This is a genomic window from Aeromonas rivuli, assembly GCF_020149575.1.
Classification (GTDB): Bacteria; Pseudomonadota; Gammaproteobacteria; order Enterobacterales; family Aeromonadaceae; genus Aeromonas; species Aeromonas rivuli.
In genome coordinates, this window is sequence record NZ_CP079742.1 from 2,055,701 (window position 1) to 2,171,043 (window position 115,343).

The following is a 115,343-nucleotide window of genomic DNA, read 5'->3' on the forward strand; positions in this document are numbered from 1 at the left end:
TGATGGCGAGTGTCGCCGGTATCTCCGATGGCTGGTCGCCACCTGGCACAAGAAAGAGGCCCGCAATCGCGGGCCTCTTTTTGGCATGTTTTGGGTGGGTCATCCCCTCAGGAGAGATGTCGGGGGAGGGCGCCCTTAGCGGGCGCGTACCACCATGCCCTTGAGGTAGAAGCCCTCCGGATAGGCGGTGCCGATGGGGTGATCCGAGGCCTGGGTGAGCAGCTCCAGGATCTGGGCATCGCGACCGGCATCGAGGGCCGCATCGGCCACTATCTTCTGGAACAGACTCTGCTCCATCAAGCCGGTGCAGGAGTAAGTCAGCAGCACGCCACCCGGTGCGAGCAACTGGAACGCCAGCATATTGATGTCCTTGTAGCCACGGCAGGCGCCCAGCAGCTGGGCCTTGCTGTCGGCAAACTTGGGCGGATCCAGCACGATGACATCGAACTTCTCGCCCTTCTCGCGGTATTCGCGCAGCAGCTTGAACACGTCATGGCGCACGAACTGGGTGTTGGAGACATCCAGGCCGTTGAGCTCGGCGTTCTGACGGGCAACATCCAGGGCGTTCTGGGAGAGATCGACGTTGACCACTTCCCGGGCGCCGCCCTTGAGGGCATAGATACCAAAGCCGCCGGTGTAGCAGAAGCAGTTGAGTACCCGCTTGCCTTCGGCGTACTTGGCGGCGGTCTGACGGTTATCGCGCTGATCCAGATAGAAACCGGTCTTGTGACCGTTACGGATGTCCACCAGGATCTTGACGCCGCCGTTCTCCTCGATCACCACCGGCTCGTTCGGTGTCTCGCCATAGATGACGCCAGTGCGCTCTTTGAGCCCCTCTTTCTTGCGCACCGCCACGTCGGAGCGCTCATAGATGCTGCACTCGGGGTAGAGGGTACGCAGGGCTTGGGTGATCAGCTCGCGCTGGAACTCGGCACCGGCAGACAGAATTTGGCACACCAGGAAGTTGGCGTAACGGTCTATGGTCAGACCCGGCAGGCCATCGGATTCGGCGGCGCACAGGCGATAACCGGTGAGGCCCTGACGCTTGATCAGCGGATCCCGGGACTCCTGGGCATAGGAGAGGCGACGAATGAAGAAGTCGAGATCGACGGCCTCGTCTTTATCGAAGGTCCAGACCCTGGCGCGGATCTGGGAGCTGCCGGACCAGGCGCCCCGGGCGAGCCACTTGCCATCGTTGGAGTAGATCTCGACGGTGTCGCCATCGATGGGGTTGCCCTGCACCTTGTCGATCCCCTTGGAGAAGATCCAGGGGTGACGGCGCAGCAGGGATTTTTCGCGGCCTTTGACGAGATAGATGGAAGCGCTCATGGGAGTTGCCAGATGGTCAAAAGAAATGGGGCCACATTCTATGTGGCCCCTCCCAAAAACTCAAAGGCAAAACGTAGTGGTGATGGGCTGAGTCAGATCTTGAGACCACGCAGAGCCTGTGTCAGCTCCGTTGCCGTGGCCTTGAGGCCTGCGGTACCGGCCACCGAGGCGCTGGCGGACTCTTCCACCTGGCTCGCCTCGTGACGGACCCGGTCCAGATTGCGGCTGATCTCCTCGGCCACCGAACTCTGCTGCTCGGAGGCGGTGGCTATCTGGGTGCTCATCTCCAGCACCGCATCGCTGTGGTGGCTGAGCTTCTCGATATCCAACCCCACTTCGGCGATCAGACGCTGGCTCTGCTCGGCGCGCTCGACGGTTTTTTCCATGATGTCGTTGAGTGCGCCCGTGCCCCCTTGCAGCTCTTCGATCATCTTCTGGATCTCGACCGTGGCTTGCTGGGTGCGGCTGGCCAGGGTGCGTACCTCATCGGCGACCACCGCGAAGCCACGACCCTGCTCACCGGCCCGGGCCGCCTCGATGGCGGCATTGAGGGCCAGCAGGTTGGTCTGCTGGGAGATGGCATTGATGACGGCGATCACCTCGTTGATGCGATTGGCGTTGTGGGTCAACCGCTCCACCGCGCCAGAGGCATTGCCTATCTCGCTGGCCAGGGTGCTGATGGCCTCTATGGTACGGGTCACCCGGTTGGCGCCCTGGTTGGCCTCGTCACTCGACTGGCGGGTCTGGGCCAGGGAGTCATTGGCATTGCGGGCGACCTCGCGAATGGCGGCGGACATCTGCTCCATGGCGGCGGCCAGGGAGTCCATGTGCTGGCGTTGATCCATGGCGAGGGATTCGCCGTCACTGGCATGTTCGCGAAACTCGTCGGCGGCCATGGTGAGGGCTTCAGCAGACTCTTCCACCAATTGCACTATCTTATGCTGACGGTCGGTAAATCTGTCGATGCTGCCCGCCAGCACGGAAAACTCGTCCCGGACCGGGAAGAAGTTGAGGCGATGGGTGAGATCGCCGTCAGCCACCGTCTGCAGGGCCTTGTTGGTGGAGTAGAGGGCGCCGGATACGAAGGTCATCAGATAATGGGTGACCAGTGCCATCAGCGCGGCCACCAGGGCGATGACGGTGAGGGTGCTGCCCTGGTTGTCCCAGGGGGAGAACTGGCTGGCATCCAGGGTGGCGGTGAGGTAGCCCGCCTGACCGGCACTGGCGGTGACGCTGCGGTGCTCGCCCTGCTCACTGATGCCAGGAGTACCGCTGGGGCTTAAGCTCAAGCCGGCAGGCAGGGTCAGGGTCGGTTGCTGGCTCACCAGTTGCGCCGTGGTCTCCACCTTGCTTTGCAAGGCGTCGAGGCGCAGCTGCATCTGCTGGGCGTGGCTGCTCGATAGCAGATACCAGGAGAGTACCGCGATGAAGATCAGCGGGCACCAGAAGGTGATGAGGAATTTTTCACTGATGGTGAGATGAATGAGATAGCGGTCAACCCAACGAAACTTTACTTCTTTCATAATGGTATTTGCATCCTGCACAACAGAGAGTGTCGGCATCATTATCGGCTTGCCCTCTCATTGCTTAAGGAAAAGGTGTGAAAAATGGGAGAGCAAGCGTTTTCGGTCAAGGTGTTTGGGCGAGTGCAAGGGGTGGGCTTTCGCTACTTCACTCAGGAGCGAGCCTTGCAACTGGGCTTGAGGGGGCATGCCTATAACCTGGAGGATGGTTCGGTCGAGGTCGTGATCTGCGGACCCAGGGAGCAGGTACAGATGATGCTGGGTTGGCTCGAACACGGTCCGCGCACCGCCGCCGTGACCCACATCGAGTATTTGGCCCATGAGGGGGAGGTCAGGGCGGGCTTTCACATTAATTAGCGCTAGGCTCGTCACGCCCGGACGCTCTGCTTGTTGGCGGTTCCGGGCAGGTGATGGGTCATATCAAGGTGACAGATCCGCCCCCCTGGGGGGTGACAGTGCCGGTGCGTTGGCATTGCCATGATGGGCATGGCAATAAACAGGAGTGACTTCATGGACGATCCCTTACGCGAGCGACTGCTTGATCAGGCGCGTGCCCTCATCAATCACTATTGGGCCGCGACCCTGGCCCTGCGCCAGCAGGCGGGCCTGGAGCAAGTCCATGGCTACCGCATCGCGGCGCGCAGGCTCCATGCCCTGCTGGCCCTGTGGCGCCCGCTCATTTACCACCCCAGGCTGGAGCGGCGGCTGCTGAATTCGGTGCGCCGTCTCTCCCCGTTGCGGGATGAACAGGTCTACGCCAGCCATTTCTTGCATCATAAGGCCGCGAGCAAAGGGGATGAGAAGGAGGGCAAGGGGGCAGTAGCTGAGCCTGTACCACCCAAGGTGAACATGCTGGCGGTGGCCCTCGACGGCTGGCTCGATGCGGTACAACAGGTGCCAGCAGGCTTTGATCCACTGCCCTGGTATCGGCTCCAGCTTGGTCTGCGACTGAGCCTGCTGCTCAACCAGAGTGATGATGAACAGAGCGCCAAATCCAAGAAGCTCAAGAATGACAAGCTGTTGCGCCAATGGCACAAGGCTCGGGTCGAGATCAAGCAGCTCCGCTATGGCTGCGAGCTCTTGGTGGCCATGGGGGCGGGGGATCCGGATTGGTTGACCCTGCTTGGCCGTTGGCAGGAGCAGTTGGGTCAGTTGCAAGATGGCCGGCAGTGGTACAAGCGGCTGCGCCGGGAAAAGAGCACCGCCAAGCAGCAACGGCTGTTGCGGGCCCTGCGCAAGAAAGGGGGCTGGCAGCTACAACGGCTCTCCTGTCAGCGCGGTGAACTCGTTGGGTTGAGCCTCTTGATGCTCAAGGTCGATTGAGGCGCGGCGGCCAATCAGGCGCGGGGATTGCCACTCATCAGCCTTGGCGAGGGTGAGACAAACAAGGGGCCCATTGGGCCCCTTGTTTGATAATGGCGCGGGGTTTACTTGACCCGCATGCCTGGCTGGGCGCCGTCCTGGGGCTCCAAAATCCAGAGATCTTTTCCACCGGGGCCCGCGGCCAGCACCATGCCCTCTGACATGCCAAAGCGCATCTTGCGCGGCGCCAGGTTGGCCACCATCACGGTCAGCTTGCCTTCCAGATCTTCCGGGTTGTAGGCGGACTTGATGCCGGCGAACACCTGACGGGTCTCACCACCGAGATCCAGCTGCAACTTGAGCAGCTTGTCGGCCTCAGGCACCGCTTCGGCCTTCTTGATCAGCGCCACCCGCAAGTCAATCTTGGCGAAATCCTCATAGGAGATAGTCGGGCTGATGGGATCATCCGCCAGCGGGCCGGTGGGCTTGGGGGCCTGCTCTTTGGCCAGATCTTCCTTGGAGGCTTCGATCATGGCCTCAATCTTGGCCGGTTCGATGCGGGCGAACAGCGCCTTGAACGGGGCCAGCTGATGATTGGTGAGCGGCTGGGCCACCCCTTCCCAGCTGAGGGTCTCATTCAAGAAGGCTTCGGCGCGCTCGGCCAAGAGTGGCATGACGGGCTTGAGGTAGGCCATCAGCACCCGGAACAGGTTGATGCCCACGGAGCAGACATCTTGCAGCTGCGCATCCGCACCTTCCTGCTTGGCCAGCACCCAGGGCGCCTTGTCATCGACGTAGCGGTTGGCCTTGTCGGCCAGGGCCATGATCTCGCGGATGGCGCGGCTGAACTCGCGGGCCTCGTAGGCCTCTGCGATGGAGGTGCTGGCGCTCGCAAACTCGGCGTAGAGCTCGGGTTCGCTGCAGCTGTCAGCCAGCTTGCCGTCGAAGCGCTTGGTGATGAAACCGGCGTTGCGGGAGGCCAGGTTGACCAGCTTGTTGACCACATCGGCATTGACGCGGGAGACGAAGTCTTCCAGGTTCAAGTCCAGATCGTCGATGCGGCTGTTGAGCTTGGCGGCGTAGTAGTAACGCAGGCACTCCGGATCCAGGTGCTTGAGATAGGTGCTCGCCTTGATGAAGGTGCCCTTGGACTTGGACATCTTGGCGCCGTTGACGGTCACATAACCGTGCACGTTGACCTTGGTCGGCTGGCGGAAACCCGCCCCTTCCAGCATGGCCGGCCAGAACAGGCAGTGGAAGTAGGCGATGTCCTTGCCGATGAAGTGATAGAGCTCGGCGGTGGAGTCTTTCTTCCAGTAGCTGTCGAAATCGATGTCGCCGCGCTTGTTGCACAGGTTCTTGAACGACGCCATGTAGCCGATGGGGGCATCCAGCCAGACGTAGAAGTACTTGCCAGGGGCGCCGGGGATCTCGAAGCCGAAGTAGGGGGCGTCGCGGGTGATGTCCCACTGCTGCAGGCCGCTCTCGAACCACTCCTGCATCTTGTTGGCCATCTCTTCCTGGATGGCACCTGAGCCGCGCACCCAGCCGGCGAGCCAGGTTTCAAACTGCGGCAGATCGAAGAAGAAGTGCTCGGAGTCCTTCATCACCGGGGTGGCGCCGGAGACGGCGGACTTCGGATCGATGAGCTCGGTCGGGCTGTAGGTCGCGCCGCAAGCATCGCAGTTGTCACCGTATTGCTCGGGGGACTTGCACTTGGGGCAGGTGCCCTTGACGAAACGGTCCGGCAGGAACATGGACTTTTCCGGATCGAACAGCTGGGTGATGGTGCGGCCCTTGATGAAGTCGCCATCCTTCAGCCGCCCGTAGATCTGCTCCGCCAGCGCGCGGTTCTCGTCGCTGTGGGTGGAGTGATAGTTGTCAAAGCTGATGTTGAAGCCGGCGAAGTCGGTCTGATGCTCCTCGGACACGGCCGCGATCATCGCTTCCGGGGTGATCCCGAGCTGCTGCGCCTTGAGCATGATGGGGGTGCCGTGGGCATCGTCGGCACAGACGAAATGCACCTGATGGCCACGCATTCGCTGATAACGAACCCAGATATCGGCCTGGATGTGTTCCAGCATGTGGCCAAGATGGATGGAGCCATTGGCATAGGGGAGGGCGCAGGTTACCAGCATTGTACGAGGATCAGTTGCCATAATACGTTCTTTATGTGCCTGTTGGGATGATACAGTGCCGAGCATGTTACCCGAATTGGGGGCGGCCTGCCTAGGTCTGCGGCCCTTCATGGGCGCGGGCTTGGCCCTTATGAGGTAGGTTCTCCACTCACCCTCAGCATAATGACGACATAATGAGGATTTCATGGTGATTGATTCAGTTAAACAGGTACTTGCCGAATTTAAGCCAATCGGTTGGGGCAAGAGCCTGGTTGACGCCGGTTTTGTCCGTGCCATCAACGAGCAGGAGCAAACCCTGCAGATCAGACTGGTGCTGCCCTTTGCCGGCGCTTCCTGGTTTGAACAGGTCAAGGCTGAGTTTGATGACAGGTTGCGCACCTTGACCGGCGCGAGCCAGATCGAGTGGCAATGCGACATCGATGTGGCCAGCATGCCCCGGGCCCAGCATCTCAATGCGGTACAGGGGATCCGCAACATATTGGTGGTCGCCTCGGGCAAGGGGGGGGTGGGTAAATCCACCACGGCGGTCAATCTGGCGCTGGCGCTGCAAAAAGAGGGGGCGCGGGTCGCCATTCTGGATGCGGACATCTATGGTCCCTCGGTCCCCATCATGCTGGGCTCCCAGCAAGAGCGCCCTAGCAGCCAGGATGGCAAGACCATGCTGCCGGTGGAGGCGTGTGGCCTCAAGAGCAACAGCATCGGTTATCTGGTGGCCGAGCAGGACGCCACCATCTGGCGTGGTCCCATGGCCAGCAAGGCATTGGCGCAGATACTGCACGAAACCCGCTGGGGCGAGCTGGATTATCTGGTGGTCGACATGCCGCCGGGCACCGGCGACATCCAGCTCACCCTGGCCCAGCAGGTACCGACCTCGGGGGCCGTCATCGTCACTACTCCCCAGGATGTGGCCCTGGCGGATGCACGCAAAGGCATTGCCATGTTCAACAAGGTGAATGTGCCGGTGCTAGGCATCATCGAGAACATGAGCTATCACCTGTGCAGCGCCTGCGGCCACCATGAAGCCCTGTTTGGTACCGGCGGTGGCCAGAAGATGGCTGAGCAGTATCATGTGGACTTGCTTGGTCAATTGCCGCTGCACATCGATATTCGTCAGCACATGGATGATGGCCGTCCGACGGTGTTCTTTGCCCCGGAAGGTGAGCTGGCTCAGAGTTATTTGAAGCTGGCTCGTCGGGTCGCTGCTGCGCTCTATTTCAGCGGTAAACCGATTGCGACCCCCCTGTTTACCCTGGCGGTGGACGAATAATCGTCGGTTGGCGGTTCAGTGGGTATTTAGGGTGGGCAGGTCCCACCCTTTTCCATATAATGGATCGGTTTAAACCTTTCCCGCAGCGCTTCTTTTTTAGGTATTTGTCATGTCTGATACTCAACATTCGTGTGTGATCATCGCCATTGCAGGGGCGTCAGCGTCCGGCAAGAGCCTCATCGCCCAGACCATCTACGAAGAGCTGGTGGCCGAACTGGGGGCGGGTGAGATCGGGGTGATCTCCGAAGATTGTTACTACAAAGATCAGACCCATCTGACCATGGAAGAGCGGGTCAAGACCAACTACGACCACCCCAGCGCCATGGATCACAGCCTGCTGGTCGAGCATCTGGTGCAGCTTATCAAGGGGGCAGGGGTCGAGATCCCCCAGTACTCCTACACGGAACATACCCGCATCAGCGAGACCAGCTACTTTGCACCGCGCAAGGTCATCATCCTCGAAGGGATACTGTTGCTGACTGACAGCCGGCTGCGCGAGCTGATGGATGCCTCCATCTTCATGGATACCCCGCTGGACATCTGTCTGGTGCGCCGCCTGGTGCGCGATGTGCAAGAGCGTGGCCGTACCATGGACTCGGTGCTCAAGCAGTACCAGAAAACCGTGCGCCCCATGTTCCTGCAGTTCATCGATCCCTCCAAGCAGTATGCGGACGTGATAGTGCCCAGAGGCGGCAAGAACCGCATCGCCATCGACATGCTCAAGGCGCGTATTCGCCACATGCTGGTGGGTTAACAACATGAGGAAGCCGGGTCACTGCCCGGCTTTTTTAAATGCCATTTTTGTCAGGAGAGTCGCCCAATGCGTCTTTGTGATACCGATATCGAACGTCATCTGGACGAAGGCAAGATAGTCATCGAACCCAGGCCCGGAGTAGAGCGGATCAGCGGCGTCAGCGTCGATGTGCTGCTTGGCAACGAGTTCCGGGTGTTTCGCGACCACACCGCCCCCTTCATCGATCTGAGCGGCCCGAGCAGCGAGATGGCCAGTGCCATCGATCGGGTGATGAGCGAGGAGATCCACATTGCGGATGGGGATGCTTTCTATCTGCACCCGGGTCAGCTTGCCCTGGCGGTGACCTATGAGTCAGTGACTCTGCCTGCCGATATCGTTGGTTGGCTCGATGGCCGCTCCTCGTTGGCCCGTCTCGGGTTGATGGTGCACGTGACTGCACACCGTATCGATCCGGGTTGGTCCGGTCGTATCGTGCTCGAGTTCTACAACGGCGGCAAACTGCCGCTGGCACTGCGTCCCAAGATGAAAATAGGGGCGCTCAACTTCGAGATGCTCTCCGGCGCCGCAGCCAGACCTTACAACAAGCGTGAAAATGCCAAGTACAAGAGCCAGCAAGGTGCGGTCGCCAGCCGCATGAGTGAAGACTGAGTCGACTATTTTCCCTGCAAAGGCGCCTCTGTGGCGCCTTTTTACTGCCTGTTTCCCCAGACAGCGTTCTGTACTCCTGTGGCGGTCTGATCATCCCGGTGCAGCGTGGCGCCGTGAGCCTGATCAGGTGGGGCGGCGCTGGCATAGGCAGGGGGATCCATGATGTCTGTGCGTGATGGCAGTTAGCTGCGCTGAGTCGCATTGCACTCTTTGTCATGACTGTGCTGGCTGAGCCGATGAGATTGTCCCGCTCGCGGTGTCCAATTGGCTCATCCTGACCGGAACACTGGCCCCGGCTGATGAGCTATGTGGCGTCAACATGTGGCTATCGTGTGCCATTTCCTGGTCATAAAACTTGGCGTGATCCGTATTGTTGGCCACGACATCGCAAATGTTGAGCATGTTTTACCCTCCGTTTGCGTTTTTTTGCCCGGATATTGGTTGTGCTCCTTATATTAACGAGTTGTTGATAGTCCCGTGGGGCAAGGGGCCAGCCTCGGTTTTTTAAAATGCGCTTTATTTTTATGACTGAAATATTTCAGGGATGGCTATTGCCCCCCGAGCCATCTGGGCATAATCCGCCGCAACTCATAAACAGGTTCGTTTTTATGTTGGAAATGATTAACGGTTTGGGTTTGTGGTGGTTCATTGGCTTGGCGCTGGCCGTGCTCTTTGTACTGACGTATGAATTTATCAACGGGTTTCATGACACGGCCAATGCGGTAGCGACGGTGATTTACACCAAGGCGATGCCTGCAAACATGGCGGTGGTGGCCTCCGGAATCTTCAATTTTGCCGGTGTCATGCTCGGTGGCCTGGGGGTGGCTTATGCCATCGTCCATCTGTTGCCTATCGATCTGCTGCTCGGGATGGATTCGAGCCAGGGGCTCGTCATGGTCTTCTCCCTGCTCTTCTCCGCCATCGTCTGGAATCTGGGTACCTGGTACTTCGGCATTCCGGCGTCCAGCTCCCACACCCTGATAGGCTCCATTCTGGGGGTGGGTGGCGCTTATGCCTGGATCAACGATCAGCCCCTGGCGCAGGGGATCAACGTTGGCAAGGCCATCGACATCATGCTGTCGCTCATCGTCTCGCCCACACTGGGCTTTATCATCGCGGCCGGGCTGCTGTTTGCGCTCAAACGAGTCTGGCAGGGCAGCAAGATCCACAAGACCCCGGAAGAGCGGTTGCTGGTCGATGGCAAGAAGCACCCTCCCTTCTGGGCACGACTGACCCTGGTCGCATCGGCCATGGGAGTGAGCTTCGTGCATGGCTCCAATGATGGTCAGAAGGGCATCGGCCTGGTGATGTTGGTGCTCATCTGTATGGCACCCGCTTATTTCGCCCTCGACATGGGCAGCCGTCCTTATGACATCGACAGAACCCAGGATGCCAACCGTCGCATTACCGAGATCTATCAGCGCAATCAGGATCAACTGGTGGGTCTGATTGACTTCCAGCGTCCTGCCAAGGTCAACCATCATCCGGTGACCCATTGCGAGGCAGGGAATGCCTTGTCGGCCATGGCGACCCTGGATGACAGGCTTGGCAAGGTGCGTAGCTACGATGGTCTGAGCCTGGAAGAGCGCCGTGAAGTACGCCGCCTGCTGCTGTGTGTCGATGATACGGCCCGCAAAGTCGCCAAGCTGCCGCTACCTGGCAAGGAGCTGACCGATCTCGCCAAGTGGCGCAAGGATCTGACGGCGACTGCCGAATATGCCCCGACCTGGGTCATCGTCTCCATCGCCCTGGCCCTGGGCTGTGGCACCATGGTGGGCTGGCGCCGTATCGTTCACACCGTCGGCGAGAAGATAGGCTCGAGCGGCATGACTTATAGCCAGGGCATTGCCGCCCAGATCACGGCCGCCACCTCGATAGGGATCGCCAGTCTGACCGGCATGCCGGTATCCACCACCCATATCCTCTCCTCGGCGGTGGCGGGTACCATGGTGGCCAACGGCTCTGGCCTGCAGAGCCAGACCATCAAGACCATCTTGATCGCCTGGGCACTGACGCTGCCGCTGACCATGGTGCTTTCGGGGGGACTCTTCATCCTGAGCAATGCCCTGCTGGGCTAAGTCACGCTGAGTAGCACACAAACGCAAGCCGCCCTCGGGGCGGCTTTTTTTGGCTCTGAATATCCGCCCAGCGACGGGATCCTGCTCTGGACCTGCTGGCCGTGTGCGCTCGCTGTCACATGCCCAGCCCTCCCCATCATTCCCATCTAGCTGGGCGTGGATAAAAAAGAGGCGCCCTCGGGCGCCTCTTCTCATGACAAGGTGGTTGATCAGTTGCAGCAGCGTCCCTTGACCAGATTGCCAATCATCACCACGGCGGCCACCAGCAGATAGGCGGCGAAGATGACGATCAGCCACTGGGGCATGGAAAAACTGAGGAACTGCCAACTGATCTCGCTGCAATCTCCATCGGGGAAGAAGAGCCAGGGAACCCAGGTGTCCAGGGGAAGCCAACTGGGGAAGTCGGCATAGGGGCTGCAGACATTGAAGGGGGAGGGATTGATTTGATAATCAACGTGCTGCAGCGCCAGTTGCAAACCACGGAAGGCACTGAAGACCCAGAGCAGCAAGGCCCCCCAGCGCAGATACCACTGCTGCGGGTTGACCATGCCAATCAGGCCGGCGGTGAGTACACCAAGGATGGCGATGCGTTCATAGATGCACATGACACAGGGATGCAGCCCGAGGATGTGCTGGAAGAAGAGTGCGCACAATTCGAAGGCGAGGGCGGAGGCCGCGAGCAGGCCCCAGGCCCAACGCTGACAGGCAATATGGCGGAGAAATGCAATCATCTGATTGATCCTGAAGGGGAAGATGAGACGGATTAGAGCAGAGCAAGGCGCAAAAGAAAAGGGCCCTTCCTGGGCCCTTTTCTCAGTGTGCCAGTGGCAATGCACTGCTGGCGGCACTGCTGTGGTGCAACAACCAACCCGCCTCGTAGTACCAGCTGGTAATGGGGCCGAGTAAAAACTCCACTGAGATGAAACCAATGCCACCCAGCACCAGGGTGTAGGGCAGCGCCATCCACACCATGCGCCCGTAGGAGAGGCGTAGCAGAGGGGCCAGTGCCGAGGTGAGCATGAACAGGAAGGCGGCTTGGCCGTTGGGGGTCGCCACCGATGGCAAATTGGTCCCCGTATTGATGGCAACCGCCAGCATGTCGAACTGATCCCGGCTGATGGCGCCGTTTAACAGGGCGGTCTTCACCTCATTGATGTAGACGGTGCCGACGAAGACGTTGTCACTCACCATGGAGAGCAGACCATTGGCCAGATAGAAGAGGGCTAGCTGATCGTCCGGATCGGCGGAGAGCACCATCTGGATCACCGGTCTGAACAGCTGCTGATCGATGATGACGGCCACCACGCTGAAGAAGACGGCAAGCAGGGCGGTGAAGGGCAGGGCCTCCTCGAAGGCTTTGCCAAGGGCATGCTCTTCGATGATGCCAGTCAAGGAGGTTGCCAGCACAATGACGGTCAAGCCGATGAGACCGACGGCGGCCAGATGCATGGCAAGCCCCACGATCAGCCAGACGGCAATCAGGGCCTGAACAATCAACTTGGCCTTGTCCTGAGGAGTTCTGCGCTCGTCTTCATAGCGGTTGTAGTCTTCCATGATACGGCGAACCGCATTGGGCAACTTGGCGCCATAACCGAACCAGCGGCACTTCTCGACCAGTATGCAGGTGAGCAGGCCGCAGAAGAACACGGGGATGGTGACCGGTGACATGCGCATGGCGAACTCGCCGAAGTGCCAACCCGCCTGCTCGCCGATGATGAGGTTCTGGGGCTCACCGACCAGGGTACAGACGCCACCGAGGGCGGTACCTATGGCGGCATGCATCATCAGGCTGCGCAGGAAGGCGCGAAAATCGTCCAGATGTTGACGGTTGAGCTCGGCGACGGTGACATCATCCGTGTGGTCGTGATCATGACCAAACTCCTTGCCGGAGGAGACCTTGTGATAGATAGCGTAGAAACCGGTGGCGACGCTTATCACCACGGCGATGACCGTCAGGGCATCCAGGAAGGCCGAGAGGAAGGCAGACACCAGGCAGAAAGCCAGGGAAAGCAGGGTCTTGGAGCGTATGCGGATCAGCATCTTGGTAAACACATAGAGCAGCAGCTGCTTCATGAAGTAGATGCCGGCCACCATGAACACCAATAGCAAGAGTACTTCTATATTGGCGACCAGCTCATGCTTGACCTGCTCGGCCGAGGTCATGCCGATCAGCACGGCCTCGATGGCGAGTAGACCGCCGGGTTGCAACGGGTAGCATTTGAGGGCCATGGCCAGGGTGAAGATGAACTCCACCACCAACAACCAGCCAGCGAAGAAGGGATCCAGGTGGAAGGCGATGGGGTTAATGATCAAGAAGGCGATGATGGCGCTCTTGTACCAGTTTGGGGCATGCCCTAAAAAGTTCTTCGCAAAGGCTTGCCCTAGGCTAATCGGCATAATAGTGAGTCTCAGTGATTATTGTTGGACGCTGTGTTGATACCCAGGACGCTGGCGGGCACACACCAAGATGCTGTCGCTTATTTGATTGATTCCCCATGATTTTAATCAAAAATGGGGCTAACTATAAATTACATAATGAAGCTTGCCCATGACTTGCTCGCAATTTCGGGGCATGCATGAGTCTCGAACTCGGCGGGCGATGAATTTATATACGTTTTGATAACAAAACAGTGCGTTTATGTGAGCAGAGGACTGACCTTCTGCTTGCCACGACCCCCTGCTTTGCTATTATTCGGGAGCCTTTTTACGCACGAGAATCGAGTCACTTCATGGTTATAAAAGCGCAGAGCCCTGCCGGGTTTGCCGAGGAATATATCATCGAGTCCATCTGGAACAATCGCTTTCCGCCAGGCTCCATACTGCCGGCAGAACGCGAGCTGTCCGAATTAATCGGTGTTACCCGCACTACGCTGCGTGAAGTGCTGCAACGCTTGGCCCGTGATGGCTGGCTGACCATTCAGCATGGCAAGCCGACCAAGGTCAACAACTTCTGGGAAACATCGGGTCTTAATATCCTCGAGACCCTGGCCCGCCTGGATCAGGACAAGGTGCCTGAGCTGGTGGCGCAATTGCTGTCTGCGCGCACCAACATCTGCACCATCTTCATCCGGGGCGCGATCCGCAACAATCCGGAACAAGCTGCCGAGATCTTGCGGGCTGCAGACAGTGTCGATAACAGTGCCGATGCCTATGCCGAGTTTGACTATCGTCTGCATCATCAACTTGCGTTTGCCTCGGGCAACCCCATCTATGCCCTGATCCTGAACGGTTTCAAGGGGCTTTATAGCCGGGTTGGTCGTTACTACTTCTCCGATACCCAGGCTCGCGCCTCCGCTGATGCCTATTACAAGGTGTTGCGCACGCTGGCAGAGACCAAGAATCACGAAGATGTGTACAAGACGGTACGCCAATACGGCATTGAGTCCGGTAAGTTATGGACTCGCCTGCGCACAGATATGCCGAGCAACCTGTGCGATAACTGATGACGTTGAGCCCCTCTGGGATCTCGCCGAGTGATGGTAGAAAAAGAGCGCGCCCCAGGGCGCGCTCTTTGCATTATCTGTCATGGGGCAGGGTCAAGGGGAGGGGCGTCGCTCTGGACAACGACCGATGAGATCACTTGGCAGATCGCCATTGTCTTGCTCCAGCACGACATCAAACCCCCATAGCAGATGCACATGCTTGAGCACTTCATGATGGGAGTCGCCGAGTGGGATGCGGTTGTGAGGAATATAACGCAGGGTCAGAGCACGATCCCCCTTCACCGCCACATCATAGACCTGGATGTTGGGCTCCAGATTGCTGAGGTTGTACTGGGCCGAGAGGGCGTTGCGGACCAGGTGATAACCCTCTTCGTTATGGATGGCCGCAATCTTGAGGTAGTTCTTCAGATCGTCATCATCGATGGCGAACAGTTTCAGATCGCGCATCACTTTCGGGCTGAGAAACTGGCTGATGAAGCTCTCATCCTTGAAGTTCTGCATGGCAAAGTGGAGGGTATCCACCCAGTTGGTGCCGGCATAGTCGGGGAACCAGCGCCTGTCCTCTTCGGTCGGTTGCTCACAAATGCGCCGCAGATCGATGAACATGGCAAATCCCAGGGCATAGGGATTGATCCCCGAGTAGTAGCGACTGTTATAGGGGGGCTGGTAGACCACATTGGTGTGGCTGTGCAGCACCTCCATCATGAAGCGATCACTCAATTTCCCCTCATCATAAAGGTGGTTGAGTATGGTGTAGTGCCAGAAGGTGGCCCAGCCTTCGTTCATGACCTGGGTCTGTTTCTGGGGATAGAAGTACTGGCTTATCTTGCGCACTATGCGCACGATTTCCCGCTGCCAAGGTTCGAGCAGGGGGGCATTCTTCTCGATGAAATAGAGCAGATTTTCCTGAGGTTCCGAGGGGTAGTGTCTGTCCGCCACATTGGAGGACTTGTGCTGCTTGGGCAGGGTGCGCCACAGCTCATTGACCTGGGTCTGCAAATAATCCTCACGGGCCTTCTGGCGCCGTTTCTCCTCGGCCAATGAGATCTTCTGGGGCCGTTTATAGCGATCCACCCCGAAGTTCATCAGAGCATGGCAGGCATCAATCAGCCGCTCTACCGCGTCTATACCGTGCTTTTCTTCGCACTCTGTGATGTAGTTTTTGGCAAATAACAGGTAATCGATGATGGATGAGGCATCCGTCCAGGTCTTGAACAGATAGTTGTTCTTGAAAAACGAGTTGTGGCCATAGCAGGCGTGAGCCATCACCAGGGCCTGCATCGGCATGGTGTTCTCCTCCATCAGATAGGCGATGCAGGGATCCGAGTTGATCACTATTTCATACGCGAGCCCCATCTGGCCTCGCTTGTAGTTGCGCTCGGTGTGGATGAAACGCTTGCCGAATGACCAATGCTGGTAGCCAATGGGCATGCCGACGCTGGAGTAGGCATCCATCATCTGTTCGGCGGTGATCACCTCTATCTGGTTGGGGTAGGTATCCAGGCGATAGTGCTTGGCGACGCGCGCTATCTCCTTGTGGTAGATCTCCAGCAGATCGAAGTTCCAGTCTGGCCCATCATCGAAGGGCGCAAAGGTTCTGGCTGTCTCTGTCATATGCCCCCCTAGGCCGCTTGCTTCTTGAACAGTTCCCGGAATACCGGATAGATGTCCTCCACCTTGCGGATATGTTCCATGGCAAAGTAGGAGTAGTGGCTCGCCACCGACTCGTATTCGTGCCACAGAGTCTGGTGGGCCCGGGTGGTGATCTCGATATAGGAGTAGTAGCGAACCCGCGGCATGATGTCGCGCAGCAGGATCTCTTTACACTGGGGCGAATCGTCTGCCCAGTTGTCGCCATCGGAGGCTTGGGCGGCGTAGATGTTCCACTGATTGGTGGGGTAGCGCTCATCCATGATGTCGCTCATCATCTTGAGCGCGCTGGAGACGATGGTGCCCCCCGTCTCCTGGGAGTAGAAGAACTCATGCTCGTCCACCTCCTTGGCCTGGGTGTGGTGGCGGATATAGACCACCTCCACATTCTTGTAAGTACGGCTCAGGAAGAGGTAGAGCAGGATGTAGAAGCGTTTGGCCATCTCCTTGGTGGCCTGATCCATGGAGCCGGAGACATCCATCAGGCAGAACATCACCGCCTGACTGGAGGGAACCGGCCGTTTGACGAAGTTATTGAACTTGAGATCGAAGGTATCGATAAAAGGCACGGCATCGATCCGTTTTTTCAGGTCGCGGATCTCCTTCTCAAGCAGTGTGATCTCAGCAAAGTGTTCGCTCGGATCTTGCTGAAGCAACAGCATGCGCGCTTCAAGTTCACGCAGAGTGCGTTTCTTGCCCGCTTGCAGTGCCATGCGTCGCGCCAGTGAGTTGCGCAGGGAACGCACTACGTTGATATTGGCCGGCACGCCGTTTGAGGTGTAGCCAGCCCGGTAGGTCTTCATCTCCATCAGCTGGTTGAGCTGCGTCTTTTGCAGGTGGGGCAGTTCCAAATCTTCGAACAAGAGATCCAGATACTCCTCCTTGGAGATCTGGAACACGAAGTCATCGCTTCCTTCCCCCTGATTGGAGGCCTGACCTTCACCCGCGCCCTGACCTGCACCACCGCCCTTGGGTCTGTCTATCTTGTCCCCGGAGACGAATTGATCGTTACCCGGGTGCACCATCTCCCGTTTTCCCCCCTGACCCTGGTGAAAATGGGGCTCGCCAATGTCCCGCGTCGGGATGCTGATGCTCTCGCCTTTGTCTACGTCCTGGATGCTGCGCTTGGAGACGGCATCCGAGACCGCTTGTTTGATCTGCTTCTTGTAGCGGCGGATGAAGCGCTGCCGATTGACAGCGCTTTTGTTCTTGCCGTTGAGCCTGCGGTCGATAAAGTGCGCCATAACTCCCCCTTGGCAAAGCCGTCAGGCTCAGGATGACTTGCGTACCCTGAGATACCATTCGGAGAGCAGCCGCACCTGTTTACGGGTGTAGCCCTTCTCCATCATCCGCTCGACAAAGTTATCGTGTTTCTTCTGCTCTTCCGCCGAGGTCTTGCTGTTGAAGGAGATAACCGGCAGCAGCTCCTCGGTATTGGAGAACATCTTCTTCTCGATGACGGTGCGCAGCTTCTCGTAGCTGGTCCAGTTCGGATTGCGACCGGCGTTGTTGGCCCGGGCCCGCAGCACGAAGTTGACGATTTCGTTGCGAAAATCTTTCGGGTTGCTGATGCCTGCCGGTTTTTCTATCTTCTCCAGCTCGCTGTTGAGGGAGGAGCGGTCAAACAGCTGGCCCGTCTCCGGATCCCGATACTCCTGATCCTGGATCCAGAAATCCGCATAAGTGACGTAGCGATCGAAGATGTTCTGGCCGTATTCCGAGTAGGACTCGAGATAGGCGGTCTGGATCTCCTTGCCGATGAACTCCACGTAACGCGGGGTGAGGTAGCCCTTGATGAACTCCAGGTAGCGATCGTGGATCTCTTGCGGGAACTGTTCCCGCTCTATCTGTTGCTCCAGCACATAGAAGAGATGCACCGGGTTGGCCGCGACCTCGGCATGATCGAAGTTGAACACCCGCGACAATATCTTGAATGCGAAGCGGGTCGACAGGCCATTCATCCCCTCATCGACCCCGGCATAATCCCGGTACTCCTGATAGCTTTTTGCTTTGGGATCCGTGTCTTTGAGACTCTCGCCATCATAGACCCGCATCTTGGAGTAGAGGCTGGAGTTCTCCGGCTCCTTGAGTCGTGACAAGACGGTAAACTGGCCGAGGAGCTCCAGGGTCCCCGGGGCGCACTTGGCCTCGGTCAGTTCGCTGTTGGTGAGCAGCTTCTCGTAGATTTTCACCTCTTCCGAGACGCGCAGGCAGTAGGGCACCTTGACGATATAGACGCGGTCGAGGAAGGCTTCGTTGTTGCGGTTGTTTTTGAAGTGCTGCCATTCGGATTCGTTGGAGTGAGCCAGCAAGATGCCGTCAAAGGGGAGGGCAGAGAGTCCTTCGGTACCGTTGTAGTTGCCCTCTTGCGTCGCGGTCAGCAGCGGGTGCAGCACCTTGATGGGGGCCTTGAACATCTCGACGAACTCCATCATGCCCTGGTTGGCCTTGCACAGGGCCCCGGAGTAGGAGTAAGCATCGGCGTCATCCTGGGCAAAGTGTTCCAGCATGCGGATATCGACCTTGCCGACCAGGGAAGAGATGTCCTGGTTGTTCTCATCACCGGGCTCCGTCTTGGCGATGGCGATCTGGTGCAGGATGGAGGGGTTGATCTTCTCTACCTTGAACTTGCTGATGTCACCACCGTATTCGGTGAGACGCTTTGCCGCCCAGGGGGACATGATGGGACGCAGGTAACGGCGGGGTATGCCGTACTCTTTCTCCAGCAGCTCACCGTCCTCCTCCATGTCAAACAGGCAGAAGGGGTGATCGTTGACCGGGGAGCCTTTGATCCGGTAAATGGGCACCTTCTGCATCAGGGATTTGAGCTTCTCGGCCAGGGAGGATTTACCGCCGCCAACCGGACCCAGCAGATAGAGGATCTGTTTCTTCTCCTCCAGCCCCTGGGCCGAGTGTTTGAGGTAGGAGACGATCTGTTCGATGGCTTCTTCCATGCCATAGAAATCTTTGAATGCCGGATAGCGCGCAACGACTCGATTTGAGAAGAGGCGACTGAGTCGTGGATTGGTGGCGGTATCAACCATCTCGGGATCGCCGATGGCGACCAGTAGACGTTCGGCGGCGGAGGCGTAGCAGGATTTATCCTGTTTGCACATGTCCAGGAACTCCTGAATGCTGTACTCCTCTTCCCTGGCTTGCTCATAACGCTGTTGGTAATGCTCGAAGATGCCCATAACTTAGCCCTTGTTATAGTCGCTTACCCTAAAATGACCGGTTTCTTACCCTTGTTGTACTTTCCTCTTAAGCCTAGTCAACAGCCCCCAGTAATCCATCACCGTTAACGGGATTAAATCGGTTGGCTCGCTTCCCTGGCCCTTTGGGTGGGAGGCAGTCAGCAGATGCTGTATGTTACTGACTGTTAAATTATTTCTGCCACGATAGCTGGGTAAATGTCAAAGAGATAAAAAATAAATGTTTCATCATTCTTCAATAAAAAAGTACGAACGGGATGAGGGAGAGGATCGCTATCACCCCAGGGCAGGCCAGCCGTGCCTTGGGGAGTGTCACAGTGGAATATGCTTTACGTAAACGTTAACGTAACGTTCCAGGCTTAGAGTTTTGAGTCTAATTTTTACATTGACGCTACATTCAGGCTGCTCTAGATTGGCCCTGTGTTCGGTGCTGCGCTGCTTTAGCAAGAAGGCGTCTCAGTGTCCGAAAACAAAGCTCTGTTTAAGCACGTTTCCGTTGGCTTGACCCTCGCATCTGCGAGGGTCTTATTTTTTCGGCGCAGGCCCTCCTGTTATCCTCCTTATCTCTTCAGCACGCTAACCGGCATCTGCTGTCCGGAATCCCCAAGACGGAACAAATGAGTCTATTTGGAGTCTTGCCCACCATAGGCCTGGGTCACCAGTGCCATCACCTGCGCAAAGGGCACCTCACTCAGCCTCCCGAAGCCAGCCAGCTTGCCCGCCTTGAGGCGGGTGGTGAGCGGCGTGCTGATGCCGCACAGGAAGCGCGCCAGCACCCTGGGTGTTGGTTGGGGCAACAGGCTCGCCAGCGGATCGCACCAGGCACGGATCCCGGCTTCATTGGGCAGTTGTGGGGCGAGGTGAACAGGCAGCTCCGCCACCTGGCCGCGACAGACCGAACAGTGACCGCATAAGGCTGGCGCTTGCTCATCGGCAAAATGGTGGGCAAGGGAGTGGCTCAGGCAGGTGGGTGAGGTGAAGAAGGCGAGCAGGCCCTGCAACCTGGCCAGTTCGCTCTGCTCCTTTTGCTCGAACAGAGCATGAAGCTCATCGGCGAGGACATCGAGGCTGCTCGGTGCATTCTGCACCTGATAAACCTCGGTCATCTGCTTGCTCTCCAGTTCGATGAGCCCCTGTTGCTGCAGATAGTCGAGGGCGGCCACGGCTCGGGAGCGTTCCCCCTGATACCCCTGCCAGAGGGCCTCAAAATCCATGGTGCACCAGCTGCGAGCCTGAGGGGCAGAGGTGAACAGGGCCTCGAGAAAGTGGCGACGTCCCTCGCCAAAACGCGCCAATATGGCGGCTTTGTCTGCGATGAACTTGAAGCGATAGTCGGCAAAATAGCTATAAGCCGGGCTCAGCACGCCGGCCAGTTCCAGATAGACCAGGAGTGTCTTGAGGGGAAGCTGGCGAATATTGGTCTCGTTGGAGAGGCGCAGCAGCACGAACTCCCAGGACTCCCCCGCAGGGGGCAGTTGGGCCAACAGTTGACGGATGGCGGCGCGGTCCGGGGTATCCCCATAGACGAAGTTCTCCAGCACCGGCAGCTGAGCCCGGTTGGCCAGCACAGTGCAGTGGGAGAGCTGACCATCGCGCCCGGCACGGCCTATCTCCTGGCTGTAGTTCTCGATGGACTTGGGCAAGTCGTAGTGGATGACCCGGCGAATATCGGCCTTGTCTATCCCCATGCCAAAGGCAATGGTGGCGACAATGCAGTCGAGCTGACCAGTCATGAAGGACTGCTGTATCTCCCGGCGAAGATCAGCGCCCAGCCCGGCATGATAGGCTCGGGCCCGAAACCCGGCCCGGGCCAGATTGGCGGCGCACGCCTCGGCGGTGTGTTGCAGGGTGACATAGACGATGGTCGGGGCGCCAGGCGCTCGCCCTATCTCCTGCGCCAGCCAGCGGTCACGCAAATTGGGTTCAATAGGCACAACATTCAAGTCCAGATTAGGGCGGTAGAAACCGGTCACCACCAGCCCCTGATCGTCGATATCGAACTTGCGTTGCATGTCCTGCATCACGGCCCGCGTGGCGGTGGCGGTCAGCAGCAGTACCTGGGGGATATTAAGAGCGCGCCTGTGTTCGGGCAGCTTGAGGTAATCGGGACGAAAGTTGTGGCCCCACTCCGAGATGCAGTGCGCTTCGTCCACCACCATCAACGAGAGCGGCACCCCGGCGATGAAGCGGCGAAAGCGCTCGTTTTTGAGTCGTTCGACCGAGATCATCAGGATCTTGAGCTCGCCAGCCTCTATCTGCCGCATCACGTCACGGCTCTGCTCCGGGGTCAGGCTCGAATCCAGCGTGGCTGCGGCTATCCCTTTGCGCTGCAAGAAGGCGAGCTGATCCTGCATCAGGGCGATGAGCGGGGAGATGACCAGGGTCAGGTGGGGCAGGGCCAGGGCGGGCAGTTGATAGCAAAGAGACTTGCCAGAGCCTGTCGGGAAGATGGCCGCGGCGCTGCGTCCTGCCAATATCTGCTCCATGACTGCCTGTTGCCCGGGTCTGAGCTGGGTGAAACCGAAGTGTTGTTCAAGCAAAGAGGCGATCATAGGGCGGCATCCTGAGGAAAACCCCATGATACCACCTGGACCCGGCCAGGATCGGCCAGGGACGCCAAGAGAGTGGCATTTGGCTTCGTTCTGGCGGTTGTTGATATGGTGTTATCTCATTGTTGTGGTTTTTTTGTGATGTGAAATGGGATTTTCGTGGTGTATGTGTGGAAAAAAGATGTTGCAGGTGGGATATTCCATGGGTGCGACCCCCGCCTGGAACAGAGACCCCACTCGAGAAGGTCTTCCCGCAGCTGGCGGGTTCGTTCGGTTGGTTCCGAATGAAATAGGTTCGCCGCAGGACTTCATGATTCAAGCACCATGTGTGCACAGGGACTACATAGATGACACAACAACACCCCCTCCTTCGTCTGATCAATCGCACCAGTCTGGTCAGCCAGATCCTGATCGGTTTGATCGTTGGCATAGTGCTGGCCTTGCTCGCTCCTGAGTGGGCCAAATCGGCAGGTCTGCTCGGCAACCTGTTTGTCGGTGCCCTCAAGGCCGTGGCCCCCATACTGGTCTTCGTGCTGGTAGCCGCCTCCATCACGGGTCACAAGCAGGGTCAGAAGACCAATATCCGCCCGCTGCTCGGTCTTTACTTGTTCGGTACCTTCGCCGCCGCGCTGGTGGCCGTGCTGGCCAGCTTCATGTTCCCCTCCAGCCTGCATCTGGTGGCCAATACCGCCGATGTCACCCCGCCTGGGGGCATCATCGAGGTGTTGCAGACCCTGCTGTTCAACGTGGTGAGCAACCCGGTCAAGGCCCTGATGGAAGCCAACTACATCGGCATCCTGGCCTGGGCCATCGCCCTTGGCATCGTGCTGCGTCACGCCAATGAGAGCACCAAGGTGCTGGTTTCCGACTTGTCCGATGGGGTCTCTATCATCGTCAAGGCGGTGATCCGCTGCGCCCCGCTCGGCATCCTGGGTCTGGTTGCATCCACCCTGGCCGAGACCGGCTTCGAGGCGCTGCTTGGTTACGCCCATCTGCTGATGGTGCTGATCGGCAGCATGTTGTTCATCGCCTTTGTGGTCAACCCGCTCATCGTCTTCTGGAAGATAAAGCGCAACCCTTATCCGCTGGTGCTGACCTGCCTGAAAGAGAGCGGTGTGACCGCCTTCTTCACCCGTAGCTCCGCCGCCAACATCCCGGTCAACATGGCCCTGTGCGAGAAGCTCAAGCTGCCCAAGGACACCTATGCGGTCTCCATCCCTCTGGGAGCCACCATCAACATGGCTGGTGCCGCCATCACCATCACGGTACTGAGTCTGGCGGCGGCCCATACCCTGGGTCTGCAGGTGGATTTGGCCACGGCAGTGCTGCTCAGCGTGGTCGCAACCATCAGCGCCTGTGGCGCTTCTGGGGTGGCCGGCGGCTCCCTGCTGTTGATCCCCCTGGCCTGCAGCCTGTTTGGCATCAGCAATGATGTCGCCATGCAGGTGGTCGCGGTCGGCTTCATCATCGGTGTGCTGCAAGATTCCGCCGAGACAGCCCTTAACAGCTCCACCGACGTCTTGTTCACCGCGGCAGCCTGCATGGCCGAAGACGAGGCCCTGCTGGATCACCCTGTGGTCAGCCGTAACGTCTAAATCGACGGTCAGCAATCTGGCTACGTGTCAGACATGGACATGCCCTCTTCGGAGGGCATTTTTTTTGCGTGCAAACCGTGGCTGGTGCAGGGGCGGGCTTCTCTCCCTTCCTCGCAAGCGGCGTGGCGGGCCGTCGCGTCTGCCAGACGGGCAGGCAGATGCGCAGACACAGGCGTGGCTCAAGATTGTCTGGAGGGGCGGGGTGAGCAGCATGCACGGGCTGGGAGTGGGGCGGAGAACATCGATGTGGTTTGGCAGACCGCCGCTGGCAGATAACACAAAGCCCTCGATGGAGGGCTCTGGGGATCTGGTGGTGAGACGCTAGTCGTGGTGACTGAGATCGAGGGTGATGTCGCCCACCGGGCGACAGCAACAGGGCAGACACTGCCCCGCTTCGACGAAGGCAAGGGGAGGCTCCGGGTAGTGCACCTTGCCCGCCAGCAGGGGAGTGCGGCAGGCGCCGCAATAGCCGCTGCGACACTGATACTCCAGCTGGTGGCCGTGGCGCTCCAGGGTGTCGAGCAACGCCTCGCCAGGGCGAACCTGCATGGGGCCGTGCTGGCTCTCTATGATGGCCAGCGCCGGCTCGCGTTCAACCCCTGGGGTCTGGGCGGCCCGCTCTGGCGCCAGCAGTGCCTCACTCACAGCTCGAAGTCACCGAGATCTTCATGGCTCACTTCGCTGTCTATCTGACCGACCAGATAGGAGCTCACTTCCACTTCCTGGGGGGCGACCTGAACGTTGTCAGAGGACAGCCAGGTGTTGATCCAGGGAATAGGGTTTTGCTTGGCGCCGCTAAAGGCGGAAGGCAGTCCGACGGCGGCCATGCGCAGGTTGGTGATGTACTCAACGTACTGGCAGAGGATGTCCTTGTTCAGGCCAATCATGGAGCCGTCCTGGAACAGGTACTCGGCCCACTCCTTCTCCTGCTCGGCCGCTTCCTTGAAGATGTCGAAGCAGGCCTGTTCACACTCCTGAGCCACGATGGCCATCTCGGGATCGTCCTGGCCGCTGCGCATCAGGTTGAGCATGTGCTGGGTGCCAGTCAGGTGCAGGGCTTCATCACGGGCGATCATCTTGATGATCTTGGCGTTGCCCTCCATCAGTTCGCGCTCGGCGAAGGCGAAGGAGCAGGCAAAGCTGACGTAGAAACGGATCGCCTCCAGGGCGTTGACACTCATCAGACACAGATAGAGCTTCTTCTTGAGCTCATGGAGGTCGATGGTGCGCTCAGCGCCGTTGACCATATGGGTACCGGCACCGTGCAGGTTATAGAGCGCGGTCGCCTCGATCAGGTCGTCATAGTAGCAACTGATGGAGCCGGCGCGCTTGAGGATCTGCTCGTTGGTCACAATGTCGTCAAACACCTGGGAGGGGCTGTTGACGATGTTGCGGATGATATGGGTATAGGAGCGCGAGTGGATGGTTTCGGAGAAGGCCCAGGTCTCAATCCATGTCTCCAGCTCCGGGATGGAGACCAGCGGCAGCAGCGCGACGTTCGGGCTGCGGCCCTGAATGGAGTCCAGCAGCGTCTGATACTTCAAGTTGGAGATGAAGATGTGCTGCTCGTGGGGGGGCAGGGCATGGTAGTCGATGCGATCCCGCGAGACGTCCACCTCTTCCGGGCGCCAGAAGAAGGAGAGCTGCTTCTCGATCAGCCGCTCGAATACATCATATTTTTGTTGATCATAACGGGCCACGTTGACCGGCTGGCCAAAGAACATGGGTTCCTTGAGCTGGTCATTCTGGGTCTGGCAAAACGTTGAATAAGCCATGGTGATTTGAATGTCTTGAATTGGGAAACAGGAGAGCGGGAGTGAAGGCTCCCGCTCGGTGTTTATCAGATCTTGCAGGCGCCGCCGGCACAGCCGTCATCTTGCATGTCGGCCTGGGTGTCGTCAGCACCGTCACGGGTGTTGTGATAATAGAGGGTCTTGAGGCCGTATTTGTAGGCGGTCAGCAGATCCTTGAGCAGCTGCTTCATCGGTACCTTGTTGCCTTCGAAACGGGCCGGATCATAGTTGGTGTTGGCAGAGATCGCCTGATCCACAAACTTCTGCATAATGCCGACCAGCTGCAGGTAACCATCGACGCTCGGTTGCTTCCAGAGCAGCTCGTATTGATCCTTGAGGCGCTCGTACTCGGGCACTACCTGCTTGAGGATGCCATCCTTGGAGGCCTTGACCGACACCAGGCCGCGCGGCGGCTCGATGCCGTTGGTGGCGTTGGAGATCTGGCTGGAGGTTTCGCTTGGCATCAGGGCGGTCAGGGTGGAGTTGCGCAGACCCACGGTCTTGATCTCTTCGCGCAAGGTTTCCCAGTCCAGGTGCAGCGGCTCCTGGCACAACACGTCCAGATCCTTTTTATAGGTATCGATGGGCAAAATGCCCTGGGCGTAAGTGGTCTCGTTGAAAGCCGGGCAGGGGCCGAATTCACGGGCCAGCTGTACCGAGGCTTTGAGCAGATAGAACTGGATCGCCTCGAAGGTGCGGTGGGTGAGCGCCAGACCAGAACCGTCGGAGTAACGGGCGCCGTTCTTGGCCAGGTAGTAGGCGTAGTTGATGACGCCTATCCCCAGGGTGCGGCGGTTCATGCTGCCTTTCTGGGCGGCCTTGAGCGGGTAGTCCTGATAGTCGAGCAGGGCATCCAGGGCGCGCACGGCCAGATCGGCCATCTCTTCGAGATCTTCGAGCTTCTCGATGGCGCCGAGGTTGAAGGCCGACAGGGTGCACAGGGCAATCTCGCCACTGTCGTCATCCACGTTATTGAGCGGCTTGGTCGGCAGCGCAATTTCCAGGCAGAGGTTGGATTGACGTACCGGCGCCACGCTCGGATCGAACGGGCTGTGGGTGTTGCAGTGATCCACGTTCTGGATGTAGATGCGACCGGTACCGGCGCGCTCCTGCATCATCAGGGAGAAGAGATCCACCGCCTTGATGGTCTTCTTGCGAATGGCCGGATCTTGCTCGTACTTGACGTAGAGCTGCTCGAACTTGTCCTGATCCGCGAAGAAAGCGTCGTACAGGCCGGGGGCATCGGAGGGGGAGAACAAGGAGATGTCACCGCCCTTGATGAGGCGCTGGTACATCAGCTTGTTGATCTGTACCCCGTAGTCCATGTGACGGACCCGGTTCTCTTCCACGCCGCGGTTGTTTTTCAGCACCAGCAGGCTCTCCACCTCGGTGTGCCACAGGGGGTAGAACAGGGTGGCGGCACCGCCGCGCACGCCGCCCTGGGAGCAGCATTTGACCGCAGTCTGGAAGTACTTGTAGAAGGGGATGCAGCCGGTGTGGAAGGCTTCGCCGCCACGAATGGGGCTGCCCAGACCACGAATGCGGCCGGCGTTGATACCGATGCCGGCGCGCTGGGAGACATAACGGACGATGGCGCTGGCGGTGGCATTGATGGAGTCCAGGCTGTCATCGCACTCGATCAGCACGCAGGAGCTGAACTGACGGGTCGGGGTGCGCACGCCGCTCATGATGGGGGTCGGCAGGGAGATCTTGAAGGTCGAGACCGCATCATAGAAGCGCTTGATATAGCTCAGGCGCGTCTCTTTCGGGTACTTGGAGAAGAGGCAGGCCGCTACCAGGATATAGAGGAACTGCGGGCTCTCGTAGATCTCGCCGGTGACGCGGTTCTGGACCAGATATTTGCCTTCGAGCTGTTTGACGGCGGCGTAGGAGAAGTCCATGTCACGCCAGTGATCCAGGTGCTCGTTGAGCTCCTCGAATTCGGCCTGGGTGTAGTCGGTCAGCAGGTGCTTGTCGTATTTGCCCATGTCTACCAGACGAGCGACGTGGCTGTAGAGGTGGGGCGGTTCGAACTGGCCGTAGGCTTTCTTGCGCAGGTGGAAGATGGCCAGACGGGCTGCCATGTACTGGTAATCCGGGCTCTGTTCGGAGATCAGATCAGCGGTAGCCTTGATGACGGTTTCGTGGATGTCGGCGGTACGGATACCGTCATAGAACTGGATGTGGGACTTGAGTTCTACCTGGGAGACTGAGACGTGGTCGAGTCCCTCTGCGGCCCAGTCGAGCACACGGTGAATTTTATCCAGATCGATGGGTTCTTTGTGGCCGTTACGCTTCGTCACAAACAAGTTCATTGGCTGATGACCTTTAGTTGATTCCCGAAAAACTCACCGCAAGGCTTGACAAGCAAGCCAGTTCGCCCCTCGTTTCTAGTGGGGCGATATGCGGTGAGGCACAAGATGTAGTGTTATTTTGAGTTCGAGCTACAAGATAGTGAGGTCATCACAGCTTTGCAACGTATGGATGGGGGTATAGCTGTGGATAAATTGTGGGTGTCTCATGATAGTTAGTGACTGCTCACAGTGAACGGGTTTTCCTTCGTCCGCTCCCTGAAAAGCAAGCCTGCCTATCCAAGATATAAAATTAAAATAACTTTTTTTTCTTGCGAAACTAGCCCCGTTTTACTAGCAATCGCACCCCTCTGGATCCTTGCACAATCCCTGTGCGATCCGCGCCAAAAATGGTCGCCATTATGCAGCAACGTTCCCCGCGCAGAACGGTGAAAAAGTGAGTCATCGAGCCTGTGTCGCGTGCAAAAACAGACAGGGCCCGTCGGGCCCTGTCTGTTTCATGTTAATGACGACAAGCGTCCCTCGGCGGCGCATCTGCGGCATGAGCACGCACTGGGATGGGCCATCTTTGATCCCGGCGGGATCCAGCGAGTCTGGCTGTGCGTCACCCGAGTTCGTAGCGCAACCAGTGATGCAACGCCTGCACCGTATCAAAGTGCAGATCCGCCCCCCAGGCTGCCGGGTCATCCTCCCCATGCAGGTAGCCCCAGCCGGCGATGGCGGTCAACATGCCGGCGTTGCGGCCCGCCTCGATGTCGCGCACATGGTCGCCGACATAGAGGCAGTGCGCGGCCTCGACCCCTAACTGCTCACAGGCGAAATACATGGGGGCGGGGTCGGGCTTGCGCACCGGCAGGGTATCGGCGCTGACCGTCACGCCACAGCTGGCCAGTGCCGGCAGGGCCGCCAGCAGCGGCTCGGTCAAAAAGCCCGGCTTGTTGGTGACGATGCCCCAGGGCAGGGACCGCTCGTCCAGCCATTCGATGAGATCGATCATGCCCTCGTAGGGGCGGGTGCCGACGCACAGATGGCTGGCGTAGTAATCGAGCAGGGCGGTGCGCAGGCGCGTCGCCCCCAGCTCTTCCAGTAGTTCGTCCCCCAGGCCCGCCTTGAGCAGGCCGAGCGCCCCGTGGGAGGTGGTCTGGCGAATGATCTCATCCGAGAGCGGGGCAAAGCCTTCGCTTATCAGCACATGGTTGACCGCGGCGCCCAAGTCCGGGGCGGTGTCGAGCAGGGTGCCGTCCAGGTCGAACAGCACGCAGCGCACGCTTGTCTGGCGGGTACTCATCAACCCAGCTCCGGGCGGACAAACTCCACCATGTAGTTGACATCGACGTTGGCGCCCAGCTTGAAGTGGCCGGTGAGCGGCGAGTAGTGCACCCCGCTCATGTCCCGTACCAGCAGGCCCGCGGCCTCACCCATGCGACACAGTTCGGCGGGGGTGATGAATTTCTTGTGGTCATGGGTCCCCTTGGGCACCATTTTCATCAGGTATTCGGCGCCGACAATCATCATCAGGAACGACTTGGGGTTGCGGTTGATGGTCGAGACGAACACCCGGCCACCCGGGCGCACCAGGGTGGCGATGGCACGCAGCACCGAGGCGGGATCCGGCACGTGCTCGAGCATCTCCATGCAGGTCACCACATCGTACTGACCGGGCGCCTCATCGGCGTGCTGCTCGGCGGTCATCTGCTGGTAGTGAAGTTCGACCCCCTGTTCCAGGGCGTGGAGGCGGGCGACCCCGAGGGGCTCCTTGCCCATGTCGATGCCGGTCACCTTGGCGCCACGGCGGGCCATGCTCTCGGAGAGAATGCCGCCGCCGCAGCCGATGTCGAGCACCGGCTTGCCAAACAGGCCGCCACTCTTGTCGGTGATCCAGTCAAGGCGCACCGGGTTTATCTGATGCAGCGGCTTGAACTCACCCTCCAAATCCCACCAGCGGGAGGCGATGGCTTCGAATTTGGCAATTTCTGTCAGATCGACATTGGCGTCAGTGTTCATCTTGGCAAAATCCTGTGGCAGGGCGCTCGACCCGTCGGGAGCGCAATCTATTGTCCTGGCGGGCATTATAACGAACCAACTTATGCAAACCAGCCCGATTTCCGACTTAAGCAATGGCCCTTGTTGTGTTACTATGTCGCGCTGTTTATGCCAAAGAACAACTAATTAGGGATTAAGGCTTTCTATGAGCGATCTGGCCAGAGAGATCACGCCGATCAACATCGAAGAAGAGCTCAAGAGTTCCTATCTGGATTACGCCATGAGCGTGATCGTAGGACGAGCTCTGCCGGATGTGCGTGATGGCTTGAAACCGGTTCACCGCCGCGTTCTGTTTGCTATGAACGAGTTGGGGAACGACTGGAACAAGCCCTATAAAAAATCGGCCCGTGTGGTCGGTGACGTAATCGGTAAATACCACCCCCACGGCGACAGTGCCGTGTATGACACCATTGTCCGCATGGCGCAGGATTTTTCCATGCGTTACATGATGGTCGACGGTCAGGGTAACTTCGGTTCGGTCGACGGCGACAGCGCCGCCGCCATGCGTTATACCGAAGTCCGGATGGCGCGCATCTCCCATGAGCTGCTGGCCGATCTGGACAAAGAGACCGTGGACTGGGTGCCCAACTATGACGGCACCGAGCTGATCCCGGCTGTCATGCCCACCAAGGTGCCCAACCTGCTGGTCAACGGCTCCTCCGGTATCGCGGTGGGCATGGCGACCAACATTCCGCCTCATAACCTCACCGAGATAGTGAACGGCTGTCTGGCGCTGATCGAAAATGGCTCCCTCACCATCGATGAGCTGATGACCTACATCAGCGGCCCAGACTTCCCCACCGGCGCCATCATCAACGGTCGTTCCGGCATCGTGCAGGCCTACCGCACCGGTCGCGGCTCCGTCTATGTGCGTGCCAAGGCCGAAGTGGAAGTGGACGAGAAGACGAGTCGCGAGACCATCATCGTTCACGAGCTGCCTTATCAGGTGAACAAGGCGCGGTTGATCGAGAAGATTGCCGAGCTGGTCAAAGAGAAGAAACTCGAGGGCATCAGTGCCCTGCGCGATGAGTCTGATAAAGACGGCATGCGCATCGTTATCGAGATCAAGCGCGGCGAGTCTGGCGAGATTGTGCTGAACAATCTCTACAAGCACACCCAGATGCAGACCACGTTCGGCATCAACATGGTGGCGCTCGATAACAACCAGCCCAAGGTGATGAACCTTAAAGAGATCCTGGATGCCTTCCTGCTGCACCGCCGTGAGGTAGTGACCCGCCGGACCGTGTTCGAACTGCGCAAGGCGCGGGATCGGGCGCACATCCTGGAAGGTCTGGCCGTTGCGCTGGCCAACATTGACCCCATCATCGAGCTGATCCGTCACTCCGACACCCCGGCAGACGCGAAAGCCAAGCTGGTCGCGCGTGGCTGGGAGCTCGGCAACGTGGCCGGCATGCTGGAAAAAGCCGGTGACGATGCAGCCCGCCCCGAGTGGCTGGAGCCTGAGTTCGGTATCCGTGAAGGCCAGTACTTCCTGACCGAACAGCAGGCCCAGGCCATCCTTGACCTGCGTCTGCACAAGCTGACCGGTCTGGAGCACGAAAAGATCCTGGAAGAGTACCAATCTCTGCTGGATCTGATCGCCGAGCTGCTGTTCATTCTGGCAAGCCCGGAACGGCTGATGGAAGTGATCCGCGATGAACTGCTGGCCGTGCGCGAGCAGTATGGCGACGAGCGTCGCACCGAGATCAGCGCCTCCAGCGCCGAGATCAACATCGAAGATCTGATCACCCCGGAAGACGTGGTGGTGACCCTCTCTCACCAGGGTTATGTGAAGTATCAGCCGCTGACCGACTACGAGGCCCAGCGCCGCGGTGGTCGTGGCAAGTCGGCCACCCGGATCAAGGAAGAGGACTTTGTGGAGCGTCTGTTGGTGGCCAACACCCACGACACCATCTTGTGCTTCTCCACCCGTGGCAAGGTCTACTGGCTCAAGGTGTATCAGCTGCCTGAGGCGTCTCGTAGCGCCCGTGGCCGCCCGATCATCAACTTGCTGCCGCTGGAAGAGGGTGAACGTATCACCGCCATCCTGCCGGTCAAAGAGTATAGCGACGACAAGTATGTGTTCTTCGCCACCGCCGACGGTACCGTGAAGAAGACCAGCCTGTCAGCGTTCAGCCGTCCGCTCTCCTCCGGCATTCGTGCCATCAACCTCAAAGAGGGCGATGAGCTGATTGGCGTGGACATCACCGATGGCAGCAACGAGATCATGTTGTTCTCCGATGCGGGCAAGGTGGTTCGCTTCAATGAAGGCAGCGGCCGCGCCGATGCGGATGTCGAGAACGATAGCGACGCCGATGAGGATGTGGAAGCCGACGCCGTCAGTGATGACGACAGCAGTGACGCCGCCGAAGGCAGCGAAACCAAGGGCACCTTCAAGGGGGTTCGTCCCATGGGCCGTACCGCCGGTGGGGTTCGTGGTATCCGCCTGCTCAATGGCGACAAGGTGGTTTCCCTGATCGTCCCCCGTGGCGAAGGCGCCATCCTGACCGCCACCGAGAACGGTTACGGCAAGCGTACCGCGCTGACCGAGTACCCGACCAAGAGCCGTGGTACCCAGGGCGTTCGCTCCATCAAGGTGGACGAGCGTAACGGCAAGGTGATCGATGCGATCCAGGTCGAAGATACCGACCAGATCATGCTGATCACCAATGGCGGCACCCTGGTGCGTACTCGCGTCGCCGAGGTGAGCATCATAGGCCGTAACACCGGTGGTGTTCGTCTGATCCGTACCGGTGAAGATGAGACAGTGGTCGGTCTGCAGCGTATCGCCGAAAGCGACGAGGAAGAGGTCCTGATGGATGGTGAGTCGGCTGAAGCCGGTACCGCCGCCGCAGGTGACATCGTCCCCGAGTCGGGCGAGGCTCAGCAGAGTGATCAAGCCGAACAGGCCGATGAGGAGTAATACTCCATCGTCTGGCCGAGTTGGCTAGTTGCTGCAAAAAAGAGCGCCTTAGGGCGCTCTTTTTTATGGTCTGCCGTTGGCTGGCGGCAACCTTGACGCTGGCTGGCGTTGTCTCGCTCAGCATGAGCTCCTTGGCCGGCAGGAGTGAATGTCATCTGGTTGTCATGGCACAAGGATAAGCTGCACTCGACATCAGCCGGTGTCGTGTCATGTCGAGGAGTCTGCGATGTTACAACTCTGGTGGTCGAAATGGTTCGGGGATGAGTCTGGGGCTGAGCGGGAAGAGGAGTTGGTGGCCTTTGAGCCATCCAGGATCCCGGTTGAATTGCTAAAAGGCAGCCAATCGTCCTGAACCTCAGCCGCTCTCTGAGCGGCAGGGGCAGTGGCAAAGCGGGAGAGGGGATATGTCTCCCGCTAGATGCCACAGGGCCATCCTGGGGATGTCAGTGCCAGCCAGGGCCCGGTGGTGACTACCCGCAGCAGAGTCCTTGCTCCGCTCTACGCTCCCACTCTTGATACTTCATTATCCGTGATCCCATGCTGTCACTTGGGTTCGCGGTTCCCTCCTGAACCTCTCCATCCTGTGTCTGCTCCCGTTGCCTGGATGCCCGGTTCACCGTCTGTTGCCACGCTGTCATCCCTTCATCTCGATGGGTTGGCGGGGCGGGTGAAGCTAGAACAGTTCGAACTGTTGGTGGGGACGGATAAAAGCGTGCAGGTTAAGGGGCGTATGAGCCGAGTTGAGCCCCGAGCGTTTGCAGATCAGCCGAAAGCGCTGGGCAAGCAGCTCGGCAAACTGGCCGCTGCCACGCATGCGATCCCCGAAGGCCGGGCTATTGAGCCGACCTTTCCGGCTGGCTTTCAGTTGATTCAGTACAGCCTGCCGCTTGTCGGGATAGTGCAATGTCAGCCAGTCATCAAAGAGCTGCGTCAGCTCATGGGGCAGGCGCAGCAAGATGTAGCCAGCCTGGTTGGCCCCCTGCGCGGCGGCCGCGCTGATGATCTGCTCGAGTTCAGATCCGTTGAGCCTGGGGATCATGGGGGCTGCCAGCACTCCCACCGGGATCCCGGCCCGTGCCAGCTTGCCGATCACCGCCAGCCGCCCCTGCCCCGTACTGGCTCTGGGTTCCAGTTTTCGCCTGAGATCCTCATCCAGTGTGGTGACCGAGACCATGACGTGGCACAAGTCTTCGCTGGCGAGAGCCTGTAGCAACTCGAGGTCTCTGAGCACCATGGCGCTCTTGGTAATGATGCCTACCGGATGCTTGTGAGCCAGCATCACTTCGAGCAAGGCGCGGGTGAGGCGGTATTGCTGCTCAATGGGCTGATAGGGATCGGTATTGGCGCCAATGACGATGGTCTGTGGTTGATATCCGGGTTTGGAAAATGCCTGACGCAATAGGTGGGCGGCGTTGAGCTTGGCAAACAGTTTTGTTTCAAAATCGAGCCCTGGGGAGAGCTCCAGGTAGGCATGGCTGGGCCTGGCATAGCAATAAATACAGCCATGTTCACAACCCTGATAGGGGTTGATGGAGCGACTAAAGGGTACATCCGGCGACTGGTTATGGCTGATGATGCTCCTGGCCTGGATCCCGTGCACCTGGGTTTGAGGGGCGCTATTCATAAACTCGGGCGCCCAGTCGATGCCTTGTTGCCAGCCATCGTCGACGGCCTCGATGCGGAGGCCACTGAAACGATGATCCAGGTTGTGAAGGGTACCGCGTCCAGCCATCTCTCACTGCTCATAATAACTGTGTTTATATACAGTCATTGTGAGCGATGAGACCGACAAAGACAAGTCGCCAGACGACAGTGGGATGGGCCCCTCATCCAATGAGGATGGGGAGGGGCCAGGGGCTGACGCAAACCCCCGGTACTGCTCAGACTTGCATTCCAGATTACATTTCGTTTACATAAACCAAATGCGAACTGGATCACGGAACTCCTTATGACAAAGTCACGCTACCGCTGGTTGTTCATTGGCCTGACCGGTGTGCTGATCTGGCGTCTGCTGCCGGATGGTGCAGACGAGATGCACAGTGCCCAGCGCGCCTGGCAACAGGGGCGCTTCAGTCAAGCCGTCGGGATCTGGCAGTTGAAAGCCGAGGCGGGAGAACCCAGAGCGCAGGCCTTGATGGGGTGGAGCCACGAGCTGGGGCAGGGCAGTACCGCGGATGTGGCTGAGGCGATTCGCCTCTATCGCCAGGCTGCCGAGGGGGGTGATGCCTTTGGTCAATATCGCTTGGGGGAGGTTTATCTGCGCGGTCATGGGGTGACGCAGGATCTGGCGCTGGCGTTTCACTGGATGGATCTGGCGGCCCGCAACGGTGATGTGCCCGCCATGCTCAAGCTTGGCATTTTGCATCTGATGGGGGTCAATGGCCGGGTGGACCTGGTTCAGGCCAGGCAGTGGCTGTTTCAGGCCGCCCAGGGGGGCAACAAGATGGCGCTGCGGGTGTTGGAGGAGCTGACACTGGCGGAGGAGGGCAAGAGCCAGTTCGATTTCAACTGGTAGCCGCTGCTGGTTGGGGCAAGCGGAACGGATTGAATTTCGCTGGCTGACCCATGGTGTGAGTCGCGGGATGAGAAGGTCTGGTGTCAGCACCAGACCTTCTTGCTGTGTGGGCGATCGCCGAGTCAATGGTTGGTCCGGATTGAGCGGGCCCGCCGCTGGGGCCAATTTTCTCGCGTGCGGCCCTATGCCCGGCTCTGCTGCGTCATCGCGGGATTGCGCTGCACCGCTCTCCCGGGGGCGAAGAGGAAGAAACTGATCGCCGCGAGCAGCGAGGCGCGTTGACCAGGTCAACAACGCTCGTTGGTGGGTATGAGCAGGGGGAGCGCTGAGTCAGGGATGATGTTCGCGCCCAGATAGCGACCATTCAAACTTGTCTGGGTTGTCACGTCTGATACAATCCTCGACTATCCCCGTTAATGGATAGCCTCGCACGGAGTAAGGTGCGTATCACCGCGTGTAGCAGCCGTATTGTGAACGGTGAAACATCAAGGTGAGTTGCTTGATATTAAAGGATATTTTCAATTCACACGTGGCCTTTGGTAGGGGTCACCACTGTCAAGGAAGCAATCATGCCAATCATTACTCTGCCTGACGGCAGTCAACGTCAATTTGCCCAGGCCGTTTCCGTCATGGACGTCGCCGCGGACATAGGTCCCGGTCTCGCCAAGGCGTGCATTGCCGGTCGGGTGAACGGTGAACTGGTGGATGCCTGCGAGCTGATCGAAGCCGACGCCCAGCTCTCCATCATCACCGCCAAAGACGAAGAGGGTCTCGAGATCCTGCGTCACTCCTGCGCGCACTTGCTCGGTCATGCCATCAAGCAACTCTGGCCGCAGACCAAGATGGCCATAGGTCCTGTCATCGACAACGGCTTCTACTATGACGTCGATCTCGATCACACCCTGACCGAAGAGGACATGGCTGCACTGGAAGCCCGTATGCTCGAGCTGGCAGACAAGGATTATGACGTCGTCAAGAAGCGGGTTTCCTGGCAGGAGGCGCGCGATGTGTTCGCGGCCCGTGGCGAGAGCTATAAAGTCGAGATCCTGGATCAGAATATCGCCCGTGATGATAAGCCCGGTCTCTATCATCACGAAGAGTATGTCGACATGTGCCGTGGCCCTCACGTGCCCAACATGCGTCATTGCCACCATTTCAAGTTGCAGAAGATGTCCGGCGCTTACTGGCGTGGCGACTCCAACAACAAGATGCTGCAGCGTATCTACGGTACCGCCTGGGCCGACAAGAAGCAGCTCAAAGCCTACCTGCAACGCCTCGAAGAGGCCGCCAAGCGTGACCACCGCAAGATAGGCAAGCAGCTCGACCTGTATCACATGCAGGAAGAGGCTCCCGGCATGGTGTTCTGGCACAACGATGGCTGGACCATCTTCCGTGAGCTGGAAACCTTCATGCGCACCAAGCTGCGTGAGTATGACTATCAGGAGGTGAAAGGCCCCTCCATGATGGATCGCGTGCTGTGGGAGCGCTCCGGTCACTGGGATAAATATGCCCAAGGCATGTTCACCACCCAGTCCGAGAACCGTGAGTACGCCATCAAGCCGATGAACTGCCCGGGTCACGTGCAGATCTTCAACCAGGGCCTCAAGTCCTATCGCGACCTGCCATTGCGCATGGCGGAGTTTGGCTCCTGCCACCGCAATGAGCCGTCCGGTTCCCTGCATGGTCTGATGCGAGTCCGTGGTTTTACCCAGGATGACGCTCACATCTTCTGTACCGAAGAGCAGATCATGGAAGAGGTTTCGGCCTGTATCCGTATGGTCTATGACGTCTACGGCACCTTTGGCTTCGAAAACATCGTGGTCAAGCTCTCCACCCGTCCGGAGCAGCGCATCGGTTCAGATGAAGCCTGGGATCGCGCCGAAGCGGCCCTGGCCGAAGCCCTGGTGTTGAACGGCCTGAAGTACGATCTGCAGCCGGGTGAAGGGGCGTTCTACGGCCCTAAAATTGAATTCACCCTGCACGATTGCCTGGATCGTGCGTGGCAGTGTGGTACAGTGCAGCTCGATTTCGCCCTGCCAGGTCGGCTGGGCGCCACTTATGTGGGCGAGGACAACGAGCGTCACGTCCCCGTGATGATACATCGCGCCATCTTGGGGTCCATCGAGCGCTTCATCGGCATATTGACCGAAGAGTACGCAGGACTGTTCCCTACCTGGTTGGCACCGACTCAGGCCGTGGTGATGAATATCACGGATAATCAGGCCGATTATGCCGTAAAAGTGGCCAAAGCATTGAATGATGCGGGCCTTCGTGCAAAAGCGGACTTGAGAAATGAGAAGATTGGCTTTAAAATCCGCGAGCATACTTTGAAACGAGTACCTTTCATGCTGGTCTGTGGCGATAAAGAAGTTGAAGCCGGTCAGATTGCAGTACGGACTCGTAAAGGGGCTGACCTGGGCACTTATCCTGTTGAAGAGCTAATCGCTCTACTGTCCCAGGAAGTTCAGACCCGCGGACAAAAGAAAGTGGAGGAATAAGCTATAAAAGGCGGAAAAAAACTGGGCAAGCAACCGCAAGCCCGCGCTCACCGGATCAATACCGAGATTCGTCTGAAAGAAGTTCGTTTGACTGGACTTGATGGTGAGCCCTTGGGCGTCGTCGAAATCCATGATGCACTGAACTTGGCCCTTGAGGCTGGAGTAGATCTGGTCGAGATCAGCCCTAATGCTGAACCGCCCGTTTGCCGAATCATGGATTACGGCAAATTCCTCTACGAGAAGAGCAAGACCACCAAAGAACAGAAGAAAAAGCAGAAAGTTGTCCAGGTCAAGGAAATCAAATTCCGTCCTGGTACAGACGAAGGCGACTATCAGGTAAAACTACGCAACCTGGTTCGCTTTTTAGAAGACGGGGACAAGGCGAAGGTCACCCTGCGCTTCCGCGGTCGTGAAATGGCTCACCAGGATCTTGGTATCAAGGTACTGGAGCGCGTCAAGAACGATCTGGAAGAGCTGGCCGTAGTCGAGTCGTTCCCGAAAGTCGAAGGCCGTCAAGCTGTGATGGTTCTCGCACCTAAGAAGAAATCTTAAGGCCCACAAGAAATTGACTCATGGGTTCACCCCATGAGTCGGTTCGCCTTGCGATTTTGTTGTCACTCACAATGCGGAGTATGAAATGCCGAAGATGAAAACCAACCGGGGTGCTGCAAAGCGCTTCAAGAAGACTGGCTCAGGTCGCTTCAAGTGCAAGCATAACCACCTGCGTCACATCCTGACCAAGAAGAGCAGTAAGCGTAAGCGTAAGCTGGGGCCGAAGTTCATGGTTTCTGCTGCCGACCACAAACGTGTTGTCGCTTGTCTGCCGTACGCATAAGGGGGATGTGAAAAATGCCAAGAGTTAAACGTGGTGTGACTGCTCGCGCTCGTCACAAGAAAGTAATGAAAGCCGCCAAGGGTTACTACGGCGCCCGTTCCCGTGTCTACCGCGTAGCGGTACAAGCGGTAACCAAAGCTGGTCAGTATGCCTATCGTGACCGTCGCCAGAAAAAGCGTCAGTTCCGTCAGCTGTGGATTGCACGTATCAACGCTGCAGCCCGTCAGAATGGTCTGTCCTACAGCCGTCTGATCAACGGTCTGAAGAAAGCGTCTATCGAAATCGATCGCAAGATCCTGTCCGATATCGCTGTTCACGACAAGCTGGCTTTCACCGCCCTGGTTGAAAAGGCTAAAGCAGCGCTGGTTTAATCCGGTTCTGTTATGAAAGATAAAAGGAGGCCCAGGCCTCCTTTTTTGTTGTCTGCAATTCATCGAATTCTGTTACCAGACCCGACTGTTACCTCCGTATATCTGCAATATGATGTCACATATGCCAACAAACTAGTGTTGTCGCCCCATATTTAACGGGGGGAGGGGAGCAAGTCAGCCTCTTACCCGATAACAAAATGATTTCTCGGGAGAAAAGGCTACCTTAACTATGGTCAGCCAAGGGGCTTTTTTTGTATTATCCCCCTCTTGACCTTATTTAGCCTACAGGCTCCTGTTTCGGGAGTGGTGACGAGGAAGACATGCAACAGCTTGAAGAAGTAGTCGGCCAGGCCAAGGCCGAAATTGAGGGCGTCAATGACGTGGCGACCCTCGACGAGATCCGGGTCAAATATCTGGGTAAAAAAGGCTTTTTTACCGAGCAGATGAAGACCCTGGGTGCCTTGTCCGCCGAAGAGCGTCCCGCCGCCGGCGCCGTGATCAACCAGGCCAAGCAGCAGGTACAAGATGCCCTGAATGCGCGCCGCGATGATCTTGCCGCCCAGGAGCTGAACCAGAAGCTTGCCGCCGAGACCATCGACATCAGCCTGCCGGGCCGCCGCATCGAGAACGGCGGTTTGCACCCGGTGACCCGCACCATTGAACGCATCGAGCGCCTGTTTGGCGAGATGGGCTTCAAGGTCGAGCGCGGTCCCGAGATTGAAGATGGCTTCCACAACTTCGATGCGCTGAACATTCCGGCTCATCACCCGGCGCGTACCGATCACGATACCTTCTACTTCAATCCCGATCTGATGCTGCGTACCCACACCTCCGGTGTGCAGATCCGCACCATGCAGCAGCAACAGCCGCCAATTCGCATTATTGCGCCGGGCCGCGTCTATCGTAACGACTACGACATGACCCACACCCCGATGTTCCATCAGGTCGAAGGTCTGCTGGTTGACGAGCATGCCAGCTTTACCGAGCTGAAGGGGATACTGCACGACTTCCTGCGCAACTACTTCGAGGAAGACTTGACCATTCGTTTCCGTCCCTCCTACTTCCCGTTCACCGAGCCGAGCGCTGAAGTGGACGTGATGGGCAAGAACGGCAAGTGGCTGGAAGTGCTGGGCTGCGGCATGGTGCACCCGAACGTGCTGCGTTCGGTCGGCATCGATCCGGAAAAATACTCCGGCTTTGCCTTCGGCATGGGCGTTGAGCGCCTGACCATGCTGCGTTACGGGGTCAATGACCTGCGTGCCTTCTTCGAAAACGATCTGCGCTTCCTCAAGCAGTTCAAGTAAGGGCGAGAGAACATGAAATTCAGTAAATCCTGGGTGATGGAGTGGGTCCGCACCGAGTTGAGTGACAACGCACTGGCCGAGCAGATCACCATGGCCGGCCTGGAAGTGGACGCCATCGAGGCAGTCGCCGGCCAGTTCAACAATGTGGTGGTGGGCGAAGTGGTCGAATGTGGCCAGCATCCGGATGCCGACAAGCTGCGGGTGACCAAGGTCAACGTGGGCGAAGCCGAGCTGCTGGACATCGTCTGCGGCGCGCCGAACTGCCGCACCGGCCTGAAAGTGTGCGTGGCCAAGGTCGGGGCGACCCTGCCGGGTGATTTCACCATCAAGAAAGCCAAGCTGCGCGGTCAGCCGTCTCACGGCATGCTCTGCTCCTTCAGAGAGCTGGGTATCGACGTCGAAGCCGACGGCATCATCGAGCTGCCGGCCGATGCCCCCATCGGCACCGACATTCGCGACTACTTGAATCTGAACGACGTCGCCATCGACGTGGACTTGACCCCGAACCGGGCCGATTGCCTCGGGATTGCAGGGCTTGCTCGCGAGATCGGCGTGCTCAACAGCGTGGACGTGGTCGAGCCGAGCTGGACCCCTGCTGCTGCCACCATAGACGCGACCTTCCCGATCCGGGTTGAAGCAACCGCCGATTGCCCCCGTTATCTGGGCCGCGTCATCAAGGGGCTGAACCTGCAAGCGCAGAGCCCGCTCTGGATGCAGGAGAAGCTGCGCCGTGGCGGCATCCGCTCCATCGACTCCATCGTCGACATCACCAACTTCCTGCTGCTGGAATATGGTCAGCCGATGCACGCCTTCGACCTGGCCAAGCTGGAAGGGGAATTGGTAGTACGCCGCGCCAAGGCTGACGAGCCCATGACCCTGCTGGACGGTACCGAGGTGAAGCTCAAAGACAACACCCTGGTGATTGCCGATACACAAGGCCCTGCCTGCATGGCCGGTATCTTCGGCGGTGATCGCACCGGTGTGTCCGAGTCCACCACCGATATCCTGCTGGAGTGCGCCTTCTTCGCGCCGCTCTCCATCACTGGTCGTGCCCGTGCCTACGGCCTGCACACCGACTCTTCCCACCGCTTCGAGCGCGGGGTCGATCCCGAGCTGCAAGCCAAGGTGATGGACAGAGCCACCCGCCTGCTGCTGGACATTTGTGGCGGAGAGTGCGGCGGTGAAGCGGGTCCGGTCATCGAGGTCAAATCCGATGCCCACCTGCCCAAGGCTGCTCCCATCAAACTGCGCCGTGCCAAGCTCGACAAGGTGATCGGCATCAGCGTGGCCGACGCCCAGGTGCTCGAGATCCTGACCCGCCTCGGCATGCAGGTGACGGTTGACGCCGACGGTTGGACCGCGCTGGCCCCCTCCTGGCGTTTCGACATCGCCATCGAGGAAGACCTCATCGAGGAAGTGGCTCGCATCTACGGCTACAACAAGATCCCGAACCTGAAACCTGCCGCCTCCCTGGCGATGGTGGAGCAGGCCGAAGGCCAGGTGACCCTCAAGCGGGTCCGTGACCTGCTGGTCGACCGCGGTTTCCAGGAAGCGATCACCTACAGCTTCGTGGATCCCAAGGCTCAGCAGGCTCTGTTCCCCCAGAGCGATGCCCTGGTGCTGCCCAATCCAATCTCGGTCGAGATGTCCGCCATGCGCGTCTCTCTGTTCCCGGGTCTGGTGCAGGCGGTGGTCTACAACCAGAACCGCCAGCAGGGCCGTGTGCGTCTGTTCGAGCAGGGCTTGCGCTTCATCCAGGACGAGCGTGCCGAAAACGGCATCCGTCAGGAGCCGATGCTGGCCGGCATCATCACCGGTAACCAGAGCGATGAGCACTGGGACATCAAGAGCCGCGGCAGCGACTTCTTTGATTTGAAAGGGGACCTGGAAGCTGTCCTGGATCTTACCGCCGAAGGGGCCAGCTTCAGCTTCGCACGTACCGAACACAGTGCCCTGCACCCGGGTCAGAGCGCGGCCATACTGCGCAACGGCGCCGTCATCGGCCACATCGGCGTGATCCACCCGAGCCTCGAGAAGAAGCTGGGTCTCAAGACCCGTGCCATCATGTTCGAGCTGGAGTTGAACAAGCTGATCCCCGCCAAGGTGCCGGTTGCGGCCGAAGTGTCCCGCTTCCCGGCCAACCGTCGCGACATCGCCGTGGTGGTCGACGCTGCGGTTCTGGCCGGTGATGTGCTCGCAGTAATTAAAAAAGTTGGCGGAAATCAGTTAGTTGGAATAAACTTGTTTGACGTATACCAGGGTGCTGGTATGGCAGAGGACAAGAAGAGCCTGGCCATCAGTCTTGTATTGCAAGACACCCAGCGCACCCTGGAGGAGAAAGAGATTGCCGAGACCGTAGACAATGTCGTGCGGGCCCTCGGTGAAGAGTTGAATGCCTCCTTGAGGGATTGATCTATGGCGCTTACCAAAGCCGACATTGCAGAGCACCTGTTCACCCAGCTCGGGATGAGCAAGCGTGAAGCCAAAGATATGGTGGAAGCCTTCTTTGAGGAGATCCGACAGGCGCTGGAACGCGGCGAACAAGTCAAAATCTCGGGCTTCGGTAATTTTGATCTTCGTGAGAAGAACCAGCGTCCAGGACGTAACCCCAAGACAGGCGAAGATATTCCCATCAGCGCCCGTCGGGTGGTGACCTTCCGCCCCGGCCAGAAACTCAAGGCCAGGGTTGAGACGGTCGAACCCAATGAGTCTTGAGTTAACTAACGAAAAGCCAGGCGTCTGCCTGGCTTTTGCTATGCCATGATCCGCGCGATTTTTCTGTTGGCCAGCTTGCTGGCCGGCACGGCTCACGCCATGGTGCTGCCGTTGCCCCCCTCGACCCAGCACTATGCCTCGTCCATTGACCAGCTCACCTTCTGCTATCCCAGCCTGGTGCGTTCCCCCTATCTGGAGAAGAAGGGGGGGTTTTTGATGGATCAACTCGACAGGCTGGCCAACACACTGCCGATCCCCCTGGTCAAGATACGACTCGACAGCTGGGAAGCGGTTCGGGACGGGTTGCGATCCGGGCGTTGTGATCTGGTGCCGAGCATAGGCCCTTCCCCGACACCCCGCGCGGGTTACCTCTATAGCCGCACCATACTCGAGTCCGAGTCCGCCATTCTCTACCGTGGCAAACTCAATAACGCCATCTTTCTGGTATCCCCCGTCTGGCAGCAGAGCAAACGTCTGAGCCGGCTCTACCCCAGAGCCACTCAGCTGACCCTCGCCAATCCCGATCGCTGGTTTGAGGCACTCAAGGCCGGCGAGGGGAGTGCCTATCTGGGCGACTATCTGCAACTGCGCCATCTGATGCGGCAAAACCCGGCCGAAGGGTTGCGGCTGAGGCGACTGCGCAGTGATGATTGGGTCATTGGCTACCGGCTGGAGATGGGGGATAAGCCCGAGCTGAAGCGCCTGGTCGACACCGGTATTCGCTATCTGACCCCGGGCGCCCTCTATCAGGATCTGGAGCGCTATCTGGCCGATGGCAAGCAGACCATCAACCCGGTGCACTTTACCGATGAGGAGCAGGCCTGGCTGGCAGGACGGGGGAGCCGGGTGCGGCTGGTGATCAACCCGGACTTGATGCCCTATAGCGGCGTCGATGATCAGGGCCAGCTCAGGGGCTGGAGTGGCGATGTGCTGCGCTGGGTGGGTCAGCAGACCGGCTTGCGCTTTGAGACAGTGCCCGCTGCCAGCCGGGAAGAGGCGCTGGACAAACTCAGGCGTGGGGAGGCCGACATGATGGCCGGCTTGCTCGAATCCCCTCGTCTTGGTCAGGAGTTCGAGTTTACCCGCACCATCGCCGAGAACCGTTTCGCCCTGGTTTCCCTCAAGTCCAGGCAGATCAAGCGACTGAGCGAGCTGAGCGGCGAGCGGGTGTTGGTGCCGACCAGCCTCTATGATCCGGACATGCTCTCCGGCTATGGCAATGCCGCCTGGGTGCGGGTCGATGATGTGGATCAGGGCCTGAGCGAACTGCGCAGCGGCAATGCGGACTGGTTGCTGAGCGAGCTCTACCAGCTGCAATACCCCCTGCGCAGCAATCAGTTGACCGAACTCAATGTACGGGAACTCGATGACAGCTTTGCCCTGAGCTTTGCGGTCAACCGCCAGCATCTGTTGCTGGCCAGCGTGCTGGATCAGGGGTTGATGACCCTCAATAGGGAGCAGATGGCGGAGCTGACCCAGCGCTGGCACAGGCTCACCCTCACCCAGCAGAGTGGCGTCAGCTACTGGGTGCTGTTCGGTTCGGTGCTGCTGGCGCTGTTGATCAGCGCCGCCGTGATAATGCTGATCTGGCGCTCTCGCCAGCAGCTCTCCAAGGAGGTGGCCCAGCGTCTGGCGGCGGAACAGGCTCTGGCCGTCGAGAGCCGGTTTCGTGAGTCCCTGTTCCAAGCCCTGCCGGTCCCCGTGTTCCTGCGGGATGGCAACGGCGACATCATCAAGCGCAATAAACGTGGCAAACGGCTGGAGGCCCGTCATCCAGGCCCGCTGACCCTGCCAGCCCCCGAACAGGGCGCCACCGAGGGGGAGTTGACCCTGGGAGAGCGGGTCTTCTCCTACGCCCAGATACCGCTGCGCCTCGGCCACCAGGGGCCCGCCGGGGAGCTGATTGCGCTCTCCGATATCAGCTCACTGCGCGAGCGGGAGCGATTCTCACGCCAGGCGGAGCGTCGCTTGCGGGCGCTGACCAATACGGTGCCCGGCATGGTGGTGCAGTTCCTGCTGCGCGACGGTCTCCTCGGCGAGCTGGAATTTGTCAGTCGTGGCAGCTTCGAGCTGCTCGGGGTATCGAACAATCGACTGCGCCGTGAGCCCCTTGATGCCCTGGCCGCCCTGAACGGCAGAGACAGGTATCAGCTGCAGGTGGATATGCCCGCCATGCTGGAGGCGGGTCAGCCCTTCTCCTATGTCCTGCGATATCAACATCCCGCCGAAGGGCTGCGCTGGTTGCAGTTCCATGGCCGGGGGCGGCGCCTGGATGAGGATGGCTGGCGGGTCTACGGCGTGGTGCTGGATGTGACCATGCGGGTGGCTCAGGAGCAGGCCCTGCAACGATCCCATGCCAGGGCGGAGCAGGCGATGCAGGCCAAGGGTCGTTTCCTTGCGGCCATCAGCCATGAGATACGCACCCCCATGAATGCCATTCTCGGCTGGCTGGAGTGGCTCGCGACCACCCCTCTGTCCGATCAGCAGCAGGGGGCCGTGACCAGTGTGCGTCAGGCCGGGGATGAGCTGCTCGGCCTGCTCAATGATGTGCTCGATTTCAGCCGCAATGAGAGCGGCAAGTTGAGCCTGGCGCCACAACCGACGGATCTGGCGCTGTTGTGCGAGCGTGTCATTGCGGTGCACTGGCCCAAGGCACGTAACAAGGGCCTGCAGTTGAGGCTGAAATTGAGCGCCGACTTGCCCAACCGGGTCGAGATTGATCCCCACAGGGTGCAGCAGCTGCTGCATAACCTGCTCTCCAATGCCATCAAGTTCAGCACCCGGGGCACTGTCTGCCTGTGGGCCGATCTGCAACTCGATGGGGGTAAATCCTGGCTCAGGCTCGGGGTTGACGATCAGGGACCCGGCATTGCGGCCGAGTTGCTGGCGCGGCTGTTCGAGCCCTTCGAACAGGGGGAGGTCAGTGGTCAACTCAGGGCGCAGGGTACCGGACTCGGCCTGGCCATTTGTCGCCAACTGCTCGAACAGATGGGCGGCACCATTGCCATGACCCCGGGTCTGGGTGGCGGCAGCCGCTTCATCGGCAAAGTGCCTCTGCTCGTATCGGAGACGGAGGCAGCCAGGGAGAGCACCGTCACGCGGCTGGCCATCAGTTTGCCGGATAGTGAGCGCGAGGAGGTGGATCCCTGGTTGGCCCGTTATGGGTTGACGCCGGTCGCACCGGAGGAGGGGATCCCCTGCCTTGGCACGCAGCTCGATGAGCATGGTTTGCTGACCTGGCGCTGGCAGGGCAAGAGTTGGATACCCGGCACCCTGGTGAGCCTGTTGCAAGAGGATGTCAGCGAGGCCATGAGCGTCAATCTGACCCAGGCCGGGGTGGGACTGCGGGTGTTGCTGGTCGAGGATCACGACATGAACAGAGCGCTGATCAGCATGCAGCTCCGTCAGCTCGGCGCCCAGGTGTGGTGTGCGAACCATGGGCTGCAGGCCCTCGATATGGTGCGGGAACACCCCGTGGATCTGGTGTTGACCGATCTGCAGATGCCGTTGATGGATGGCGCCGAGCTCTGCCAGCAACTCAGGGCTACTGCCGAACACAAGGCATTGCCCATCTATATCGTCACCGCCGATGTGAGTGAGCAGGCGGCGCTGCGTCTGGCAGCTTGCGGTTGCACTGGTCGCCTCGAAAAACCCCTGCGTCTGGAGACCCTGGCCGCGCTGCTGCACCGGATCCCGCGGGCATTGCCGTCCCCTGGGGATGAGCCGGGATCCCGGACCGGGTCTGCGCCGGACAGGCAGAGCCCTATCCCTGAGGGTCGGTTGGCCATGCCACTCCTGAGCGATGAGTTGATCGCTCTCTACCTGACCACCACCACCGCAGACATCGACAAGTTGGCCGAGGCCCTTGCCGGCCAACAAGCCACTGAGAGAGATGCGTATTTACACAAGATCAGGGGGGCTGCGAAAATGGTCGCGGCCCAGCCTCTGCTGCAGGCGATGGCTCGCTGGCACAGGGAGCCCGAGCTACCCCTGATCCTGTTGCTGCGCCAGGCCCTGGATGAGACGGCGCACCAGCTGACCGAGAGACAAACTGATGATCATCACAGATGAAGAGCTGATGGCTCTGTTGGAATCCCCGACAGAACAGGAGTCCGGTTTTCATACCCTGACCCTGTATGCCCTGGATAATAACGCTTATGAGGCGGCCAAGGCTGCGGGGTTACCCGACTATGTCTCCCTGTGGCGTGCCCGACCCGATGCCAGCTGGCAATGGACGGGGTTGTTTGCCACCGGTGCCATCGCCTTGTATGACCCAGGCGAGCATGCTGGCACGGAGTACTTTGCCGCCATGACGCAGGATCACGAGGGGGTTTGCCGTCTCAGCCAGGATTGGCAGGCGGCCCTCGCGCTGCGTCAGCAGCAGTGGCTCGCCTGGCTGGCAGATTTCGAGCTGCTGCTGCTCGAAGACCACCCATTCCAAGGTGCCCAGTTGCAGCAACAGATCCAGCAGCTGGGTCTGCCGTGCCGCTGGGTGCAAGATGGCGCCAGCTGCCTGGCGCTCCTGGCCGAGGGCAAGACCCGGCTCTTGCTCTGTGACTTGAGTCTGGCGGAGCAGGATGCCATCAGTCTGTTGCTTGCCAACCGTCAATTTCAGAGCTTGCCGATCATCTTGCTCTCCGCCCATGAGCAGACCCTGATCGATGGCAGTCGTCGTCTGCTCCATGACGCCGGTTTCAATGTGCTGGCCGCCCTCGCCAAGCCGCTCCAGGGCGAAGAGCTGCTGCGCCAGCTCAAGGGGCTCTATCTTGGCAACCAGCGGCTGCGGCGGCTCAAGGGGCTGCGCCGCACCGTGCGCAACTGGCAGGGGCAAGGGATAGGCACACTCTCTCTCAAATCCAACCCCCCCTTGCAGGGCGCGCACTGGTTGCCTTTCACCGGCTGCGCAACTGACTGGCAAGCACTCAAAGCCTGGCTTGACAGCCTGGATCGCACGCCTCAGGCGCTCACCCTGGTGATCCAGCGCCGGGATGCCCTGCTCGGGGATCAGGCCGCCTTCGCCCTGGTGCTGCAAGCCAGTCTGGCGGGGGTCAAGCTGGCACTGTTGCTCGATAATGGCGAGCATTTGCCATTCGATCTGCTCGAGCGCTTGCCGTTTCAGCAGTTGCTGCTCGGCCAGCCTCTCTTGCAGGAGTGGGAGCGGGCGGCGCCAGACTCTCTGCTTGGCCGCTTCATGGCGCGGGTTCGTGAGATAGGCATCGACATCTATCTGGACGACAGCGTCAAGTTGCTGGATGAGGAGAGTTGGCGCACCCGGGGTGCGGCGGGATACTGGTAGGTGATCCGTTATCTCTGCTGGCCCCAGGACGAGGCCCGGCTTGCGCGCGGACTCGCCGGTTGGCAGCCGGCGCTGACCCGTGCCGATCTGCCGCTGGCAATGACCCTGGGGGGGACGGTGTGCCACCTTGCGGAGTTGGGGCCCGCCGATGAGACACGCATCATGCAAGCGTTCGAGGAGCTGAGTCAGTACAGCGTCTACCTGCGCTTCATGCGCGCCAAGCAGCATCCCACCGCCGAGCAGGTGGCCTTCTTCCTCCAGTATCCGAGGGATAGACAGATCTCCTTGTTGCTCAGCGACAGCCGGGGCGCCCCCCTGGCTCAGGCTCAGTCAATCCGTCGTCGCCTGCATCCGGATAGAGCCGAGTTTGCCTGTATCGTCGCCGATCATTTTCAGCACAAGGGTGCGGGTCGTCGCCTGTTGCTGGCCCTGGCCATATTGGCGCGGGGGGAGGGCATTCGCGAGTGGACCGCCGAGGTGCTGGCCCAGAACAGACCCATGCTGGCGCTGCTCAAGAGTCTGGGGCTGCCGCTCACCTTGGTGACGGGGCGTGAACTCATCTTCGTGCGGCTCGATCTCAGTGTGCTGGATCCCTGGCTGGGGTTACCGGGTGTTGGCCAATGGACTGCCCCCCCACCGCGCGGTTCTAAGACCAAGGGCGAATAGGCCCCCTCAGGGCGCCTGTGTTAAGGTCTCTCCATCGGCTGCGTCAAGGAGTTGTGCATGCAAGCGCCCAAACACATAGTGATACTGACCGGGGCCGGTATCTCGGCCGAGTCGGGTATCAAGACCTTTCGTGCCAGTGATGGCCTCTGGGAGGAGCACAAGGTGGAAGACGTGGCCACCCCTGAGGGCTACCATCGGGATCCCGTCCTGGTGCAGGGCTTCTACAACGCCCGCCGCCAACAGTTGCAGCAAGAGCAGATCCATCCCAATCCGGCCCATTACGCACTGGCGCGGCTGGAACGTCTCTATCCCGAACAGATCACCCTGATCACCCAGAACATCGACAATCTGCATGAGCGGGCGGGTAGCCAGCGGCTTATCCATATGCATGGCGAGCTGCTCAGGGCGCGTTGCCCCGTCTCGGGACAAGTCATCGAGTGGCGTGGTGACTTGCATCAGGAGGAACTCTGCTCCTGCTGTCAGTTTCCCCAGCCGCTGCGCCCCCATGTGGTCTGGTTTGGCGAGATGCCTCTGGGTCTGGATCGCATCTATGGCGCCCTGGCACAATGCGATCTCTTCATCTCCATCGGCACCTCGGGGGCCGTCTATCCGGCGGCGGGTTTTGTCCATGAAGCAGGCCTCAATGGTGCCCACACCATAGAACTCAATCTGGAGCCGAGCGAACTGGAGAGCCAATTCGATGAGAAACGCTATGGCCCCGCTTCCCTCTTGGTGCCAGCCTATGTCGATGAGCTGCTGCAACGTTGCGGGGTACACAAACCCAAGCCCGTCTCCGGGGAGGATTGGATGGAGATGAGGGATCGCCTCTGACGCGGGAGTCGTCTGCCACTGATTTATCTCACTATTTTCATTCAGCAAAGCCAATAAAGTTGCACTCCCGATGATATGTCAGCACACTCGAATGAGACAGTGTTGATGGATGTCACAATAGAGGGGTGCTGGATGCAAAGACACATATTCACCAGGTGGCTGGTCGCCGCCTTGCTGCTGAGCGGTGTGATGGCGCCATGGGCACAGGCCGCGCAGAGCCCCATTCTGACGTTGACCGCCCCTGGTGGTGTCAGCAAAGAGTATGGGCTCCGCGAACTGGGATCCCTGCCTCAGGTTGCCTTCGAAACGGAAACCCCCTGGACCAAGGGCAAGCATAGTTATCGCGGCCCCTTGCTGCGCGACCTGATCAGGCAGATCAGCCCCAATGCCGACCGGGTCAATGTGGTGGCCCTGAACAATTACAGCCATGAGGTCAGGCTCTCGGACTATGCCGACTACCCGCTGATCCTGGCCATGAGCGAGAATGGCAAGATGTTGACCCGCCGCAACAAAGGGCCGCTCTGGCTGCTGGTTCCCTTCTCCGATCACCCCAAATTGAGTGAAGATCCCAATGTGCAGGCCTCGATGGTGTGGCAGATTGTCCGGTTAGAGGTGTTGGATTGACACGGCGCTCGCTGCAAAATCCGCTGTTGATAGGGGTCTGCCTGCTGTTTATCGGCTCCTCCATCTGGGGGCTGATGCTGCAGAAAAAGCATGAACGGCTGGTCGACTACTTCTATCGTGGCTCCCACTGGAACATTCACCAGCTGCTGCTCGATTCACAGCGCTTCCTCTATGAGTTGAAGCTCTACCGCGCCGGGGTGGGGGACATGGCGACCCTCTCCCTCGAGTACGATCTGTTCTGGAACCGGATTGATGTCTTCCTGGTGAGCGATGAGACCCGGGTCGTGCGTGGCCAGCTTGGTCTGGCAGGTATCGCCAATGACCTGCTTGCTGATCTCAAGCTGATCGAGTCACAAATGGATGCAGGCAAGCTGGTGGAGGGGCCCGAGCTCGATCACATGCAAAAGCATCTGATCGCTTGCACCAAACGGCTCGAGCAGATCAGCCGGGTGGTGCTGACCGGGGAGGCGAGGGAGGCCTCCATCACCCAGATCCGTCGCAATATGCTGTTGCTGCAGGTCTGGCAACTCACCTTGCTGGTCGCCGGTGTGCTGCTGGTGGCTGCGCTGGTGCGGGCCAATGTGCTCAATCGTCGTCAGGCTCGCACCGATCCCCTCACTCAGCTTGGCAATCGGCTTGCCATGCACGAGCGGCTCGATGTCAGCCTGAGCCGTGCCCCGTTGGTGGCACTGGTCATTCTGGATCTCAAACGCTTCAAACTCGTCAATGATCAGCTGGGTTATCAGGTCGGTGATCGCCTGTTGCAGGTCGTTGCCGACAAGCTGGATGCCTGGCCCCATGGTGATGCCTTTCGCCTCGGCGGTGACGAATTTGCCTGTGTGCTCGACCAGTGTCCCGATGATGGGAGTTGCCTCGCCCGGGCAGAGGAGCTGATCGCCTTGCTTGCGTTCGAGTTTCGCACCAGGGAGAGCAGCTTCCAGCTCGCCTGTCGCCTCGGCCTGGCGCTGGCACAGCGGGGGGAAGACAGAGACAGGCTGATCGATCACTGCATCCTGGCCCTCAATCAGGCCAAGGGGGGCCAGCAGGGGGATCTGGTGCAATTCAGCCATGCCATGCTCGGCCAGCTGCAACTGCGCCATAACCGGGTGAGAGGGTTGCAGATCTGGCTGGAGCGGGGGCTGGGCATGCCGTTGACCCTGGTGTTGGAACCCATGATGGAGGCCCATCATCCTCAACCGGTAGCGATGCGGCTCAGCCTCAACTGGGGGCAGGGAGAGGCATGCAGCCTCAACTGGCTGGAGGAGTCCAGCCTGCTCGAGGAGGTGCTCTCCCGGGTACTGGTCCAGGCGCATACCATGACGTCGCAGCCCTTGCTGCTGGGGTTGAGCAAGGCGCAGCTCCTTCGACTGCTGCGCAGCCCTCTGGTGACCTTGACGCCGGCTTGCTTCATCGCAGGCTTGCCTTATCTGGCCAGAGACGATGCCGAGCTCAAGCAGCAGGTGCTCAGGGCAGGCCTGGTACTGGCTCTGGAGGAAGTGGGCAGCGCCACCCTGGCCCTGGCAAGAGGGGGCTGGCCGCTGGCCTACTGGACTCCGTGCCGTGAGGGCGAAGAGGAGGCTGCGGCCTTGCAGCCCTTGGTGCAAGCCATTGGCCTCAAGACCCTCAGGCCTGCCCGGCGGTGAGAGCTGTCTCGCCCAGCCGAGGCAGCAAGCCTGAGCCGGGTTACGGCTTGCTATGCCGGGAATACAGATATGCCGGAACAACAAAAAGGGAGCCCTGAGCTCCCTTTCTGTTGTTTGGCTGCATGGGCCTTAGAGGCGGCGGCAGGATTGACGGATCACCAGATTTGGCTCCAGGGTGATCAAGCGGTTCTCTATCTGCTGACCATTGATGCGAGCCAACAGCCGGGTCACGGCAAGACGGCCCAGCGCCTCCTTGGGCTGATTGATGGTGGTGAGCGGCGGTGACAGGTATTGGGCCAGCTCGACATTGTCATAGCCGATGAGGGAGATATCTTCCGGCACCCTGAGCCCGGCCTGATGGATGGCGCTGATGGCCCCCATGGCCATCATGTCGTTGAACACAAACAGAGCGCTCGGCCGTTCAGGTTGAGCCAGCAGGGTCTGCATGGCATTGAAACCGCTGGCACAATCGAACTCACCGGCTTGCAGCCACGCCGGGCGCACGGCCAGCTGGGCCTCTTCCATCGCCTGCTCGAAACCGGCCAGGCGCTGGGTCGCAGGGGCGCGTCCGGCCGGGCCCATGATGCAGCCAATGTCCCTGTGACCCAGCCCTATCAAGTGGCGGGTTGCCAGGTAGCCGCCCAGATGAGAGTTGTCGGCGATGAGATCGACCCTGTCGCTGTCCAGCCCCCAGTCCATGACTACCACCGGCAGGTTATCCAGCCAGTCGAGCTGGTTGAACACCTCCTGCTGCCCCTCGCTGCACATGATCAGCAGCCCATCCACCCGTTTGCGCAGCATCATCTTGAGGTAGGAGAGCGCGGTCTCGGTCTGGCCCTCGGTGTTGCCCAGCATCAGGTTGTAACCCTGCTCGAAGCAGTAGCGCTCCACCCCGCGCACCACTTCCGCGAAGAAGGGGTTGCTGGAGGTAGTGACCAGCATGCCGATGCTGTTGGTCTCTTTCACCTTGAGGCTGCGGGCCACCAGGCTGGGGGCATAGTTGAGGCTCTCCATGGCGGCGAAGACCCGCTCGCGGGTCGCATCGGCGACGACGCGAGTCTCATTGATGACGTGGGACACCGTGGTGGTGGAGACCCCGGCCTGGGCCGCGACTTGCTTGATGTTGGCCATCAGCCTTGCTGCCCGTCGAGGAAGGCGGTCACCTCCTCCTTGTGGGGAATGGCGCTCTGGGCGCCGAGCCGGGTCACCGACAGCGCCGCAGCGCCATGGGCGAAACGAACCGCCGCTTGAAAGTCCAACCCCGCCAATTCGGCGGCCAACAGGGCGCCATTGAAGGTATCCCCGGCCGCCGTGGTGTCCACCGCCTCGACCCGAAAGCCCGGGATCAGTTGTTGCTGCCGGGTGTTGCTGCAATAGACCCCCTGGGCCCCCAGGGTGATCATCACATCGCTGATCCCCATCTGGTGGAAGCGGGCCGCCGCCTGAGCCGCGCTCGCCTCATCGGTGACGGCCACCCCGGTCAGCAGCTCGGCCTCGGTCTGGTTGGGGGTGATGAGATCCACCAGCGCCAGCAGCTCGGCAGGCAAGGGCTGGGCAGGCGCCGGATTGAGCACCACCCGGGTGCCACCGGCGCGGGCCAGACGGGCGGCCTCGAAGACGCTCTCCAGGGGCACCTCCAGCTGCAACAGCAGGGTGTGCGCCTCGGCGATGAGGCGACCATGGCGCTGTACCATGGCCGGGCAGAGGGCGCCATTGGCCTCGGCGGAGAGGCCTATGCTGTTCTCCCCCTCATCACTCACATAGATGATGGCGATGCCGGTGGGCAGGGTGGCATCTTCTTCCACCGCACCGACGTCGATACCATCCTCGGCAAAGCCTGCGCGCATCTCGCGGCCTATGGCGTCTGCCCCTATGCGGGCGATGAAGGAGACCTCGGCGCCGAGGCGGGCGGCGGCGACCGCCTGGTTGGCGCCCTTGCCGCCGGGTACCACTCGGTAACTGTGACCGGCCAGGGTCTCACCCGGGCGGGGAAAGTGCGGCACCCGCAGCACGTGATCGGCATTGACACTGCCCAGAACAACGAGACGATTCATAATGTTGCTTCCCTTGATGCATCTTGACTTGGGACTGCCCAAGGCGAGATACACCGCTGATTGTGTTCGACTGAGAGGGGGAGGCTAGCCTCCCCCAGCCACTGTTACTTGCTGACCACTTGCAGGGGAACGGGTATGGATTTTTCTACCGGTTGGCCCTTGAGTACCTTGTCGGCGGTCTCGACGCCAATGGCACCGATCAGCGCCGGCTGCTGGGCGATGGTGGCGGCCAGTTTGCCACGGGCGACCGCGGCCTTGCCATCATCGGTGCCATCGAAACCGACGATCATCACCTGCTTGCCGGCGGCCTGTACGGCGCGAATGGCACCCAGCGCCATCTCGTCGTTCTGGGCGAACACGGCCTGGACGGTCGGGTGAGCCGCCAGAAGGTTCTCCATCACGTTCAGACCCTTGGTACGGTCAAAGTCGGCAGGCTGGGAGGCCAGCACATCCAGCTGATGACCCTTCACCGCCAGGGCGAAACCCTCGCCGCGATCCCGGGCCGCCGAGGTGCCGGCGATCCCTTCGAGCTGGATCACCTTGGCGGCGTTCCCCAGCTGCTCGGCGATGAAGTCGCCCGCCAGCTTGCCGCCGGCCACGTTGTCGGAGGCGATGTGGGCCTTGACCTCACCCTGGGCCGCGCCGCGGTCCAGGGTCAGCACCGGGATATTGGCCTTGTTGGCCAGGCGGATGGCGTTGCCGACCGCGTCCGAATCGGTGGGGTTGATCAGAATGGCGCTCACCTTGCGCACCGTCAGATCTTCCACGTTGGCGAGCTCCTTGGCCGGATCGTTCTGGGAGTCGAGCACCACCAGCTCATACCCCAGCTCCTTGGCCTTGGCCTCGGCGCCCTCCTTCATGGTGACGAAGAAGGGGTTGTTGAGGGTGGAGACCACCATGGCCAACGAGTGATCGGCTGCCTGGGCAGTGCCCAGCACGGACATGATGGCGGCGGCGAGCAGGGTATTGAGCTTTTTCATCGTTTCATTCCTTGTGCTTTTTGTTATGGGTGCGTGTGGTTGTCGTTATTTGCTTTTGTTGTCGATCATCACGGCGAGCAGTATCACGCTGGCCTTGGCGATCATCTGGTAATAGGAGGAGACGTCGAGCAGGTTGAGGGCATTGTTGAGGAAACCGATGATGAGCGCGCCTATCAGGGTGCCCATGATGCGCCCCTTGCCCCCCATCAGGCTGGTGCCCCCCAGTACCACGGCGGCGATGGCGTCGAGTTCATACCCCATGCCCGCGGTGGGTTGTGCCGACGACAGGCGGGAGGTGACGATGAGGCCTGCCAGGGCGGAGAGGGCGCCGCAGATGGCATAGACCGCCAGCTTGACTCTGTCCACATTGATGCCGGAGAGGCGAGTGGCCGACTCGTTGCCGCCCAGGGCATAGATGTAGCGCCCCAGACGGGTATGGTTGAGCAGGTACCAGGCGAGCAGGAAGACGATGGCCATCAGCCAGATCGGCACCGGCAGACCGAGCAGATAGCCGGTGCCGAGCCAGGCGAAGTGATCGGACCCTTCGCTAAAGCCGGTGGAGATGGGCCGCCCCTCGGTGTAGACCATGGTCACGCCGCGCAGGGCGGTCATGGTGACCAGGGTGGCGATGAAGGCTTGCACCTTGCCCTTGGCGATGATGAGACCGCTGACGCCGCCGAGCAGGGCTCCGGCCCCCAGGGTGAGGGGGATGACCAGGGCGATGGGCAGCTCCATGGCGACCATGGTCGCGGCGAGGGCGCCGCACAGAGCCAGGACTGAGCCGACCGACAGATCGATGCCGGCGGTCAGGATGACCAGCGTCATGCCGACCGCCATGATGGCGTTGACCGAGGTCTGGCGCAGTATGTTGAGCAGGTTGTCGGCGGTGAAGAAGTTGGGGCTCAAGAAGGAGACCACGCCGATCAGCACCAGCAGCGCCACCAGGGATTTGTTCTCTATCCACCACTGCTTGCTCAGGAAGCCGGTGCGGGTCAGGGTCTGGGTTGTCATGAAATCGCCTCTTGTGCTACTTGCCACTGTTTTCCGACCGCCGCCGCCATCAGCTTCTCCTGATTGGCGTCTTTGGTATCAAATTCGGCGCTGATGCGCCCCTCGTGCATCACCAGGATGCGATCGCTCATGCCGAGCACTTCCGGCATCTCGGAGGAGACCAGGATGATGCTCATCCCCTCCTGCTTGAAGCGGTTGATGAGCTGGTAGATCTCTTTCTTGGCGCCGACGTCGACGCCGCGGGTCGGCTCATCGAGGATCAGCACCTTGGGACGGGTGAGCAGCCCCTTGGCGATGGCCACCTTCTGCTGGTTGCCACCGGAGAGCAGCTTGATGAGCTGTTCGGTGCTCGGGGTCTTGATGTTGAACAGACGCACATAGTCCTCTACCGCCTGACGCTCGGCCTTGCCGTCGATGCGGCCGCCCTTGTTGAATTCCCCAAGGGCGCACAGGCTCATGTTCTCCCGTACCGACAACTCCAGCACCAGGCCATCACCCTTGCGATCCTCCGAGATATAGGCAATGCCAGCGGCCAGACCATCGGCCGGGCTGCGGGGCCTGAGGGGCTGGCCGTCGACCTCGACCTGGCCGGCGCTCAGAGGGCTGGCGCCATAGATGAGCTTCATCAGCTCGGTGCGCCCCGATCCCATCAGGCCGCTGAAGCCGAGGATCTCACCCTGATGCAGGGTGAAGCTCACCTCGCGCACCCCGGGGCCCGCCACGCCCTCGACCATCAGACTGACGGGGCCGCGTTCACGGGTGAGGCACGGATATTGCTCCTCCAGGCGGCGGCCGACCATCATCTCGATGATCCTGTCTTCGTCGAGTTCACTCACCGGCTGCTCGCCAATCCACTTGCCATCGCGCAGTACCGTGACCCGGTCGCAGATCTCGAAGATCTCCTTCAAGCGGTGGGAGATGTAGACGATGCCGCAGCCCTGTTCACGCAGCTCGCGGATCACGGTGAACAGCTGCGCCGTCTCGGTGTCGGTCAGGGCGTCGGTGGGCTCGTCCATGATGATGACGCTGGCATCGAACGACAGGGCCTTGGCTATCTCCACCATCTGCTGCTCGCCGATGGAGAGGTTGCCGAGCCGGGTGTCCGGCCTGTGCTTGACCCCGAGCCGCTGCAGCAGGGCGCCGGCGCGAGCACGCAACTGGCCATGGTCAATGTTGCCAAAGCGGGTGCGGGGCTCGCGGCCGAGGAAGATGTTGGCGGCGATGGAGAGTTCCGGCAGCAGGTTCAGCTCCTGATGGATGATGCTGATCCCCTGATCCTGGGAGTCGCGGGGCCCCTTGAAACGTACCGGCTGACCGCGATAACTGAGGGTGCCGCTGTCGGCCTGATAGATGCCGGTCAGCACCTTCATCAGGGTGGATTTACCCGCCCCATTCTCGCCGAGCAGGGCCATCACCTCACCGGGATAGACCTTGAGCCCCGCCTCGTCGAGGGCCCGTACTCCGGGGAAGGTCTTGACGATGCCGCCAAGCTCGAGGATGGGGATAGGGGTTGTGCTCATCTTGGCTCCTTGGGCAGTCAAAAGGCGACGCCGGCGCAGAGGATCAGGTTGGCGTAGGGAGTGACCTCGCCGGTGCGCACTAGCGCCTTGCTGGCCTGGCTACGGATTTTGAACGCCTCGTGAGAGAGGTAGTCGATGGTGATGGGTTTGCCCTGATCCCGCGCATGGGCCTCGAGCTGATCGAGCAGTGCCTGATGGGCGAGGGGGCTGACCGATTTGAGTTCGCTGGCGAGCAGGACTCGCTCCACCACCAGATCGGTGAGCAGGGCGCCGAGCACGGTTTCCAGACTCGGGGTGCCGGGGATCAGCGCCAGGTCGATACGTTCCGGGCCCGGGGGAATGGGGAGTCCGGCGTCGCACACCACTATCTCGTCGGTATGCCCCATCCGGGCCACCAGGGCGCTCAGGGGGGCATTGAGCAGCTTGCCTCGTTTCATACAGCACCTCATCAGGCGAGAGCCTGCGTCTCTGTGTTGAAGTAGGCAACCGGTTACGCAACCGGTTGCGTGATGGGTGGAAGGTAGGCGTTAATCGTTGCTGGATCCAGTGATCAGTAACGAAAGTGTGAAAACGATCTCAATGGTGGGGGATTAGAGGTGAAAAAGCGGGTGCCCGCACCCAGGCTCCCGCGCCGGGGATCAGATGGCAAGTGCCTGCTGCACGGCGGAGCGGGCCAGCATCCGGCGACTGTGCGCCGCCACCTTGGGGAATTCGTCGATGGCCACGCCATCGCTCTTGAGCCAGCTGGCCACCACGAACAGATAGATATCGGCCAGGCTGAATTGCTCCCCCAGCACCCAGGGACCGACCAGATAGTGGTTTTCTATCTCGGCGAAACCATCGCGCATGTTTTGCGGCATCTTGGCCTTCATGGCGGCGATGGCATGCTCGTCATCGGCCCAGCGGCTGCCACGGCGCCCGTGGGCATGGGAGATGTGCAGGGTGGCGGCTAGGAAGAGGTTGACCTCCTGCATCCTGGCCAGCAGGAAAAAGTCCTCCAGTGGTGCCAGCTTCGCGGCTGGGAAGCGCTGCGCCACATAGAGCAGCAGGGCCGAGGTCTCGGTCAAGACGCCATGCTCGGTGACCAGAGCCGGCACCCGTCCCTTGGGGTTGATGGCCAGATACTCTGGGCTGCGCTGCTCACCGGCAGCGAGATCAAGCAGCTTGATCTGGTGTGGGGCACCGGCTTCCATCAGGGCGATGCGCACCGCCATGGCACAGGTGCCGGGGGCGAGATAGAGGGTCAGTTCAGACATTGCTGTTCTCCTTGGGTTAGGGGGCTGGGCGCACAAGGCTGGGGGGCGCCGACCATCAAATGGGTCTTGGGCATGCTACCCCCATGCCGGGCAGGGGCCAAGTCGGCGCTGACGAACACCATTAATCTGGCTGATCATCGAACGGTCAAAATGGTGATCCGCTCGGCCGTTGGCCTGTGAAATCAATGGCTTTATGAACGGCAGATAACAGGAAAAACGGCTACGCATGCCCGGTCAAATCGCTATAATGTGCCACCTTGGATCAGTGGTTTTCGATGTTGGATAGTCAATTGAGTAATAGAATGCGGATCGGCGGCTCTCTCGAGGAGTCCATGAGCAAAGGGTATCGGCTCGATGTAAGGGCAATACTGCAAGAGAGTTGGCAACAGACCCGCAGCAATGGATTGGGGATGTTGCTGGCCATCATGGGCGTCATGGCAATCTGGATCCTGCTCAGCAATGTGCTGCTCGCCCCCTTGCTCGAGAGTGAGAAGGAGGGCCTCGATAGCGCCATGTTTATCAGCTTGCTGATCACAGTGGTGATGGCACCCATGAGCTCGGCCCTCGATATGCTGGGGCTGCAGCAGGCGATCGGGGTGCGGGCCCGCGCCAGCCAGGTGTTCGATTTCTTCCGTCACTTTCTGCGTCTAGCCTTGCTCAGCCTGCTCAGCAGCCTGTTGACCAGTCTGTTTGGCCCCCTGTTCGATCTGTTGGGACTGCCCATGATGCTGGCCCTTATCCCCTCCGCATTGGTTGGCATGGGATTGCTGTTTACCGTGCCGCTGGTGCTGGAGCGGGGTCTGAGTCCGGCTCAGGCGATCCTGGTGTCGCTCAAGGTGTTTGCGCGCGGTTGGCCCTCCCTGTTATTGCTCCACGGCATCATGCTGGGACTCTGCCTGCTGGCCATGATCCCCATGGGATTGGGGCTTATCTGGGTAGCCCCCCTCTATTTCAACTGCAAAGGCATCCTCTACCGGGAGCTGTGCGGCGTCGCGGTGGAAGTGAGCGAGGCGCCCACGGCGGCGGATCATTTCAATGCATAAGGATTTGACATGAAAAGGCTTTTAACGTGCCTGATGGTGGGGGGAGCCTTGCTGCCAGCGCCGCTGTTGGCGCAATCCCTGGTGCTCGATTACGGCACCTTCTATGGCCATATGAAGACGGAGCGCAAGGCTGACTTCGGCCTGGCCAGACTCGGTTTCTATTTGCGGGACTCGGAGACGGGGCAACCCTGTCTGGCGCAGTCGGTACGCATCCACAGCGACAACAGGGACAGGCCCGCGGAGGTCGCAGCCGACGGTGGCCTGACTCTGCCGTTTGATGAGCAGGTCTATCTCGACAAGGGCAAGGTGCTGCTCGAGATGGACGCGCCCCATGAGCGCTGCGATCTGTCGGTACAGGTGATGGCCAGTCTCAAGCCTGACAGTGAAGGGCGGGTTGCCCTGAGCGAGATCGCGGCCGCCCAGCGGGACATGCAGGCCCTGCTCGACAAGATGGCGGGTATGGTCGGCAAACACTTTCTGCCCGAGGTGGCTGGCGTGCGGGTATCCCTTGCACCTGTGAGCGGCACCGCCTATCTGGACAAGGGGAGTGAGCAGCTGGCTCTGCCCTGGAAAGAGGGCTCTCTGCTGCTGGGCAATGCCCAGCTGTCTGCGTTCGAAGGGGGCACCCTGCAACCCAATGGTGAACTGATCCGGCTCACTCCCTGGTTGCACAAGGGCTGACCATGGCCCGGTGAGTTGTGAGAGTAAAAAAGGAGCGCCTCGGCGCTCCTTTTTGACAGGCTGATGCTGCTCTGAAACAGCGTGAGTGCCAAGGGCCGCGCCTAGCGAACCTCAATCACATCCAGCCTGTCCATCTCGTCGATGTTGAGCAGGGGAGCCGTCGGCAGCTCGGGGGGATCGAATGCCTTGTCGCCGCCATCTATGATGCCGGAGTCGCGGTTGATGCTCTTGAAATCGAACAGCTTGTGATCGAGCAGGTGACTCGGCACCACATCCTGAATGGCGGTGAACATGGTTTCGATACGGCCCGGGAAGCGGCGATCCCAATCCTGCATCATCTGCTTGATCGCCTTGCGCTGCAGGTTCTCCTGGGAGCCACAGAGGTTGCAAGGAATGATGGGGAACTCCTTGATCTCGGCGTAGCGCGCCAGATCCTTCTCCTTGCAGTAGGCCAGCGGGCGGATGACCACGTTCTTGCCATCGTCACTCACCAGCTTGGGTGGCATGGACTTGAGCTTGCCACCGTAGAACATGTTGAGGAATAGCGTCTCGAGAATGTCGTCTCTGTGATGGCCGAGGGCTATCTTGGTGCAACCCAGCTCCAGGGCGCGGCGATAGAGGATGCCGCGACGCAGTCGTGAGCAGAGGGCGCAGGTGGTCTTGCCTTCGGGCACCTTCTCTTTGACGATGGCGTAGGTATCTTCCTCGACCACTTCGAAGGGAACTCCCAGCTCAGCCAGATAGGCGGGCAGTATGTGCTCGGGGAAGCCTGGCTGTTTCTGATCCAGGTTGACGGCGATGAGGTCGAAATGGATGGGGGCACTGGCCTGCAGGCTCAGCAGTATGTCGAGCATACCGTAGCTGTCCTTGCCGCCAGAGAGGCAGACCATCACCTTGTCACCCTCTTCAATCATGTTGAAGTCGGCGATGGCCTGACCTACGTTGCGCCTGAGGCGCTTCTGCAGCTTGTTGAAACTGTATTTATCTTTGGTGTTCAGCTCTTGCACCATGACCTCAAACCCGGGACAAAAATAAGCGGCTTATTATAGCCATGTCCCGGGGGAGGGCAAGGATGCGTTACGGTTGGCTCGACTTCGTCTCGACCGGGCATTGGTAGTCGGTCGGCTTGAGGATCAGGATGTCGCAGGGCAAGCGGTCTATCACCTGCTCGGCCGTGTTGCCGAGCAAGGCGGCCGAGAGGCCGGTACGGCCAACGCTGCCCATGATCATCAGACTCGCTTTGAGCTCCTCGGCCAGATCCGGCAGCACCTCTTCGGGCAAGCCTTCGGCGACCTTGGTCCAGAGGTGGTTTATCTGATATTTGTCGGCATGGGCGAGCAGCAGGGACTCATGATGCCGGCGGATCGCCTCGTTGTAGGCGTGGGGATCGAACTCGGGCAGCTCGATGGCGACATTGACAGGGGTGCCAGGGAAGGTATTGACCAGATAGAGGCTGGCGCCGAGCAGGTCGGCGACCCCCATCCCCTCCTCCGTGATGCGATCATTGAGATCCTGCTGCTCCTTGTCATCACTCGAACAGTTGATGGCGGCGATGATATTGCCGCCCCGCTGCCAATGACCCTCTTTTACCAACAATACCGGGCAGGGACACTTGCGCAGCAGATGCCAGTCGGTGGGGGTGAAGATGAAGGTCTGCAGGAAGTTGTGGTGATGGGTCGCCTTGACCACCAGATCATGTTTGCCGTTGAGCACCTCCTGAATGACGGACTCGAAGGGACGGCTGTGCCAGATGACCTTGACCTCACACTGCATGCCCCTGGCACGATAGGGGGTGAGGATCTCGTCCAGCCACTCCTGACGTTGACTGATGACGCCGGCGCGCATCTCGTCACGCTCCTCGCTCGAGAGCATGGCGGTCATCTCATACGAGAAGTCGTAGATGGTCAGTAACAGGGTCAGCTGTGCGTCTGTTTCCAGCTCGGCTACTTTGACTGCGCGCTCGAGTGCAATTTGGCGCTCTTGTTCCGGGTTGATAACTACCAGGATTTTTCGGTACTTGACCATGGGCTCCTCCTTGGACAAAAGACCAATGATGACAGGCCTTTAGCTTTTATAGCTTAGCGTAGGAGAAGCAGTAATGACGTGGGCCGGATCAAATTATTGGGGTCAACTTGATCCGGCGCAAGAGAAGAGTCTGTGATCAGGCGCAGGGCTGGCGAGGGGTGCCGGCCATGGTGGCGAGGGCATTGTGATTGAGCACGGTAATGTATTTGCCTTTGACCGCAATGAGCTCTGACTTCTGGAAGCGACCCAGCAGCCGGCTGATGGTCTCGACGGTCAACCCCAGATAATTGCCGATGTCGCCCCGGGTCATGGAGAGACGAAACTCCTTGGCGGAGAAACCACGCTCGGAGAAGCGCTGGGAGAGGTTGCTCAGGAAGGCCGCGAGGCGCTCCTCGGCATTCTTCTTGGAGAGCAGCAGTATCATCTCCTGATCCCCCATGATCTCGTTGCTCATCAACCGCATGATCTGCTGGCGCAGCTTGGGCATCTTGCCGGAAAGATCGTCGAGGACATCGAAGGGGATCTCGCACACCATGGCCGTTTCCAGCGCCTGGGCGAAGGAGGGATGGATGTGCTTGTTGATGGCATCAAACCCGACCAGATCACCCGCGAGGTGGAAGGCGGTGATCTGCTCGTCCCCTTGCTCTGTGATGGTGTAAGACTTGATGGTCCCGGAGCGGATGGCGTAGAGGGATTTCAGCTCGTCGCCAGCCTTGAACAGCTCTTCACCTTTCTGAATAGGCTTCTTGCGCTCAATGATGCTGTCGAGCTGATCCAGTTCGCTGTCATTGAGGCTGAAGGGGATGCAGAGCTGGCTGATGCTGCAATCCTGGCAATGAATTGCACAGCCACCGCTCTGAATACGTCTGCCAGGTTTCTTGTCCGGGATCATAGGCTCATTTGAATAATTGATTTATATCAATCAAGTCTACCACCAACCCATCCATTTTGGATAGGGTTTCAAAGGGATGCCAGGCCGACCCAGAGGGTGTGCAGGCCATAGGCAATCAACAGCAAAGCGCCGGTGAGGCGCAGACTGCGCAGGGTGAGCCAATATCGCAACCTGTCCGCCAGACCGCCCAGTGCAAACAGGGTGGGCAGTGTGCCTATGCCGAAACAGAGCATGATGAGGGCGCCCTTGGTGGCGGAGCCTGCCGCCGCACTCCAGGTCAGCATGGAATAGACCAGGCCGCAGGGTAGCCAACCCCACACCATGCCAAAAGGCAGCGCCTGGAGTGGATGGCGGAAGGGGAGGAACTTGCCTGCCAGTGGCCTGAGCCTGGGCCAGAGCCGGGCGCCGAGTCGCTCGAGCAGCAATATTCCCTGCCACCAGCCAGCCAAATAAAGCCCCAGGGCTATCATGAGCCCCCCGGCGAACAAGCGCAGATAGAGCAGAGCCTGCTTGCCAGCCCCCAACTCCCCCGTGGTGGCAAGCAGACCGCCCACCAGGGCGCCAGCCATCACATAGCTGAGGATGCGACCCAGATTGTAATAGAGCAGATAGCTGAGCCGGCCTGTGAAATGCTGCTGCGCTGGCGGAATGGCCATGGAGAGCGCAGCCGAGACACCGCCGCACATGCCGATGCAGTGGCCTGCCCCCGCGAGCCCGACCAGCAGAGCCCCCAGCAGATCAAGGTTGGCTGTCATCGGATGGGCGCTTGTTGGTTGTGGTTGACGTGGCGTCATCTTCATCAAACAAGATGTTGGAGCCCTGGCGATCGAGATCCTCGAACTGCTCCGAGCGTATGGCCCAGAAGAAGACGAACACGGCGATGACCACGAACAGGATGGCGATGGGGATCAGAATGAAGATGATGTTCATGGGGCAAGCCTTGCGATGGGAGTGGCCGGGGTCATGGTAAACGAGTTGTCAGCCAAGATCCTGCTTGACGCAGTGAGTCGTGAAACTGCATCTGCATGGGCAATCTCCTTCACCGGTTCAGACGCATGGAGTTGGTGACCACAATGAGGGAGCTCAGGGACATCCCTGCCGCCGCCAGATAGGGGGGTAGCCAGCCGCTGGCCGCCAGGGGCAATACCAGCAGGTTGTAACCGATGGACCAGGCGAAGTTCTCCTTGATGATCCTGCGGGTCCGCAGCGCCAGGGTGCGGGCCTCCAGCAGGCGGGTGAGATCGTCGGCCAACAGGATGGCATCGGCACTGTTTTTCGCCAGATCCGTGCCTCCCGCCATGGCAAAAGAGGCGTGCGCCCCGGCCAGCACGGGGGCGTCGTTGATGCCGTCCCCCACCATGATACTGATGTCACCCCTCGCTTCGCACGCCTTGAGATAAGCCAGCTTGCCATCCGGGGTCACGCCCTTCACCAGCTCGTCCACCCCCAGGGTACGTGCCACCTCGTCGGCCTGAGCGGAACCATCGCCGGTGAGTATGGTGGTCTTGAGCCCGGCGGCCTTGAAGGCCTGGATCAGGGCCAGGGCATCCGGGCGCAGGCTGTCTTCCAACAAGAAGCGGGCGAGGGGGCCCTTGTCATCGGCAAGATAAACGCTCAGGCCTGGCACCTCTTCATCCGGTGAAATACCAAGCCAGCGGGCGCTGCCGAGTCGATAGGGTTGCCCGGCAATGAGACCGGCGACGCCGTGGCCGATCACCGGCTGGATGTCGCGAGTGGCGAGCAGTACCTCTCCCGGGGCGCGAAAGGCGCGGGCGATGGGGTGTTCGGATTGGGACTCCAACGCCCGGGCGATGGCCAGGCAGTGAGCCTCATCCTGATTGCCAAGCAGCTGGATGGCGGCGAGGCGCACTTCCCCGGTGGTGAGGGTGCCTGTCTTGTCCATCACCACCCGGTTGGCCCGGGTCAGGATATCGAGCACATGGCCGCGGCGCAGCAATATGCCGGTGCGGGTGAGGTGGGCCGTGGCCGAGGTGAGCGCGGTCGGTGTGGCCAGCGACAAGGCGCAGGGGCAGGTGGCGACCAGGACCGCCAGGGCTATCCAGAAGGCCTGATCCGGTTGATGGAGGTGCCAGTAAGTCCAGACCAGCGCGGCAATGATCAGCAACACCAGGATGAAGTGGCGGGAGAGGGTATCGGCCAGCTCGGCGATGGCCGGTTTGTCGATGAGTGCCTCATCCTGCAGGCGCATGATCTGGGCGATACGAGACTGGGTGATGGGCTGATTGACCCGCACCAGCAGCGGGGCGTCGCTATTGATGGTGCCCGCATAGACGGTGTCGCCACGGCGCTTGCACAGGGGTAACTGCTCTCCGGTCAGCATGGCCTCGTTCACGTTGGCCTCTCCCTCGACGATGATGCCATCGGCGGGGAGGGTGGCACCGGCCAGCACCCGCACGCTGTCCCCTACCTTGAGGGTCTTGGCTGCCACCTCATGGTCGCCCTGCTCATCGACCAGGGTTGCCATGATGGGTACCAAACGTGCCAGGTTGGAGCTCGACTCCGAGGCCTTGCGCCTGGCCCGCAACTCGAGAAAGCGGCCGAGCAGCAGGAAGAAGACGAACATGGTGATGGAGTCGTAATAGACCTCACCGGTGTTGAAGACGGTGGCCCAGATGGAGGCGACGAAGGCACCGATCAGCGCAAGGGATACCGACACATCCATGGAGAGCTGCCCTTGGCGCAGGCTGCGCCAGGCGCCCAGGTAAAATGGCTGGGCCGAATAGATCATGATGGGGGTGGAGAGCAGCAGGCTTATCCACTTGAAGTAGATCATGAACTCCTCTTCGACACTGATGAAGAGATCCATATAGAGGGCCACGGCGCACATCATCACCTGCATGGAGCCCAGACCCGCCAATCCCATGCGATAGAGGTAGCTCTTCACCTCGCGGGCATAGAGGGCTTCTTGTTGATGGGTCTGGAAGGGGTAGGCGCGATAGCCTATCCGGGCGAATCCCTTGAGGATGTCGCTCAGGGAGAGCTGCAAGGGATCCCACTTGATGCGGGCCCTGTGAGTGGTGCTGTTGACCACGATGTAGCTCAAGCCATCGAGAGTGTTGAGATGGCGTTCGATGAGCCAGGCACAGGCGGCGCAGCTGAGCCCTTCGACACTGAGCTGGATCTCCCGCAGCGTCCCGGAGTCGGTGACGAACTCCTGTTGCACCTCGGCCAAGTCATAGTGGCTGAGGGCGGCCAGTTCGGCGGGGATCAGCTCCCCCTTGGCGCCGGGGGCGGTGCGGTGTTCGTAATAACTGGCGAGGCCGCACTCCATAATGGTCTGGGCCACGGCCTGGCAGCCAGGGCAGCACATGGGGTGGAGAATGCCTTTTATCTCGAAGGCATACTGGCTGTTGTCAGGTACCGGCTCGCCACAGTGGAAACAGCCCGTCATGACTAGCGTCCCTTGGGATCGAGTTCGACCGGCGCTGCCAGGGGGAAATGTACCGTCTCTTGCAAGCGCCACTCATGGTCGAAGGCATCGACCCGGATGTGCCACTTGCCGGTGAGGGGGTGGTCGAGGTGCAAGCGATAGACACCGCTGGCATCGCTGGTGAGCAGATAGTCGCTGTCACGACCCGCCAGAGTCGGGTGGAACAGAGAAAGACGCAGGGCCTGATTGGGGACCAGATCGCCGCTCACCGGCTTGAGGGTCAGTTCGCTCTCCTGAAGGTTCAACGCGATGTGGACGTTGAGCGCCTCGGCACGGTCAAACTTGCTGAGGTCCTGATTGATCTCTTTCCCTTGCTTGTAATAGTCCTCCGCCACCAGATTGACCCCATCCTTGCTGGCAATGATGGCGGTGGCAATACCGGCGACGACGACAGTGGCGGGAAGGGCGATGATGAACCAGGGCCAGAATTGGCGATACCAGGGTTGAGTCATAGTGCTACCGAAACCTATGATTAACGAAACTGAGGGTTTTTAGACAAAACAAGATAACAAAAAGCCTCGAAGAGTCGAGGCTTTTTGCTGAGTAATCACGTGTTTATCACATGTTACTGCTGTTATTGCGCGCTTTCGCCAGTGTGGGACAAACCGTACACATAGGAGGCGAGCAGCTGCACCTTGTCTTCACCCAGGATATCTTTCCAGGCTGGCATCACGCCGTGACGACCATGGGTGATGGTCTCCTCGACGACCTGACGGGAACCGCCATAGAGCCAGGTGGTATTGGTGAGATCCGGGGCACCAAAGGCGGTGCCGCCCTTGGCATCCGGGCCGTGGCAGGCGGCGCACACCGCGAAGCGTGTCTCCCCTTTCTTGGCTTCCACCATGTCGACCTTGCGACCGGACAGGTTCAGCACATAGGAGGCCACCTCTTTGACGCCATCCTTGCCCAGGATATCTCCCCAGGCCGCCATGATGCCCTGACGGCCATTCATGATGGTGGTCTTGATGTCGGACGGCTTGCCGCCCCACTGCCATTCGGCATCGGTCAGGTTCGGGAAGCCGCGACCGCCGCGGGCATCCGAGCCATGGCACTGGGCGCAGTTTTGCAAGAAGAGGCGTTGACCAACCTTGCGAGCCTCAGGATCGGCGGCTATCTCCTCGATGGCTTTATAGGTCTTGCCATCGGCCTGATAGGCCAGCTCCTTGAACTTGGCGCCGTAGACGGCATCCGCCTTGGCCAGCTCACGGTCATACTCGACCGCACTGCCATTGCTCTTGGCAGCCTCGGCGGCGGCCTTGCCTTGCGCCAGGGAGCGGATGCCCTGGTGGGAGCTCTGCCAGCCCAGCAGCCCCTTCCAGTTACCCAGCCCCGGGAAAGCGAGCAGGTAGAGCAGCCCAATCACTATCATGAAGAGGAACATGTAGGTCCACCATTTGGGCAGTGGGTTGTTCAGCTCTTCGATGCCGTCGAAGGCGTGGCCCATGGACTGGCCCTCTTCGACACCCATCTTGTCATTGCGACACCACATGAGCAGCAAGAAGCAGCCCACTATGGTACCCAGTGACACCAAGGTCACAAAAATGCTTAACAGAGTGCTCATTATTGCTTCGCTCCTGCGTTCTTGTTATCAGCACTGGGTTGCTCGTCGTCGGCAAAAACCAGGTTGGCGGCCTCGTCAAAGGAGGCTTTGCGGCGCTTGCTGTAAGCCCAGCCGATGATGCCAAACATCATCAGCATCAGCAGCAGGGTGTAGAGTCCGCGAAAAGTGCCGTAATCCATTTCCATACTCCTTATTTCAAGGCATGGCCCAGTGATTGCAGATAGGCGATCAGGGCATCGAGCTCACTCTTGCCTTTCACCGCGTCCTTGGCACCCTCGATGTCTGCATCCGTATAGGGCACACCGAAGTGATCCCGGAACAGCGCCAGCTTCTTGCCGGTCAGTTCGCCGCTCAAGACATTGGTTTCAAGCCAGGGGAAACTTGGCATGTTGGACTCGGGGACCACGTCGCGCGGGTTGATCAGGTGAGCGCGGTGCCAGTCATCGGAGTAACGACCGCCGACCCGGGCCAGATCCGGGCCGGTACGCTTGGAGCCCCACAGGAAGGGGTGCTCCCAGACGCTCTCTCCGGCGACCGAGTAGTGACCGTAACGCTCTGTCTCGGCGCGGAACGGGCGGATCATCTGGCTGTGGCAGACGGTACAGCCTTCGCGGATGTAAATATCACGACCTTCCATCTGCAGGGCGGTGTAGGCCTTGAGGCCCTCCACCGGCTCATTGGTCTGCTTCTGGAAGAACAGCGGCGTGATCTCGACCAGGCCTCCCAGGCTGATGGCAAAGATGATGCCTATCACCAGCATGGGGACGCTTTTCTCAAAGATTTCGTGACGATTATTATTGCTCATGCTTTAACCCCTTCAGATCAGGCTGGCTGCGCGATGGGTTCGAGGGAACCCTTGGGCGCAGTAATGGTGCGATAGGCGTTGTAGGCCATCAGCAGCATACCGGTGACGAAGAAACAGCCACCCAGGAAGCGCACGAAGTAGAAGGGATAGGAAGCCTGCAGTGCCTCCACGAAGCTGTAGGTCAAGGTGCCGTCATCGTTGACCGCACGCCACATCAGGCCCTGCATCACGCCGGAAATCCACATGGCGACGATGTAGAGCACGGTGCCGACGGTGGCCAGCCAGAAGTGGATGTTGATCAGGCGCACGCTGTACATCCGCCCCTGGTCGAACAGGTTCGGGATCAGGTGGTAGACGGCACCGATGGAGATCATGGCAACCCAGCCCAGGGCGCCGGAGTGGACGTGGCCTATGGTCCAGTCGGTGTAGTGGGAGAGGGCATTGACGGTCTTGATGGCCATCATGGGGCCTTCGAAGGTGGACATGCCGTAAAACGACAGCGAGACGATCAGGAAACGCAGCACCGGATCGTAACGCAGTTTATGCCAGGCGCCGGACAGGGTCATGATGCCGTTGATCATGCCGCCCCAGGAGGGCACGAACAGGATGAGGGACATCACCATCCCCAATGACTGTGCCCAGTCAGGCAGCGCCGTATAGTGCAGGTGGTGCGGACCGGCCCAGATGTAGAGGGAGATCAGCGCCCAGAAGTGCACGATGGAGAGGCGGTAGGAGTAGACCGGACGACCGGCCTGCTTGGGCACGAAGTAGTACATCATCCCCAGGAAGCCGGCGGTGAGCAGGAAGCCGACCGCGTTATGGCCATACCACCACTGCACCATGGCATCGGTGGCGCCCGAGTAGACGGAGTAGGACTTCATTCCGCTGACCGGGATCTCCAGGTTGTTGACGATGTGCAGCACGGCCACCGTGATGATGAAGGCGCCGAAGAACCAGTTCGCCACATAGATGTGGGAGGTGGTGCGCTTCATCAGGGTGCCAAAGAAGACGATGGCGTAAGAGACCCAGACCACGGCGATGGCGATGTCGATGGGCCACTCCAGCTCGGCGTACTCTTTCGAACTGGTGTACCCCATGGGCAGGGAGATGGCAGCGGCGATGATGATGGCTTGCCAACCCCAGAACACAAAGCCGACCAAGGGGCCACCAAATAGCCGGGTCTGGCAGGTGCGCTGTGCCACGTAGAAGGAGGTCGCCATCAGGGCGCTACAACCGAAGGCGAAGATGACCGCGTTGGTGTGCAGGGGGCGAAGGCGGCTGTAGGTCAGCCAGGGGGTATCGAAGTTGAGGGCAGGCCAGATAAGTTGGGCTGCAATCAGTACCCCTACCGACATGCCGACAATTCCCCAGACAATAGTCATGACGGTGAACTGACGGACAACCTTGTAGTTGTACTCAGGGTGGTTTGTTGTATGGCTCATCGTTGTATTCCGCTTCCGATGCTGCTGTTGTTTGATTTTTGTCCTGTGACAAGGACTGACAACTAAATTCATCAGCGACTGCCTTCCGGTTGTTAATGTCTGTTAACGAAAGGAAAAGCAAAAAGTAGCTAAATGAAAAATTCGATGGGAATGATACTGAACCGGCAGGTAAAATAACAGTATAAACAGTGATATATTTGGCTCCGCCCGGAGTCGCATCGTGTCGTTTTTACCATGAGTAAGATCACGAAAATGGCATTTAAAAGTTAGCTTACAAGGTTGTTTTTTAATGAAAGAGAGACTGACTTCACGCAAATTTGCTCATCTCCTCATAGTGATGACCATTTTGCTGGGGCTGATGGCCTATCGCACCTGGTTTGATGGGGCGCCAGCCGCCTCGGACAGCCAGAAAAATGATCAGATCTGTGATCTGTCCCACAGCCCCTGCCGCGCCACCATCGCCGATTCGTCACTGACAGTGTCACTTGAGGATCAACCAATCCGCCCCGAACATGACTTCCAGTTGCAACTCAGTGGGGTGGCTTCGGGGGTGACACCCATCAAAAGCTGGCTGGAGGGGCAGGAGATGTTCATGGGCCGCATCCCGGTGTTGTTCAGCCAGCAAGGGGAGGGGCAGTGGCAGGCCAGCACGCAGGTGGGGGCCTGCACCAGCCACCGCATGGTGTGGCTGCTTACCATTGAATGGAGCAATGGCCAGCGCCAGCAGATGGCGCTCTCGGTGACCCGTTAGGGGGAGCTGTCGCAAATTTAATTTGAATTTTTCAGGCAGGGCGGTACCTTGCTCTGATTATTAAGGGAATCAAGACCATTTCATCATGATTGAAAAACAAAACTTTTATCGACTGCTCAACCAGCAGGCCCAGGCACTGCTGGAAGGGGAGCCGGATCTTGTCGCCACCCTCGCCAACCTCAGCGCCCTGCTCAATCAGGAACTGGCCGAGATCAACTGGGTCGGTTTTTACCTGTTGCAGGGAGAGACCCTGGTGCTGGGGCCCTTCCAGGGCAAGCCCGCCTGTGTGCGGATCCCGGTTGGCCGCGGTGTCTGTGGCACTGCGGTGGCAACAGGCGAGACACAGCTCATCGATGATGTTCATCAATTCGAAGGGCACATTGCCTGCGATGGGGCCAGCAATTCGGAGATAGTGATCCCGCTGCGTCGTGAGGGTGTCATCATCGGGGTATTGGATATTGACAGTCCCGTTTTCAACCGTTTTGACCAAATTGACCGGCTTGGACTGGAAGAAACGGTCAAAATATTGGAACGCCTGCTGTAAGTTAAGTGCGAGATGGTTCGCAAAAGGTCCCAAGCTCTCTATAATGGGGCCTTTGTTGTGCCCGGGGTTGCCCGTGCGTTTATATGAAAGCCAAGGTTATACATGGAAAACACTGAAAAGCTGAAGAACAGTAAAGAGATCGTCGCCTACCTGGTCGAGAAATTCCCGGCCTGCTTCATCGCAGAAGGAGAGGCCAAGCCACTCAAGATTGGCATCTTCCAGGATCTGGCAGCGCGTCTTGCTGACGACGAGAGGGTCTCCAAGACCATGCTGCGCTCTGCTCTGCGTCAATACACTTCCAGCTGGCGTTACCTGCACGGCCTCAAAGCTGGTCAGGCTCGCGTCGACCTCGATGGTAACCCGGGCGAATTGTTGACCGAAGAGCATATCGAGCACGCCAAGCAAGCGCTGAAAGAGAGCAAAGACAAAGTCTTCGCCAGCCGTCGTGCCAAAGACGACAAGAAAGAGCCAACCGGCGAGGCCAAGGCCGATGCCAAGCGCGAAGATAAACCCAAGAAGCCTCGTCGTCCTGCTCCGCGCAAGACCGAGACCGCACCTGCCGCTGCTCCTAAGCAGTATCGTCAGGCCGAGGCGGGTGAGCTGAAAGTTGAGCAAACCGTCAATGTGGTACTGGGTAAGTCTCCTGTCCCGGCGACCATCAAGGAAATTACCAAGGATGATGTGCAGGTTCAGCTGCAGACCGGCATGATGCTGCGCGTCAAATTCGAGCATCTGGTTCTCTAAGGAGACAAATGTTGAAGCATGGCGTAATTCGTTTCTCCCTCGTCGCCTGTAGCCTGGCTATTGCCGGGCTTGCACAGGCCATCGAGCCGGTGCTCAAGGAAAGTGATTTGCCTGTGTTGGCTCAAGAGAGCCAACATGCTACGGCTAGCAAGCGAATTGCCAATCTGTTTACTCGCTCCCACTACAAGCAGTTCAAGCTGGATGATGCCTTCTCGGAAGTTGTCTTTGACAAATATCTGGAGAATCTGGATTTCAGTCGCAACCTGTTCTTGGCTTCTGATATTCGCCGGTTTGACAAATACCGCGACGGCTTCGATACCGATCTGGAGCGTGGTCGTCTGGCGCCCGCCTACGACATGTTCAATCTCGGTCAGCAGCGGCGCTATGAGCGGTTCGAATACGCCCTCAAACTGCTCGATACCCCCTTCGATTTCACCCAAAAAGATGAATACATCTTTGACCGGGAAGGGGCTCCCTGGCCCAAGGATGAAGCCGAGCTCAATGAGCTGTGGCGTCAGCGGGTCAAGTTCGATGCCCTGAGCCTCAAGCTCAGCGGCAAGGAGTGGCCCGAGATCAAGGAGCTGCTTGGCAAGCGTTACAACAACGCCATCAAGCGGATGTCCCAGACCGAGAGCGAGGACGTGTTCCAGCTGTTCATGAACTCCTTCTCCCGCGCCATCGAGCCTCACACCAGTTATCTCTCCCCGCGCAACGCCGATCGCTTCAACACCGAGATGAACCTCTCGCTGGAAGGCATTGGTGCCGTGCTGCAGGCGGATGATGACTTCACGGTGATCCGCTCCCTGGTCCCGGGTGGCCCGGCGGCCAAGTCCAACAACCTCAAGCCCGATGACAAAATCGTCGGCGTGGGTCAGGAAGATGGCAAGGTGGTCGATGTGATTGGCTGGCGTCTCGATGACGTGGTCGAACTCATCAAGGGTCCCAAGGGGAGCAAGGTGCGCCTCGAGATCCAGCGTGGCAAGGGTGCCAGCGTCAAGACAGAACAGGTCGAGCTGACCCGGGACAAGGTGCGTCTGGAAGACAGGGCCGCCAAGTCGAAGGTGATCAAGGCCGAGGGCAAGAAGATAGGGGTACTCGAGATCCCGAGCTTCTATGTCAATCTGCACGATGATGTCATCAAGGAGCTGGCCAGCCTCAACAAGCAGAAAGTGGACGGCCTGGTGGTGGATCTGCGCAGCAACGGCGGCGGTGCCCTGACCGAAGCCTCTGCCCTGAGCGGTCTCTTCTTCGCCAGCGGTCCCGTGGTGCAGATCCGCGATCACATGGGGCGCATCTCGGTCAATGGCGATGAGGATGGTCAAGTCTACTACGGCGGCCCCATGTCGGTGCTGATCGACAGATACAGTGCCTCGGCCTCCGAGATCTTTGCCGCTGCCATGCAAGATTACGGCCGTGCCCTGATCCTGGGGGAGAACTCGTTCGGCAAGGGCACTGTGCAGCAGCATCGCAGCCTGGCCAAGGTGTATGACTTCTACGATCATCCCCTGGGTCACGTGCAGTACACCATCGCCAAGTTCTACCGCATCGATGGCGGCAGCACCCAGAACAAGGGTGTCGCCCCGGACATCAGCTTCCCGACCCCGGTCACCCCGGAAGAGACGGGGGAGAGCCGTGAGTTCCACGCCCTGCCTTGGGACAAGATAGCCTCGGCGGACTACCAGAAGATAGGTAGCTTCACCAGCTTGTTGCCCAAGTTGGCGGCGGCACACCAGGCGCGGATCGAGACAGATCCGGAGTTCGCCTACGTGTTGCAGGACATCAAGGAGTATCGCGCCGAGAAGGACAAGAAATCCCTCTCCCTGAACGAAGCGGATCGCCGCGCCGAGCAGGACAAGCAAGATGCACTGGCCTTGTTGCGGGCCAACGAGCGCCTGGCGCGGATGGGCAAGCCTGCCATCAAGAGCCTGGACGAGTTGCCCACCGATTTTGAGGCGCCGGATGAGTTCTTGCTTGAGTCTGCCAATATCACGGCAGACCTGGTCAAGATGGAGCCAAAACGCGGTTAGTGACCCATAGCTATAACGAAAAGGGCGACATCACAGTCGCCCTTTTTCTTGCCTGAATGTAAACCATTTGACCCAAGGATGGGCTTGTGACAGCCTCGTTACGCCCATAACAAGCGTGGAAGCACATAATAATGACCGATCACCATCAGGCCATGACGGCCAAATATCGCCAGGATTATCAAGCCCCTCTCTATTGGATCGACAGCATAGATCTCGACTTTCAGCTCGAGGAACCCCTGTGCCGGGTCACCGCCATTTCCCGAGTCCGCCGCAACGGCGAGCACAATGAAGCCCTGATCCTGGATGGCGAAAATCTGCATCTGGTGAGCATCAGCATCGACGGGGTAGCCTGTGAGCAGTATGAGCTGACCGACAACCAGCTGCGGCTCAGCAACCTGCCCGCCGAGTGCGTGTTGACCATAGTCACCGACCTGGATGCCGCCGCCAACACGGCCCTAGAGGGACTCTACAAGTCTGGTGATGCCTATTGCACCCAGTGTGAGGCGGAGGGCTTCCGTCGCATCACCTATTACCTGGACAGGCCCGACATCCTGGCCCGCTACAGCACCCGCATCACCGCCGACAAGGCGAAATTCCCTTATCTGCTCTCCAACGGCAACAAGGTGGCGAGCGGCAATCTGGATGGCGGCCGCCACTTCGTGCAGTGGCAGGATCCCTTCCCCAAACCCAGCTACCTGTTTGCCCTGGTGGCCGGTGACTTCGACGTGCAGCGCGATCACTTCGTGACCATGAGCGGGCGCGAGGTGGCCCTCGAGATCTTCGTCGACAAGGGCAACCTGGACCGCGCCGGTTTTGCCATGGAGAGCCTCATCAACTCCATGCGTTGGGACGAGCAGCGCTTCGGCCTCGAATACGACCTCGACATCTATATGATCGTCGCGGTGGATTTCTTCAACATGGGTGCCATGGAGAACAAGGGACTCAACGTTTTCAACTCCAAGTTCGTGCTGGCCAATCCGCAGACCGCGACCGACAGCGACTATCACGGCATCGAGCGGGTCATAGGGCACGAATACTTCCATAACTGGACCGGCAACAGAGTCACTTGCCGCGACTGGTTCCAGCTCAGCCTCAAAGAGGGACTGACGGTGTTCCGGGATCAGGAGTTCTCCTCGGATCTGGGCTCGCGCGGTGTCAACCGCATCAACAACGTGCGCACCGTGCGCGGCCCCCAGTTTGCCGAAGATGCCGGCCCCATGGCCCACCCGATCCGCCCGGATGTGGTGATCGAGATGAACAACTTCTACACCCTGACCGTCTACGAGAAGGGCTCGGAAGTGATCCGCATGCTGCATGTCTTGTTGGGGGAAGCTGCCTTCCAGGCCGGCATGGGCCTCTACTTCGAGCGTCACGACGGCTCGGCCGCCACCTGCGACGACTTCGTGCAGGCGATGGAGGATGCCTCCGGGGTCGACTTGACCCGTTTCCGCCGCTGGTACAGCCAATCCGGCACCCCTGAGCTGACAGTCCGTGACGACTATGATGCCGCCACCGGCATCTATCGCCTCCATGTCAGCCAGCACACGCCGCCGACTCAGGATCAACCCCAGAAGCTGCCGCTGCACATTCCCCTCGATATCGAATTGTATGATGCCGAGGGTGCGGTGATCCCGCTGCAGTACCAGGGCAAGGCCATCGGCAACGTGCTCGACGTGCTGGAAGCAGAGCAGACCTTCGTCTTCGATCGGGTGCCTGCCAAACCCGTGATCTCCCTGCTGCGGGACTTCTCCGCGCCGGTCAAGCTGCACTATGGCTACAGCGACAGGGATCTTGCCTTCCTGATGCGCCATGCCCGCAACGAGTTTGCCCGCTGGGATGCCGCCCAGATGCTGATCAACAAGGCGGTGATCGCCAATGTGGCCGCGCATCAGCTGGGGAAAGAGGTGGCGCTGTCATCGGATCTGGTTGCCGCCTTCGTGGCCATCCTGGACGAAGCCGGGCTGGATCCCGCCCTCAAGGCCGAGATCCTAGCCCTGCCGGGGGAGGCTACTCTGGCCGAGCTGTTTGAGGTGGCCGACATCGACGCCATTCATGCCGTGCGCGGTGCCATAGGCACAGCCCTGGCCCAGGCATTTGGCGATCGCCTGCTCGCCAGCTATCAGAGCCTGCTGCTCGATGGTTATCGGGTGGTCCACGATGACATGGCCAAACGGGCCCTCAAGGGGGTAGTGCTAGGTTATCTGGCGCGTCTGGATGACGAGTTGACCGATCGGCTGGTGTGTCAGCAATACCAGGGGGCGGACAACATGACCGACACCCTGACCGCCCTGCAGATTGCCAACCAGCATCTGCTACCATGCCGGGCCGCACTGCTGGCCGATTTTGAAGGCAAGTGGGCCAAAGATGGCCTGGTGCTGGACAACTGGTTGCGTCTGGTCGGTGCCAAGCCCGCCGCCGATGTACTCGGCGAGATCAGGCAGGCCATGGCCCACCCGACGTTCAGCATTCGCAACCCCAATCGACTGCGGGCGCTGATCGGCAGTTTTGCCATGGGCAACCAGGTGCAGTTCCATGCCAGAGATGGCGCGGGTTACCGTTTCCTGACCGACATCTTGATTGAGCTCAACAGCATCAATCCCCAGGTGGCCTCGCGCCTCATCACCCCGCTTATCCAGTTCAAGCGACTGGATGAGGAGCGCAAGCGCCTGATCCGTACCGAACTGCTGCGGTTGCAGGCCTTGCCCGACTTGGCCCGGGATCTCTACGAGAAGGTGGCCAAGGCGCTGGCCCAGTAAGTCGTTGCTAAGAAAAACAGGGCCGGGCGCATGTCCGGCCCTGTTGTTTGTCGTGAATCAGCCTCCAGACGAGGCGAGCTGAACTGTGGTAGAGGAGGGCAAGGGTATGAAGCAATTCACCTTCGGATTACATCTGTCGCGAGACGAGTTACTGCTGATGTATCAGGGCCATGCCCGGCGTCTGGTGGTGCGCTCTGATCAGGGACTGACGCTGGAACTGGGACTGGATAAAATCCGCCCTTTCGTCGGGCTGGAAGGGGTTCATGGTCGTTTCTTGCTCAAGACTCAGGACGATCATCGCTTTATCGGCCTGGAACGCATAAATTAACAAAAACCAAACAGTAAACCGCGTAATTATCTGCTTAAAGTCACTAACTATCAGGTTAAAACGCATTTTATCAGTGGTATTTTCTGTTTTTTAAGCAGATGGCAAAATTTATGACAGCTTGAGCCGTGATCTGCCGCTAGTTTTTAACATTCCATTATCAGCTTTTCTCGCCTTCCGGGATCCGACCCATTACACTTCGCACAACTCTGTACCAGTGGGCATCCAGGGTGGATGTCTCTGTCGGTGATGTCGGTCCGATAAGGAATATAGCAATGGCATTGAAAGACGCCCCTACCTCAGTTCTGCTCGAAAACGTTCTCAACCTGATCCATCAAAAACTGCCTCAGAAGAGTGCCTCCCTGGTCGAGCGCTTCGTTGCCAAGTTCTACGGCAACATGGCGAGCGATGATCTGCATGATCGCAATGACAGCGATCTGTATGGCGCCGCCTTGAGCCTGTGGAATGCTCTCAACCAGCGGGACAGCACGGCGCCCTATATCCGGGTCTACAACCCGGAGCTGACCCGTCATGGCTGGCAGTCACCGCACACCATAGTCGAAGTTATTTTGCAGGACTCCCCCTTCCTGGTGGACTCCATCCGCATGACCCTCAAGCGTCTCAACATCACGGCGCACATGATGCTGCATCAACCTCTGCACCTTATTCGCAGCAAGGATGGCAAGATAGAGGCCATTCTGGATCTGGATCAGACGGCGCAGCAGACATCGGCCGAGACCGCCTTCCTCATCGAGATAGATCACCTGACCTCGGATGAACAGATGGCCGCCCTGGCCGCCGAACTCGATTCGGTCGCGGGGGAAGTGGCGTTGGCGGTAGGTGACTGGCAGCCCATGCTGGCGCGCCTCAACGAGATCATCGAGGATCTGCCAAAACGCAACAGTCCGGTGAGCAAGGAAGAGGTGGAGTCCACGGTTTCCTTCCTCAAATGGGTAGCTGCCCACAACTTCACCCTGATGGGTTATCGCCGTTATGACGTCAAGGCGATAGAGGGGGATCACGAGATCCTGCCCCAGCCCGATTCGAGCCTTGGCCTGATGAAGAACTCCATCAAGGACGAGGGCCAGCGTCTGGGCACCATGCCCGCCAGCGCCCGTCATGCGGCCCTCTCCAATCATCTGCTGATCCTGACCAAGTCCAACAGCAAGTCCCGGGTGCATCGCCCGGCCTACGTGGATTACATCGGCATCAAACGCTTTGATGAACATGGCAAGGTGATAGGCGAAGATCGCTTCATCGGTCTCTACGCCTCTTCCATCTACAACACCAGCGCCACCCAGATCCCCCTCATCAGCCATCGCCTCGAGCGCATCATGGTGGCCTCTGGCCATGAGAAGGGTTCCCACGCCTACAAGGCACTGCTCAATGTGCTGGAAACCTATCCCCGTGATGAGCTGATCCAGGCCCGGGAAGAGGAACTGCTCGCCACCGGTCTCGGGGTGTTGGCCATGCAAGAGCGCGACATGCTGCGCCTGTTCGTGCGCCGTGACGTCTATGGCCGCTTCTTCTCCTGCATGGTCTATGTCACCAAGGAGCGCTACAACACGGCGCTGCGCGTCAAGACCCAGCAGATCCTGCAACAGCATTTCGGCAGCAACGAAGAGGTGGAGTTCAATGTCTACTTCTCCGAAGGCGTGCTGGCCCGGACCCATTACATAGTTCGAGTGAACAATAACAACGTGGATGTGGACGTGAACCAAGTGCAGAACAACCTGATTGAAGCCGCCCGCAGCTGGGACGATCGCCTGGATTCGGTGCTGCTTGCCCACTATGGCGAGGCCCAGGGCAATGAGCTGAGCCGCCGCTTCAACGATGCCTTCCCCCGTGCTTACAAAGAAGATGTGCTGCCGGGCTCCGCCGTGGCCGACATCATCGCCCTGGAGAACCTGAGCGAAGCCGAGCCCCTTGGCATGCTGTTCTACCGTGCTCAGGAAGAGGAGAACGATCGCCGGGTGCGCCTCAAGCTGTTCCACCGCACCGAGCCGATCCACTTGTCCGATGTCTTGCCCATGCTGGAAAACATGGGGCTGAGGGTCATTGGCGAGACCCCCTATGAGGTCAAGACCCCCAATGGCGAAGTGTTCTGGATCCTCGACTTCTCCATGCTGCTGCGTGGCGATCAGCCCTTCAGCCTGGCCAAGAGCCAGCAGCGCTTCCAGCAGGCCTTCGCCAGCATCTGGAACAAGGCCCTGGAAGATGATGGTTTCAACCGCCTGGTGCTGGGCGCCAGCCTCACCGGTCGTCAGGTCTCGGTACTGCGCGCCTATGCCAAGTACATGCGCCAGACCGGCGTCTCCTTCAGCCAGTCCTATATCGAAGAGACCCTGACCCGTTATCCCGAGCTGGCCCAGCTGCTGTTCTCCCTGTTCGAGGCTCGCCTCGATCCGGCACTGAACCAGGATGGCGCGGCGCTGCAGACGCTGCACGACACCCTGACGGCCAAGCTGGATCTGGTGGCGAACCTGGACGATGACCGCATCATCCGCCGCTACATGGAGATGATAGAGGCGACCCTGCGCACCAACTATTATCAGCCGGACGCGCAAGGCAACATCAAGCCCTATATCTCCTTCAAGCTGGCGCCATCCGGTATCAGCGACATGCCACAGCCTCTGCCCAAGTTCGAGATCTTCGTCTACTCGCCGCGGGTGGAAGGGGTGCATCTGCGCTGGGGCAAGGTGGCCCGGGGCGGGCTGCGCTGGTCCGATCGCAAGGAAGATTTCCGCACCGAAGTGCTGGGTCTGGTCAAGGCGCAGCAGGTGAAGAATACCGTCATAGTGCCAGTCGGCGCCAAGGGCGGCTTCTACTGCAAGCAGATGCCGGTGGGTGCCGCCCGCGCCGTCATTCAGGAGGAGGGCAAGGCCTGCTATCGCCTGTTTATCCGCGGCCTGCTCGATGTCACCGACAACATCCTCCAGGGGGAGGTGATCCCGCCCAGACAGGTGGTACGCCACGACGAGGATGACTACTACCTGGTGGTCGCGGCCGACAAGGGCACCGCCACCTTCTCCGACATCGCCAACGAGATCAGCCACGAATATGGTCACTGGCTCGGCGATGCCTTCGCCTCCGGCGGTTCGGTCGGTTATGACCACAAGAAGATGGGCATCACGGCGCGGGGCGCCTGGGAGTCGGTCAAGCGTCACTTCCGTGAGCTTGAGATCAACTGCCAGACCACCGATTTCAGCTGCGTGGGCATAGGCGACATGGCCGGTGACGTGTTTGGCAACGGCATGCTGCTCTCCGAGCACACCCAGTTGGTGGGCGCCTTCAACCACATGCACATCTTCATCGACCCGACCCCGGATGCGGCCAGCACCTTCGCCGAGCGCAAGCGTCTGTTCGAGTTGCCGGGTTCGAGCTGGGACGACTACAACCGTGAGCTTATCTCCGTAGGGGGCGGCATCTTCCTGCGCTCGGCCAAGTCCATCAAGCTGAGCCCGCAAATTCAGACCCTGCTTGGCACCGACAAGGCCAGCATGGCGCCAAACGAGCTGATCAAGGCACTGCTCTGCCTGAACGTGGACTTGCTCTGGAATGGCGGCATCGGCACCTACGTCAAGAGCCACAAAGAGAGCGATGGCGAGGTGGGGGATCGCAGCAACGATGCCCTGCGCGTCAATGGTCGCGACCTGCGTGCCCGTATCGTGGGTGAGGGCGGTAACCTGGGCTTCACGCAGCTGGGTCGTATCGAATACGCCAGCCAGGGCGGCCACATCAACACCGATTTTACCGACAACGTGGGCGGGGTGGATTGCTCCGACAACGAGGTCAACATCAAGATACTGCTCAACCAGCTGGTGGCGGCAGGGGATCTGACCCTCAAGCAGCGCAACCAGATGCTCTACGAGATGACGGATGCGGTGGCCGATATCGTGTTGACCAACGCCTATCGTCAATCCCAGTCCATCTCGGTTACCAGTTACCGCGCGGCGGATCAGCTCAAAGAGCAGCAGCGTTTCATCCAGGGGCTGGAGCGTGAGGGCAAGCTGGACAGAGCACTGGAGTTCCTGCCATCGGATGAGGAGTTGTCCGAGCGCATGGCGGCAGGGCAGGGGTTGACCCGCCCCGAATTGGCGGTGCTGGTGGCTTACGGCAAGATGGTGCTCAAGGAGCAGCTCAACTGCCCCGAGATCACCGATGAGCCCTTCCTGGCTCGCATGCTGGTCACCAGCTTCCCCGAGCAGTTGCAGCAGCGCTTCGGCGAGGCCCTGGCTCAGCATCCGCTGCGCGGCGAGATCATCGCCACCCGCGTGGCCAACATGCTGGTCAACGACATGGGGCTCAACTTTGCGACCCGGATGAAGGATGAGACCGGCGCCTCGGTGGCCGAAGTGGCCACCTGCTTCGCCATGGCCCGCGAAGTGTTCGGTTTCGACCCCCTGTGGCGGGACATCGAATCCCTGGATAACCAGGGGAGTGCCGAGACTCAGCTCGAGTTGATGTTTGCCAGTCGCCGCATCGTGCGCCGCGCCACCCGCTGGTTCCTGCGTGCCCGCAACCGCAGCTGGAGCATCAGCGAAAACATCGCCTTCTTCCGTCCCGCCTTCGAGACCCTGGGCGAGCACCTCTACGAGGTGATGGAGGAGAGCGAAGTGGCCGAGCATCGCCAAGCCGTCGAAACCCTGGTGGCCAAACAGGTGCCTGAACATATCGCCCGTCAGGTCGCCCACATGAGCAGCCTCTTCTCTTCGCTGGATCTGGCTCAGATTGCGGCGGATCAGCACAGCGACATACTGCGGGTGGCCAATGTGTACTATCGGCTCGGTGCCAAGCTGGACCTGCACTGGTTCCTGGAGCAGGTCAACCATCAGCCGGTGGGCAACCACTGGCAGGCGATGGCCAGAGCCTCCTTCCGCGAGGATCTGGACTGGCAGCAACGCAGTCTCACCTCAGTGGTATTGGAAGGGTGCAAAGATCAGGGAGAATGCGATACCATACTGGCCAACTGGATTGCGGAGCATGAGCAACTCTTGTCCCGTTGGACCCATATGTTGGCCGACTTCAAGACCACCAGTACTCACGAGTTCGCCAAGTTCTCGGTGGCCTTGCGGGAGTTGAACCTGCTCCAGTTGAATTGCCGAGCATCGGCATAACCATGAAAGCCCCGGCCAGTTGCCGGGGCTTTTTTTAAGGAGCAAAGATGTTTTACCCCCTCGCCAGGCATTTGTTGTTCAAGCTCGATCCGGAAAAGGCTCACGAACTCTCTCTCAAACAGCTCTCCCGCCTTCATGGCACGCCCCTCGATATCTTCTTCCGTCAATCCCTGCCAACGCGCCCCGTCACCTGTATGGGGCTTAATTTTGCCAACCCGGTGGGCCTGGCCGCGGGGCTCGATAAAGATGGCGAGTGCATAGATGCCTTTGGCGCCATGGGGTTCGGCTTCATCGAGGTGGGGACTGTGACCCCCAAGCCCCAGAGTGGCAATGACAAGCCCAGGCTGTTTCGGGTGGTACCGGCAGAGGGGATCATCAACCGTATGGGCTTCAATAACCTGGGGGTTGATCACCTGGTCGAGCGGGTCAAGGCCGCGAAATACCAGGGGGTGATCGGTATTAATATCGGCAAGAATAAAGATACGCCCATTGAGAATGGCAAGGATGATTACCTGATCTGCATGGACAAGGTTTATGATCATGCCGGTTATATTGCGGTCAATATTTCATCCCCCAATACACCTGGCCTGCGTCAGTTGCAGTATGGGGAGGCGCTGGATGATCTACTGGCAGCCCTCAAGGAACGTCAGCAACTCCTGGCGGCACAATATAAGAAGTATGTTCCTGTGGCGGTCAAAATTGCACCGGATCTTAGTCTGGATGAAATTAAGCAAGTTGCAGGATCCTTGATTAAAAATGGGATCGATGGGGTCATCGCCACTAATACCACGCTAGCCCGTGACATGATCTATGACATGCCCCATGCTGGTGAAATGGGTGGATTGAGTGGTCGCCCCTTGCAGCACAAGAGCACCGAGGTTATCCGTCTATTGGCACAGGAATTAAAAGGTGCCTTGCCTATTATCGGTGTCGGGGGAGTGGACAGTGCCCTGGCCGCCCGCGAGAAGCTGCAGGCGGGGGCTACGCTGGTTCAGATATATAGCGGCTTTATTTATAAAGGACCGGCCTTGGTCAAAGAGATCGTGACCAATATCTGACGCATTTAGTCAATTTAATATAAGGGCGCCCCGAATTAACGTTGCTGAAATTATCGACATATAATAAAGTCGAATTACAGCAGCAAGGAAGGGCGCCTCATGTTTCTCCAACCAAACGATCAATGGCAATGGCATTATGATGCGAAGTCCGACCGCCTGATGTTGGAGCTGAGCGATGACATGGTATTCGCGACAGAATATCAAGGTCGTCAGTTGGTGCCCGCCTCATTTGCTACTCAAGCTTTTTGTGTCGAAGATGCGTCCCTCTATTATCAGCTGATGGACCATGCAGCCGATCTCAATTGGAGCATCCCTCAACAGGTACAGCTGGTATTAAATGCCCTCGCTGTGCGCCGCTTCTATAAACCCCTGATGCCCCAAAGCTGGTTCTTTATTGAACTGGGCCAACTGATGGCGCCGCAACAAGGGGAGCTGGTCATCATGCATACCCAGGATGGTCAAGGCACCTTCATGGTGATCGAGGCCGGGGAGCAGGCCAGTGTCTGCCTCAACCTCACCGGGGAGCTGATGCTCAGCGGCAACAAGCTGATGCCCCGCTTTGCGGTGATCAAGGTGATGAACAATCGCTTCGGTCACTACCATCAAGCCGCGCCGGCGCTGCGCCAGGTCAGTTGATTAACATCCCCCCATTGCCGCTTCCTGCTCAATGACTCGCTCTCTTGGTGCAACAGCCACCCGATAGCCCCCATCCCCCCTCGCGCTGAACGGTTCCATCCCCCTTGAGTGAGCGCTCCGGATGATGCTTCGGAGCATGTGACGGTCGCCGTTGCTGCACTTCTGGGCGATTGGTGATGAATTGAGGGGGAGGGGGCGATGATCGGGGCGCCAAGCTGGCCGTGAATGAGGTATAATACGGCACTTTTTATGGCATCCCCGTGAGCGTGATGAAAGAATTCTTTGCAACCTGCCCCAAGGGGCTGGAAAACCTGTTGGCCGACGAGCTGACCACCCTGGGCGCAGAGCAGGTCCGTGAGACCGTGGCCGGCGTCCATTTCAAAGGCGAACTGGTCATTGGCTACAAGGCCTGCCTGTGGAGCCGCTTTGCCTCCCGCATCGTGCTGGTGCTCTCCGAATTCCAGATGAATGACGATCTGGATCTCTATCTGGGCGCCCACACCATTGCCTGGGAAGAGCACTTCCCCGGTACCGCCACCATAGCGGTGGACTTTACCGGTACCAACCCCGCCATCCGCAATACCCAATATGGCGCGCTGAAGATCAAGGATGCCATCGTCGATCGCTTCACCAAGCGCGGCCATGTGCGCCCGGACATCGACAAGAAGTCGCCGGATATTCGCATCATGGCGCACCTGGGCAAGGGCAAGGCCAATATCACCCTGGACTTGTCGGGCCCGGCCCTGCACCAGCGTTTCTATCGCCAGGGCACCGGCGAGGCGCCGCTCAAAGAGAACCTGGCCATGGCCATGATAGCCCGCAGCGGTTGGGCCGGTGAGCCGATGATGGACCCCATGTGCGGCTCCGGCACCCTGCTTATCGAAGCGGCCTTCGTCGCCGCCGACATGGCGCCGGCCCTGCGCCGCGAGCGGTTTGGTTTCGATCGCTGGCTGCAACACGATGCCGAGCTGTGGCAGAGCCTGATGATGGAAGCCCAGGTGCGTGCCAAGCGCGGCATGCAGCGCTGCGAGGTCAAGTTGTTTGGCTGTGACGCCGATCCTCGCGTATTGATGAAGGCCCGCGACAACGCCAAGGCGGCCGGGGTGGATCATTTCATCACCTTCAAGCAGGCCGACGTGACCGCGTTGGAGAACCCGCTGCCGATGCCAGCGGTAGAAGGCGAGGCCCGTCAGGTGGGCATGCTCATCTCCAACCCGCCCTATGGCGAGCGTCTGGGCGAATTCCCGGCCCTGCTCGAAGTGCACCAGGCGCTGGGCGATGCCCTGCGTCGCAGCTTCCAGGGCTGGCGCGTCTCCATTCTGTCTGCCTCGCCGGAGCTGCTGAGCTGTCTGCGCCTGCGGGCCGACAAGCAGTATCGCCTGTTCAACGGCGCGCTCGAGTGTCAGCTGCGCAATTACCAGATAGCGCTGGATTCCGTGGCCTCCCAGAAAGAGGTGGCCCAGGATTTCGCCAACCGGCTGCGCAAGAATCTCAAGACCCTGGAGAAGTGGGCCAGTAAAGAGGGCATCGACTGTTACCGCATCTACGATGCGGACTTGCCGGAATACAATGCCGCCATCGACCGCTATCAGGATTACCTGGTGGTGCAGGAGTATGCCGCGCCCAAGGACATCCCCGCCCAGAAGACCCGTCAGCGTCTGCTCGACATGGTGCAGGCCGCCATCAAGGTGACCGGCATGGACGGCGAGAAGGTGATCCTCAAGGTGCGCGAGCGTCAGGAGGGCAAGCAGCAGTATCAGAAGCTCTCTACCGAGCAGCACCGGATGGAAGTGCAGGAGTACGGTGCCCGCCTCTGGGTCAACCTCTATGACTACCTGGATACCGGCCTGTTCCTGGATCACCGTCAGACCCGCCGCATGCTGGGCCAGATGGCCCAGGGCAAGCGCTTCCTGAACCTGTTCGCCTATACCGGCAGTGCCACCGTGCACGCGGCGCTGGGGGGGGCTAGCGAGACCACCACGGTCGACATGTCTTACACCTATCTGGATTGGGCGCAGGACAACATGCGTCTGAACTCCCAGGTCGGTCGTCAGCACAAGTTCGTACAGGCCGACTGCCTGAAGTGGCTCTCCGAGGCCGATGGACAATACGATCTCATCTTCATCGATCCGCCGACCTTCTCCAACTCCAAGCGGATGGACGAGAGCTTCGACGTGCAGCGCGATCACCTGCTGCTGTTGCAACACCTCAAGCGTCTGCTGGCGGCGGATGGCACCCTGGTGTTCTCCAACAACAAGCGTCACTTCAAGATGGATCTGGCCGGTCTGGAAGCCGCGGGCCTCAAGGCTCAGAACATCACCAGCAAGACCCGGCCAAAAGATTTCGAGCGCAACGTGCACATCCACAACTGCTGGATCATCACCCACGCAGACACAGCGGTAGATGCCGGCTGATGCTGACCCTGTTTCATACCGACGGCTGTCACCTGTGCGAGCAGGCCTGGCAGCTGGTGGAGGAGGCGGGATTGGCCGCGCAGACCCGCCAGTGCGACATCATGGAGGATGCCGACTGGTTGGCCGCTTACCGGGTGCGCATTCCGGTGCTGCGAGATGAGGCCGGCCGAGAGCTTGGCTGGCCCTTCACCCTGACCGAGCTTGACGACTGGGTGAAGGCGTAAACGGATCACTATTGTGTACCTGTGATATTGAGAGTGGGGCAGACCGGGTCTGTCCCGCTTTTTCATGAAGAATTAAGGAAAAGACATGGCTTTATTAACATTGCACGGCGCTTGTCTGTCGTTCAGTGATTTCCCGCTGCTCGACAATGCCGAACTGAGCATAGAGCGCGGTGAGCGTCTCTGTCTGGTGGGCCGCAACGGGGCGGGCAAGTCCACCCTGATGAAGGTCATCGCCGGTGAATTGCCCCTCGATGATGGCCGCATGGTGCAGCAGCAGGAGTTGAAGGTGACCCGCCTCGAGCAGGATCCCCCCGCCTCCAGCGACCTGACGGTGTTTGACTACACCGCCGAAGGGCTGGCCGGGGTCGGCGAGATCCTCAAGCAGTATCACCATATCTCCATGGAGTTGGCCCACGATCCCTCCGACGCCAACATTCGCATCATGAGCGAGCTGCAAGAGCAGCTCGATTACCAGAATGGCTGGCAGTTCGAGACCCGCATCAGCCAGGTGCTGACCCTGCTCAACCTCGACCCCGACGCGACCCTGGACAGCCTCTCCGGCGGCTGGCTGCGTAAAGTGGCCCTGGCCCGCGCCCTGGCCTGCGATCCGGATCTGCTGCTGCTCGATGAGCCGACCAACCACCTGGACATCGAGGCCATCAACTGGCTGGAAGAGTTCCTGAAAGATTTCCGTGGCGCCATCGTGTTCATCTCGCACGATCGGGAGTTCATCCACAAGCTGGCGACCCGGATCATCGATCTCGATCGCGGCGAGATCACCTCCTGGCCCGGCAACTACGACCAGTATCTGCTCGGGAAAGAGGAGTGGCTGCGGGTCGAGGAGCTGAAGAACGCCGAGTTCGATCGCAAGCTGGCCCAGGAAGAGGTGTGGGTCCGCCAGGGCATCAAGGCCCGTCGTACCCGTAACGAAGGCCGGGTTCGCGCCCTCGAAGCCATGCGCATGGAGCGCAGTCAGCGCCGCGAGCTGCAGGGCAAGGCCAAGCTGCAGATGGACGACGTCAATCGCTCCGGCAAGCTGGTATTCGAGACCGAAGGGCTTGGCTTGGACTTTGGCGATCGCACCCTGTTCCAGGGGTTGGACTTGCAAGTGCTGCGTGGCGACAAGATTGCCCTGGTGGGCCCCAACGGTTGTGGCAAGTCGACCCTTATCAAGCTGCTGCTCGGTCAACTCGAGCCCAGCCGCGGCGTGGTCAAGGGCGGCACCAAGTTGGAAGTGGCCTATTTTGACCAGTATCGCGATCAGCTCGATCCCGAGCAGACGGTGATGGACAACGTGGGGGAGGGCAAGCAGGAAGTGATGGTGCGTGGCCGCTCTCGCCACATTCTTGGCTACCTGCAGGACTTCCTGTTTGAGCCCAAGCGGGCCCGTACCCCGGTCAAGGCCTTGTCAGGGGGTGAGAAAAACCGTCTACTGTTGGCCAAACTGTTCCTCAAGCCCAGTAACTTGTTGATTTTGGATGAACCAACCAACGATCTGGATGTCGAAACGCTGGAATTGCTGGAGGAGCTGCTGGCGGACTATCCCGGCACCCTGCTGCTGGTCAGCCATGATCGTCGTTTCATCGACAATACGGTCACCGGTTGCTGGTTGTTTGAAGGGGATGGCCGGATCAGCGATTATGTGGGCGGTTATGCCGACATGATGGATACCCGTGCCCTGCAAGCGGCGCAGCCTGCCAAGGCGGCTAAAGCAGCGCAGGTGACAGAGACGGTCGCAGTGGCGAGCGAGCCCGTCAAGAAGGCCCGCAAGCTCTCTTACAAGGTGCAGTTGGAGCTTGATGAGTTGCCAGTAAAACTGGAGCAACTTGAAGCCGAACTTGATACATTGCAGGGCGAAGTCAATGAGCCCGGCTTCTTCTCGCTCAGTGCCGAGCAGACACAGCAGAAGCTAAATGCCCTGAGTGCTGCTGAAGCAGCACTGGATCAGGCCTTCTCCCGTTGGGAGGAGTTGGAAGCGTTGAAACATCAGGACTAAGGACGTAGATGAAAAAGCAATTATCCATACTGGCCGTACTGGTCGGCGCCAGCCTCAATGCGCAGGCGGCACAGAACCCCTTCTTCACGATAACGGAAGTGGGGCAGGGCTATGCGACCGGGATCAGCGCGGACAACAGTGTGCTGGCGGTGAAGCCGAAGAATGATGCGGGAAATTTCTTCTCGACCACTCCCTTCTCCGACTTCCTGGTGGACAGATTCCGCTTCGAGCAGGATTGCATCCTCTCTGGGGATGTCTGTGACGCATTCTGGGAAGACAATGCGAACTTTGGCTTTGATTGGCGCCGTGATTTCCTCGATGCCACCTCCCAGCGCGACAGCATAGGGGTTTCTGGCAGCGAGACCGATGGCCTTGCCGTGGCCATGGGCCCGGAGAGCGGCACCTACGTCGGCTACAAGGCGAGCAAGAATGCGGTCAACAACTTGGCCAATAGCCGCACCGCCTTTGCCGTTATCGATAGCGGCAATCAGGTGGCTCTGGAAGGTAACTACAAGGTCAACAGCACCAACGTGCTGAGCAGTGCCACCAGTGTGGCGCAGGTCAGTGGCAGCCAGTATCTGATCACCGGCACTGCGGCCACCGGCAAAAACCGCAAGGTCGACACCGACGAATACAAGGATTGCTTCAACGGTGATGACGACAACTTCGGTGACTACCGTTATTGCCCCGGTACCGACACCCAGGCCGCCTTCTGGCTGGTGGACAATGGTGCCGTGAGCCTGTTCCAGCCGGGCAGCTATTACGACAATGACAGCAACATGGTGCAGACCGCCTCTGCCGCTCAGGCCGTCAAGCTCAAGGATGGCAGCTGGGTTGCCGTGGGCTACTCTGCCACCGACGAGGAAGTGTCGGAGCACAGCCTGGATCTGGCCACTTACTGGACATTGGATCTGGCCAGCAAGAGTACTGGCGCCACCACCGCCATCCCCTTGTCAGAGGGGAAACCTGATGACAGCGATGCCAGCCTGCGCGGCAGCTGGGCGAGCGGCGTCAACGCCAATGGCTACGTCATCGGTAACCAGCGCTTTGGCACCAACAAGGGCCAGAACCGCCCGACCGAGATGTTTGTCTTCAACCTGAACAGCCCGAGCAGCAACGCCAGCGTGCCCCTCAAGGACAAGCCGATCAACGGTGCCAACTCGGAAGCGGCCGCCATCAACGATCACAACATGGTGGTTGGCTGGCGTGACTCTCGCCATCAGACCCAGCCGGTGACTGGCGGTACCAACCGCATGCAGGAGGCCTTCCTGCTGAGCGCCGCCAATGGCAACAACTGGTACCTGAACGATCTCATCTGTGGTCTGAATGATGCCGGCAGCAAGAGCTGCAGCCAGAATGGTGTCTATTACCATATCGCTTATGCCAGTGGCATCAGCCCCGATGGCACCATAGCGGCGACGGCTTTCCGTTACGCCAATGAGAGCGATCTGAATAACCGCATCAATGCGAGCGTAGTCAGCATCAAGATGAGCCCGGATAGCACCAACTACGAAGGTGTACCGGCGAATCGCGTTGTCTCCAATCCTCCGGTCGTCAACCAGACTGGTCAGGATGGTGACGAGGGCGGTGGTGGTGGCAGCCTGTTCTGGTTGACTCTGTTGGGTCTGCCCTTTGCCTGGCTGCGTCGTCGAGGCTAAAAAAGTGAGTCATAAAAATTTAATGCAGTTCAGTGTCTTGTGTCACATGGCCTGATTAGCATCGGAATTTTTGTTTGACCTGCCTTTACCCTTGCGTTAATGATGAAAGCGACCGATGAAAAATTGGTCGCTTTTTTCGTTCAACGAAGAGGGTTGTAGAATATGAAGAGACAAAAACGGGACCGTCTGGAAAGAGCTCGCGCTCGCGGTTATCAGGCAGGCGTTGTCGGTAAAAATAGCGAATCTTGTCCGTATCAGTGTCTGGACGCTCGTGGCCATTGGCTGGGAGGGTGGCGTGATGCCATGGAAGGACGGAGTTCAGGACTCTTCATGAAGTAGTGACTTCATCACCATTCAAAGACAGGAAAGGGGCCCGACAGGCCCCTTTGCATTGCGTATCGTGCGCGCAAGGCGGCGATATCAGAAGCTGGTGGTGTCCTTGAACAGACCCACTTTCAGATCGGTGGCGCTGTAGATGGGACGACCATCCACCTCGACCACGCCATCGGCAATGCCCATTACCAGCTTGCGGTTGATGACACGCTTGAAGGTGATCTTGTAGCTGACCTTCTTGGCGGTCGGCAGGATCTGGCCAGTAAATTTCACTTCACCCACGCCCAGGGCGCGGCCTTTGCCGGGGCCACCTTTCCAGCCAAGGAAGAAGCCAACCAGCTGCCACATGGCATCCAGACCCAGACAGCCCGGCATGACGGGATCACCCGGGAAGTGGCAATCGAAGAACCAGAGGTCCGGCGTGATGTCGAGCTCTGCCACGATTTCACCCTTGCCGTGCTCGCCGCCGTTGTCGTTGATAGTGACGATGCGATCCATCATCAACATGTTGGGGGCGGGCAACTGGCTGTTGCCTTCACCGAACAGTTCACCACGGCTGCAAGCGAGCAGCTCTTCGCGAGAGAACGAGGTCTTGCCTTGTTCACACAGGGAGAGGGGAGCTGCGGAGGCGGTTTTATCTTGGGTCACGCTGTGTATCCTTCATATGAGTCAAAGCGGAGCCAATCTAGCGTACACTTGTGCGCTAAACAACTCCGATCACTTGTTAATGGCCAAACAGACGGCCCAGTATGGTGCGCATTATGCCTGTTTTTGGCAAGGTGCCGTTAAGATCGTCCAGCCGCTGCTGGATCCGGCCAAACAGGGTATCGGCCATGTCCGGCTCGCCAGCCACGCAGCCCGTCAGCATCTCGATGGCTTCTTCCACATGATCCACCGGGTGGATATGGAACATGCCCTGCTCGACGGCGGCGATCACCTCATCGGAGAGGTTGAGCTGCTGAGCATTGGTGCCCGGCAGCAAGATCCCCTGTTTACCATTGAGACCGTGGATCTGGCATACCCGGAAGAAGCCTTCAATCTTCTCGTTGACCCCGCCGACCGCCTGCACATTACCAAACTGATCGACGGCGCCGGTGACGGCGAAGTGCTGATAGATGGGTTGACGGGCGAGGGCGGAGAGCAGGGCACAGAGCCCGGTCAGGGAGGCGCTGTCGCCGTCAATCTCATGATAAGACTGCTCGAACACCAGGTTGGCTGACAGCGGGGAGGGGTTCTCGGCACCAAACTTGTTGGAGAGGTAGCCGTGAATGATCATCATCGCCTTGGCGTGGATATGGCCGGCCAGCTCCGCCTTGCGTTCGATATCCGCCACATCGCCATCCCCCAGGTGAACGGTGGCGGTGAGACGCACTGGTTCGCCAAAATCATAGGGGTGGCCGGCGACCTGAATGACGGAGAGGCCATTGATCTGGCCAATCTCTTCCCCTTCGGTCTGCAACAGGATCTGGCCATCGATGACCCCCTGATCGGACTGTTCGACCAGATAGTTGAGGCGATAATCCTGCTCGGCCAGGGCGTGCACAATATGGTCATGGTCGATGATCTGGGCCTCGAACTCTCGGGCCAGGCTGTCGGCCAGACGCATCAGGGCCGTGAGCTGTACCTCTGAGAGAGAGAGCCACTCCTGATGGTCGCAGAGTCGGCTAGCATGGCGACAGAGTGCTGCCTGGGCTGCCGGGGTAAAGTCGAGCAGCGACCAGCGTTGCCGGATCCAGGCCAGATAGCCGAGAAAGTCGGGCAGTTCATCGTCGATTTCGACCTCGGAAACCAAGTCTGCCCGCAGGAAGATCCGCTCGGACATGTCCCTGTCCAGCATCTGGAACTCGGCCACTTCGAGCCTGTCGCCCACCAGGATCAGCTTGAGCCGAATGGGGGTGGCCTCAGGGGTAAAGAAAGGCGTCAGCGTCTTGCCTTCCTGATAGGCATTCCAGTCCAGCTCGCCCTTGAAGATGGCATTCTTGAGCTTGAACCAGAGATGGGGCTGATCGAGCAGCTCATCGAGTTGCAAGATGAGATAGCCACCATTGGCTTCACGCATCAGACCCGGCTCCAGCAGGTGCTGGTTGGCATAGACAGAGCCTTGCTCAGTCTGATAGTTGATGGAGCCAAACAGCGTGTCCCAGTTGAGATCGCGGCCATAGACCACGGGGGCTTGCTGCTCGTCGTGATGGATAAGCAGGTTGATGAGTACAGGGTGCTGAAATTCGAGGCCAAGGGCGACATGCGCCGCCAAGTCCGAGAGAAAATCGGCTATCTTGGGGTCATTTTTCTGCTTGCGCATGATGCGAGTGACGAGGCGCTCGGCATCCAGATGATGGCCCATCAACTTGAGCAGTTCGCCAACCATTTCGCAAAACTCGACCCCGGAGCCAGGTTGCAGGCGCAGCCAGATAGGCTTGTACGGGTTGTTGAGATTCTCGGTGTAGCAGAGGTCAAACAGATCGCCATCCTTGCCATGGGTATCGGCAATCAGGATGCGGCACACTTGTTCGTAATCCGCGCCGGGGAAGCCGTTGATCAGCATCACTGGGCAATCGCCATCGAAACTGGCCAGGCGCTTGATGGCGGAGATGGCTCTGGGTTGCAAGGCGGCGAAGGGAATGGGTTCAAGTTCGCTCAAGGGAACAAAACGGTCAATCGCAAAAGCGGGTTTCAGTTGTTCTGATTTTAATTCAGCCACTTAAGACATCCGGTCGGAGAGAGGAAGCAATTGTTGCCATTATACACAGTTCAGATATACGTAACAGGAAATGGGATATGCAATTTAACATAATATACATTATGCGCAATGACGAGTGTTGATAGAACAAAGGGGCCGGAGGCCCCGTGGTTGACTAGATGTTTGTTCAAAGTTGTTTGGATTGAATAGCTGAGCTGTATTTACGATCTTTCATCGTAGCTATGAGCTCGAACTTTCGATCATCAGAACAAATCTGCATGCCTTCCTCAGTAACAGTAAGCTGGATGCTTGATCCTTTATCATCAGTAGTTGCTGTTACATAGCACCGGTCCTTTGCTGATTTCTTCTGTTGAGCCTCGAAAAACTCAACTAGAGCATTTTGACACTCGGGACGAGCAATGATGAGCAAGGTGAATCGGCCAAATGAAAGACACTTAGGAGTAACGCTGAAGCTCCATCCGGTGCAGTCAAACGAAGGAACATCCAACGTGTCACGAGCTTGGCTGTTGTAGGTATTGATCATGGCATTATCCTTGGGTTATAGCGTGATTGGTGGGCAGAGGTTTGCGAAACAAGAAGAGAGATCAGACACGGAGTGTGGTGTGCTTCTCTGCTCTATTACATCCGACACTAAAAGGTCGTGTAGCCTAGACATGTCTGCCACACTGGAAGATAAGAGCAGTGAGTGTGATGTATTCTTCTGCTCATTACATAGCGCTCTAATAAAGGGCCATGTAGGCCCTTGAGCATTGATGCCGATAAATAGCGTTATCGGCATCACGTGAGAGATAACAAGGCGGTGTTCAGTCGGTTCTGCGGCACAATTCCTTTACCAATCCAGCGCATGACGATGAACCGTCACGAATGCCAGTCTCGGCCAGCTTAAGAAGATCCTCACCCAAGTCAGCAAGACCGGCCATCCGGTTCCCCTGCTGTTTGGCAATGTAGAGGTCGGCCAAGTTGGCCAACTGATCCGCCAAAGTCCCCTCGCCCACAACATCTTCTCGCTCAACCAGAAAGTCAGGCGGTGCCTTTTCCTGGTTGAAGTAGTCATCCCAATGATCAGACATACCCCCTCCCCTTAGTCGATATTCTGAAACCACAAATGTCCCATTTTGAGACAAGAGTCCACTATTAAAGACAGTGGACTCTAGGGCCACGGATGCCCCCTCCCCCCAGGGTCAGCGCGGGGCATCTAGCGCGCGCAAGAGCCGATTTTGTTCACAAAAGCAGCGTGCGCGCTTGCTGGATACGTCTCATCAGAGCAACAAGTTGCTCAGCCGAGCCGCATCGCTGATAAACACCAGGCACAAGATCCAGGCCAGAAAATTTTGCGCATGCGCAAAAGACTAGGCTGTAGTAAAAATTGCGCATGCGCAAAAATGGAGCCCATGCCACCGCCTTGAGACACTACCCCGCAAGCGGGGGCCCCTTCTCAAGGCTGCAGCATGGGATATGAGAGGCGTTAGCTAAGCGGGAGTGCTGGGAGTGCCGCTGCAGCAGTGGCGCTTTCCTGGCGGGGCTGATGGCCGAGACAATAGAGAAAGCGCTCCTGCTCTTTGTATTCCAATCGGATAAGGCATGGGCCCAGGGCATCCACTTGATAACCGGCCATCATTAAGTCGCTCAGTTTCATTGAGAAGGAATAGGCATTGTTGCCCTTGGCCTCCAGGTAGTACTCGAACTGGGCATGAAACTTACCGGTATTGTCCTTATAGGATGTATCCGCCCAGCCGGTGATGGTGATATCAAACTTGGAGAATGGGGCTTCCTGCACGCTTTTAGCGGAGCTGGTTGGCATGACTGGTGCCACGGCCTTCGCTTCGGTGCCAGAAGCCGCTGAGGGGGCTGTAGCCTTATCTAGCGGCACAGCTACCGGCGCAGGGTCATCACTGCCCAGCATATTGAACAGGGATTTTACGCTCATCGGAACACCGATGAAGATGAGGATCACCGCCAGCCACAACCACCACCTTTTCCACAGCGGCACAATGTCGGAGGCTTTGGCCTCCTGAACACTGCCTTCCGTTTGGGTATGGGACTTGTAGAACGGAAAGAACGTTTTGTCATACCGGCGAACAGATTCAGAGAGGCAGGTTGCGCGAGCCCCTGCGCCATCGAGCACTTTGCGGGTGTAGGTTTTATCGGAGCCCGCAGCGGCGTGTTTGCTGACCAAGAACTGGATCTCGATCATGTCACGCAGATCCTTGTGCACCTTCCCCAGGGATTGGGTCATGAACAGGATGTCGTGGCCGTAATGACGGTGCATGGAGAAATATTCCAGGCAGTTGATAAGGTCGTCGCTCGCCTTCTTGTTACGCCCTGCTCGGGGGTATTGAAAATGACATTCATCAATGACAAACAGAGGGCCTTGCCCCTGCTCGTTGCGCCACTCCTCCTGGGTGAAGTGCTCGGGGTCAGAGAAGGCCTTGATGGTGCCATGTTCCCGACTAAAGCCATCCTGACGAACCTCAACGAGATCCCTCACCTCCTCGCCAAACACGGCGATCAGATGATCCATCATCAGCGGCAGGTTGGTGACCACCCGACGCCCTGCCTTGATAGCTGGGATCACGTGAAATGCGACAGCTTCATACGATTTGCCAGAGCCGGGACGGCCAACAATGATGTTTAGCGCCATGTTTTCTCCTTATGAACCGAGTCTGGTGAAGGGGATCAATTGGAGGATCAGGCGAACGCCAATCGCCGTCACAATGATGGCTGAGGCATCATTCACCCCCGCGATCGCCATAATATTCTGCACATCAGCGGGGAGCATGGAGAAGTATTGGATGATGTTCATGGCTCCGAGCATGGAGCCAAGGCCAGAGATGGCCAGGTGAACAATCGACAAGATCGCTTCAAAGAGGAAGCAGGCCAAATCCTTGAGCATGTCAAAGAGCGAGAGCAGCAATGAATAGAGCAGGTTCAAGAAGTCATTCCAGCGGTGAGCAAACCAATCAAGCATGAGAGCACCTCATTTTTTCGCATGAGAAAATCAAGCCGCGCGGACTTAGCCGCCGAACACTAAACGTCTGGCCAGCAGGCCGGCGCAGAAGATGACGAAAGCACGAATGGCTATCCAGACATTCGGTGGAACGGTCAGTTGATGACAACCGAAGTCAGCGAATCCCATGTCAAAACAGATTGTCCAGGTAGGGTATTCCCCTCCCCCTGATAGCTGTAAGCGGAAGCCATTAAGCCAGTCAAAGAGCGCGGTATGTTGCAGGTCTTGCGTGAATCCGCTCCATACACCGGCCATTCCTGCGGGATAGCGAGACTTCCACCAAGAGGTTCCCTGCGCGGTATCGGGCATGGTTTGCGCGGGGACACTGGTTGTTAAGGTGTTGGAAAGCAGCCGGTTAGTTTCATCAATGCGTGTTTCTACGCCATGAAGGTCAACGGCGTTGGTCGTAGCCAATAGCTGATTGGTGCGGTCGAGACGAGATTCCAGGCCGCCAAGGTTGGAAACGGTAACAGAGCTGGGTATGGTGCCAGTGCCAGTGCCAGTGCCAGAACCGGATCCTGTGCCGGTTCCGGAACCAGTCCCCGTCCCCGTCCCAGAGCCTGATCCAGTGTTGCCACCTTCACTTGGAACGGTTGGTTGCGGGCCGGTGATAACAGGGCGAATTACGCCGCCTGCAATTGCGCCAGTATCTGGGTCTGTAGTTGGTTTGCCGGTGATAACGGAATTAATGGCATCGCCATATATTGGGTCAGTGACGGGAGGTAGTGGCTTACCCGATGGTAATTCAACGGGAGGTGTCCCAATAATATCGAAGTCTGGGCGGTTATCTGGCTTCACTGGAATGATGACAGAATTATCAATCAAGTGGGGTTTGGGCATTCGTCCTGGCTTCGACATATCCTGTAAGTAATGATCTGGGATAGAGCCATCAACAGCTGCTGCATCAAGAACACCAGAAACGGCCTCTTCGATAGCTTCATCGGGAGTTGTTGGGGCGGTTGGGAATAAGGTGGCCTGATATGAATAAGTATCTACGGCAGTCATTTTTGATTCACGAATAAGATTGTAGTTCTTGAATTCCTGAACAGTAAGATCGCCCTCTAATGAAATGAGGTAATCACCACCTTGCATACCAAAGAAGGTGGTGTAAAACGCAATGCTACAAGTGTTGTAAGAGGTGATGGTCTGTCCCTGAGGGCCTTTTTCTTCATGATAATAGCCACAAGCAGAGTTAAGTGCTTTAAGATGCGAGTCTTGCATTTTGGGGAAAAGGTCACGAGTTACATCATCCCCTATTCTGCCAACACAAATAGAAAGGGTGGTGTTTTTCTTTTCGCCATGAATATACTCAGTTCCATCAGGCAGGCGACAAGTTGAAACCCTTATTTCATCAGCGTAGGGAGAGAAGTTAAATTTAACCTCATTTCCCTGCCGATCCCTGAATCCATTCCAACAACCTTGCAGGCTAGAGTTTTCAGGCTTGTCACATTTTGAATTTTGACCTATTGAGTCACCAATCAAAGTAATTCCATATTGCGCCATCTGATAAGCCAGCATGCCAAATGGTTCGATCTTAATGTCTTCAGCGGCAAACCGTTTGAGTAGCGGCGGCGTTGTTAATGCAACAGCTGTCACCGCGGTTGCACCTGCTGCGTACTGGACGGCCAAGCGGGTAGCCAAGGTTCTGCCCGTCCAGATTGCGGCCTGTTCGGCCATCGCCATCACCACGGGGGCAAATGCGGGTAAGAACGCGCGTGCTTGGTTGACAGGCAGCCAGGCGGTGAGAAAGCACAATGAGTAAACAAGGAGTCTGCGCCACATATGGTGCTCCAAGAAATTTAGCGGCTAAATTTTTCGCATGAGAAAATGGCGCTGTAATATGTTGTATGTTGTAAAACGCTACAACATATTACAGTTGGCTTGCGTGGCTAAAAGTTTCGCATGAGAAACTTTCCGTTAGAAAAGGGGGCTTATGCCCCCTTCATTCCCATAACGAACGCCATTCCTGACAGTCCCCCTATCGTAATAATTGACGACATGAAGACGATATAGGCAAAGGATGCCGTCATTATGCTTTGCTGACCAGGCGCTTGGCCAAGGAGATACCTTTAACTGCCAACGCGATGCCGACAATAGTAACCCCTGCGCTAGCGACAAAAGTAACAACGCTACCGAAGTTAACAGCAGCAAACATTTGATCCAGTGCAGACTCTCCCTCAGCAAAAACGGGGGAAGAAGCGACAGCGATAATAGCGGGAATTACCTTTTTGAACAGAGACATGAATACCTCACATAATGTTGATGACTTTTTTCGCTACACCAATAGCGAAGCCTGGAAACCACCCGATAATGACAACTGCGCCAAACGCCCATGAAAACATAATGGCGATATCTGACGGTGCTATATCAACGGTGGATTGTTTATATTCCTCTACGGTTTGGACAATCATAGAGGAACATTCTTTGACAGGGATATCTGTCTGATACAGAAATCCCTGTTCATTAACTGCGATGCAATAAGCCATTTTTGCCTATGGTGTTATTCCCATGAGCGATAAAGAGTCTTCATTACCTTTTTCAATTCTTGTTCGGTATTAATAACTGTATTGCCGACATACACCAAGTCACTATCTACGTAGTGAAATATGATCCCTGGTATTGAGCTGGTCAGGTAATGCCGTCCATCGCTTGAATTAGCCTGTAGAACGGGAGTTGTCCCCTCCTCCCACTTGACGTTCTTCTTCAGAAACTTGAGGGCCATCGATCACACCTTGTTTTTCTCATGCGAAAGTGAGGTGACGTCGCGAAGAGCCGCATCATTGCTCATGTGGTAGGTCACATTGGCACCACGCTGACCAGACCATGCTTCAAGCCAAACAGGGATCTCGACAACCTTGTCGATCATGCTGTTGGCCTGCAGCGGGATGCCTGCTTGGGCCAGGGCGTTGGGAACCCGGATCACGATTTGTTCTTCCTGGAAGCCGCCAAAACCATTCGAACGGCTCACCGCAATGCCGATTTCATGGCGAGTGATGGGGCCGTTCCGCCCCTGTGTGTTTTGCTGACGAGAGCCGAGCATACGGCCACGGATGAGAACACCTTGATGCATAAATGACACTCCTTAACTGACAGCCCTGAGGTGGTGCCCAGGTGATGATGGATAAGAGCGAGGCGGCATTGCCCCTGGTATTGGTTCGACAAGAGTTCGGGTGACCATAGGAACACCGGACGAGTCACGCTCGATGGTGACGACTTCTGTTGGTTGTGCTGCTGCGGCCATGCGGTCTAGTGTGCTGACGGGTTCGACATACCAGTCGGGGTGCTGTCGGCCAAAATCGATATTGATCACCTGGATCAGCGGTACCACGTTGGAGGCTTCACCAGAGAGATTTTGCAACTGTGCCTTGGTCAGGCCCACCGCCATCAAGTCAGTGAGGTGACGGCGGAAAGTCTCTCGGCTCATGCTGCGATAGACGGTCTCATAGCCTTCATTGAGCAGCCGGCGATAAAAGCCATGAACCCTTTGGGCCTTGGCGTAGCTGGTGTTCCCCTTCGGGGTGATGCGCTGATAACTGGTGTAGAGCGCGTTGCGGATCTCGTCGTCGGTGTAGACCTTCATGGGCTGTTCCCCCAGGGCATCAAACAGTTCTTTAAATGCGGCTTTCCATAGATCGGCAATCAAACAGCGGCCGTCTTGCTCGTAGTCTTTTTGGTACTGGATGGCGTCAAACAATCTGAACGGGACGCCATGCTTGGTCAGTGCCCGTTGTTTCAATCGGGCTTCAAAGCGAACACAGAGGCTCGCATAGAGCTGCAATGCTGGGTTTTTCATGACCTCAACACAGCGGCGAAGTGATTCATTTTTAGGCTGTTTTTGAAGGCGTTTCATGTATTCGGCCAGCTGCCGCTGGAATTCAGGGCCCTTCAAATAGGCTTTCAAGGAACGATGGCGGCTGCCGGTATTCCACTCTGCAGTGGTCTCATGGTCACGGTTCATCCTGCTCTGCTTGGTCTGTCCGGAACGGATGTTCTTGAGTGCAGAAATGACCTGTTTCCCCTGCTCTTCGGTATTGACCCGGGCGGAGAACGTTACGTCGATCCATTCAAGGGTGGTGTTTGGGATGTCCAGCATTTCAAACAGTTCAGGGCAGGCGCACGCCAGTGTTGCCAGCAGTTCGGTCGAGCAAAGCTCGATGCTCGTCGGGCCGAACACGTTGTGGCCCTGCAGCAGTTTTGCCGGAGAGGCTTTGAGTTCAACCCCTGGCAGGCGGTTGCTGCCCCCCTGATGGATCTTCATTGCAAGGCTACCGAAGTGGCTTGGCAGCGACTCGAAGGGATGGGACAGGCCGGAAACGGTCAAATCCCCATCAATCTCATACTCAACGGCCATTGCGGAGAGCTTTAGCCTCCCCTGCTTCGCGACCTGCTCCAGATCGATATAGACCCCCGAGCGATGATCGGCCGTTGGAGATACCAACTGCCATTCGCTTTTGAAGGGTAAATCGAGCTTGAGGAGGTCTATCACAGGGTTCCATCCGGTAGAGCACAAATCAAAAATGCAATATTGAATGCATGAATGAATGCATACACGAGTAATGCTACACCACACAGTCATTCATGTATACATGCATTCGTGACTGCACGCACACTTGATAGGGTATAGTTGATTAAAAGCTTGAGTCTGTAGGAAACCGGCATGAAACCGACTGGACAAAGAACCACCATGAGCATCTCCATAGAACGCAAGCAGCGTCTGGAGCGGTTAGCTATCGATGTGCAGAGTAAGACGTATGAAAAAGTGCTATGGACGGATCTTGTTAACTATCTAATTGATAAATATGCAAAAGATGCAGCGGATGACTTACTTGCTCAGATAAAAATGAACAAGCAGCAGTAACAGCTTAATTTGGAGGTGGTGATGGGGATCAAAATGAAGATGGCGGTCGACCAGAACGGTCGGCCATGGTCTTCGGATGAGTACATTAAAGGGAAAGGTGCAGAGCCATTGCTATGCGAGCACTGCAAGGTGGCTGTAACGCATAACTCTGAGCATGTGCGAGACCTGGATGGCAAATCAATCCTTGTTCCCGCCTACTTCAAGCTGATGCCTGGCAAAGTGCACGCGGTAGGTGCTTGTCCATATGCGATTGATGCAACGCTGTTAAGCATCGTTGATGAATCGAAAGATATGTTTGTCAGCTTGGGGCAAGGCGAATATCGCATGCGCCTCAATATGATAAAGGACAATATAAAGAATGCGTCATCAACACCACAGAATAAAGGTGGCGGAATTTCTGCTGGTGCTAACTCAAATAGCTACATTAAGTCAGGCAAGCAGAAACTACCTTATATAAACTCTGCCAAAAGAGTGCTAGAGCTTCGTGCAGCTTGTGATAGTCAGTCGGCTATTGCAGACAAAATAAAACTTGTTTTTGGTAAGGAAAGTATTGGTTGGGATAAGTTTTATTTTGAAGCTGATGGATATCTTGATGCGCTAAAGATTTTGGCATCTGGGAAAGAATATCCGATTGCCATTCATGGTGTTATACAATCAAAGCGCATTGGCGTTGGGAAAAACAAGAGCAACGTCATCAACCTATACAGGTGCCTTTCTCTTGCAGATCAAGATGATAGCTCGGTAGGCGTGAATGTTGAGGTCAGCGTCTGGGCAAAGGATGCAACATGGTTTGGTAAAGTGGATAAGGGTGATGAGGTTATCATATTGGCATTGTGGCGCAGTAACCAAGGTGATGTTAGCGAAGTTCCAGATAAAGCATTCAAGAAGTATCGAACAGACAAGATAAGTACAACGCTTGTAGTTGCATCACAGCTAATAAAGCTATAATGAGTTTTAAATGGGCACATATAGTGCCCTTTTATATATGTAGTCTACTCATTAGATATTTCTTGGGTCACTGCGCATAAATGCGGATTATGTTACGGGCGCTCCGGCGTTGGGACGATGCCAGCAAGCTGTCCCACGTCCCTGCCTAGTCGCGTCCCCCTGCCCCTTCGGGATTATCGCAGGGGGAAAACCCTCAACATAATACCGCGGCCACATTATGCGCAATGACGGATGCAGGAGGACAGAATGAAGAAACCTGAGCAATGGAGCCGTTTTGATGCGGCTGACGGCTTGGCCACCGAGGCCGACATGGTTGCCTATCTGCAGGCAGCTCTTGAAGATGGCGATCCGGCGCTGCTGGCAACGGCATTGAATGATGTGGAGCGTGCACGCGCCAAATTGCTTGATAATGGCCAACCGCGCTACACGCTGGAAGAACTGTTGGCCCAGTGTGACCCCAATGCTACGTCACCAGGTGAAACAGATTGGGGAACCGATGTGGGTTTAGAGCGCCTGGATTATCTGCCGGAGCTACTGGCCAAGGTCGATCCTGACGAAATCGGTTGGGATTGGGATGCGTCCGACAAGTCACCAAGATCAACTGAACAATAAAGAATTACTCGCCCAGAGAAGCATCTGGTGGCAATTCGTCCAGGTCGGGCTCGCTCTCTGAGATGACATCCTCGCGCTCAGCCAGAAAATCTGGGGATGCAGGTTCGGTCTCAAAAAAACTGTCCCAGTCACGTGAGCCTGATGGCTCAGGTAGAGGCCTGCGCTGTGCAAGAGTTCCCAGCGCTTCAGACAGGCTATAAGTGTGCCCCTGTTCTATATCTGCCATGGATAGTTCCAGCAGCTGAATCAATGAGCCTTTTTGATGTTCGGACATGCCTGACCTTTTTAGCCGATGCCGATAAATGGGGTTATCGGCATCATCGTAAGAGATAACAAACTAGCTTTCAGCACCTAAGGGTAATGGGCCCAAGGCTCGAGAAAGGTTAAGAAACTCATACTTGGCGGTGTCAGGAAGTACCTGGAACAGCTTCGCTATGTATGACTCATCTTTTGACATACGTTGCATGCGACGGTATGCATCATCTACAGGGATTGTAGTCAGTTCGCCCTTCCCTTCACACCAGATGCAAAAGATTGCTGCGTTTACCCCTACCCTGTCCATCACGTCGACGGCAGATAAACTGCTGACATCGAGTTTAGAAAGGACCTCTTGTCCGAGTTGCTCCAAATAGAGGTGCTCTTCGTCGTATAGAGGAAGCGACTTGAAAAAAGCGATTTTGGTTTGAGTGAGCTTAAAGTGCTGATCATATAGCACCTCGCTCCTCTCCTTCCTTGCCGCCTTTGCCTTCTGTTTGGAGCGTTGAGCTCGTTTTTCTTTGCTGGCCACAGACAAATTCCCTATGAATGAGAGTGAGCCATATGGTGCTATCTCACGGATAAACATTCAAGCCAGTACAGCAGGGATGGATTACCCCGATGTCCCATTTTGAGACAAGAGTCCACTATTATACAAAGCAGGCGAAATCATGCAGCGCATCATAGATAGATAATATCAAGGAGTAGAGGAAGTTAAGGAGCTCACCCCATCGTTTTGCAAACCAATCCAGCATAATATCTCCATTAACCACCGAATACGAGGCGACGAGCTAGCAGGCTCGCACAAAATATCATCATCGAGCGAACGGCAGTCCACACTGTTGGCGATATTGTCAAATCATGGCAACCGAAGTCGACAAACCCTAATTCCGTGCAGAAAGACCACGACGGATATGAGGCACCGCCAGAAAACTGGATCTTGAATGAGTTGAGCCAGCTAAATAACGGGGTTGTTTGTACCTTTTCATGGAATACAGTCCATACGCCAGAAAAGCTGTCAGGATATTTTGATGTCCAATATGACTTTGATTTATTTATGTCTGGGGCGGTGGCAACTTCCACCGTTGTTTGCGACAGTTCGGTAAGCAACTTATTTGTGGCGTCGATACGGGATTCAATACCACCTAAGTTATTAACGGCAATGTCCTCGGGGAAAGACGTTCCAGGAGAAACAGCCTCCCCTGGTAAGGTCGTGCCATTGCCATTGGCATTGCTATTGGTGATAGCTTGGTTCCCTGCAGCCACATTTTGAGCGAGGTAGGAAGCATCAGCCCATGAGGCTGGGGGGATATAGTTCGGTGCATCAGCGTTGGTTTGCTGGCCGACACCACGAGCAATCATGTCTGCGTAAACCCAGGGCTGAGTGCCAATGGCAGGCAATGCTTGCCCGTTAGGCATCAACGGGGGCGCCGACACCTCCAGCTCTTTCGCTATGTCAGGATGAAGGCGGCCATCGCTGCCAGCAAAGGCGAAGCGCTGATCATGCTCAGGCTGCGAAGATATCCAGGATAAAAACTTGGAGTCAATTTCCTGATCGGTCGCAGGGCCTTCAGTTACGGCAGAAGGATGATAGTCAGCAGCACAGGAGGCAACGGAAGAAGGAGCGTAATTGCAAGGCAGTTGTGAAGCGGTCTGAGATTGCAGTTCATTGCCGGAAGCATTAAGAAATACCAAAGTACGTATATCGTTTCGAGTTGAGTCATAAGCATAAAGGTTGATCCTAAATTCTGAACAATATCCGATAGTTTTACAAAGCTGTTCACCCAGAACGCTCGGTGAAACATCATATCTCCCTGCAGCTGTCCACGCTATGCCTTTAATAGGTGAAACATCATTGTTCACTTTCCCCGAGGGCTTCTTAATATCATCGCCGATAATAAAGCCTGCTGCAGCTAGTCCTGCAGCTATAAAAGCTATTGCTTTCCCCTTCCCCCTCAAGAAGCTAATGTACTTAGATTTGGATAGCTTTGCAGATGTGTTGTATAACGGGTCGTTAGCTGCGAATCCTCTGGCGGCTACATCTATCAGGATCTCTGTAGCAGCAAACCGAACAACGGGATTTGAAAATGCCACCGCTACAGCACCGACAAATGCATGAGCCTGAAAAGCAGGCAAAAGGGATAGGTTAAGGCAAAGGAGGTAGATAGTGAATTTGCGCATGCGCAAAAACTCCCATATGAAAAAGGGGGTTACCCCCCTTTGATTCCCATAACGAATGCCATTCCTGACATTCCTGACATTCCTCCTATTAGCATGACTGCTGATATAAAGAATGCATAAGAAATGCTGACGGTCATGCTTTGTTGATGACTCTCTTCGCAAGAGAAATACCTTTTACGGCCAGGGCGATGCCGATAATTACTGCACCACTACCTGCAACAAACGCACCAACACTGGAAAGATTCACACTAGCAAAAAGCTGATCGAGAGGTGAAGTGCCTTCAGTCGCGAATACAGATGTTGAAGCCATAGCAATTGCAGCAGCCACAGCCACTTTGGATTTATTGAACATAGTCATGCCTTATTTATGAGTTTTTTTGCGATTCCAATCGCATAACCAGGAAGGTAGCCCACAACAACAACCAAGCCGAACGACCAAGAGAATGCAGTCACGATATCGGCGGCAGGAATATCAATAGTGGACTGTTTATATTCCGCGACGGTTTGAATGACCAAAGCAGAACATTCTTGTAAAGGAGTATCTACGGCAAATAGATACCCACTTTCATTAATCTGAACACAGGTAGCCATAACGAATTAGAGGTGGGTTATTCCTTTCCTTTTTCCATATTGGCCACATTGCGAATAGCACCATCATTGCTCATGTGGTAAGTCACGTTTGCGCCACGTTGACCAGACCACGCTTCGAGCCATACCGGTACCTCGACAAGTTTGTCGATCATGCTGTTGGCCTGCAGCGGGATGCCCGCCTGAGCCAGGGCGTTGGGCACTCGGACCACTATCTGCTCTTCCTGGAAGCCGCCGAACCCGTTGGACCGGCTGATGGCAATGCCGATCTCGTGACGGGTAATTGGGCCATTACGTCCCTGTGTATTCTGTTGACGAGAACCGAGCATGCGGCCCCGGTTCAGGACACCTTGATGCATGGATAACACTCCTTAACTGACTGCCCTGAGCCGATGCCCAGGTGATGATGGATAAGAACGAGGTGGCATTGCCCCTGGTATGGGTTCGACAAGAGTTCGGGTGACCATAGGAACACCGGACGGGTCACGTTCGATGGTGACGACTTCTGTTGGTTGTGCTGCAGTGGCCAGGCGGTCTAGTGTGCTGACGGGTTCGACATACCAGTCGGGGTGCTGTCGGCCAAAATCGATATTGATCACCTGGATCAGCGGTACCACGTTGGAGGCTTCACCAGAGAGATTTTGCAACTGTGCCTTGGTCAGGCCCACCGCCATCAAGTCAGTGAGGTGACGGCGGAAAGTCTCTCGGCTCATGCTGCGATAGACGGTCTCATAGCCTTCATTGAGCAGCCGGCGATAAAAGCCATGAACCCTTTGGGCCTTGGCGTAGCTGGTGTTCCCCTTCGGGGTGATGCGCTGATAACTGGTGTAGAGCGCGTTGCGGATCTCGTCGTCGGTGTAGACCTTCATGGGCTGTTCCCCCAGGGCATCAAACAGTTCTTTAAATGCGGCTTTCCATAGATCGGCAATCAAACAGCGGCCGTCTTGCTCGTAGTCTTTTTGGTACTGGATGGCGTCAAACAATCTGAACGGGACGCCATGCTTGGTCAGTGCCCGTTGTTTCAATCGGGCTTCAAAGCGAACACAGAGGCTCGCATAGAGCTGCAATGCTGGGTTTTTCATGACCTCAACACAGCGGCGAAGTGATTCATTTTTAGGCTGTTTTTGAAGGCGTTTCATGTATTCGGCCAGCTGCCGCTGGAATTCAGGGCCCTTCAAATAGGCTTTCAAGGAACGATGGCGGCTGCCGGTATTCCACTCTGCAGTGGTCTCATGGTCACGGTTCATCCTGCTCTGCTTGGTCTGTCCGGAACGGATGTTCTTGAGTGCAGAAATGACCTGTTTCCCCTGCTCTTCGGTATTGACCCGGGCGGAGAACGTTACGTCGATCCATTCAAGGGTGGTGTTTGGGATGTCCAGCATTTCAAACAGTTCAGGGCAGGCGCACGCCAGTGTTGCCAGCAGTTCGGTCGAGCAAAGCTCGATGCTCGTCGGGCCGAACACGTTGTGGCCCTGCAGCAGTTTTGCCGGAGAGGCTTTGAGTTCAACCCCTGGCAGGCGGTTGCTGCCCCCCTGATGGATCTTCATTGCAAGGCTACCGAAGTGGCTTGGCAGCGACTCGAAGGGATGGGACAGGCCGGAAACGGTCAAATCCCCATCAATCTCATACTCAACGGCCATTGCGGAGAGCTTTAGCCTCCCCTGCTTCGCGACCTGCTCCAGATCGATATAGACCCCCGAGCGATGATCGGCCGTTGGAGATACCAACTGCCATTCGCTTTTGAAGGGTAAATCGAGCTTGAGGAGGTCTATCACAGGGTTCCATCCGGTAGAGCACAAATCAAAAATGCAATATTGAATGCATGAATGAATGCATACACGAGTAATGCTACACCACACAGTCATTCATGTATACATGCATTCGTGACTGCACGCACACTTGATAGGGTATAGTTGATTAAAAGCTTGAGTCTGTAGGAAACCGGCATGAAACCGACTGGACAAAGAACCACCATGAGCATCTCCATAGAACGCAAGCAGCGTCTGGAGCGGTTAGCTATCGATGTGCAGAGTAAGACGTATGAAAAAGTGCTATGGACGGATCTTGTTAACTATCTAATTGATAAATATGCAAAAGATGCAGCGGATGACTTACTTGCTCAGATAAAAATGAACAAGCAGCAGTAACAGCTTAATTTGGAGGTGGTGATGGGGATCAAAATGAAGATGGCGGTCGACCAGAACGGTCGGCCATGGTCTTCGGATGAGTACATTAAAGGGAAAGGTGCAGAGCCATTGCTATGCGAGCACTGCAAGGTGGCTGTAACGCATAACTCTGAGCATGTGCGAGACCTGGATGGCAAATCAATCCTTGTTCCCGCCTACTTCAAGCTGATGCCTGGCAAAGTGCACGCGGTAGGTGCTTGTCCATATGCGATTGATGCAACGCTGTTAAGCATCGTTGATGAATCGAAAGATATGTTTGTCAGCTTGGGGCAAGGCGAATATCGCATGCGCCTCAATATGATAAAGGACAATATAAAGAATGCGTCATCAACACCACAGAATAAAGGTGGCGGAATTTCTGCTGGTGCTAACTCAAATAGCTACATTAAGTCAGGCAAGCAGAAACTACCTTATATAAACTCTGCCAAAAGAGTGCTAGAGCTTCGTGCAGCTTGTGATAGTCAGTCGGCTATTGCAGACAAAATAAAACTTGTTTTTGGTAAGGAAAGTATTGGTTGGGATAAGTTTTATTTTGAAGCTGATGGATATCTTGATGCGCTAAAGATTTTGGCATCTGGGAAAGAATATCCGATTGCCATTCATGGTGTTATACAATCAAAGCGCATTGGCGTTGGGAAAAACAAGAGCAACGTCATCAACCTATACAGGTGCCTTTCTCTTGCAGATCAAGATGATAGCTCGGTAGGCGTGAATGTTGAGGTCAGCGTCTGGGCAAAGGATGCAACATGGTTTGGTAAAGTGGATAAGGGTGATGAGGTTATCATATTGGCATTGTGGCGCAGTAACCAAGGTGATGTTAGCGAAGTTCCAGATAAAGCATTCAAGAAGTATCGAACAGACAAGATAAGTACAACGCTTGTAGTTGCATCACAGCTAATAAAGCTATAATGAGTTTTAAATGGGCACATATAGTGCCCTTTTATATATGTAGTCTACTCATTAGATATTTCTTGGGTCACTGCGCATAAATGCGGATTATGTTACGGGCGCTCCGGCGTTGGGACGATGCCAGCAAGCTGTCCCACGTCCCTGCCTAGTCGCGTCCCCCTGCCCCTTCGGGATTATCGCAGGGGGAAAACCCTCAACATAATACCGCGGCCACATTATGCGCAGTCACGGAAGCCGCTGTATCGAGCTGTAACGAACGTTTCGGGGTGCGCTAAGGCGTTTGCATGGCTCTGGCTCGGAAAGCCTTAAAAGCCGGTTTTGCAGGGAAAGGAGTTGAGCCTACCTCACAGCAGCACTCAAAAGAAGTTTCGGCGGGCCGACCTACGTCACGACAATAGACAACCAGGTGCCGCCTTATAGGGGCTTCGCCCCTGTTCACATATCAACGAAGCTACAGAGGTGCACATGGAAAGTCTGACACTCAACCTCTTCGCAAACGCCTTCACAATAGGAATCAGCTTCTATCTGATTAACCTTGTGATCGTCTGCATGATGGCGCATTCGCTCAATCGGAATGCAATTGGCTGGGTCTACGTGTCCCTTTTCCTGACCCCGATTATCGGGATGACCATTCTGCTATGCCTTCCTGAAGTAGAGCCGTCATCCTCAGTCCGTCGTCGAAACCGATGATTTACGGGCCTTGGCCTTGGCAATGCGCTTGGCCCGGGCCCGGCGGTCACTCCAATCAGCCCATTGCGCAATGCCAAGCACAATGGCAGCAGACAGGAATGGTGAGACAACCAGAGCGATGAGAATAAACCACATGCCAATGTTGGCCCCAAACTGAATGCCAGCGGCCAGCAGGCCCAAAAACATGATCACCGATAACTTGAAAATCATATGCAATACCATATCGCCCCCTTTGAGTAACAGTTACTTTAAAGCCGCACCACCACAAGAAACGTCAAGCGCATCAATGAGGCGCTGCAATGAATTGGCGTCCAGGTCTACCCCAATGCGGGGGCCGTAAAACTTCGCAGCCGTCAGCAACATGCTGAGCGTAGTTACGTCATCCCGACTTACATTAACGGTTACGTTTTTGTGATGCTGGCGTTCACGGTAGCGACGCTGTTTCTCTGCCGGGGTCAATGGTACATCCCCCAGACATGGACGTCCTGGGAGACGAGTCACACCGAGTTCGAGTTGTACTTCCTTTTGCTTGGCCATGTTCACCACTCCATTTAGTAACTGTTACTTAACTATAGGACAGAACCAGAAATCCGCAAGGTAAAGTAACAGTTACTTTATGCCGATAAATGGGGTTATCGGCATCATGTGAGAGATAACATAGGAAGCATTTAACCACTACGGCGACACAACTCCTGTATTAATGCGATCCATGACGAAGAACCATCATGGACACCTTGATCTGCCAAACGCAGAAGATCCTCACCTAAAGCAGACAATGCATCGTGCTTGGAGCCATAGTGTTGGCAATAGGAATTGGCTAGTTCAACCAACTGCTCATTTAGCTGCACCCGAATATCTCTTGGAACCATGTCCCCTCCCCTTAGTCGATATTTTGAAACCACAAATGTTCCATTTTGAGACAAGAGTCCTCAATTAAAGACAGTGGACTTACGGATATTGGCGGGAGGTTTATACAACAACTTCTTGGTGGCAAAACCTGCAAGATAAGAGATAACCCCCTGCCCCGTGGCTGTGTCGATAGTTACCCGGCCCCGACTACTACGTCCTGTACCTCCTGTGAGGCGCTGTGGCGCTACCCCTTCCCCAGTCATCGAAACCCTTGAGCTTATTTTTCAGGGTAAAGGATGGAGGTGGCTACTCTTCCCTGCCACGGCTCGTCTAAACCGAATACCGCTCAGCCGGACATCTCTGTTCGCCCTACCCATCTCATCATCTGCACTCATGGCATCATGCTCTGCAGTATCCATTGCTTGAAATGGTTATCTCTCACGGCTGTGTGCATCCCTACTTGTCACCTTGCAGGCGGTCGAGCTGCTTGCTCACCGCGCTCTCATGGCGCTCACTGTTGGCGGTATGCAAATATTTGGAGGTGGTATCTATGCTGTCGTGGCCCGCGTCGGCTTGCACATGGGAGAGAGGCCGTCCATTGAGATTGATGTCATGGGTGATGCCGGTATGGCGAATGGAGTGCGCGGTCAGTACGCGCATTTCGGCGCTATCTTGGGCAAACCCATCATTTTCGGCCAAGTCGGCCGCCGCGCCTATGAGTGCATCGACCAGATCGCGCAGCTGGCGAATGCCGAGGTTGGCATTGAGCTCGCCCTGTTCGCGGCCATGGGCGGCGGCCTTGTGGCGCACAAAGAGCGGTATCTGCTCGTCGGGAGTGGGCAGAGGGCTCAGGCCCAGGAAGCGCCGATAGCGAGTCAGAGCCTCAAGCAGTGCCTGGGAGACGGCCACGGTGCGCCGTTTTCCACCCTTGCTGCGGGGAATAAAGTAACCCCAGACCCCCGTCTTGGTATCCCGTCGAAACTGGCTCATGACCGGGGTGAAGCCGGGCCGGGCCGCGACTTCAGAAATTCGCAGATAGCAGGCATACATCAGGCAGATCAGAAAGCGGGTCCGTTCGTGTTGATCGGGCTGCTCTTGGGCCAATTTATCGACGGCCTGCATCACATAGGACCATTGCAACTCGCTGAATGCCTGAGCCTGCTCGCCAGCATCGCAGGATGTGGGACGCTTGACCCGCTGCAGCAGCAGGGCCGGATTTCTCTCCATGTACTCCTCCTGGATGAGGAACTGGAAGAAGGCCGACAGGATGGCGAGTTTGGTCTTCATGGCCTGCTCGCTCAGGCGGTAAGGCAACTCGCGGCCCAGTTCACGTTTACCGAGAAAGGGGCGCCATTGAGGATTGGGCAACCGCTCCCCCCACTCCTTGTCGCTGACAAACTGCGCCACATTGCGATAGGCGATCAGGGCTTGGGGCGGCGCCTGACAGTAGTCGAGATAGCGCATCATGATGCGGCGGGTCAGATCCTTCGGACTGACGGCAAGCTCGCTGAAGCACCAGTGCAGGAAGGTGGTGAGCTCGCTGCGATAGGTCTTGTAGTTGTTTTCACTGTGACGCTGTTCGAGCAGCCAGTCGACGGCAAGCTCGTAGACGAGGCCCGCATCTGGTATCTGGTTGAGACTGAGCTGAGCCAGGTGGAGATTTACCTGGGCATTACCCGCCTCCAGATAGGCGAGCCCGTCGAACAGGGGCATGGCGGGTGGGAGTGGGATCGGTATCTGCATGTCTTTGCCTGAATGAAGCGGAAATACAACCAACCCTCGCTGAACAGCCGCTTCTGCGAAGCAGACTGCCACTGATATGCAACTTGGTGATTATAAATGCGCCTTGGTTAGAAAATTCTCGGGGTAAATAGCTTTAAAAATGATGATAAATGCAATGGTGTGCATATTCACGGTTGCGAATGGGCGGACTGGCTGCCACAGGACGGCCGCGTGCTGATCGTCATGGGTGAGCGGCCTGGTTCGGCGGCATGAGGGAGGACACTCCCGTCCTGGCCGAAGGGTGGCTCAGTGTTTACTGCTCGCCACCGGTGACTTTCCCGCCGGTTGGCTACTGGGTGTGACATGGCAGCGAGTCAAATGAGTGAGTCATTAAGCGGCAGGGGCGTTAAGCAAAAGAGAGAGGAAGCGGGCCGCTTCTCGAGCGGGTAGCGGGGGACAAGATGAGCATCCCCCTCCCCCCATCCTGTCAGGCGACGCTCTTGAGCGGCTTCTCCTTGCTCTTCTCCTCTTTCGCCACGACTGGCTGGGCCTTGCCGCCGCGCAATATGTTCTGCAGCAGGTCACGCTGTTCGGCCAGGTAGAAAGCCAGACTCTCCTGCTGGGCAGTATCGAGTGCAATCGGTGCGTCCCCCAGCAGTGACATCAGCTCGTCCGCGGTATCGAGCAGCTTGTCATAGGCATCGGCCTCCTTCTTGCTGGCAAAAGTCATCTTCTCTACTCCCCCACGTGTGACAACGTATTTGATCTCAACGGCCATGGTCTTCTCCTCATCGATGGTAGGGAAAGTATATGTATGAATATACAGTGGTGCAACATGACTTTCCAAAAGCGCCTTCATTGAGTCAATGGGGGGAAAGCCTGGATTCAAAAACCCCTCTCCTGCACCGGTTCAGCCGACGTAAAGCGTCAACGGCATCTGTCCACCATCTGTCCACCAGCAAGGAGAGGTGAACCGCAGCGTCATGGGGTTGGCCATGGGCGCCAGCTCAACATTATTGGGACTGGCACGGAGCTCTCGGCCGAAGGGATGGGCTGGCTATCATGGCTCCTTTCCTGTGTTGGCTTCGATTATCTGCGGAGTCCTGTGGGCTGACCTTGATGGTACTTTCGTGGCACTGATGTGACAGGCAAGACAGCAACCCGGTTTTAGGGTAAATTTCACCAACTCCTTCAACAGGTTAAAACGTATGTCGGATCCCAATAACCTGATCGTCTGTCCGGCCTGTGACTTGCTGATCGAACGTAAGTTATTGCCGCTGCGCCGTCACGCCCATTGCCCCCGTTGCCATCAGCATCTGTATGGTCGCTATGCGTTTCGTCCCTCCCAGTTGATGGCGCTTAGCATCACAGGGTTGCTGCTGCTGCCCTCGGCATTTTTCGAACCCCTGCTCTATTTGCGACTCGCTGGCGAAAACTCCCAGGCGACCCTGCTGCGGGGCATTCATATGCTCTGGCAGGCCAATGAGTATCTGGTTGCATCCCTGGTGTTCTGGTGCGCTGTGCTGGCGCCGACCGGGCTGCTGGTCGGCATCTTTGCCCTCGCCTCCGGGCTGGCCACACGGCTTGGCACCATTTCCCCGACCCTCAAAGCGGTGGCGGTGTTTCGTCACTGGGCCATGCTGGAGGTCTATCTGGTCAGCCTGTTGGTGGCGCTGTTCAAGCTGATCGACATCGCGGATGTGCGCCTGGGCGGTGGCCTGCTCAGCCTGTTTATCCTGATGTTGCTCAACATGACGCTGCTGATCCTGTTCAATCCCGCCCCTTACTGGGAAAAAGTCGAGCTCGATAAGCCCCGCACTGAGGTCAAGCATGATGGGGAGCCTTGAATTCGTGGGCATGCCTGCCAGGCAGTTTTGTGCCGAGGGGGAGCGATGACCAGCGCCCGTGAACTCGGCATGTGCCGCTGCCACCACTGCGGACTGCTGGTGCGCTTCGAGGCGGGTCATCTCTGCCCCCGTTGCCACAGTGCCCTGCATGTGCGCACCCCATACTCCCTGCTCTGGTCATGGGGATTGCTGGCCTTGGCGACCTTTATGCTGTTGCCGGCCAACCTCCTGCCCATTACCCACTTCTACAATAAGGGGTTATTGCAATCGGACACCATTTTCAGCGGTATCATGGCCCTCTATCGCAGTAAGATGTCCGGCATCGCCACCATAGTGCTCACCGCCAGCATCATCGTGCCCATCATGAAGATCCTGGGGCTGGGCTGGATCTGCTGGCAGTTGCAGCGCAAGAAGCCGGTGCGCCGTCGTCGTCAATTGGTGATGTATCGCATCATCGATTTCATTGGCCGCTGGTCCATGCTGGACTTGTTTGTCATCTCGCTCATGGTTGCCCTGGTCGATCGCGGCGTGCTGCTCAATGTGCGGGCAGGCCCGGGGGCCACCGCCTTTGCCTGTGTTGTCTTGCTCACCATGCTGTCGGCCCGCATGCTGGATACCCGGCTGCTGTGGGACAAGGCGGCGCGTTGATGGGTCAGTTTTTCGTTGGATGGTCGTCATTGCGGCCCATAAGGAGTCGGTATGGTCGGGGCTGAACCCGTCATCAAGAAACATCGCTGGTTATCACCGGTCTGGTTGCTGCCCTTCATCGCGCTCTTGCTGGCGGGGGGATTTCTCTATCAGCAGTATCAGAGCAGTGGTCAGCTCATCC

102 protein-coding genes (1 of these 102 cut by a window edge) are annotated in these 115,343 nt (G+C 57.9%); 47 read left to right on the forward strand and 55 right to left on the reverse strand.

Going from position 1 to position 115,343, the window contains the following annotated elements; translation table 11 throughout:
• Positions 1-135 precede the first annotated feature (135 nt).
• Together KYK33_RS09765 and KYK33_RS09770 are read right to left on the reverse strand one after the other, a co-directional pair.
• On the reverse strand, positions 136-1,329 hold the full coding sequence (locus tag KYK33_RS09765) for a class I SAM-dependent methyltransferase (RefSeq protein ID WP_005908514.1): 1,194 nt from the start codon (positions 1,327-1,329) through the stop codon (positions 136-138).
• A gap of 92 nt (positions 1,330-1,421) precedes the next feature.
• Positions 1,422-2,852, reverse strand: a complete 1,431-nt coding sequence (locus tag KYK33_RS09770; protein WP_224432839.1) for a methyl-accepting chemotaxis protein — start codon at positions 2,850-2,852, stop codon at positions 1,422-1,424.
• 84 nt (positions 2,853-2,936) lie between these two features.
• On the opposite strand from KYK33_RS09770, the gene yccX reads away from it, so the two are divergent.
• A complete protein-coding gene (gene yccX, locus KYK33_RS09775; protein ID WP_042042389.1) occupies positions 2,937-3,209 on the forward strand; it encodes an acylphosphatase in 273 nt (90 codons plus the stop codon).
• 153 nt (positions 3,210-3,362) lie between these two features.
• Positions 3,363-4,175, forward strand: a complete 813-nt coding sequence (locus KYK33_RS09780) for a CHAD domain-containing protein (RefSeq protein ID WP_224432840.1) — start codon at positions 3,363-3,365, stop codon at positions 4,173-4,175.
• 104 nt (positions 4,176-4,279) lie between these two features.
• Here KYK33_RS09780 and metG read toward each other — a convergent pair whose 3' ends face one another.
• On the reverse strand, positions 4,280-6,313 hold the full coding sequence (metG, locus tag KYK33_RS09785; RefSeq protein ID WP_224432841.1) for a methionine--tRNA ligase: 2,034 nt from the start codon (positions 6,311-6,313) through the stop codon (positions 4,280-4,282).
• Positions 6,314-6,476: 163 nt separating this feature from the next.
• Here metG and apbC point away from each other — a divergent pair, with 163 nt between their 5' ends.
• The 4 genes from apbC to KYK33_RS09805 all read left to right on the forward strand — a co-directional run bounded on the left by apbC (position 6,477) and on the right by KYK33_RS09805 (position 11,039).
• Positions 6,477-7,559 (forward strand): iron-sulfur cluster carrier protein ApbC, encoded by a 1,083-nt coding sequence (apbC, locus tag KYK33_RS09790; protein ID WP_224432842.1) that lies wholly within the window; start codon positions 6,477-6,479, stop codon positions 7,557-7,559.
• Positions 7,560-7,668: 109 nt separating this feature from the next.
• Positions 7,669-8,313, forward strand: coding sequence for a uridine kinase (gene udk / locus KYK33_RS09795; RefSeq protein ID WP_005902590.1), 645 nt, complete (start codon positions 7,669-7,671; stop codon positions 8,311-8,313).
• Between the two features lie 66 nt (positions 8,314-8,379).
• Positions 8,380-8,961 carry a dCTP deaminase gene (gene dcd / locus KYK33_RS09800; RefSeq protein ID WP_005902592.1) on the forward strand — a complete coding sequence of 194 codons (582 nt, stop codon included), beginning with the start codon at positions 8,380-8,382 and terminating at the stop codon, positions 8,959-8,961.
• 608 nt (positions 8,962-9,569) lie between these two features.
• Positions 9,570-11,039 carry an inorganic phosphate transporter gene (locus tag KYK33_RS09805; RefSeq protein WP_224432843.1) on the forward strand — a complete coding sequence of 490 codons (1,470 nt, stop codon included), beginning with the start codon at positions 9,570-9,572 and terminating at the stop codon, positions 11,037-11,039.
• 209 nt (positions 11,040-11,248) lie between these two features.
• Here the strand turns inward: KYK33_RS09805 and dsbB are convergent, their stop codons facing one another.
• Both dsbB and nhaB read right to left on the reverse strand, forming a co-directional pair.
• A complete protein-coding gene (dsbB, locus tag KYK33_RS09810; protein ID WP_224432844.1) occupies positions 11,249-11,770 on the reverse strand; it encodes a disulfide bond formation protein DsbB in 522 nt (173 codons plus the stop codon).
• A gap of 82 nt (positions 11,771-11,852) precedes the next feature.
• On the reverse strand, positions 11,853-13,436 hold the full coding sequence (gene nhaB, locus KYK33_RS09815; RefSeq protein ID WP_224432845.1) for a Na(+)/H(+) antiporter NhaB: 1,584 nt from the start codon (positions 13,434-13,436) through the stop codon (positions 11,853-11,855).
• A 332-nt stretch (positions 13,437-13,768) separates the two neighbouring features.
• On the opposite strand from nhaB, the gene fadR reads away from it, so the two are divergent.
• Positions 13,769-14,482, forward strand: a complete 714-nt coding sequence (fadR, locus tag KYK33_RS09820) for a fatty acid metabolism transcriptional regulator FadR (protein WP_042042400.1) — start codon at positions 13,769-13,771, stop codon at positions 14,480-14,482.
• A gap of 93 nt (positions 14,483-14,575) precedes the next feature.
• Here fadR and KYK33_RS09825 read toward each other — a convergent pair whose 3' ends face one another.
• The 4 genes from KYK33_RS09825 to KYK33_RS09840 form a co-directional block, all read right to left on the reverse strand.
• Complete coding sequence (locus KYK33_RS09825) at positions 14,576-16,096, reverse strand: SpoVR family protein (protein WP_224432846.1); 1,521 nt, start codon at positions 16,094-16,096, stop codon at positions 14,576-14,578.
• Between the two features lie 8 nt (positions 16,097-16,104).
• Entirely contained in the window at positions 16,105-17,376 is a 1,272-nt protein-coding gene (locus KYK33_RS09830) for a YeaH/YhbH family protein (protein WP_042042402.1), read from the reverse strand.
• Between the two features lie 27 nt (positions 17,377-17,403).
• Positions 17,404-19,326, reverse strand: coding sequence for a PrkA family serine protein kinase (locus KYK33_RS09835; RefSeq protein ID WP_224432847.1), 1,923 nt, complete (start codon positions 19,324-19,326; stop codon positions 17,404-17,406).
• Between the two features lie 641 nt (positions 19,327-19,967).
• Entirely contained in the window at positions 19,968-21,896 is a 1,929-nt protein-coding gene (locus KYK33_RS09840) for a RecQ family ATP-dependent DNA helicase (protein WP_224432848.1), read from the reverse strand.
• A 344-nt stretch (positions 21,897-22,240) separates the two neighbouring features.
• Here KYK33_RS09840 and sstT point away from each other — a divergent pair, with 344 nt between their 5' ends.
• A complete protein-coding gene (gene sstT, locus KYK33_RS09845) occupies positions 22,241-23,488 on the forward strand; it encodes a serine/threonine transporter SstT (RefSeq protein WP_224432849.1) in 1,248 nt (415 codons plus the stop codon).
• Positions 23,489-23,809: 321 nt separating this feature from the next.
• On the opposite strand, the gene yfaE is transcribed toward sstT, so the two are convergent.
• The 5 genes from yfaE to ubiG all read right to left on the reverse strand — a co-directional run bounded on the left by yfaE (position 23,810) and on the right by ubiG (position 29,597).
• Complete coding sequence (gene yfaE, locus KYK33_RS09850; protein WP_310504053.1) at positions 23,810-24,133, reverse strand: class I ribonucleotide reductase maintenance protein YfaE; 324 nt, start codon at positions 24,131-24,133, stop codon at positions 23,810-23,812.
• Positions 24,130-25,263: a class Ia ribonucleoside-diphosphate reductase subunit beta gene (nrdB, locus tag KYK33_RS09855; RefSeq protein WP_042042407.1), complete on the reverse strand. Its 1,134-nt coding sequence runs from the start codon at positions 25,261-25,263 to the stop codon at positions 24,130-24,132. Before nrdB ends, yfaE begins: the two co-directional genes overlap by 4 nt.
• A 65-nt stretch (positions 25,264-25,328) precedes the next feature.
• The gene (gene nrdA / locus KYK33_RS09860) at positions 25,329-27,596 is read right to left on the reverse strand and encodes a class 1a ribonucleoside-diphosphate reductase subunit alpha (RefSeq protein ID WP_224432850.1); all 2,268 of its coding nucleotides are present in this window, start codon (positions 27,594-27,596) and stop codon (positions 25,329-25,331) included.
• A 601-nt stretch (positions 27,597-28,197) separates the two neighbouring features.
• A complete protein-coding gene (locus tag KYK33_RS09865) occupies positions 28,198-28,881 on the reverse strand; it encodes an HAD family hydrolase (protein ID WP_224432851.1) in 684 nt (227 codons plus the stop codon).
• Positions 28,881-29,597: a bifunctional 2-polyprenyl-6-hydroxyphenol methylase/3-demethylubiquinol 3-O-methyltransferase UbiG gene (ubiG, locus tag KYK33_RS09870; RefSeq protein ID WP_005907197.1), complete on the reverse strand. Its 717-nt coding sequence runs from the start codon at positions 29,595-29,597 to the stop codon at positions 28,881-28,883. Before ubiG ends, KYK33_RS09865 begins: the two co-directional genes overlap by 1 nt.
• Positions 29,598-29,781: 184 nt before the next feature.
• On the opposite strand from ubiG, the gene gyrA reads away from it, so the two are divergent.
• The gene (gene gyrA / locus KYK33_RS09875; RefSeq protein WP_042042411.1) at positions 29,782-32,559 is read left to right on the forward strand and encodes a DNA topoisomerase (ATP-hydrolyzing) subunit A; all 2,778 of its coding nucleotides are present in this window, start codon (positions 29,782-29,784) and stop codon (positions 32,557-32,559) included.
• 673 nt (positions 32,560-33,232) lie between these two features.
• Here the strand turns inward: gyrA and KYK33_RS09880 are convergent.
• On the reverse strand, positions 33,233-34,291 hold the full coding sequence (locus KYK33_RS09880; protein ID WP_224432852.1) for a PA0069 family radical SAM protein: 1,059 nt from the start codon (positions 34,289-34,291) through the stop codon (positions 33,233-33,235).
• A 216-nt stretch (positions 34,292-34,507) separates the two neighbouring features.
• On the opposite strand from KYK33_RS09880, the gene KYK33_RS09885 reads away from it, so the two are divergent.
• The 14 genes from KYK33_RS09885 (at position 34,508) to KYK33_RS09950 (ending at position 51,857) form a co-directional block, all read left to right on the forward strand.
• Positions 34,508-35,074, forward strand: a complete 567-nt coding sequence (locus KYK33_RS09885) for a tetratricopeptide repeat protein (RefSeq protein ID WP_224432853.1) — start codon at positions 34,508-34,510, stop codon at positions 35,072-35,074.
• A 569-nt stretch (positions 35,075-35,643) separates the two neighbouring features.
• Positions 35,644-37,572 carry a threonine--tRNA ligase gene (gene thrS / locus KYK33_RS09890; RefSeq protein ID WP_224432854.1) on the forward strand — a complete coding sequence of 643 codons (1,929 nt, stop codon included), beginning with the start codon at positions 35,644-35,646 and terminating at the stop codon, positions 37,570-37,572.
• Between the two features lie 21 nt (positions 37,573-37,593).
• The gene (gene infC / locus KYK33_RS09895) at positions 37,594-38,124 is read left to right on the forward strand and encodes a translation initiation factor IF-3 (protein ID WP_259236227.1); all 531 of its coding nucleotides are present in this window, start codon (positions 37,594-37,596) and stop codon (positions 38,122-38,124) included.
• 85 nt (positions 38,125-38,209) lie between these two features.
• The gene (gene rpmI, locus KYK33_RS09900) at positions 38,210-38,407 is read left to right on the forward strand and encodes a 50S ribosomal protein L35 (protein ID WP_005315535.1); all 198 of its coding nucleotides are present in this window, start codon (positions 38,210-38,212) and stop codon (positions 38,405-38,407) included.
• Positions 38,408-38,421: 14 nt separating this feature from the next.
• Positions 38,422-38,778: a 50S ribosomal protein L20 gene (gene rplT, locus KYK33_RS09905; RefSeq protein ID WP_005300683.1), complete on the forward strand. Its 357-nt coding sequence runs from the start codon at positions 38,422-38,424 to the stop codon at positions 38,776-38,778.
• A 320-nt stretch (positions 38,779-39,098) separates the two neighbouring features.
• A complete protein-coding gene (gene pheS, locus KYK33_RS09910) occupies positions 39,099-40,082 on the forward strand; it encodes a phenylalanine--tRNA ligase subunit alpha (protein ID WP_224432855.1) in 984 nt (327 codons plus the stop codon).
• A 12-nt stretch (positions 40,083-40,094) separates the two neighbouring features.
• On the forward strand, positions 40,095-42,494 hold the full coding sequence (pheT, locus tag KYK33_RS09915; protein WP_224432856.1) for a phenylalanine--tRNA ligase subunit beta: 2,400 nt from the start codon (positions 40,095-40,097) through the stop codon (positions 42,492-42,494).
• 3 nt (positions 42,495-42,497) lie between these two features.
• Positions 42,498-42,797: an integration host factor subunit alpha gene (gene ihfA / locus KYK33_RS09920; protein ID WP_005908994.1), complete on the forward strand. Its 300-nt coding sequence runs from the start codon at positions 42,498-42,500 to the stop codon at positions 42,795-42,797.
• 45 nt (positions 42,798-42,842) lie between these two features.
• Positions 42,843-46,868 carry an ATP-binding protein gene (locus KYK33_RS09925; RefSeq protein ID WP_224432857.1) on the forward strand — a complete coding sequence of 1,342 codons (4,026 nt, stop codon included), beginning with the start codon at positions 42,843-42,845 and terminating at the stop codon, positions 46,866-46,868.
• On the forward strand, positions 46,852-48,093 hold the full coding sequence (locus KYK33_RS09930; RefSeq protein WP_224432858.1) for a response regulator: 1,242 nt from the start codon (positions 46,852-46,854) through the stop codon (positions 48,091-48,093). The genes KYK33_RS09925 and KYK33_RS09930 overlap by 17 nt, the downstream gene beginning before the upstream one ends.
• On the forward strand, positions 48,094-48,759 hold the full coding sequence (locus KYK33_RS09935) for a GNAT family N-acetyltransferase (RefSeq protein WP_224432859.1): 666 nt from the start codon (positions 48,094-48,096) through the stop codon (positions 48,757-48,759). It begins immediately after the preceding gene.
• Positions 48,760-48,816: 57 nt separating this feature from the next.
• Positions 48,817-49,590, forward strand: a complete 774-nt coding sequence (gene cobB, locus KYK33_RS09940; RefSeq protein WP_224432860.1) for a Sir2 family NAD+-dependent deacetylase — start codon at positions 48,817-48,819, stop codon at positions 49,588-49,590.
• Between the two features lie 132 nt (positions 49,591-49,722).
• Positions 49,723-50,214: a molybdopterin-dependent oxidoreductase gene (locus KYK33_RS09945; protein WP_224432861.1), complete on the forward strand. Its 492-nt coding sequence runs from the start codon at positions 49,723-49,725 to the stop codon at positions 50,212-50,214.
• A complete protein-coding gene (locus KYK33_RS09950; protein ID WP_224432862.1) occupies positions 50,211-51,857 on the forward strand; it encodes a GGDEF domain-containing protein in 1,647 nt (548 codons plus the stop codon). Before KYK33_RS09945 ends, KYK33_RS09950 begins: the two co-directional genes overlap by 4 nt.
• A 129-nt stretch (positions 51,858-51,986) precedes the next feature.
• On the opposite strand, the gene KYK33_RS09955 is transcribed toward KYK33_RS09950, so the two are convergent.
• The 7 genes from KYK33_RS09955 to KYK33_RS09985 form a co-directional block, all read right to left on the reverse strand.
• Entirely contained in the window at positions 51,987-52,988 is a 1,002-nt protein-coding gene (locus KYK33_RS09955; protein WP_042042424.1) for a substrate-binding domain-containing protein, read from the reverse strand.
• Complete coding sequence (rbsK, locus tag KYK33_RS09960) at positions 52,988-53,911, reverse strand: ribokinase (protein ID WP_224432863.1); 924 nt, start codon at positions 53,909-53,911, stop codon at positions 52,988-52,990. Before rbsK ends, KYK33_RS09955 begins: the two co-directional genes overlap by 1 nt.
• Before the next feature lie 104 nt (positions 53,912-54,015).
• On the reverse strand, positions 54,016-54,891 hold the full coding sequence (rbsB, locus tag KYK33_RS09965; RefSeq protein WP_224432864.1) for a ribose ABC transporter substrate-binding protein RbsB: 876 nt from the start codon (positions 54,889-54,891) through the stop codon (positions 54,016-54,018).
• 45 nt (positions 54,892-54,936) lie between these two features.
• Entirely contained in the window at positions 54,937-55,902 is a 966-nt protein-coding gene (rbsC, locus tag KYK33_RS09970; protein WP_042042429.1) for a ribose ABC transporter permease, read from the reverse strand.
• On the reverse strand, positions 55,899-57,422 hold the full coding sequence (rbsA, locus tag KYK33_RS09975) for a ribose ABC transporter ATP-binding protein RbsA (protein ID WP_224432865.1): 1,524 nt from the start codon (positions 57,420-57,422) through the stop codon (positions 55,899-55,901). Before rbsA ends, rbsC begins: the two co-directional genes overlap by 4 nt.
• A 17-nt stretch (positions 57,423-57,439) precedes the next feature.
• The gene (rbsD, locus tag KYK33_RS09980; RefSeq protein WP_224432866.1) at positions 57,440-57,859 is read right to left on the reverse strand and encodes a D-ribose pyranase; all 420 of its coding nucleotides are present in this window, start codon (positions 57,857-57,859) and stop codon (positions 57,440-57,442) included.
• Positions 57,860-58,060: 201 nt separating this feature from the next.
• Positions 58,061-58,678 (reverse strand): glutathione S-transferase family protein, encoded by a 618-nt coding sequence (locus KYK33_RS09985; protein WP_224432867.1) that lies wholly within the window; start codon positions 58,676-58,678, stop codon positions 58,061-58,063.
• Between the two features lie 302 nt (positions 58,679-58,980).
• On the opposite strand from KYK33_RS09985, the gene KYK33_RS09990 reads away from it, so the two are divergent.
• On the forward strand, positions 58,981-59,721 hold the full coding sequence (locus tag KYK33_RS09990) for a DUF2189 domain-containing protein (protein WP_224432989.1): 741 nt from the start codon (positions 58,981-58,983) through the stop codon (positions 59,719-59,721).
• A gap of 9 nt (positions 59,722-59,730) precedes the next feature.
• A complete protein-coding gene (locus KYK33_RS09995) occupies positions 59,731-60,402 on the forward strand; it encodes a DUF2987 domain-containing protein (RefSeq protein WP_042042434.1) in 672 nt (223 codons plus the stop codon).
• Between the two features lie 101 nt (positions 60,403-60,503).
• Here the strand turns inward: KYK33_RS09995 and ttcA are convergent, their stop codons facing one another.
• The 11 genes from ttcA to ccoN form a co-directional block, all read right to left on the reverse strand.
• Entirely contained in the window at positions 60,504-61,412 is a 909-nt protein-coding gene (gene ttcA, locus KYK33_RS10000; RefSeq protein ID WP_042042435.1) for a tRNA 2-thiocytidine(32) synthetase TtcA, read from the reverse strand.
• Between the two features lie 67 nt (positions 61,413-61,479).
• On the reverse strand, positions 61,480-62,427 hold the full coding sequence (gene uspE / locus KYK33_RS10005) for a universal stress protein UspE (RefSeq protein WP_042042436.1): 948 nt from the start codon (positions 62,425-62,427) through the stop codon (positions 61,480-61,482).
• Between the two features lie 136 nt (positions 62,428-62,563).
• The gene (locus tag KYK33_RS10010) at positions 62,564-63,319 is read right to left on the reverse strand and encodes an FNR family transcription factor (RefSeq protein WP_042042437.1); all 756 of its coding nucleotides are present in this window, start codon (positions 63,317-63,319) and stop codon (positions 62,564-62,566) included.
• Between the two features lie 68 nt (positions 63,320-63,387).
• Complete coding sequence (locus tag KYK33_RS10015) at positions 63,388-64,074, reverse strand: sulfite exporter TauE/SafE family protein (RefSeq protein WP_224432868.1); 687 nt, start codon at positions 64,072-64,074, stop codon at positions 63,388-63,390.
• Positions 64,058-64,249, reverse strand: coding sequence for a cbb3-type cytochrome oxidase assembly protein CcoS (ccoS, locus tag KYK33_RS10020; protein WP_224432869.1), 192 nt, complete (start codon positions 64,247-64,249; stop codon positions 64,058-64,060). The genes KYK33_RS10015 and ccoS overlap by 17 nt, the downstream gene beginning before the upstream one ends.
• 109 nt (positions 64,250-64,358) lie before the next feature.
• Positions 64,359-66,731 carry a heavy metal translocating P-type ATPase gene (locus tag KYK33_RS10025; protein WP_224432870.1) on the reverse strand — a complete coding sequence of 791 codons (2,373 nt, stop codon included), beginning with the start codon at positions 66,729-66,731 and terminating at the stop codon, positions 64,359-64,361.
• Positions 66,732-66,733: 2 nt separating this feature from the next.
• Positions 66,734-67,222 carry a FixH family protein gene (locus tag KYK33_RS10030; RefSeq protein ID WP_224432871.1) on the reverse strand — a complete coding sequence of 163 codons (489 nt, stop codon included), beginning with the start codon at positions 67,220-67,222 and terminating at the stop codon, positions 66,734-66,736.
• A 122-nt stretch (positions 67,223-67,344) separates the two neighbouring features.
• Positions 67,345-68,331 carry a cytochrome-c oxidase, cbb3-type subunit III gene (ccoP, locus tag KYK33_RS10035; protein WP_224432872.1) on the reverse strand — a complete coding sequence of 329 codons (987 nt, stop codon included), beginning with the start codon at positions 68,329-68,331 and terminating at the stop codon, positions 67,345-67,347.
• Positions 68,331-68,510 carry a cbb3-type cytochrome oxidase subunit 3 gene (locus tag KYK33_RS10040; protein ID WP_042042444.1) on the reverse strand — a complete coding sequence of 60 codons (180 nt, stop codon included), beginning with the start codon at positions 68,508-68,510 and terminating at the stop codon, positions 68,331-68,333. Before KYK33_RS10040 ends, ccoP begins: the two co-directional genes overlap by 1 nt.
• Positions 68,511-68,521: 11 nt before the next feature.
• Positions 68,522-69,136, reverse strand: a complete 615-nt coding sequence (ccoO, locus tag KYK33_RS10045) for a cytochrome-c oxidase, cbb3-type subunit II (RefSeq protein ID WP_042042446.1) — start codon at positions 69,134-69,136, stop codon at positions 68,522-68,524.
• A 17-nt stretch (positions 69,137-69,153) separates the two neighbouring features.
• Complete coding sequence (ccoN, locus tag KYK33_RS10050; RefSeq protein ID WP_042042447.1) at positions 69,154-70,578, reverse strand: cytochrome-c oxidase, cbb3-type subunit I; 1,425 nt, start codon at positions 70,576-70,578, stop codon at positions 69,154-69,156.
• Positions 70,579-70,867: 289 nt separating this feature from the next.
• Here ccoN and KYK33_RS10055 point away from each other — a divergent pair, with 289 nt between their 5' ends.
• The 14 genes from KYK33_RS10055 to rmf all read left to right on the forward strand — a co-directional run bounded on the left by KYK33_RS10055 (position 70,868) and on the right by rmf (position 91,167).
• On the forward strand, positions 70,868-71,329 hold the full coding sequence (locus tag KYK33_RS10055) for a hypothetical protein (protein ID WP_224432873.1): 462 nt from the start codon (positions 70,868-70,870) through the stop codon (positions 71,327-71,329).
• Between the two features lie 85 nt (positions 71,330-71,414).
• On the forward strand, positions 71,415-71,873 hold the full coding sequence (locus tag KYK33_RS10060) for a GAF domain-containing protein (protein ID WP_224432874.1): 459 nt from the start codon (positions 71,415-71,417) through the stop codon (positions 71,871-71,873).
• Between the two features lie 102 nt (positions 71,874-71,975).
• Positions 71,976-72,617 (forward strand): RNA chaperone ProQ, encoded by a 642-nt coding sequence (gene proQ, locus KYK33_RS10065; protein WP_042042450.1) that lies wholly within the window; start codon positions 71,976-71,978, stop codon positions 72,615-72,617.
• 8 nt (positions 72,618-72,625) lie between these two features.
• Positions 72,626-74,644: a carboxy terminal-processing peptidase gene (gene prc / locus KYK33_RS10070; protein ID WP_224432875.1), complete on the forward strand. Its 2,019-nt coding sequence runs from the start codon at positions 72,626-72,628 to the stop codon at positions 74,642-74,644.
• Positions 74,645-74,775: 131 nt separating this feature from the next.
• Positions 74,776-77,400, forward strand: coding sequence for an aminopeptidase N (gene pepN, locus KYK33_RS10075; protein ID WP_224432876.1), 2,625 nt, complete (start codon positions 74,776-74,778; stop codon positions 77,398-77,400).
• 106 nt (positions 77,401-77,506) lie between these two features.
• A complete protein-coding gene (locus tag KYK33_RS10080; protein ID WP_224432877.1) occupies positions 77,507-77,728 on the forward strand; it encodes a DUF2835 family protein in 222 nt (73 codons plus the stop codon).
• Between the two features lie 272 nt (positions 77,729-78,000).
• Positions 78,001-82,842, forward strand: coding sequence for an NAD-glutamate dehydrogenase (locus KYK33_RS10085; protein ID WP_224432878.1), 4,842 nt, complete (start codon positions 78,001-78,003; stop codon positions 82,840-82,842).
• Between the two features lie 47 nt (positions 82,843-82,889).
• Positions 82,890-83,900 (forward strand): quinone-dependent dihydroorotate dehydrogenase, encoded by a 1,011-nt coding sequence (gene pyrD, locus KYK33_RS10090; RefSeq protein WP_042042455.1) that lies wholly within the window; start codon positions 82,890-82,892, stop codon positions 83,898-83,900.
• 99 nt (positions 83,901-83,999) lie between these two features.
• On the forward strand, positions 84,000-84,536 hold the full coding sequence (locus KYK33_RS10095; RefSeq protein ID WP_224432879.1) for a cell division protein ZapC: 537 nt from the start codon (positions 84,000-84,002) through the stop codon (positions 84,534-84,536).
• Positions 84,537-84,805: 269 nt separating this feature from the next.
• Complete coding sequence (gene rlmKL / locus KYK33_RS10100; RefSeq protein WP_224432880.1) at positions 84,806-86,950, forward strand: bifunctional 23S rRNA (guanine(2069)-N(7))-methyltransferase RlmK/23S rRNA (guanine(2445)-N(2))-methyltransferase RlmL; 2,145 nt, start codon at positions 84,806-84,808, stop codon at positions 86,948-86,950.
• Positions 86,950-87,174, forward strand: coding sequence for a glutaredoxin family protein (locus KYK33_RS10105; RefSeq protein ID WP_042042459.1), 225 nt, complete (start codon positions 86,950-86,952; stop codon positions 87,172-87,174). The genes rlmKL and KYK33_RS10105 overlap by 1 nt, the downstream gene beginning before the upstream one ends.
• Positions 87,175-87,259: 85 nt before the next feature.
• Positions 87,260-89,170: an ATP-binding cassette ATPase Uup gene (gene uup / locus KYK33_RS10110; protein WP_224432881.1), complete on the forward strand. Its 1,911-nt coding sequence runs from the start codon at positions 87,260-87,262 to the stop codon at positions 89,168-89,170.
• 8 nt (positions 89,171-89,178) lie between these two features.
• On the forward strand, positions 89,179-90,828 hold the full coding sequence (locus KYK33_RS10115) for a DUF3466 family protein (RefSeq protein WP_224432882.1): 1,650 nt from the start codon (positions 89,179-89,181) through the stop codon (positions 90,826-90,828).
• Between the two features lie 162 nt (positions 90,829-90,990).
• Positions 90,991-91,167, forward strand: a complete 177-nt coding sequence (rmf, locus tag KYK33_RS10120) for a ribosome modulation factor (protein ID WP_005905568.1) — start codon at positions 90,991-90,993, stop codon at positions 91,165-91,167.
• Between the two features lie 81 nt (positions 91,168-91,248).
• Here rmf and fabA read toward each other — a convergent pair whose 3' ends face one another.
• From fabA to KYK33_RS10175, 11 genes are all read right to left on the reverse strand, one after another.
• A complete protein-coding gene (gene fabA / locus KYK33_RS10125; RefSeq protein WP_005905570.1) occupies positions 91,249-91,809 on the reverse strand; it encodes a 3-hydroxyacyl-[acyl-carrier-protein] dehydratase FabA in 561 nt (186 codons plus the stop codon).
• A gap of 76 nt (positions 91,810-91,885) precedes the next feature.
• The gene (locus KYK33_RS10130) at positions 91,886-93,862 is read right to left on the reverse strand and encodes a Lon protease family protein (RefSeq protein ID WP_224432883.1); all 1,977 of its coding nucleotides are present in this window, start codon (positions 93,860-93,862) and stop codon (positions 91,886-91,888) included.
• Positions 93,863-94,028: 166 nt separating this feature from the next.
• Positions 94,029-94,385, reverse strand: a complete 357-nt coding sequence (locus KYK33_RS10135; RefSeq protein WP_224432884.1) for a hypothetical protein — start codon at positions 94,383-94,385, stop codon at positions 94,029-94,031.
• 280 nt (positions 94,386-94,665) lie between these two features.
• Positions 94,666-94,932, reverse strand: a complete 267-nt coding sequence (locus KYK33_RS10140) for an AbrB/MazE/SpoVT family DNA-binding domain-containing protein (protein WP_224432885.1) — start codon at positions 94,930-94,932, stop codon at positions 94,666-94,668.
• A gap of 395 nt (positions 94,933-95,327) precedes the next feature.
• On the reverse strand, positions 95,328-96,503 hold the full coding sequence (locus KYK33_RS10145; RefSeq protein WP_224432886.1) for a zonular occludens toxin domain-containing protein: 1,176 nt from the start codon (positions 96,501-96,503) through the stop codon (positions 95,328-95,330).
• A 9-nt stretch (positions 96,504-96,512) separates the two neighbouring features.
• Positions 96,513-96,830 carry a DUF2523 family protein gene (locus tag KYK33_RS10150; protein ID WP_047440322.1) on the reverse strand — a complete coding sequence of 106 codons (318 nt, stop codon included), beginning with the start codon at positions 96,828-96,830 and terminating at the stop codon, positions 96,513-96,515.
• Positions 96,831-96,875: 45 nt separating this feature from the next.
• The gene (locus tag KYK33_RS10155; RefSeq protein WP_224432887.1) at positions 96,876-98,651 is read right to left on the reverse strand and encodes a hypothetical protein; all 1,776 of its coding nucleotides are present in this window, start codon (positions 98,649-98,651) and stop codon (positions 96,876-96,878) included.
• A gap of 247 nt (positions 98,652-98,898) precedes the next feature.
• On the reverse strand, positions 98,899-99,111 hold the full coding sequence (locus KYK33_RS10160) for a hypothetical protein (protein WP_224432888.1): 213 nt from the start codon (positions 99,109-99,111) through the stop codon (positions 98,899-98,901).
• A gap of 7 nt (positions 99,112-99,118) precedes the next feature.
• Positions 99,119-99,280: a hypothetical protein gene (locus KYK33_RS10165; protein WP_224432889.1), complete on the reverse strand. Its 162-nt coding sequence runs from the start codon at positions 99,278-99,280 to the stop codon at positions 99,119-99,121.
• A 314-nt stretch (positions 99,281-99,594) separates the two neighbouring features.
• A complete protein-coding gene (locus KYK33_RS10170) occupies positions 99,595-99,939 on the reverse strand; it encodes a DNA-binding protein (protein ID WP_224432890.1) in 345 nt (114 codons plus the stop codon).
• 12 nt (positions 99,940-99,951) lie between these two features.
• Complete coding sequence (locus tag KYK33_RS10175; protein WP_224432891.1) at positions 99,952-101,355, reverse strand: phage/plasmid replication protein, II/X family; 1,404 nt, start codon at positions 101,353-101,355, stop codon at positions 99,952-99,954.
• 171 nt (positions 101,356-101,526) lie between these two features.
• Between KYK33_RS10175 and KYK33_RS10180 the strand changes: the two genes are divergently transcribed.
• The 3 genes from KYK33_RS10180 to KYK33_RS10190 all read left to right on the forward strand — a co-directional run bounded on the left by KYK33_RS10180 (position 101,527) and on the right by KYK33_RS10190 (position 103,287).
• Entirely contained in the window at positions 101,527-101,727 is a 201-nt protein-coding gene (locus KYK33_RS10180; RefSeq protein WP_224432892.1) for a hypothetical protein, read from the forward strand.
• A 21-nt stretch (positions 101,728-101,748) separates the two neighbouring features.
• The gene (locus tag KYK33_RS10185) at positions 101,749-102,675 is read left to right on the forward strand and encodes a hypothetical protein (protein ID WP_224432893.1); all 927 of its coding nucleotides are present in this window, start codon (positions 101,749-101,751) and stop codon (positions 102,673-102,675) included.
• Positions 102,676-102,921: 246 nt separating this feature from the next.
• Positions 102,922-103,287 (forward strand): hypothetical protein, encoded by a 366-nt coding sequence (locus KYK33_RS10190; RefSeq protein ID WP_224432894.1) that lies wholly within the window; start codon positions 102,922-102,924, stop codon positions 103,285-103,287.
• A gap of 4 nt (positions 103,288-103,291) precedes the next feature.
• On the opposite strand, the gene KYK33_RS10195 is transcribed toward KYK33_RS10190, so the two are convergent.
• From KYK33_RS10195 to KYK33_RS10225, 7 genes are all read right to left on the reverse strand, one after another.
• Complete coding sequence (locus KYK33_RS10195) at positions 103,292-103,561, reverse strand: AbrB/MazE/SpoVT family DNA-binding domain-containing protein (protein ID WP_224432895.1); 270 nt, start codon at positions 103,559-103,561, stop codon at positions 103,292-103,294.
• Positions 103,562-103,624: 63 nt separating this feature from the next.
• Entirely contained in the window at positions 103,625-104,074 is a 450-nt protein-coding gene (locus KYK33_RS10200; protein WP_224432896.1) for a hypothetical protein, read from the reverse strand.
• Positions 104,075-104,307: 233 nt separating this feature from the next.
• Positions 104,308-105,723 carry a hypothetical protein gene (locus KYK33_RS10205; protein WP_224432897.1) on the reverse strand — a complete coding sequence of 472 codons (1,416 nt, stop codon included), beginning with the start codon at positions 105,721-105,723 and terminating at the stop codon, positions 104,308-104,310.
• Positions 105,724-105,856: 133 nt separating this feature from the next.
• Complete coding sequence (locus KYK33_RS10210) at positions 105,857-106,075, reverse strand: hypothetical protein (RefSeq protein ID WP_224432898.1); 219 nt, start codon at positions 106,073-106,075, stop codon at positions 105,857-105,859.
• A 2-nt stretch (positions 106,076-106,077) separates the two neighbouring features.
• Positions 106,078-106,314 carry a hypothetical protein gene (locus KYK33_RS10215; protein ID WP_224432899.1) on the reverse strand — a complete coding sequence of 79 codons (237 nt, stop codon included), beginning with the start codon at positions 106,312-106,314 and terminating at the stop codon, positions 106,078-106,080.
• A 17-nt stretch (positions 106,315-106,331) separates the two neighbouring features.
• Positions 106,332-106,670, reverse strand: coding sequence for a DNA-binding protein (locus tag KYK33_RS10220; protein ID WP_224432900.1), 339 nt, complete (start codon positions 106,668-106,670; stop codon positions 106,332-106,334).
• Positions 106,671-106,682: 12 nt separating this feature from the next.
• A complete protein-coding gene (locus KYK33_RS10225; RefSeq protein ID WP_224432901.1) occupies positions 106,683-108,086 on the reverse strand; it encodes a phage/plasmid replication protein, II/X family in 1,404 nt (467 codons plus the stop codon).
• A 171-nt stretch (positions 108,087-108,257) separates the two neighbouring features.
• On the opposite strand from KYK33_RS10225, the gene KYK33_RS10230 reads away from it, so the two are divergent.
• Together KYK33_RS10230 and KYK33_RS10235 are read left to right on the forward strand one after the other, a co-directional pair.
• The gene (locus KYK33_RS10230) at positions 108,258-108,458 is read left to right on the forward strand and encodes a hypothetical protein (protein WP_224432892.1); all 201 of its coding nucleotides are present in this window, start codon (positions 108,258-108,260) and stop codon (positions 108,456-108,458) included.
• Between the two features lie 21 nt (positions 108,459-108,479).
• On the forward strand, positions 108,480-109,406 hold the full coding sequence (locus tag KYK33_RS10235) for a hypothetical protein (protein ID WP_224432893.1): 927 nt from the start codon (positions 108,480-108,482) through the stop codon (positions 109,404-109,406).
• 666 nt (positions 109,407-110,072) lie between these two features.
• Here the strand turns inward: KYK33_RS10235 and KYK33_RS10240 are convergent.
• The 4 genes from KYK33_RS10240 to KYK33_RS10255 form a co-directional block, all read right to left on the reverse strand.
• Positions 110,073-110,318 (reverse strand): hypothetical protein, encoded by a 246-nt coding sequence (locus KYK33_RS10240; RefSeq protein WP_224432902.1) that lies wholly within the window; start codon positions 110,316-110,318, stop codon positions 110,073-110,075.
• Between the two features lie 21 nt (positions 110,319-110,339).
• Positions 110,340-110,633: a hypothetical protein gene (locus KYK33_RS10245; RefSeq protein ID WP_224432903.1), complete on the reverse strand. Its 294-nt coding sequence runs from the start codon at positions 110,631-110,633 to the stop codon at positions 110,340-110,342.
• A gap of 768 nt (positions 110,634-111,401) precedes the next feature.
• Entirely contained in the window at positions 111,402-112,658 is a 1,257-nt protein-coding gene (locus KYK33_RS10250) for a tyrosine-type recombinase/integrase (protein ID WP_224432990.1), read from the reverse strand.
• 496 nt (positions 112,659-113,154) lie between these two features.
• A complete protein-coding gene (locus KYK33_RS10255; RefSeq protein WP_224432904.1) occupies positions 113,155-113,445 on the reverse strand; it encodes a YebG family protein in 291 nt (96 codons plus the stop codon).
• 430 nt (positions 113,446-113,875) lie between these two features.
• On the opposite strand from KYK33_RS10255, the gene KYK33_RS10260 reads away from it, so the two are divergent.
• The 3 genes in view from KYK33_RS10260 to KYK33_RS10270 are tightly spaced (at most 51 nt apart) and all read left to right on the forward strand, a layout consistent with a single transcriptional unit that may run on beyond the window.
• The gene (locus KYK33_RS10260) at positions 113,876-114,514 is read left to right on the forward strand and encodes a paraquat-inducible protein A (RefSeq protein WP_042042476.1); all 639 of its coding nucleotides are present in this window, start codon (positions 113,876-113,878) and stop codon (positions 114,512-114,514) included.
• A 45-nt stretch (positions 114,515-114,559) separates the two neighbouring features.
• The gene (locus KYK33_RS10265) at positions 114,560-115,162 is read left to right on the forward strand and encodes a paraquat-inducible protein A (protein WP_224432905.1); all 603 of its coding nucleotides are present in this window, start codon (positions 114,560-114,562) and stop codon (positions 115,160-115,162) included.
• 51 nt (positions 115,163-115,213) lie between these two features.
• Positions 115,214-115,343, forward strand: partial view of an MlaD family protein gene (locus KYK33_RS10270; protein WP_224432906.1) — the beginning only. It continues 2,423 nt past the right edge of the window; the window shows 130 of its 2,553 coding nt (coding positions 1-130); its start codon is at positions 115,214-115,216; its stop codon lies beyond the right edge, outside the window.

What these genes read in the sequence shown, in the direction of transcription:
- KYK33_RS09765 (WP_005908514.1), bottom strand. Translation starts at nt 1,329, where the DNA reads ATGAGCGCTTCCATCTATCTCGTCAAAGGCCGCGAAAAATCCCTGCTG.
- KYK33_RS09770 (WP_224432839.1), bottom strand. Translation starts at nt 2,852, where the DNA reads ATGAAAGAAGTAAAGTTTCGTTGGGTTGACCGCTATCTCATTCATCTC.
- yccX (WP_042042389.1), top strand. Translation starts at nt 2,937, where the DNA reads ATGGGAGAGCAAGCGTTTTCGGTCAAGGTGTTTGGGCGAGTGCAAGGG.
- KYK33_RS09780 (WP_224432840.1), top strand. Translation starts at nt 3,363, where the DNA reads ATGGACGATCCCTTACGCGAGCGACTGCTTGATCAGGCGCGTGCCCTC.
- metG (WP_224432841.1), bottom strand. Translation starts at nt 6,313, where the DNA reads ATGGCAACTGATCCTCGTACAATGCTGGTAACCTGCGCCCTCCCCTAT.
- apbC (WP_224432842.1), top strand. Translation starts at nt 6,477, where the DNA reads ATGGTGATTGATTCAGTTAAACAGGTACTTGCCGAATTTAAGCCAATC.
- udk (WP_005902590.1), top strand. Translation starts at nt 7,669, where the DNA reads ATGTCTGATACTCAACATTCGTGTGTGATCATCGCCATTGCAGGGGCG.
- dcd (WP_005902592.1), top strand. Translation starts at nt 8,380, where the DNA reads ATGCGTCTTTGTGATACCGATATCGAACGTCATCTGGACGAAGGCAAG.
- KYK33_RS09805 (WP_224432843.1), top strand. Translation starts at nt 9,570, where the DNA reads ATGTTGGAAATGATTAACGGTTTGGGTTTGTGGTGGTTCATTGGCTTG.
- dsbB (WP_224432844.1), bottom strand. Translation starts at nt 11,770, where the DNA reads ATGATTGCATTTCTCCGCCATATTGCCTGTCAGCGTTGGGCCTGGGGC.
- nhaB (WP_224432845.1), bottom strand. Translation starts at nt 13,436, where the DNA reads ATGCCGATTAGCCTAGGGCAAGCCTTTGCGAAGAACTTTTTAGGGCAT.
- fadR (WP_042042400.1), top strand. Translation starts at nt 13,769, where the DNA reads ATGGTTATAAAAGCGCAGAGCCCTGCCGGGTTTGCCGAGGAATATATC.
- KYK33_RS09825 (WP_224432846.1), bottom strand. Translation starts at nt 16,096, where the DNA reads ATGACAGAGACAGCCAGAACCTTTGCGCCCTTCGATGATGGGCCAGAC.
- KYK33_RS09830 (WP_042042402.1), bottom strand. Translation starts at nt 17,376, where the DNA reads ATGGCGCACTTTATCGACCGCAGGCTCAACGGCAAGAACAAAAGCGCT.
- KYK33_RS09835 (WP_224432847.1), bottom strand. Translation starts at nt 19,326, where the DNA reads ATGGGCATCTTCGAGCATTACCAACAGCGTTATGAGCAAGCCAGGGAA.
- KYK33_RS09840 (WP_224432848.1), bottom strand. Translation starts at nt 21,896, where the DNA reads ATGATCGCCTCTTTGCTTGAACAACACTTCGGTTTCACCCAGCTCAGA.
- sstT (WP_224432849.1), top strand. Translation starts at nt 22,241, where the DNA reads ATGACACAACAACACCCCCTCCTTCGTCTGATCAATCGCACCAGTCTG.
- nrdB (WP_042042407.1), bottom strand. Translation starts at nt 25,263, where the DNA reads ATGGCTTATTCAACGTTTTGCCAGACCCAGAATGACCAGCTCAAGGAA.
- nrdA (WP_224432850.1), bottom strand. Translation starts at nt 27,596, where the DNA reads ATGAACTTGTTTGTGACGAAGCGTAACGGCCACAAAGAACCCATCGAT.
- KYK33_RS09865 (WP_224432851.1), bottom strand. Translation starts at nt 28,881, where the DNA reads ATGAGTACCCGCCAGACAAGCGTGCGCTGCGTGCTGTTCGACCTGGAC.
- ubiG (WP_005907197.1), bottom strand. Translation starts at nt 29,597, where the DNA reads ATGAACACTGACGCCAATGTCGATCTGACAGAAATTGCCAAATTCGAA.
- gyrA (WP_042042411.1), top strand. Translation starts at nt 29,782, where the DNA reads ATGAGCGATCTGGCCAGAGAGATCACGCCGATCAACATCGAAGAAGAG.
- KYK33_RS09880 (WP_224432852.1), bottom strand. Translation starts at nt 34,291, where the DNA reads ATGGCTGGACGCGGTACCCTTCACAACCTGGATCATCGTTTCAGTGGC.
- KYK33_RS09885 (WP_224432853.1), top strand. Translation starts at nt 34,508, where the DNA reads ATGACAAAGTCACGCTACCGCTGGTTGTTCATTGGCCTGACCGGTGTG.
- thrS (WP_224432854.1), top strand. Translation starts at nt 35,644, where the DNA reads ATGCCAATCATTACTCTGCCTGACGGCAGTCAACGTCAATTTGCCCAG.
- rpmI (WP_005315535.1), top strand. Translation starts at nt 38,210, where the DNA reads ATGCCGAAGATGAAAACCAACCGGGGTGCTGCAAAGCGCTTCAAGAAG.
- rplT (WP_005300683.1), top strand. Translation starts at nt 38,422, where the DNA reads ATGCCAAGAGTTAAACGTGGTGTGACTGCTCGCGCTCGTCACAAGAAA.
- pheS (WP_224432855.1), top strand. Translation starts at nt 39,099, where the DNA reads ATGCAACAGCTTGAAGAAGTAGTCGGCCAGGCCAAGGCCGAAATTGAG.
- pheT (WP_224432856.1), top strand. Translation starts at nt 40,095, where the DNA reads ATGAAATTCAGTAAATCCTGGGTGATGGAGTGGGTCCGCACCGAGTTG.
- ihfA (WP_005908994.1), top strand. Translation starts at nt 42,498, where the DNA reads ATGGCGCTTACCAAAGCCGACATTGCAGAGCACCTGTTCACCCAGCTC.
- KYK33_RS09925 (WP_224432857.1), top strand. Translation starts at nt 42,843, where the DNA reads ATGATCCGCGCGATTTTTCTGTTGGCCAGCTTGCTGGCCGGCACGGCT.
- KYK33_RS09930 (WP_224432858.1), top strand. Translation starts at nt 46,852, where the DNA reads ATGATCATCACAGATGAAGAGCTGATGGCTCTGTTGGAATCCCCGACA.
- cobB (WP_224432860.1), top strand. Translation starts at nt 48,817, where the DNA reads ATGCAAGCGCCCAAACACATAGTGATACTGACCGGGGCCGGTATCTCG.
- KYK33_RS09945 (WP_224432861.1), top strand. Translation starts at nt 49,723, where the DNA reads ATGCAAAGACACATATTCACCAGGTGGCTGGTCGCCGCCTTGCTGCTG.
- KYK33_RS09955 (WP_042042424.1), bottom strand. Translation starts at nt 52,988, where the DNA reads ATGGCCAACATCAAGCAAGTCGCGGCCCAGGCCGGGGTCTCCACCACC.
- rbsK (WP_224432863.1), bottom strand. Translation starts at nt 53,911, where the DNA reads ATGAATCGTCTCGTTGTTCTGGGCAGTGTCAATGCCGATCACGTGCTG.
- rbsB (WP_224432864.1), bottom strand. Translation starts at nt 54,891, where the DNA reads ATGAAAAAGCTCAATACCCTGCTCGCCGCCGCCATCATGTCCGTGCTG.
- rbsC (WP_042042429.1), bottom strand. Translation starts at nt 55,902, where the DNA reads ATGACAACCCAGACCCTGACCCGCACCGGCTTCCTGAGCAAGCAGTGG.
- rbsA (WP_224432865.1), bottom strand. Translation starts at nt 57,422, where the DNA reads ATGAGCACAACCCCTATCCCCATCCTCGAGCTTGGCGGCATCGTCAAG.
- rbsD (WP_224432866.1), bottom strand. Translation starts at nt 57,859, where the DNA reads ATGAAACGAGGCAAGCTGCTCAATGCCCCCCTGAGCGCCCTGGTGGCC.
- KYK33_RS09985 (WP_224432867.1), bottom strand. Translation starts at nt 58,678, where the DNA reads ATGTCTGAACTGACCCTCTATCTCGCCCCCGGCACCTGTGCCATGGCG.
- KYK33_RS09990 (WP_224432989.1), top strand. Translation starts at nt 58,981, where the DNA reads ATGCGGATCGGCGGCTCTCTCGAGGAGTCCATGAGCAAAGGGTATCGG.
- KYK33_RS09995 (WP_042042434.1), top strand. Translation starts at nt 59,731, where the DNA reads ATGAAAAGGCTTTTAACGTGCCTGATGGTGGGGGGAGCCTTGCTGCCA.
- ttcA (WP_042042435.1), bottom strand. Translation starts at nt 61,412, where the DNA reads ATGGTGCAAGAGCTGAACACCAAAGATAAATACAGTTTCAACAAGCTG.
- uspE (WP_042042436.1), bottom strand. Translation starts at nt 62,427, where the DNA reads ATGGTCAAGTACCGAAAAATCCTGGTAGTTATCAACCCGGAACAAGAG.
- KYK33_RS10010 (WP_042042437.1), bottom strand. Translation starts at nt 63,319, where the DNA reads ATGATCCCGGACAAGAAACCTGGCAGACGTATTCAGAGCGGTGGCTGT.
- KYK33_RS10015 (WP_224432868.1), bottom strand. Translation starts at nt 64,074, where the DNA reads ATGACAGCCAACCTTGATCTGCTGGGGGCTCTGCTGGTCGGGCTCGCG.
- ccoS (WP_224432869.1), bottom strand. Translation starts at nt 64,249, where the DNA reads ATGAACATCATCTTCATTCTGATCCCCATCGCCATCCTGTTCGTGGTC.
- KYK33_RS10025 (WP_224432870.1), bottom strand. Translation starts at nt 66,731, where the DNA reads ATGACGGGCTGTTTCCACTGTGGCGAGCCGGTACCTGACAACAGCCAG.
- KYK33_RS10030 (WP_224432871.1), bottom strand. Translation starts at nt 67,222, where the DNA reads ATGACTCAACCCTGGTATCGCCAATTCTGGCCCTGGTTCATCATCGCC.
- ccoP (WP_224432872.1), bottom strand. Translation starts at nt 68,331, where the DNA reads ATGAGCACTCTGTTAAGCATTTTTGTGACCTTGGTGTCACTGGGTACC.
- KYK33_RS10040 (WP_042042444.1), bottom strand. Translation starts at nt 68,510, where the DNA reads ATGGATTACGGCACTTTTCGCGGACTCTACACCCTGCTGCTGATGCTG.
- ccoO (WP_042042446.1), bottom strand. Translation starts at nt 69,136, where the DNA reads ATGAGCAATAATAATCGTCACGAAATCTTTGAGAAAAGCGTCCCCATG.
- ccoN (WP_042042447.1), bottom strand. Translation starts at nt 70,578, where the DNA reads ATGAGCCATACAACAAACCACCCTGAGTACAACTACAAGGTTGTCCGT.
- KYK33_RS10055 (WP_224432873.1), top strand. Translation starts at nt 70,868, where the DNA reads ATGAAAGAGAGACTGACTTCACGCAAATTTGCTCATCTCCTCATAGTG.
- KYK33_RS10060 (WP_224432874.1), top strand. Translation starts at nt 71,415, where the DNA reads ATGATTGAAAAACAAAACTTTTATCGACTGCTCAACCAGCAGGCCCAG.
- proQ (WP_042042450.1), top strand. Translation starts at nt 71,976, where the DNA reads ATGGAAAACACTGAAAAGCTGAAGAACAGTAAAGAGATCGTCGCCTAC.
- prc (WP_224432875.1), top strand. Translation starts at nt 72,626, where the DNA reads ATGTTGAAGCATGGCGTAATTCGTTTCTCCCTCGTCGCCTGTAGCCTG.
- pepN (WP_224432876.1), top strand. Translation starts at nt 74,776, where the DNA reads ATGACCGATCACCATCAGGCCATGACGGCCAAATATCGCCAGGATTAT.
- KYK33_RS10080 (WP_224432877.1), top strand. Translation starts at nt 77,507, where the DNA reads ATGAAGCAATTCACCTTCGGATTACATCTGTCGCGAGACGAGTTACTG.
- KYK33_RS10085 (WP_224432878.1), top strand. Translation starts at nt 78,001, where the DNA reads ATGGCATTGAAAGACGCCCCTACCTCAGTTCTGCTCGAAAACGTTCTC.
- pyrD (WP_042042455.1), top strand. Translation starts at nt 82,890, where the DNA reads ATGTTTTACCCCCTCGCCAGGCATTTGTTGTTCAAGCTCGATCCGGAA.
- KYK33_RS10095 (WP_224432879.1), top strand. Translation starts at nt 84,000, where the DNA reads ATGTTTCTCCAACCAAACGATCAATGGCAATGGCATTATGATGCGAAG.
- rlmKL (WP_224432880.1), top strand. Translation starts at nt 84,806, where the DNA reads ATGAAAGAATTCTTTGCAACCTGCCCCAAGGGGCTGGAAAACCTGTTG.
- KYK33_RS10105 (WP_042042459.1), top strand. Translation starts at nt 86,950, where the DNA reads ATGCTGACCCTGTTTCATACCGACGGCTGTCACCTGTGCGAGCAGGCC.
- uup (WP_224432881.1), top strand. Translation starts at nt 87,260, where the DNA reads ATGGCTTTATTAACATTGCACGGCGCTTGTCTGTCGTTCAGTGATTTC.
- KYK33_RS10115 (WP_224432882.1), top strand. Translation starts at nt 89,179, where the DNA reads ATGAAAAAGCAATTATCCATACTGGCCGTACTGGTCGGCGCCAGCCTC.
- rmf (WP_005905568.1), top strand. Translation starts at nt 90,991, where the DNA reads ATGAAGAGACAAAAACGGGACCGTCTGGAAAGAGCTCGCGCTCGCGGT.
- KYK33_RS10135 (WP_224432884.1), bottom strand. Translation starts at nt 94,385, where the DNA reads ATGATCAATACCTACAACAGCCAAGCTCGTGACACGTTGGATGTTCCT.
- KYK33_RS10140 (WP_224432885.1), bottom strand. Translation starts at nt 94,932, where the DNA reads ATGTCTGATCATTGGGATGACTACTTCAACCAGGAAAAGGCACCGCCT.
- KYK33_RS10145 (WP_224432886.1), bottom strand. Translation starts at nt 96,503, where the DNA reads ATGGCGCTAAACATCATTGTTGGCCGTCCCGGCTCTGGCAAATCGTAT.
- KYK33_RS10150 (WP_047440322.1), bottom strand. Translation starts at nt 96,830, where the DNA reads ATGCTTGATTGGTTTGCTCACCGCTGGAATGACTTCTTGAACCTGCTC.
- KYK33_RS10155 (WP_224432887.1), bottom strand. Translation starts at nt 98,651, where the DNA reads ATGTGGCGCAGACTCCTTGTTTACTCATTGTGCTTTCTCACCGCCTGG.
- KYK33_RS10160 (WP_224432888.1), bottom strand. Translation starts at nt 99,111, where the DNA reads ATGTCTCTGTTCAAAAAGGTAATTCCCGCTATTATCGCTGTCGCTTCT.
- KYK33_RS10165 (WP_224432889.1), bottom strand. Translation starts at nt 99,280, where the DNA reads ATGATTGTCCAAACCGTAGAGGAATATAAACAATCCACCGTTGATATA.
- KYK33_RS10170 (WP_224432890.1), bottom strand. Translation starts at nt 99,939, where the DNA reads ATGCATCAAGGTGTTCTCATCCGTGGCCGTATGCTCGGCTCTCGTCAG.
- KYK33_RS10180 (WP_224432892.1), top strand. Translation starts at nt 101,527, where the DNA reads ATGAAACCGACTGGACAAAGAACCACCATGAGCATCTCCATAGAACGC.
- KYK33_RS10185 (WP_224432893.1), top strand. Translation starts at nt 101,749, where the DNA reads ATGGGGATCAAAATGAAGATGGCGGTCGACCAGAACGGTCGGCCATGG.
- KYK33_RS10190 (WP_224432894.1), top strand. Translation starts at nt 102,922, where the DNA reads ATGAAGAAACCTGAGCAATGGAGCCGTTTTGATGCGGCTGACGGCTTG.
- KYK33_RS10195 (WP_224432895.1), bottom strand. Translation starts at nt 103,561, where the DNA reads ATGTCCGAACATCAAAAAGGCTCATTGATTCAGCTGCTGGAACTATCC.
- KYK33_RS10205 (WP_224432897.1), bottom strand. Translation starts at nt 105,723, where the DNA reads ATGCGCAAATTCACTATCTACCTCCTTTGCCTTAACCTATCCCTTTTG.
- KYK33_RS10210 (WP_224432898.1), bottom strand. Translation starts at nt 106,075, where the DNA reads ATGTTCAATAAATCCAAAGTGGCTGTGGCTGCTGCAATTGCTATGGCT.
- KYK33_RS10215 (WP_224432899.1), bottom strand. Translation starts at nt 106,314, where the DNA reads ATGGCTACCTGTGTTCAGATTAATGAAAGTGGGTATCTATTTGCCGTA.
- KYK33_RS10220 (WP_224432900.1), bottom strand. Translation starts at nt 106,670, where the DNA reads ATGCATCAAGGTGTCCTGAACCGGGGCCGCATGCTCGGTTCTCGTCAA.
- KYK33_RS10230 (WP_224432892.1), top strand. Translation starts at nt 108,258, where the DNA reads ATGAAACCGACTGGACAAAGAACCACCATGAGCATCTCCATAGAACGC.
- KYK33_RS10235 (WP_224432893.1), top strand. Translation starts at nt 108,480, where the DNA reads ATGGGGATCAAAATGAAGATGGCGGTCGACCAGAACGGTCGGCCATGG.
- KYK33_RS10240 (WP_224432902.1), bottom strand. Translation starts at nt 110,318, where the DNA reads ATGGTATTGCATATGATTTTCAAGTTATCGGTGATCATGTTTTTGGGC.
- KYK33_RS10245 (WP_224432903.1), bottom strand. Translation starts at nt 110,633, where the DNA reads ATGGCCAAGCAAAAGGAAGTACAACTCGAACTCGGTGTGACTCGTCTC.
- KYK33_RS10250 (WP_224432990.1), bottom strand. Translation starts at nt 112,658, where the DNA reads ATGCCCCTGTTCGACGGGCTCGCCTATCTGGAGGCGGGTAATGCCCAG.
- KYK33_RS10255 (WP_224432904.1), bottom strand. Translation starts at nt 113,445, where the DNA reads ATGGCCGTTGAGATCAAATACGTTGTCACACGTGGGGGAGTAGAGAAG.
- KYK33_RS10260 (WP_042042476.1), top strand. Translation starts at nt 113,876, where the DNA reads ATGTCGGATCCCAATAACCTGATCGTCTGTCCGGCCTGTGACTTGCTG.
- KYK33_RS10265 (WP_224432905.1), top strand. Translation starts at nt 114,560, where the DNA reads ATGACCAGCGCCCGTGAACTCGGCATGTGCCGCTGCCACCACTGCGGA.